This is a genomic window from Pseudoselenomonas ruminantium, assembly GCF_900104055.1.
Taxonomy (GTDB): Bacteria; Bacillota; Negativicutes; order Selenomonadales; family Selenomonadaceae; genus Selenomonas_A; species Selenomonas_A ruminantium_C.
In genome coordinates, this window is sequence record NZ_FNJQ01000005.1 from 14,690 (window position 1) to 130,032 (window position 115,343).

Annotated in this window: 103 protein-coding genes and 1 tRNA gene (1 of these 104 cut by a window edge); 15 read left to right on the top strand and 89 right to left on the bottom strand. The window is 49.3% G+C overall.

Going from position 1 to position 115,343, the window contains the following annotated elements; all coding sequences use genetic code 11:
• Nucleotides 1–366: 366 nt before the first annotated feature.
• The 7 genes from BLQ59_RS03425 to BLQ59_RS03455 form a co-directional block, all read right to left on the bottom strand.
• Nucleotides 367–591, bottom strand: coding sequence for a DUF6718 family protein (locus tag BLQ59_RS03425; protein WP_074571530.1), 225 nt, complete (start codon nucleotides 589–591; stop codon nucleotides 367–369).
• Nucleotides 569–1,147, bottom strand: a complete 579-nt coding sequence (locus BLQ59_RS03430) for a nucleotidyltransferase family protein (RefSeq protein ID WP_074571531.1) — start codon at nucleotides 1,145–1,147, stop codon at nucleotides 569–571. Before BLQ59_RS03430 ends, BLQ59_RS03425 begins: the two co-directional genes overlap by 23 nt.
• Before the next feature lie 336 nt (nucleotides 1,148–1,483).
• Complete coding sequence (locus BLQ59_RS03435; protein ID WP_074571532.1) at nucleotides 1,484–2,785, bottom strand: putative porin; 1,302 nt, start codon at nucleotides 2,783–2,785, stop codon at nucleotides 1,484–1,486.
• A gap of 277 nt (nucleotides 2,786–3,062) precedes the next feature.
• Nucleotides 3,063–3,593 carry a 2-oxoacid:acceptor oxidoreductase family protein gene (locus BLQ59_RS03440; RefSeq protein ID WP_074571533.1) on the bottom strand — a complete coding sequence of 177 codons (531 nt, stop codon included), beginning with the start codon at nucleotides 3,591–3,593 and terminating at the stop codon, nucleotides 3,063–3,065.
• Complete coding sequence (locus BLQ59_RS03445; RefSeq protein WP_074571534.1) at nucleotides 3,590–4,423, bottom strand: thiamine pyrophosphate-dependent enzyme; 834 nt, start codon at nucleotides 4,421–4,423, stop codon at nucleotides 3,590–3,592. The genes BLQ59_RS03440 and BLQ59_RS03445 overlap by 4 nt, the downstream gene beginning before the upstream one ends.
• Nucleotides 4,423–5,565: a 2-oxoacid:acceptor oxidoreductase subunit alpha gene (locus BLQ59_RS03450; RefSeq protein ID WP_074571535.1), complete on the bottom strand. Its 1,143-nt coding sequence runs from the start codon at nucleotides 5,563–5,565 to the stop codon at nucleotides 4,423–4,425. Before BLQ59_RS03450 ends, BLQ59_RS03445 begins: the two co-directional genes overlap by 1 nt.
• Complete coding sequence (locus BLQ59_RS03455) at nucleotides 5,562–5,774, bottom strand: 4Fe-4S dicluster domain-containing protein (protein ID WP_074571536.1); 213 nt, start codon at nucleotides 5,772–5,774, stop codon at nucleotides 5,562–5,564. Before BLQ59_RS03455 ends, BLQ59_RS03450 begins: the two co-directional genes overlap by 4 nt.
• Before the next feature lie 296 nt (nucleotides 5,775–6,070).
• Here BLQ59_RS03455 and BLQ59_RS03460 point away from each other — a divergent pair, with 296 nt between their 5' ends.
• Nucleotides 6,071–7,564, top strand: coding sequence for a class I adenylate-forming enzyme family protein (locus tag BLQ59_RS03460; protein ID WP_074571537.1), 1,494 nt, complete (start codon nucleotides 6,071–6,073; stop codon nucleotides 7,562–7,564).
• Nucleotides 7,565–7,617: 53 nt separating this feature from the next.
• Here BLQ59_RS03460 and BLQ59_RS03465 read toward each other — a convergent pair whose 3' ends face one another.
• Genes BLQ59_RS03465 through BLQ59_RS03495 form a run of 7 tightly spaced genes read right to left on the bottom strand, consistent with a single transcriptional unit; the run spans nucleotide 7,618 to nucleotide 18,091 of the window.
• Complete coding sequence (locus BLQ59_RS03465) at nucleotides 7,618–9,288, bottom strand: polysaccharide deacetylase family protein (RefSeq protein WP_081342428.1); 1,671 nt, start codon at nucleotides 9,286–9,288, stop codon at nucleotides 7,618–7,620.
• A gap of 32 nt (nucleotides 9,289–9,320) precedes the next feature.
• A complete protein-coding gene (locus BLQ59_RS03470) occupies nucleotides 9,321–10,358 on the bottom strand; it encodes a glycoside hydrolase family 18 protein (protein WP_074571538.1) in 1,038 nt (345 codons plus the stop codon).
• Between the two features lie 13 nt (nucleotides 10,359–10,371).
• On the bottom strand, nucleotides 10,372–12,279 hold the full coding sequence (locus tag BLQ59_RS03475; RefSeq protein WP_081342429.1) for a polysaccharide deacetylase family protein: 1,908 nt from the start codon (nucleotides 12,277–12,279) through the stop codon (nucleotides 10,372–10,374).
• Nucleotides 12,269–14,128 (bottom strand): glycosyltransferase, encoded by a 1,860-nt coding sequence (locus BLQ59_RS03480; protein WP_081342430.1) that lies wholly within the window; start codon nucleotides 14,126–14,128, stop codon nucleotides 12,269–12,271. Before BLQ59_RS03480 ends, BLQ59_RS03475 begins: the two co-directional genes overlap by 11 nt.
• Nucleotides 14,125–15,081, bottom strand: a complete 957-nt coding sequence (locus BLQ59_RS03485) for a polysaccharide deacetylase family protein (RefSeq protein WP_074571539.1) — start codon at nucleotides 15,079–15,081, stop codon at nucleotides 14,125–14,127. The genes BLQ59_RS03480 and BLQ59_RS03485 overlap by 4 nt, the downstream gene beginning before the upstream one ends.
• 21 nt (nucleotides 15,082–15,102) lie before the next feature.
• The gene (locus BLQ59_RS03490; RefSeq protein WP_074571540.1) at nucleotides 15,103–16,413 is read right to left on the bottom strand and encodes a nucleotide sugar dehydrogenase; all 1,311 of its coding nucleotides are present in this window, start codon (nucleotides 16,411–16,413) and stop codon (nucleotides 15,103–15,105) included.
• Between the two features lie 40 nt (nucleotides 16,414–16,453).
• On the bottom strand, nucleotides 16,454–18,091 hold the full coding sequence (locus tag BLQ59_RS03495; RefSeq protein ID WP_176756710.1) for a translation initiation factor IF-2: 1,638 nt from the start codon (nucleotides 18,089–18,091) through the stop codon (nucleotides 16,454–16,456).
• Between the two features lie 671 nt (nucleotides 18,092–18,762).
• Here BLQ59_RS03495 and panC point away from each other — a divergent pair.
• The 3 genes from panC to BLQ59_RS03510 all read left to right on the top strand — a co-directional run bounded on the left by panC (nucleotide 18,763) and on the right by BLQ59_RS03510 (nucleotide 21,156).
• Complete coding sequence (gene panC / locus BLQ59_RS03500; RefSeq protein WP_074571542.1) at nucleotides 18,763–19,611, top strand: pantoate--beta-alanine ligase; 849 nt, start codon at nucleotides 18,763–18,765, stop codon at nucleotides 19,609–19,611.
• A gap of 16 nt (nucleotides 19,612–19,627) precedes the next feature.
• Nucleotides 19,628–20,011 (top strand): aspartate 1-decarboxylase, encoded by a 384-nt coding sequence (panD, locus tag BLQ59_RS03505; RefSeq protein ID WP_074571543.1) that lies wholly within the window; start codon nucleotides 19,628–19,630, stop codon nucleotides 20,009–20,011.
• A 128-nt stretch (nucleotides 20,012–20,139) separates the two neighbouring features.
• Entirely contained in the window at nucleotides 20,140–21,156 is a 1,017-nt protein-coding gene (locus BLQ59_RS03510) for a LacI family DNA-binding transcriptional regulator (protein ID WP_074571544.1), read from the top strand.
• A gap of 34 nt (nucleotides 21,157–21,190) precedes the next feature.
• Here BLQ59_RS03510 and BLQ59_RS03515 read toward each other — a convergent pair whose 3' ends face one another.
• Genes BLQ59_RS03515 through BLQ59_RS03525 form a run of 3 tightly spaced genes read right to left on the bottom strand, consistent with a single transcriptional unit; the run spans nucleotide 21,191 to nucleotide 24,471 of the window.
• Nucleotides 21,191–22,015, bottom strand: coding sequence for a TPM domain-containing protein (locus BLQ59_RS03515; protein ID WP_074571545.1), 825 nt, complete (start codon nucleotides 22,013–22,015; stop codon nucleotides 21,191–21,193).
• 16 nt (nucleotides 22,016–22,031) lie between these two features.
• Nucleotides 22,032–23,141, bottom strand: coding sequence for a TFIIB-type zinc ribbon-containing protein (locus BLQ59_RS03520; protein ID WP_074571546.1), 1,110 nt, complete (start codon nucleotides 23,139–23,141; stop codon nucleotides 22,032–22,034).
• Between the two features lie 28 nt (nucleotides 23,142–23,169).
• Nucleotides 23,170–24,471 (bottom strand): SPFH domain-containing protein, encoded by a 1,302-nt coding sequence (locus BLQ59_RS03525; protein ID WP_074571547.1) that lies wholly within the window; start codon nucleotides 24,469–24,471, stop codon nucleotides 23,170–23,172.
• Between the two features lie 127 nt (nucleotides 24,472–24,598).
• Here BLQ59_RS03525 and BLQ59_RS03530 point away from each other — a divergent pair.
• Both BLQ59_RS03530 and BLQ59_RS03535 read left to right on the top strand, forming a co-directional pair.
• A tRNA-Gly gene (locus BLQ59_RS03530) sits at nucleotides 24,599–24,672 on the top strand.
• A gap of 57 nt (nucleotides 24,673–24,729) precedes the next feature.
• Entirely contained in the window at nucleotides 24,730–25,569 is an 840-nt protein-coding gene (locus BLQ59_RS03535) for an HAD family hydrolase (RefSeq protein WP_074571548.1), read from the top strand.
• Between the two features lie 55 nt (nucleotides 25,570–25,624).
• On the opposite strand, the gene BLQ59_RS03540 is transcribed toward BLQ59_RS03535, so the two are convergent.
• From BLQ59_RS03540 to BLQ59_RS03580, 9 genes are all read right to left on the bottom strand, one after another.
• Nucleotides 25,625–26,440 carry a G5 and 3D domain-containing protein gene (locus BLQ59_RS03540; RefSeq protein WP_074571549.1) on the bottom strand — a complete coding sequence of 272 codons (816 nt, stop codon included), beginning with the start codon at nucleotides 26,438–26,440 and terminating at the stop codon, nucleotides 25,625–25,627.
• Nucleotides 26,441–26,633: 193 nt separating this feature from the next.
• Complete coding sequence (locus tag BLQ59_RS03545) at nucleotides 26,634–27,413, bottom strand: TatD family hydrolase (protein ID WP_176756711.1); 780 nt, start codon at nucleotides 27,411–27,413, stop codon at nucleotides 26,634–26,636.
• Between the two features lies 1 nt (nucleotide 27,414).
• A complete protein-coding gene (metG, locus tag BLQ59_RS03550; RefSeq protein WP_074571550.1) occupies nucleotides 27,415–29,364 on the bottom strand; it encodes a methionine--tRNA ligase in 1,950 nt (649 codons plus the stop codon).
• 111 nt (nucleotides 29,365–29,475) lie between these two features.
• On the bottom strand, nucleotides 29,476–30,762 hold the full coding sequence (locus BLQ59_RS15935; RefSeq protein ID WP_074571551.1) for a hypothetical protein: 1,287 nt from the start codon (nucleotides 30,760–30,762) through the stop codon (nucleotides 29,476–29,478).
• A gap of 23 nt (nucleotides 30,763–30,785) precedes the next feature.
• Nucleotides 30,786–31,583, bottom strand: coding sequence for a polysaccharide deacetylase family protein (locus BLQ59_RS03560; protein WP_074571552.1), 798 nt, complete (start codon nucleotides 31,581–31,583; stop codon nucleotides 30,786–30,788).
• Between the two features lie 3 nt (nucleotides 31,584–31,586).
• Nucleotides 31,587–32,522: a DNA-binding protein WhiA gene (whiA, locus tag BLQ59_RS03565; RefSeq protein WP_074571553.1), complete on the bottom strand. Its 936-nt coding sequence runs from the start codon at nucleotides 32,520–32,522 to the stop codon at nucleotides 31,587–31,589.
• A gap of 31 nt (nucleotides 32,523–32,553) precedes the next feature.
• The gene (locus tag BLQ59_RS03570; RefSeq protein WP_074571554.1) at nucleotides 32,554–33,870 is read right to left on the bottom strand and encodes a gluconeogenesis factor YvcK family protein; all 1,317 of its coding nucleotides are present in this window, start codon (nucleotides 33,868–33,870) and stop codon (nucleotides 32,554–32,556) included.
• Nucleotides 33,871–33,872: 2 nt separating this feature from the next.
• Nucleotides 33,873–34,805, bottom strand: a complete 933-nt coding sequence (gene rapZ / locus BLQ59_RS03575; RefSeq protein ID WP_081342433.1) for an RNase adapter RapZ — start codon at nucleotides 34,803–34,805, stop codon at nucleotides 33,873–33,875.
• Between the two features lie 14 nt (nucleotides 34,806–34,819).
• The gene (locus tag BLQ59_RS03580; protein WP_074571555.1) at nucleotides 34,820–35,623 is read right to left on the bottom strand and encodes a Cof-type HAD-IIB family hydrolase; all 804 of its coding nucleotides are present in this window, start codon (nucleotides 35,621–35,623) and stop codon (nucleotides 34,820–34,822) included.
• 150 nt (nucleotides 35,624–35,773) lie between these two features.
• On the opposite strand from BLQ59_RS03580, the gene BLQ59_RS03585 reads away from it, so the two are divergent.
• Nucleotides 35,774–36,244 carry a hypothetical protein gene (locus BLQ59_RS03585; protein ID WP_176756712.1) on the top strand — a complete coding sequence of 157 codons (471 nt, stop codon included), beginning with the start codon at nucleotides 35,774–35,776 and terminating at the stop codon, nucleotides 36,242–36,244.
• A gap of 503 nt (nucleotides 36,245–36,747) precedes the next feature.
• Here the strand turns inward: BLQ59_RS03585 and BLQ59_RS03590 are convergent.
• The 3 genes from BLQ59_RS03590 to ilvB all read right to left on the bottom strand — a co-directional run bounded on the left by BLQ59_RS03590 (nucleotide 36,748) and on the right by ilvB (nucleotide 40,753).
• Nucleotides 36,748–38,427: a carbon starvation CstA family protein gene (locus tag BLQ59_RS03590; RefSeq protein ID WP_074571557.1), complete on the bottom strand. Its 1,680-nt coding sequence runs from the start codon at nucleotides 38,425–38,427 to the stop codon at nucleotides 36,748–36,750.
• Between the two features lie 134 nt (nucleotides 38,428–38,561).
• Entirely contained in the window at nucleotides 38,562–39,062 is a 501-nt protein-coding gene (gene ilvN, locus BLQ59_RS03595; protein WP_074571631.1) for an acetolactate synthase small subunit, read from the bottom strand.
• Nucleotides 39,062–40,753: a biosynthetic-type acetolactate synthase large subunit gene (ilvB, locus tag BLQ59_RS03600; RefSeq protein ID WP_442516114.1), complete on the bottom strand. Its 1,692-nt coding sequence runs from the start codon at nucleotides 40,751–40,753 to the stop codon at nucleotides 39,062–39,064. The genes ilvN and ilvB overlap by 1 nt, the downstream gene beginning before the upstream one ends.
• A 295-nt stretch (nucleotides 40,754–41,048) precedes the next feature.
• On the opposite strand from ilvB, the gene rpmF reads away from it, so the two are divergent.
• A complete protein-coding gene (gene rpmF / locus BLQ59_RS03605; RefSeq protein ID WP_014423332.1) occupies nucleotides 41,049–41,228 on the top strand; it encodes a 50S ribosomal protein L32 in 180 nt (59 codons plus the stop codon).
• A gap of 50 nt (nucleotides 41,229–41,278) precedes the next feature.
• On the opposite strand, the gene nagE is transcribed toward rpmF, so the two are convergent.
• From nagE to BLQ59_RS03800, 38 genes are all read right to left on the bottom strand, one after another.
• A complete protein-coding gene (gene nagE / locus BLQ59_RS03610) occupies nucleotides 41,279–42,655 on the bottom strand; it encodes an N-acetylglucosamine-specific PTS transporter subunit IIBC (protein ID WP_074571559.1) in 1,377 nt (458 codons plus the stop codon).
• Nucleotides 42,656–42,767: 112 nt separating this feature from the next.
• Complete coding sequence (locus BLQ59_RS03615; RefSeq protein ID WP_074571560.1) at nucleotides 42,768–44,033, bottom strand: putative porin; 1,266 nt, start codon at nucleotides 44,031–44,033, stop codon at nucleotides 42,768–42,770.
• A gap of 406 nt (nucleotides 44,034–44,439) precedes the next feature.
• A complete protein-coding gene (locus tag BLQ59_RS03620; protein ID WP_074571561.1) occupies nucleotides 44,440–45,705 on the bottom strand; it encodes a putative porin in 1,266 nt (421 codons plus the stop codon).
• A gap of 227 nt (nucleotides 45,706–45,932) precedes the next feature.
• Entirely contained in the window at nucleotides 45,933–47,231 is a 1,299-nt protein-coding gene (locus tag BLQ59_RS03625) for an S-layer homology domain-containing protein (RefSeq protein ID WP_074571562.1), read from the bottom strand.
• Nucleotides 47,232–47,681: 450 nt separating this feature from the next.
• Complete coding sequence (locus BLQ59_RS03630) at nucleotides 47,682–48,497, bottom strand: MetQ/NlpA family ABC transporter substrate-binding protein (protein WP_074571563.1); 816 nt, start codon at nucleotides 48,495–48,497, stop codon at nucleotides 47,682–47,684.
• A gap of 26 nt (nucleotides 48,498–48,523) precedes the next feature.
• Entirely contained in the window at nucleotides 48,524–49,177 is a 654-nt protein-coding gene (locus BLQ59_RS03635) for a methionine ABC transporter permease (RefSeq protein WP_074571564.1), read from the bottom strand.
• A complete protein-coding gene (locus BLQ59_RS03640) occupies nucleotides 49,146–50,207 on the bottom strand; it encodes a methionine ABC transporter ATP-binding protein (protein WP_074571565.1) in 1,062 nt (353 codons plus the stop codon). The genes BLQ59_RS03635 and BLQ59_RS03640 overlap by 32 nt, the downstream gene beginning before the upstream one ends.
• Before the next feature lie 112 nt (nucleotides 50,208–50,319).
• The gene (locus BLQ59_RS03645) at nucleotides 50,320–51,693 is read right to left on the bottom strand and encodes a sodium-dependent transporter (RefSeq protein ID WP_074571566.1); all 1,374 of its coding nucleotides are present in this window, start codon (nucleotides 51,691–51,693) and stop codon (nucleotides 50,320–50,322) included.
• A 140-nt stretch (nucleotides 51,694–51,833) separates the two neighbouring features.
• Nucleotides 51,834–53,105, bottom strand: coding sequence for a serine--tRNA ligase (serS, locus tag BLQ59_RS03650; RefSeq protein WP_074571567.1), 1,272 nt, complete (start codon nucleotides 53,103–53,105; stop codon nucleotides 51,834–51,836).
• An 85-nt stretch (nucleotides 53,106–53,190) separates the two neighbouring features.
• Nucleotides 53,191–54,183 (bottom strand): hypothetical protein, encoded by a 993-nt coding sequence (locus BLQ59_RS03655; RefSeq protein ID WP_074571568.1) that lies wholly within the window; start codon nucleotides 54,181–54,183, stop codon nucleotides 53,191–53,193.
• 15 nt (nucleotides 54,184–54,198) lie between these two features.
• A complete protein-coding gene (locus BLQ59_RS03660; RefSeq protein WP_074571569.1) occupies nucleotides 54,199–55,578 on the bottom strand; it encodes an MBOAT family O-acyltransferase in 1,380 nt (459 codons plus the stop codon).
• A 153-nt stretch (nucleotides 55,579–55,731) separates the two neighbouring features.
• Nucleotides 55,732–55,986, bottom strand: coding sequence for a nucleotidyltransferase family protein (locus BLQ59_RS03670; RefSeq protein WP_256324592.1), 255 nt, complete (start codon nucleotides 55,984–55,986; stop codon nucleotides 55,732–55,734).
• A gap of 381 nt (nucleotides 55,987–56,367) precedes the next feature.
• Nucleotides 56,368–56,961, bottom strand: a complete 594-nt coding sequence (locus BLQ59_RS03675) for a YrbL family protein (protein WP_074571571.1) — start codon at nucleotides 56,959–56,961, stop codon at nucleotides 56,368–56,370.
• Between the two features lie 4 nt (nucleotides 56,962–56,965).
• Complete coding sequence (locus BLQ59_RS03680; protein ID WP_074571572.1) at nucleotides 56,966–57,571, bottom strand: YrbL family protein; 606 nt, start codon at nucleotides 57,569–57,571, stop codon at nucleotides 56,966–56,968.
• A 187-nt stretch (nucleotides 57,572–57,758) separates the two neighbouring features.
• The gene (locus BLQ59_RS03685; protein WP_176756714.1) at nucleotides 57,759–58,484 is read right to left on the bottom strand and encodes an AAA family ATPase; all 726 of its coding nucleotides are present in this window, start codon (nucleotides 58,482–58,484) and stop codon (nucleotides 57,759–57,761) included.
• A gap of 248 nt (nucleotides 58,485–58,732) precedes the next feature.
• Nucleotides 58,733–58,954 carry a glycosyltransferase gene (locus tag BLQ59_RS03690; RefSeq protein ID WP_256324593.1) on the bottom strand — a complete coding sequence of 74 codons (222 nt, stop codon included), beginning with the start codon at nucleotides 58,952–58,954 and terminating at the stop codon, nucleotides 58,733–58,735.
• A gap of 52 nt (nucleotides 58,955–59,006) precedes the next feature.
• On the bottom strand, nucleotides 59,007–60,776 hold the full coding sequence (locus tag BLQ59_RS03695) for a phosphoethanolamine transferase (RefSeq protein ID WP_218122863.1): 1,770 nt from the start codon (nucleotides 60,774–60,776) through the stop codon (nucleotides 59,007–59,009).
• A gap of 54 nt (nucleotides 60,777–60,830) precedes the next feature.
• A complete protein-coding gene (locus tag BLQ59_RS03700; RefSeq protein WP_074571576.1) occupies nucleotides 60,831–61,871 on the bottom strand; it encodes a WaaS/CpsH family glycosyltransferase in 1,041 nt (346 codons plus the stop codon).
• Nucleotides 61,872–61,887: 16 nt separating this feature from the next.
• Nucleotides 61,888–63,525: a PIG-L family deacetylase gene (locus BLQ59_RS03705; RefSeq protein WP_074571577.1), complete on the bottom strand. Its 1,638-nt coding sequence runs from the start codon at nucleotides 63,523–63,525 to the stop codon at nucleotides 61,888–61,890.
• Complete coding sequence (locus BLQ59_RS03710; protein WP_074571578.1) at nucleotides 63,522–64,676, bottom strand: glycosyltransferase family 4 protein; 1,155 nt, start codon at nucleotides 64,674–64,676, stop codon at nucleotides 63,522–63,524. Before BLQ59_RS03710 ends, BLQ59_RS03705 begins: the two co-directional genes overlap by 4 nt.
• A gap of 49 nt (nucleotides 64,677–64,725) precedes the next feature.
• Complete coding sequence (locus BLQ59_RS03715; RefSeq protein ID WP_074571579.1) at nucleotides 64,726–65,775, bottom strand: glycosyltransferase family 9 protein; 1,050 nt, start codon at nucleotides 65,773–65,775, stop codon at nucleotides 64,726–64,728.
• Nucleotides 65,772–67,238 carry an ATP-binding protein gene (locus BLQ59_RS03720; protein WP_074571580.1) on the bottom strand — a complete coding sequence of 489 codons (1,467 nt, stop codon included), beginning with the start codon at nucleotides 67,236–67,238 and terminating at the stop codon, nucleotides 65,772–65,774. The genes BLQ59_RS03715 and BLQ59_RS03720 overlap by 4 nt, the downstream gene beginning before the upstream one ends.
• Nucleotides 67,239–67,242: 4 nt before the next feature.
• Complete coding sequence (locus tag BLQ59_RS03725) at nucleotides 67,243–68,151, bottom strand: DUF535 family protein (protein ID WP_074571581.1); 909 nt, start codon at nucleotides 68,149–68,151, stop codon at nucleotides 67,243–67,245.
• Nucleotides 68,151–68,927 carry a glycosyltransferase family 2 protein gene (locus BLQ59_RS03730; protein WP_074571582.1) on the bottom strand — a complete coding sequence of 259 codons (777 nt, stop codon included), beginning with the start codon at nucleotides 68,925–68,927 and terminating at the stop codon, nucleotides 68,151–68,153. Before BLQ59_RS03730 ends, BLQ59_RS03725 begins: the two co-directional genes overlap by 1 nt.
• A 4-nt stretch (nucleotides 68,928–68,931) precedes the next feature.
• Nucleotides 68,932–70,068: a glycosyltransferase gene (locus tag BLQ59_RS03735; protein WP_074571583.1), complete on the bottom strand. Its 1,137-nt coding sequence runs from the start codon at nucleotides 70,066–70,068 to the stop codon at nucleotides 68,932–68,934.
• Between the two features lie 111 nt (nucleotides 70,069–70,179).
• Complete coding sequence (locus tag BLQ59_RS03740; RefSeq protein ID WP_081342436.1) at nucleotides 70,180–71,718, bottom strand: L-lactate permease; 1,539 nt, start codon at nucleotides 71,716–71,718, stop codon at nucleotides 70,180–70,182.
• 67 nt (nucleotides 71,719–71,785) lie between these two features.
• Nucleotides 71,786–73,807, bottom strand: a complete 2,022-nt coding sequence (locus BLQ59_RS03745) for an LTA synthase family protein (RefSeq protein WP_074571584.1) — start codon at nucleotides 73,805–73,807, stop codon at nucleotides 71,786–71,788.
• A gap of 6 nt (nucleotides 73,808–73,813) precedes the next feature.
• Nucleotides 73,814–74,320 carry a D-glycero-alpha-D-manno-heptose-1,7-bisphosphate 7-phosphatase gene (locus BLQ59_RS03750; RefSeq protein ID WP_074571585.1) on the bottom strand — a complete coding sequence of 169 codons (507 nt, stop codon included), beginning with the start codon at nucleotides 74,318–74,320 and terminating at the stop codon, nucleotides 73,814–73,816.
• Nucleotides 74,304–75,290, bottom strand: a complete 987-nt coding sequence (rfaD, locus tag BLQ59_RS03755; RefSeq protein WP_074571586.1) for an ADP-glyceromanno-heptose 6-epimerase — start codon at nucleotides 75,288–75,290, stop codon at nucleotides 74,304–74,306. The genes BLQ59_RS03750 and rfaD overlap by 17 nt, the downstream gene beginning before the upstream one ends.
• A gap of 189 nt (nucleotides 75,291–75,479) precedes the next feature.
• Nucleotides 75,480–76,457 (bottom strand): D-glycero-beta-D-manno-heptose-7-phosphate kinase, encoded by a 978-nt coding sequence (gene rfaE1, locus BLQ59_RS03760; protein ID WP_074571587.1) that lies wholly within the window; start codon nucleotides 76,455–76,457, stop codon nucleotides 75,480–75,482.
• 3 nt (nucleotides 76,458–76,460) lie between these two features.
• A complete protein-coding gene (locus BLQ59_RS03765; protein ID WP_176756716.1) occupies nucleotides 76,461–77,639 on the bottom strand; it encodes a glycosyltransferase family 9 protein in 1,179 nt (392 codons plus the stop codon).
• 2 nt (nucleotides 77,640–77,641) lie between these two features.
• Complete coding sequence (locus BLQ59_RS03770; RefSeq protein WP_074571588.1) at nucleotides 77,642–79,582, bottom strand: LTA synthase family protein; 1,941 nt, start codon at nucleotides 79,580–79,582, stop codon at nucleotides 77,642–77,644.
• A 1-nt stretch (nucleotide 79,583) separates the two neighbouring features.
• Nucleotides 79,584–80,600, bottom strand: coding sequence for a glycosyltransferase family 9 protein (locus tag BLQ59_RS03775; RefSeq protein WP_074571589.1), 1,017 nt, complete (start codon nucleotides 80,598–80,600; stop codon nucleotides 79,584–79,586).
• Between the two features lie 4 nt (nucleotides 80,601–80,604).
• A complete protein-coding gene (gene rfaE2, locus BLQ59_RS03780; protein ID WP_074571590.1) occupies nucleotides 80,605–81,066 on the bottom strand; it encodes a D-glycero-beta-D-manno-heptose 1-phosphate adenylyltransferase in 462 nt (153 codons plus the stop codon).
• 10 nt (nucleotides 81,067–81,076) lie between these two features.
• Nucleotides 81,077–82,063, bottom strand: coding sequence for a bifunctional heptose 7-phosphate kinase/heptose 1-phosphate adenyltransferase (locus BLQ59_RS03785; RefSeq protein WP_074571591.1), 987 nt, complete (start codon nucleotides 82,061–82,063; stop codon nucleotides 81,077–81,079).
• A gap of 6 nt (nucleotides 82,064–82,069) precedes the next feature.
• A complete protein-coding gene (locus tag BLQ59_RS03790; protein WP_074571592.1) occupies nucleotides 82,070–83,599 on the bottom strand; it encodes an LPS-assembly protein LptD in 1,530 nt (509 codons plus the stop codon).
• Nucleotides 83,600–83,730: 131 nt separating this feature from the next.
• A complete protein-coding gene (locus BLQ59_RS03795; RefSeq protein WP_074571593.1) occupies nucleotides 83,731–85,122 on the bottom strand; it encodes an aspartate ammonia-lyase in 1,392 nt (463 codons plus the stop codon).
• A gap of 168 nt (nucleotides 85,123–85,290) precedes the next feature.
• On the bottom strand, nucleotides 85,291–86,715 hold the full coding sequence (locus tag BLQ59_RS03800) for a DASS family sodium-coupled anion symporter (protein ID WP_074571594.1): 1,425 nt from the start codon (nucleotides 86,713–86,715) through the stop codon (nucleotides 85,291–85,293).
• A gap of 170 nt (nucleotides 86,716–86,885) precedes the next feature.
• Here BLQ59_RS03800 and BLQ59_RS03805 point away from each other — a divergent pair, with 170 nt between their 5' ends.
• Together BLQ59_RS03805 and BLQ59_RS03810 are read left to right on the top strand one after the other, a co-directional pair.
• Nucleotides 86,886–88,283, top strand: a complete 1,398-nt coding sequence (locus tag BLQ59_RS03805; RefSeq protein WP_074571595.1) for an ATP-binding protein — start codon at nucleotides 86,886–86,888, stop codon at nucleotides 88,281–88,283.
• The gene (locus BLQ59_RS03810) at nucleotides 88,280–89,158 is read left to right on the top strand and encodes a response regulator (protein WP_074571596.1); all 879 of its coding nucleotides are present in this window, start codon (nucleotides 88,280–88,282) and stop codon (nucleotides 89,156–89,158) included. The genes BLQ59_RS03805 and BLQ59_RS03810 overlap by 4 nt, the downstream gene beginning before the upstream one ends.
• 134 nt (nucleotides 89,159–89,292) lie before the next feature.
• On the opposite strand, the gene BLQ59_RS03815 is transcribed toward BLQ59_RS03810, so the two are convergent.
• Nucleotides 89,293–89,856 carry a hypothetical protein gene (locus BLQ59_RS03815; protein WP_081342437.1) on the bottom strand — a complete coding sequence of 188 codons (564 nt, stop codon included), beginning with the start codon at nucleotides 89,854–89,856 and terminating at the stop codon, nucleotides 89,293–89,295.
• Between the two features lie 22 nt (nucleotides 89,857–89,878).
• Entirely contained in the window at nucleotides 89,879–90,502 is a 624-nt protein-coding gene (locus BLQ59_RS03820; protein ID WP_143005275.1) for a hypothetical protein, read from the bottom strand.
• 218 nt (nucleotides 90,503–90,720) lie between these two features.
• On the opposite strand from BLQ59_RS03820, the gene BLQ59_RS03825 reads away from it, so the two are divergent.
• Complete coding sequence (locus BLQ59_RS03825) at nucleotides 90,721–91,281, top strand: hypothetical protein (RefSeq protein ID WP_074571598.1); 561 nt, start codon at nucleotides 90,721–90,723, stop codon at nucleotides 91,279–91,281.
• A gap of 53 nt (nucleotides 91,282–91,334) precedes the next feature.
• On the opposite strand, the gene ptsP is transcribed toward BLQ59_RS03825, so the two are convergent.
• The 3 genes from ptsP to BLQ59_RS03840 form a co-directional block, all read right to left on the bottom strand.
• Nucleotides 91,335–93,047, bottom strand: a complete 1,713-nt coding sequence (gene ptsP / locus BLQ59_RS03830; protein ID WP_074571599.1) for a phosphoenolpyruvate--protein phosphotransferase — start codon at nucleotides 93,045–93,047, stop codon at nucleotides 91,335–91,337.
• Between the two features lie 103 nt (nucleotides 93,048–93,150).
• The gene (locus BLQ59_RS03835) at nucleotides 93,151–93,417 is read right to left on the bottom strand and encodes an HPr family phosphocarrier protein (protein WP_014425795.1); all 267 of its coding nucleotides are present in this window, start codon (nucleotides 93,415–93,417) and stop codon (nucleotides 93,151–93,153) included.
• Nucleotides 93,418–93,706: 289 nt separating this feature from the next.
• Nucleotides 93,707–95,386 (bottom strand): sigma 54-interacting transcriptional regulator, encoded by a 1,680-nt coding sequence (locus tag BLQ59_RS03840; protein ID WP_074571600.1) that lies wholly within the window; start codon nucleotides 95,384–95,386, stop codon nucleotides 93,707–93,709.
• A gap of 224 nt (nucleotides 95,387–95,610) precedes the next feature.
• On the opposite strand from BLQ59_RS03840, the gene tolA reads away from it, so the two are divergent.
• Nucleotides 95,611–96,867, top strand: coding sequence for a cell envelope integrity protein TolA (gene tolA, locus BLQ59_RS03845; RefSeq protein WP_074571601.1), 1,257 nt, complete (start codon nucleotides 95,611–95,613; stop codon nucleotides 96,865–96,867).
• Nucleotides 96,868–96,882: 15 nt separating this feature from the next.
• A complete protein-coding gene (locus BLQ59_RS03850) occupies nucleotides 96,883–97,788 on the top strand; it encodes a PRC-barrel domain-containing protein (protein WP_074571602.1) in 906 nt (301 codons plus the stop codon).
• 59 nt (nucleotides 97,789–97,847) lie between these two features.
• Here BLQ59_RS03850 and BLQ59_RS03855 read toward each other — a convergent pair whose 3' ends face one another.
• The 6 genes from BLQ59_RS03855 to BLQ59_RS03880 form a co-directional block, all read right to left on the bottom strand.
• Nucleotides 97,848–98,018 carry an Arc family DNA-binding protein gene (locus tag BLQ59_RS03855; protein ID WP_074571603.1) on the bottom strand — a complete coding sequence of 57 codons (171 nt, stop codon included), beginning with the start codon at nucleotides 98,016–98,018 and terminating at the stop codon, nucleotides 97,848–97,850.
• Complete coding sequence (locus BLQ59_RS03860; RefSeq protein WP_074571604.1) at nucleotides 98,006–98,596, bottom strand: helix-turn-helix domain-containing protein; 591 nt, start codon at nucleotides 98,594–98,596, stop codon at nucleotides 98,006–98,008. Before BLQ59_RS03860 ends, BLQ59_RS03855 begins: the two co-directional genes overlap by 13 nt.
• 236 nt (nucleotides 98,597–98,832) lie before the next feature.
• Nucleotides 98,833–99,975, bottom strand: coding sequence for a UDP-galactopyranose mutase (glf, locus tag BLQ59_RS03865; RefSeq protein WP_218122864.1), 1,143 nt, complete (start codon nucleotides 99,973–99,975; stop codon nucleotides 98,833–98,835).
• Between the two features lies 1 nt (nucleotide 99,976).
• Complete coding sequence (gene rfbC, locus BLQ59_RS03870) at nucleotides 99,977–100,552, bottom strand: dTDP-4-dehydrorhamnose 3,5-epimerase (RefSeq protein WP_074571606.1); 576 nt, start codon at nucleotides 100,550–100,552, stop codon at nucleotides 99,977–99,979.
• Nucleotides 100,536–101,456, bottom strand: a complete 921-nt coding sequence (locus BLQ59_RS03875; protein ID WP_074571607.1) for an NAD-dependent epimerase/dehydratase family protein — start codon at nucleotides 101,454–101,456, stop codon at nucleotides 100,536–100,538. Before BLQ59_RS03875 ends, rfbC begins: the two co-directional genes overlap by 17 nt.
• A 24-nt stretch (nucleotides 101,457–101,480) precedes the next feature.
• Entirely contained in the window at nucleotides 101,481–102,407 is a 927-nt protein-coding gene (locus tag BLQ59_RS03880; protein ID WP_074571608.1) for an NAD-dependent epimerase/dehydratase family protein, read from the bottom strand.
• Nucleotides 102,408–102,509: 102 nt separating this feature from the next.
• Here BLQ59_RS03880 and BLQ59_RS03885 point away from each other — a divergent pair, with 102 nt between their 5' ends.
• Complete coding sequence (locus BLQ59_RS03885; RefSeq protein ID WP_074571609.1) at nucleotides 102,510–102,860, top strand: type II toxin-antitoxin system RelE/ParE family toxin; 351 nt, start codon at nucleotides 102,510–102,512, stop codon at nucleotides 102,858–102,860.
• Nucleotides 102,853–103,140, top strand: a complete 288-nt coding sequence (locus BLQ59_RS03890) for a helix-turn-helix domain-containing protein (RefSeq protein WP_074571610.1) — start codon at nucleotides 102,853–102,855, stop codon at nucleotides 103,138–103,140. Before BLQ59_RS03885 ends, BLQ59_RS03890 begins: the two co-directional genes overlap by 8 nt.
• On the opposite strand, the gene rfbG is transcribed toward BLQ59_RS03890, so the two are convergent.
• The 11 genes from rfbG to glf (BLQ59_RS03945) all read right to left on the bottom strand — a co-directional run.
• Complete coding sequence (rfbG, locus tag BLQ59_RS03895) at nucleotides 103,137–104,198, bottom strand: CDP-glucose 4,6-dehydratase (RefSeq protein ID WP_074571611.1); 1,062 nt, start codon at nucleotides 104,196–104,198, stop codon at nucleotides 103,137–103,139. The genes BLQ59_RS03890 and rfbG overlap by 4 nt on opposite strands.
• The gene (gene rfbF, locus BLQ59_RS03900; RefSeq protein WP_074571612.1) at nucleotides 104,195–104,980 is read right to left on the bottom strand and encodes a glucose-1-phosphate cytidylyltransferase; all 786 of its coding nucleotides are present in this window, start codon (nucleotides 104,978–104,980) and stop codon (nucleotides 104,195–104,197) included. The genes rfbG and rfbF overlap by 4 nt, the downstream gene beginning before the upstream one ends.
• 59 nt (nucleotides 104,981–105,039) lie before the next feature.
• A complete protein-coding gene (locus BLQ59_RS03905) occupies nucleotides 105,040–106,140 on the bottom strand; it encodes a glycosyltransferase family 2 protein (RefSeq protein WP_074571613.1) in 1,101 nt (366 codons plus the stop codon).
• 37 nt (nucleotides 106,141–106,177) lie between these two features.
• Complete coding sequence (locus tag BLQ59_RS03910; RefSeq protein ID WP_074571614.1) at nucleotides 106,178–107,629, bottom strand: flippase; 1,452 nt, start codon at nucleotides 107,627–107,629, stop codon at nucleotides 106,178–106,180.
• A gap of 64 nt (nucleotides 107,630–107,693) precedes the next feature.
• The gene (locus tag BLQ59_RS03915) at nucleotides 107,694–108,788 is read right to left on the bottom strand and encodes a DegT/DnrJ/EryC1/StrS family aminotransferase (RefSeq protein ID WP_218122865.1); all 1,095 of its coding nucleotides are present in this window, start codon (nucleotides 108,786–108,788) and stop codon (nucleotides 107,694–107,696) included.
• 12 nt (nucleotides 108,789–108,800) lie between these two features.
• Entirely contained in the window at nucleotides 108,801–109,373 is a 573-nt protein-coding gene (locus BLQ59_RS03920) for an acyltransferase (protein WP_074571615.1), read from the bottom strand.
• 10 nt (nucleotides 109,374–109,383) lie between these two features.
• On the bottom strand, nucleotides 109,384–110,463 hold the full coding sequence (locus BLQ59_RS03925) for a Gfo/Idh/MocA family protein (RefSeq protein WP_074571616.1): 1,080 nt from the start codon (nucleotides 110,461–110,463) through the stop codon (nucleotides 109,384–109,386).
• A gap of 14 nt (nucleotides 110,464–110,477) precedes the next feature.
• Nucleotides 110,478–111,806, bottom strand: coding sequence for a nucleotide sugar dehydrogenase (locus BLQ59_RS03930; RefSeq protein ID WP_074571617.1), 1,329 nt, complete (start codon nucleotides 111,804–111,806; stop codon nucleotides 110,478–110,480).
• A gap of 56 nt (nucleotides 111,807–111,862) precedes the next feature.
• A complete protein-coding gene (locus tag BLQ59_RS03935) occupies nucleotides 111,863–112,993 on the bottom strand; it encodes a glycosyltransferase (RefSeq protein ID WP_074571618.1) in 1,131 nt (376 codons plus the stop codon).
• Between the two features lie 462 nt (nucleotides 112,994–113,455).
• The gene (locus BLQ59_RS03940) at nucleotides 113,456–114,247 is read right to left on the bottom strand and encodes a DUF4422 domain-containing protein (RefSeq protein ID WP_074571619.1); all 792 of its coding nucleotides are present in this window, start codon (nucleotides 114,245–114,247) and stop codon (nucleotides 113,456–113,458) included.
• A 65-nt stretch (nucleotides 114,248–114,312) separates the two neighbouring features.
• Nucleotides 114,313–115,343, bottom strand: the 3' portion of a protein-coding gene (gene glf / locus BLQ59_RS03945; RefSeq protein WP_074571620.1) for a UDP-galactopyranose mutase. Its footprint extends 64 nt past the window's final position; 1,031 of the gene's 1,095 nt are visible here — the last part of the coding sequence; the start codon falls outside the window, past its right edge — the gene reads right to left on this strand; it ends in the stop codon at nucleotides 114,313–114,315.

Below are 115,343 nucleotides of genomic sequence, written 5' to 3' on the forward strand. Positions count from 1 at the left end.
ACAACCAGAGCGGTCGTCAGAGCGGATACGAGAGTCTTCTTCATAAGAAACTCCTCCTTCAATAAAATAGTGTTTGTTACTCGTCTTGAAGGCGGATTATTCATTCCATGAGTGTCCATGTTTCCTCAGCAATTCCTAATCCTATCCCAAGACCGCACTAATTTTAACATATATAAATTTTATTTGCAAGTATCTGACAATTTCAATTTAAATAATTTTAGATTAAATACCTGCAAAATTTATTGTATACTATTATAACAATAACATTGATAATCAGATATTTTACAGGTAATTCACATATGTTAAGAAGATATAGATCTACACACAAAAAAGACAGGACTATGCCTGTCTCATATATAAATTTAATTACATAGCCAGAACCTTTTGCACAAATTCTGCCTCATTAGCGCATATCTCATAAGGAGCATACTCTTTATACGCATCAGGATTGCTCAAAGTTACAATCTGACTTCCTTTGCCCTTCCTGACTTCTTCAATATAATGTGTCAGAGTCCTAAGCCGGGGGCCATGCTGCATCTGAACTGCAATACTGCCATGCTCACCAAAATTATTTACCACTAAGTAACACATGTAGCTCCCTCCTAAAATCATCTTCTGACTGTATACGGCCAGATTCATATGTTTTCCGCAATTGTCCACCAATGTCAGGCACATAGCCTTTCTTGTATAGATAACTGTGCAGCCAATCATTCAGCCGCCGATCATAAGCCGTATTGAATTGAAATTCAATCGGATATACAAAATGATCCGGCTGATAATACAAGTGTAGGCCACGATATCCATCGTCCAGCCGCTTGCCCAAAATCATGTTGGATTCCCTGACTGGTTTCATGTTCGCAATATCATAAGCCTGCGAATAGTCGTCTACGATCATCCTGGCTCCAAACAAATCATTGTATGTTCTTTCAACGGCATAGTTAGGATAGTATCTGTCATACTTAATACGACAGGACTCTAAGGACTTAATTCGATAATCATAAGGAAAATCTGCTGTTTCAAGTGCTTCGTCATAAAAATCTCTAGCCAGACTTATGTCTGCCAGCAAGTCTTCCTTATCGAATTTATGCAACGAATTCTTTAGGCTCCTGCCCAAATGTGTTGTATAAAACAATACCGATATATCCATACTTTACCTCCCTGCCTGTATTATAACAAAGGAAAGGGGGGCCCGCAATATGCGAGAGCACCGCAAAAAGCCAGTGGAAACTCCAGTGTTCTCACCGGCTTAGCAAGGATATTTACTCATTATCATAGCCATGAAACAGAAATAACCGCCTAGCGACCAAACTTTGCGGTTATTTCTACTTCTAATTCAGTTATTAACCAACGAGCGCGGTTGCACGCCGTCTATCGGTGGTCTTTTTTATCTGTCTTTAGTCTACCACATTCCCCCGCCAAATGCAAGAAAAGACCTCCGCCGAAGCGGAGGTCTTTATTGGCATTAGCTTCACTAATCGTGAGATTAGAAGAAGAACTGAACGCGACCAAAGTAGGTCTGCGCTTTCAGGTTACTGTCAACCAGGCTCTTTTCGTTGCCATAACGGAAAGTCGTTACCACGTTCTTGAAGAGCGTGTAGTTAGCGCCGAGTTCCCAACCTTTGAAGTTCGTGTCGATAGCATCGTACGTGCTCTTAACGATTGCATTCGTGCCGAGATGACGGTATGCAGCCCATGCACCCCAAGTGCCCTTGTTTTCCTGTTCAGCACCCTTGTAGTCGAGTTCAATGCTGCCAGCCTTCTTGTAGATGTCGGAGCTTGCATCCTGAGCGTAGAAACCGTTCAGAGCAACGTTCTTGCTGAACTTGTAGCCAGCCTTCAGCATCCAAATGTTGGCCTCATCCGTCATTCTATAAACATCAGCGGCAACATGTTTCTTATAGAAGCCATCAGCATTCAGATGATGCCAGTAAGCACCAGCAGAAAGTTTGCCCTTGTTGGTTTCGAGGCCTGCGTACTGATAGTTTGCCGTAGCATCGCTATGGTGTACACCAGCAACAGAATCCCAAGCCGTAGCATAATGATAAGCAACATCATCCATGCTCAGGCGGCCAGCACCGAGGATGAGTTTTACATCCTTGCCGAAGGAAGCTTCAGCACCGGAGAAAGCGGTATCAGCAATGCTGTCATCGTTCATGGAAGCGAATTTACCCAGTTTAACCTGGAACTTGCCATAGTCACCCTGCGCCCATACACGTTCGAGGCTTACTTTTCCATTGTCGCCTTCGTCCGTCTTCAGGTTGGAGTTAGCATCGAGACGAGCATTTACATGCCAGTGATTGTTCACTTCAGCGGACGGTTCGAGACGGAACAGAACGTTGTTCTTGTCATGGTCAGCATCTTTAGCCGTGAATTTTGCACCATGGTTATTTACGCGAGCTTCCGTGAAGGTGTACTCAGCAACGCCATTCCATTTTACTTTGTCAGCATTGCGCTCGAGGTTAGCTACGCGAACACCGAGGTTGTTGAGTTCTTCTGCGAATTCAGCAGCCAGTTTGTCAACCAGAGCTTTGTCAACGCCGGAAGTGTTCTTAGCCATAGCTTTAGCAACCATCTGAGCCATTTCGTAACGGGTGATGTTACGGTTGCCCTTGAACGTGCTGTCGCCATAACCTTCGATAACGCCATCAGCAGCGAGCTGGCTTACAGCGTCATAAGCCCAATGATCAGCAGGAACATCGGTGAACGGATTTGCAGCAGCAAACGTCGTGCTAGCTGCACCGACAACCAGAGCGGTCGTCAGAGCGGATACGAGAGTCTTCTTCATGAGAAACTCCTCCTTCGAAAAATAGTGTTATTATTCGCCTCGAAGGATAGCCAGAACTTCCATGAGTGTCCATGTTTCCTCAGCAATTTCTAAACTATCTTTAAGACGGTGTTAATTTTATCATAGATAATAATGATTTGCAAGTATTTGATAAATTATAATAGAATTAGAATAAATCGTTATTTAAGAAATAAAATATATATTTTTTTTAATTATACGATAACTTTATTTGCACACGAAAAAACCGCCCTGCAAAGCAAAGCGGTTTCATCGTTCTTTATATATTCTCTGCCGCATCCCAGCCCAGCTGCAGGGCTTTCATATTGGCCTCTACTGTATGGGGCGGCACTCGTTTGGCGACGAACTCTTTGACCGTGTCGAACTGTACCAGATTGGTGATGCGCACGAGGGCTCCTAACGCCACGATATTGGCGAACAGGGCTTTGCCGAGTTCCTCCACTGCCAGTTTCGTGATTGGCAGGCGCACGACATGCGGGAAGTCCGGCGTTTCCGGCACCAGGCTGTCATCTAATATCAGCAGGCCATCTTTATGCAGGTCGCTGTAGTATTTATCCGCAGCCTTCTGCGTCATGGCCAGCACAAGATCCGGCACTTCCACATGCGGATGGTAGATTGTCTCGTCACTGATGATGACCTCAGCCTTCGACGCGCCGCCGCGCGCCTCAGGACCGTAGGACTGGCTCTGCGCCGCCTCTTTGCCTTCGGCAACAGCCGCTTCAGCCAAGAGGATTGCCGCTGTGATCACGCCCTGACCACCGGAGCCGGAGAGTCTTAACTGTTTTTTCATTTATGTGCACCTCCTGCCCGCTCGATAACCTGATCATAGGCCGTGTCATAGTCCATGGCCGCAGCTTCATATAACAAACCAATCGGGAATTTTTCCGGAGATACCGTATTAGAATCGAGTTTATCCCAAGCCGCCTTCATCACGGCATTGTCCCGCATCCACTTCATCATATCGGCCGGGCTGCCGAGTTTGTTCTTGCGCCCATAGGCCGTGGGGCACTGCACCAATGCTTCGACAAACGAGAAACCGTGGTTGTCGAAGGCCTTGGCAATCATGTCCGTCAGATGCTGCACATGGAAGGCCGTGGAACGGGCCACATAGGTTGCGCCGGCGGCTTCGGCCAGTGCACAGGCATCGAAGGGCCGGTCAACGGAGCCATAAGGCGCCGTCGTGGCCTTGCGGCCTGTCGGCGTCATCGGGGATGCCTGCCCACCGGTCATACCGTATATATTATTATTGAAGAGAACTACCGTCAGGTCCACATTGCGGCGGCAGCCGTGAATGAAGTGATTGCCGCCGATAGCCGTGCAGTCGCCGTCACCCGTGATGACCACGACATTGAGTTCCGGACGGGCCAGCTTGATGCCCGTTGCAAACGGAATCGCACGGCCATGCGCCGTATGCAGGGTGTCAAAATCCATATAGCCCGAAGCACGGGACGAGCAGCCGATACCGGACACGATCACCGTATTGTCCTGATTGAGTTCCGGCCTTTTCGCAATCGCCTGCACGATGGCCTTCATGGCAATGCCGTTGCCGCAGCCGGGACACCAGAGGTGCGGGAGGCGGTTCTGACGGAAATACTGTTCATATTCTCTTTCTACTGCCATCAGCCTTCAACCTCCTTTACCATCTCATCAATACTTGCCAAAATCTCCGCGGGTTCAAACGCCCGCATATTGTACTTGCCGCAAAGGCTTACCGGGCAAGCACCATTTGCCGCACGGCGCACTTCATGAACGAGCTGACCATAGTTGAGTTCGGCCACGACAATGCCCTTGACCTTCCTGGCCAGCTCGGCCACCACCTTGTCAGCAAACGGCCAGATGGTCAGCAGTCGCACGAGGCCGACCTTCCTGCCAGCCGCACGGGCTTCACGCACTGCCTCATAAGCTGTACGCGCCGTACCGCCAAAAGATACTACCGCATATTCCGCATCTTCCATAAAATAGCTTTCCGTATGGATGATTTCCTCACCCACGCGGGCAATCTTCTCATGCAGGCGGCGGATGGAATCCTCCGTAACCTTCGGGCTGCCGACCGGGAAGCCCGTCTCATCATGAATCAGGCCGGTCACATGGATATGATAGCCCTCGCCGAAATCGGCCACATTAGGCACGAGATCTTCTTCCGGCGCAAACGGCTGATAGCCTTCAGCGCGCGTCTTCGTCGGCTTGCGGCGCGGATAGATGTCGATTTTCTCGGGCAGTTCCACCTTTTCCCGCAGATGACCGACCATCTCGTCCATCAGCAGCATGACCGGCGTACGGAAGCGCTCAGCATAGTTGACGGCCATCACTGTGGCATCATAGGTCTCACGCACGCTCCATGGTGACAGCGCAATCACCGGATGGTCACCATGCGTGCCCCAGCGCACCTGCATCACATCGCCCTGCGAAGGAGCGGTCGGCTGGCCGGTAGACGGGCCGACACGCTGCACATCCACGAGCACGCAGGGAATCTCAGCGCAGGCCGCATAGCCGATGAGTTCCTGTTTCAGGGAAAATCCCGGTCCGGAGGTGGCATCCATGACCTTACAGCCTGCCAGCGAAGCACCGAGGATTGCCCCCATCGAGGCAATCTCATCTTCCATCTGAATGAACTTGCCGCCCGCCTTCGGCAGGAGCTTGGCCATCGTCTCAGCAATTTCCGTGGACGGCGTGATGGGATAGCCCGCGAAAAAATTCACGCCGGCCGCAATCGCAGCTTCTGCGCAGGCCTCATTGCCCTGCATTAATCTTGCTTCACTCATGCCACGCCCTCCTTTGCTGCAACTTTATCCACAAATATTGCATAATCCGGACAGCGCAGTTCACACTGCCCACAGCCAATACAATCATCCGGATGCGCAACGACAACCTTGCCCAGCTCATCGATCTCAAGCACCGACTTGGGACAAAAAGCCGCGCAAATGCCGCAGCCCTTACACCGCGCCAGCTTGACGCTAATCTCAGCCTTCATGAAACCCGCCTCCAATTACACAATTAAATATATCAGATTTTACATAGAATCTATGTATATTCGCTATATACTTTTACATCATAGCAGATAATTATGCAAAAATCTACTATTTTTGTAAATAAACGTAATGTATACATAAACACAATGCAGCAATTTCTGTTAATAATATTGTTCGCCACAAAAAGAAAATCTCCCCCATGCAGAAAAAATAATCTCTTTACTTTTTTTATGACCTGGTATAAAATTTATCTTGTATGAGCAATTAACCTTGAGTTAAAGAAGAAAGAGGTAAACTTATGTTTGTTCATGAACTTATTTTACAGGGAAAACCAGATGCCATGGCCATTGTGGACCACGGGCGCCGCTTCACTTATAAGGAATTTCAGAAAGCTGTCGACAATTGCCGCAACCGTCTATATGCTGCCGGTGTCCGCAAGGGCGACCGCGTCGGCTTCTTCTCGCGCAACAGTGCCGACTATCTCTTCGCCTATATGGGCGCAGTCTCCCTGGGGGCGATTGCCGTTCCCATCAACTTCCAGTTGAGCAACCGCGAGATTGCCTACATCATCAAGGATGCCGGTATCCGTGTGCTGCTGACCTATCAGCCACTTAATCTCGTGGATGCCCTCTCCTCCCTGCGCTGCGACCTGAAGGTCACGCAGTATGATGTCAAGAACTTCTCGAAAGAAGACAAGAAAATCGCCGCAGCTCCGGCTCTGGATGCGGATTTTGACGAGCATCAGCCCTGCATGATCCTCTACACCTCCGGCACCACGGGCACGCCGAAGGGCGCCGTGCTCTCCCATCGCAATCTCGTGGCCAACTGCCAGCAGATGGAAGCTAACGGCATGGGCTGCGAAGCCAAGCACCATGTACTCTGCGTTCTGCCCATGTATCATGTGTTCGGTTTCACCTGCTCCGTCCTCTATCCTTTCTACAAGGGTGCCGAAGTCGTAATCCTCGATTCCTTCACGCCGAAGGAAACCATCAGCGTCATCCGCGATGAAGCGGTCACCGACCTCTATATCGTGCCTTCCATCTGCAGCCTGCTCACGAAGCTGGCCAGCACGGAAGACATGAAATCCCTGCGCCTCGTGGTCAGCGGCGGCACCACCCTGCCCCTGCAGATCCAGCAGGACTTCATTAAAAAATTCGGCGTGGATATCTGCGAAGGCTACGGTCTCTCCGAAACCAGCCCGGTTGTCACGATGAACCCACCGGAAAAACCGATTGTCGGTTCCTGCGGCAAGATTGTGCCGGGTATCCAGTGGCGGCTCATCGATGCCGAAGGCAAGGACGTCCCGCAGGGCGAAGCCGGTGAGCTCGTCGTCAAAGGCGATAACGTCATGCTCGGCTACTGGAATCTGCCGGATGTGACGCAGGACGCCATGCGCGGCGGCTGGTTCCATACCGGCGACGTAGCCCGCGCCGATGAAGAAGGCTATATCTACATCGTCGACCGCATCAAGGACATGATCATCAGCATGGGTGAGAACATCTATCCCCGTGAAGTTGAAGAACTCGTCTACCAGTTCCCCGGCATCTTCGAAGCAGCCGTCATCGGCATCGAAGACAAACTGCGCGGTCAGGCCGGTGCCTGCTTCTACAGCACCCATGACGGCCAGGACATCAACGTGCGCGAACTCAAGAAGTTCCTGCAGGCCAACCTTGCCCTTTACAAGATTCCGCGTGAATTCCACCTGATGGAAAAACTCCCACGCACCTCTACGGGCAAGATTGCCAAACGTATGATCCTCGACGAATTCAACAAAAGCAAAAAGAAAAAATAAACTGTTATAGCAAAAGAAATCCCTTGCAGGCTGACGCCCGCAAGGGATTTCTTTTATTTGTGCTGCTCTTTGCTTTGATCATAGCCATCTTGCAGATAATCACCCAAAAGAGCCACCTTGAATTTGCCCGGATGCCCCTCCGGTAGATTGTCATTAGCCGTCAGCAGGATGTCCAGTGCCTCCGGCGTGCGTTTGGCCGTTGCGCTCATATGCATGATAAGGATAGCGCCCCGGCGGACATTGCCCTTTTCATCATGCACGATCTTGTTCATGATTCCCACCAGCGATTGCATGGATACAGCACCATAATCCTCGGTACTGCCAGAACCGTTGACGATATAGGTATAACCGGCATTGAAGATTGCCTTTGCTCCCATACGGCTCACAGCCAGCGTAGGCGGACGCAGGAGTCTGGTGAGGGCCGGACGTCCGCTGTCCAGACGCATATCCCCCACCACGGCGAGCAATTTGGGATAGGAAGATTCCACATCCGCCTTGTACTCCTCTTCACTTTCCACAGGAATCTGCTTCCCGCGCTTGTCCTGCACCGTCATGGCCACATGATTGTTGGTATGGCTGCCAATCTCATTGCCCTCACTGGCGATAGCCCGCAACAAGTTGGGATTGTTCAGCATATTGCGGGTGATGATGAAGAACGTACCATGAACATGATGCTTGCGCAGTACATAGAGTATCTTATTGATGGAATCATCATTGCCCCAGTCGTCAAAAGTCAGAAAGACCGTCTGCGGTGGTGCCGTCTTGACCAGCCCGGTCGTGTCAGCCCGGGCCATTTCCGTACGGGAAAAGCCCAGCATACGGTCAATGGCACCGACTTCCGGTGCACCGATATACCGGCGATAGAATTCCTGCATAAAATTCTTATCCGTAATCTGATTGGCTCCATATTCCGGCTGCATTTCGATGGGCAGATCATCCGGATTCACCGGATAAGTATAATGTTCAGCTTTATTCTTTGCCACATCAGCCAGCGACGAAGTATGATACGCCGAATCATTGTCAGGGCTATCGGCTGTATCCTGCGGAGCATAACCGATATTGTCCAGTTTCTGCTTCTTGATCTCCCGGAGCATATCGGCCGCCAGATTATCATGGGTATAAAAATCCGTGCGCAGATAGACGATTTCCCCGCGGTTCAGCGAGGTCGTCCATTTGCCAAAAATCTGCGGCATCACCTCGGCCGGACTTTGGGCGTCCTTGTGCTTGGACTGCACCACATTGAGCCCCTGACTGATCAGGGTACAGCCTGTTTTGGCCACGGCCTCCTGCATTGCTTCCTGATTGCCGCCGCCGGACATGATACGGACGAAATTACTGCTTACGCCAAAATCGGCCTGCAGGGCTTTCCGGATGCGCTGAATTTGCGCACAATAGTCCTGTACGCCGCCCTCCTTCGTGGGAACCAGGCCAATGGCCATATCCTGGCCGAAGCTGCGGATCAACTGCAGATTCGCCCGGTTCCGCTGCAATTCCCGCTCTGTGACGAAGAACGTCCCGCGCAGTTTTTCGGCCTGCATATAATTCAGGATATTCTGCAACGGTGCCTGCCGCGAAAGACCGCCAAAGGTCAGGATCACCGTTTTTTCCGTTGTAGCCAGAAAGCGGTGCGGCTGAGCTGGCTGCGCACTGGCAGGCGCCGTCAGGAAGCACAGGCCGGCCATGGCGATCACAGCACCTCGCTGAAAGAAGCTATATTTGTGCATGTTTTTGCATATCCTCCTTGAAAGCTTGAAATCTATTTTGTGCGAACATTTTTAATGTCCATGTTGCCGCCCAGCCGCCAAAGGCTGATGCTGCTGATGCCCTCATCTGCGGCCGCCTTGATCCAGGCATTGATGGTCTCACTGTCGGCATACCAGAGTTCATAGTGGTGCCCGTTTTCCTCATAGGTCCCATGCAGGGCGGCGCTGGCTTCATCCCGTTCGGGTGCCAGCGCATGTGCCTTAGCAAGACTGGCCGCCTCTGCTTCATCGACAAAACGCACCGGGCCTTTTTTCAGTCCCAGCAGGCCGTAATCTTCCCAAAGGCAGCCGCCCGTAGCCAGGGCCACGGCTTTCCGGCCGGGAAGGGCGGCCATCTTCTGAATGGTCTTATGGATGAATCCTGCATCGGCTTTAGGACCGGGGCCGCTATGCCCGCCATGGAGATTGTAGAGCATCACCACATACTCCGGCCCCTTGCAAAAGCCGGCATCCATAGGCATACCGGGCTCCAGCACGATGCGCAGGTCAAGATTTTCCTTGAGACAGGCTGCTGACAGCTTGTAGGTCAGGCCAAGATAAGCCTGCAGCAGATCCTTATCCTTGTAAAATGCTTCATAATCCAGCTCCACCCCGGTGCAATCAGCCTTCTGGGCGGCAGCCACCATTTCCCGGACCACAGCCTCTTTCTGTTCGTCACCGGCCAGCAGACGCTTTAGCAGCGCCGTGTCCTTGGCGTGCTTTTTACCTTTTGCATCCTGCCAGTCATTGGTGATGGAAAGATAGCGTTTGGCATTTCCCTCTTTGCGCGCGGACTGCACGATTTCTTTGATTTCTGCGGGCAGCACGAGCTTGTCTTCGCTGTTATACGACGCCGTAAAGGCGGATACGCCCGTCAGATGATGCTTGAGTTGTTTGTACTCAGCAACGCCGCGCCCGGCATCCCACTGAGCCGCCCAGGCAGACAGTTCCACCTGCGGATGCGCCCCGCTTTTAAGCGGCGCACTCTGGGCACAGCCCGCTGACAGGGCCAGACTCAGGGCCAGCGCCAGTATGTGAATATGCTTTCTCATAACGATGCCCTCCTCAGGCATTGCGCAGGAACCAGAACAGGACCTTATCCCAAAGTTCCCCGGTCTGGAAGAGCAATTTGTTCCAGCCGGAAAGCTCTGTAGTGAACAGGACTTTTTCCTTGTCCTTCCCCGTATTGGTCGTGATGGTGAACTTATCGAACACCGCATCATAGACATCATCGGCCAGATTGCGCTGACTCCAGGCCTCGCCTTGCCAGGATGCTCCTAAGAAGATACTGCCCTGACCGTTTTCGGTCACTTCAATGGGCTGCGGGACTTCCTTCCCATCCAGCCTGATTTTCAATCTGCCGCCCTTGAGGTCGATATCCAGCTGATGGTCGCCGCGGCGGTGGAAACTCTGTACATGGTCATAGGGCTCTGCCCCGTCTGCAATAGAGGCGGCCGGCATCTCTTCCCGCTTCTTGGCCCGGCCATAGTATTCCTCCGCCTGCTCCTTGGTCTTGGCATAGCGGGCAAAGGTCAGGTTTTCCTGCACTTCCGCTTCCTTCTTTTTCTCCTCCACAGAAGAGATGGTCTCCCCAAGTATTACAGGAATCTTTTCCTGATACAGATCCCGCCTTGCGCCGCCGTGCTTTTCAAACACCACTAGCTGATCGTTGATGAGTTCTACACACAGGCAGTTTTCCCGGTTGCTGTCGCTGCGCAGGAAAATCTGCTGAGCACCGAAGGCATTGCCCATTAGTTTCGTGGACAATTTCACATCCGGCAAGCTGCTGCTTTCCCGTACTTCGGCAACAGCCTCGCCTTCCGGCAAAGTGGTCAGCGTATAGGTTTCATTTTCGATTTCCGCTGCCCCTGCGAGCAGATTCCAGGCATCCTGCCGGGAAGCATCACCGGAAACGAAGTCAATCGGCGTGTTGATATCGTACTTTATGCGCATCAGCAGATGATTGATGGGCCAATAGGGCTGCGGCTCCATGCGGGTGAGGTCATAGATGCTGCTGTTCCGCTGATTGAAGCAGTAGCCCTCGCGGTTGAAGGCCATAGGGAAAAGCTCCCGTATCCATTTCTCATTCACGGCGCTGACCGCATTGTTGTTGGCGAATTTACCCGTGTTACCGTGCATATGCACATAGGTTCCGGGGACTTTCCCTAGCTCGCTGGTATAGACATCTTTCAGTTTCTCGTAATCATAACTAATGCGCCGCTTCATATGGCCATAGCTTTCCTTGGGCACTCCGTTCTTATCCCGGATATAATCCATAAGATAGTGGTTGTAATTGCGCTCCAGATAAGGTGTCAGCATGGCATAACGCAGGGGATCGATCTCCCCGATATAATTATGGTACCGGTCGAAGACATTGATGTATTCCAGACGGTAACCATTGGTTCCCAGTTCCCAGTAAGTCGAGTCTTCCAGTTCTTCCAGCTCGGAAGGCTTGAGGAACTTTAGATCCATTGATTCGACATTTTCGCCGTAGCTCATCATGCTGGCCTTGTAATTCAGCTTCTCCAGGATGGGCTGGGCAAAGATAGCCGTATCGCGGCGACCATCCTCAAACATCAGATAGAGGGCTTTTTGCGGTAACGGCCGGCCCTGCTGATAGTAATCCTTGATATCTTGCTGGGTGATGGTGACAAACCCCTGCTTCTTGAGCTCCTGCAGCTGCTTATACAGCTGCTTCTGCCCAATCAGCGTGGAGGTATCGCCGATATGGTCCACACCGAAATAAGACAATGCCACAAAGCCCGTATCGGTATCGCCGGCCGCCACCTCATCGTGGTTATAAGGTTTATAGGTATCCAGACTGTAGAACAGGTCATAGAGGATGAAAAGCAGCAGGGCCACCACGGCAATCTCCGCCATGACACGCAGACGCTTTCTGAGATTCTTGCGCTTAGAGAATCTGTCATCCCCAAGCGCCAGCACTCTTATGTCCCGAGTTTCCTTATGGTTCATGCCGTTTCTTTTCCTTCCTTTCTTTCTTCAGCCGTTCCTTTTCCATCTCTGCCAGGTCTGCCGGCGTCAGACGGGTTCCCCAGGTCGATTTCCAGAACGTGAACCAGGCCACGGGCATCTGCCAAAGCAGGACCGCCTCGTAATAGAGACAGAACCACATACCGAAAATCCAGGTGGTGCTGCGCCGCAGAAACAGCTGCGCCATGCTCATGAGCATCGCCATCAGGAACATCCCCACCATGAAGGTAATGGGAAATACCCGGTGCATGATGGGGACATAGATGAGGTTATAGAGCACGATGATCGGCGCCGCAATCGGCACGGCCAGCCCCATATAGAAGCTCAGGGACATGAACGGCTCCTTCTTCCAGATATAGCGGGCCGCAATCAGGGACTCCCGCAGCCACGAACGCTTCCAGCGCATCTGCTGCTTCAAAAACATCGTATAGGAATTAGGCACGATGGTCCGGCAGACCGCCGAATCCTGATAAGCCGTACGGTTATGGCGCAGGATGAAGTTCGTCATACTGCGGTCATCACCGAAGGTCGCCTTCTGCCCCAAAAACTTCTGATTCAGCCAGGCATCGGCATATTTCAGCACCAGATCCCGGCGGTAACAGGAAAGCGGCCCCGAAAGACAGGTCACCGCATCAAAATAACTCTCTGCGGCCTTCATGATGCGAAAGGCGATATAGTAACGCACGGACTGCATCCGGGTAAGCGCATTGGTGTAGGTATTGGCCACGTCCGTGCGCCCGGAAACACCGCCCATCTCCTTATCCTTGAATGGTTGGACAATATTCCGCACTGCATAGGGATCAAGGAAGCTGTCCGAATCGACAAAAACCAGCAGTTCATGTTTGGCCTCAGTGGCGCCCCAAGCCATGGCATCCCGCTTTCCCTTGTTGAATGGCTGAACCAGATAGCGGATTCGGTCTGCCATATGATAATTGCCATTCTCCGCATCTGCGCCCTTGATCTCTTCGATGGCCTCCCTGATGCGATCCACCGAGTGGTCATTGGAATGGTCATCCACCACAATGACCTCCAGCTTGTCTGCCGGATAATCCTGATTGATACAGCTCCGGATGGTGTTCTGAATCCAGTTTTCCTCGTTGAAACACGGAATGATCACCGTAACACCCGGCGTATAATCCGGATCGATCTTCACCGGCCGGTAAAAAACGGCAAAAAAATAACGCGAGAGCAGGAAGGTCGCCGCAATAATGCTGTAGAGATAAAGCCAGCGGTTAAAGCGGAAATAGACCACCGATTCTGCCCGCATCAGGATGATGACCAGCGTGATGATGCCCAGACAGAACGCTGACGCTGCCAGCATATAGTTCTGCCGTTTGTCCGCAGCATACTGTGCCAGGGTATCGGCAAACTCCACGCCGCATAAGGCCATGCCGTCCTCCCCGTTTGTCATGCGCACGCAATTGGCCTTGAGCGAACGGATTTTCATCTCATACCCTTCAGGCATGGAGCCGGGCGTAATCGTGAAACTGAGTTTGACACGGCCGGCCGCCTGCAGTTTCGCGCCTTGTTCCGCAGGCAGCTTCAGCAGCATACCTGTGGTGCTGATGTCCACGGCCTGCGCCGTCAGACTGCAGGACTTTCCCTGATGGCTGAATACTGCCTGCACCTCATAGTCCACGACATAACGGCGGCCTCTTTTATCCTCCTGCTGGAACTGTTCGTAGCTGCCGCCAGCCTCTGCCGCGCCCTCAAACCCTCGGCGGTCGTGATTGCTGCGCACACCGGAATCATCCGGCACATAGGAAAGCAGGCGGCGGTCCGGTTTCTCCACGCAGAGTACATCCCTGCGGGGCTTTATTTTCTGAATCATTTAGCTGAGCCTCCTTGGCTTTTCGGCTGCGGCATGGGAAAGCCGGCAGGAACATAATAGATCTTGCGGAACTGATTCACGAAAACGGCCTGCATGTCGCGCCGTTCCATAGCCGATAGCAGCAGATCCACTTCTGCCGCCAGGTCTGCCTGCGGCGGGACCGGAGCGCTGTTATCCTCCCGGATGGTCGGCTTCATATCCACCGCCGGCTTCTCCTCACGCGTGGCCATATCATTGGCCTTCACTTCCACAGGAAGGTCTACCGGTATGGCGATGATACTGCCATATGCAATCGTGCGGACATAAGCATCCGCCTCGGCCGCATTATGGATATGTCCGGGCTGGAACCGCACATTTTCCTTGACGGCATACTCCAAACCTGCCGCCCGCACTGACTTCAGCAGATCATCCGTATAGACCGTGCGCGGTGCGCGGAAGAGATTCGGCGCCAGCGGATCATGCATGGTAATGACCTTCTGGGCACGGCAGATTTCCCGCAGCTGTTCCTCCACGGGGCGTTTTTCCAGCCCAGCCAGGCCGACATACGTGTAGTTGCCCACTTCCTGTCCGGCCTGCCGGATCAATGTGATGACCTCCGGCACATCGGCCACATTCTCCCCTTCCAGGAAGAATACGGCGGCCGCCTTATGCTTTGCCAGTACATCCAGCAGCCTTGCCGCCAGCGGGCGGTCCGGCATGCCGTCAAAGACCAATGCAATGCGATGCGTGCCATCCTGCAACGTGGTGATCACCTCCACCGGTTTGATAGCCGGATCCTGACGTTTCTCTGCCGCCTCGCTGATCTCAGCCTGCGCCATGTAATTCTTGGTCAGGTCTGTGATGTCCGGGATAAATTCCGTTTTCTCGACGACATGATCTCGGATGAACACCAGCGCGCCGATCACCACGGCCAGACAGAGGGCCACCATAAATGCGAGTTTCTTGAAATTCACGGTGAAAATAAACCTCCCGTCTTACAGACACCAATACGTATAACCGGCTCTTTCCGCCGCCACCCGGCCATAGATGCTCTTCACATCAATGAGGATTGGCTGCTTTCCAGCGCGATAATATTTCTTCCAATCCTGCAGGGAACGCTGGCTGTAAGTATCATGCGCCACCAGCAGCACCAGGCAGTCTGCGTCACGGATATCGTTCTCATCCACAAGTTCGATACCATATTCGCGCTGGAAATCCTCTCGGTCAGCCCAAGGATCGGCCGCCGTTACCTGCAGGCCATATTCCTGCAGATTGTGATAAATATCCACAGAACGGGAGTTGCGCGTATCCGGACAATTCTCCTTGAAGGTCATACCCAGCAGATAAATCCTGGCTTTTGGTGCATCAATGCCAGCCCGCAGCAAGACCTTGACAATCTCATGGGCCACGAATTTGCTCATATCGTTATTGATGCGGCGGCCGGCAGAAATCATCTGCGAATGGCGGTCGAGATTCTCTGCCTCGTAGATAAAATAATACGGATCTACGCCGATGCAATGCCCGCCCACCAGGCCGGGACGGAAGCCCAGCGAATTCCATTTGGTATCCATGGCCTTGGCCACTTCCTCCGTATCGATATCCATTTCATGGAACACCATGGCCAGCTCGTTCATAAAGGCGATATTGATATCACGCTGGGTATTCTCCACCAGCTTAGCCGCTTCAGCCACGCGGATGGAGGACGCCTTGTAAACCTTGTCAATGATGGAACTGTAGACGTCGGCCACTTCCTCCAAAGATTCCGTATCTTCTGCCGAAACGATCTTGGTGATATTCTGCAGGCGATGCTGCTTATCCCCGGGATTGATGCGTTCGGGTGAATAGCCGATCTTGAAATCCTGACTGCCGGCAAGACCGGATTTCTCTTCCAGCAGCGGGCGGCAGATATCCTCCGTCACGCCGGGATACACCGTCGATTCATAGACTATCAGGCTGCCCGGCTTAAGATATCTGGCCACCGTTTCGGTAGCACCTTTCACCGGCGCCAGGTCCGGTGTTTTGTCCCCATTGATGGGCGTAGGCACCGCCACAATGATGAACGAAGCCTCCGACAGCCGTGCCGGATCTGAAGTGAACTCAATCGTACTGTCCTGCAGGGCTTCGTCGCCGATTTCCGCCGTAACATCATGTCCTTGCCGGTATTTCTCTATTTTCCGCTCGTTGCGGTCAAAACCGATGACCGAAAATTTCTCAGCAAATGCGGCGGCCAGCGGCAGACCTACATACCCCAGTCCTACGACGGCCATCTTTGCTTTCCCATCTTCGAGTTTTCTAAGCATATCCATGTTAATCAAAGCTTCCTTTTCCTGAAAATAGACTTGGAAATCATTCCCGATAGTTCTTGAAGTATTTCGTAACCGATCCCCAGATGGTGTTGCCGGTCCTGCCATTATCAAGGCTGCGCAGATGGTAAAGCTCCAGACCTAAGGACCAGTCATGGGGCAGGTTATAGCTGCAGCCCCAGCCCCAGCCGCGGAATCCATTGAATCCGCCACCCATGCCGTTCATGGTGTGATTGATATACGTTGCCCGCGGCTGATGATAATACTTCAGCCAGCTGCTATAGGCATAGGGCTGCCAACTGTTCTGCGGCGCATAAGCCAGCGTCAGCACATAACCTGTCCGGCCGCTTTTCCCCTGCTCCCTGCCGTGCAGGAGCATCGCACTGGCATCGAAGATACCGACGTTATGACGGTAATTGCCCATATAAATATCATCGCGCTGACCATTCTCATAAGCAAAATGGTAATAACCGGCGCCCACACCATAAGCTGCCGCCTTATAATCAACGGTCAGGTCATAAGTCCGCTTCATCCCATCATCGCCGGCCTTGCCAGCTTCCACGGAATAGCGCACCGGCTTGCCGGCAGTCAGGCGCACGCCCTTGAACTTGCTGTCATAGACATTGCCCTCAGCCATCAGGCTGCCAAAGGCGCCGATATCGGTCTGCACCAGCCCCATTTTGCCGCTCAGGTAGTAACGGTCAAAATTCACCTTGCCATCCTTGCTGAACTTCCTGCCCGACAAGGTTTTCTGCCATTCGATCATGCCCTTGGCATGCCAATTGGGGGCAAACTCATAATCCGGATAAAGGCGTACGCGTGCTCTGGTGCGTGTCTGCGTCCCGCTGGACCGGCCCGAATCCACTCTTAGCTCCGTATCCAGTTTGAAAGCCTGATCCGGAACCTCCCGGACCGGAAGATTCGAAGCCAGCTGCTGGCGGGCACTCATCTTATCCAGACTGCCATTTTTCTCCAGTTCCGACAAGAACTCCGCCCGGAGCCGGCCCGCATTTTTCAGCACAGATGCCGGCATAGCTGCGGCCTGAGGTTTTCCTCCATTATTTCCATTACTGCCATTCATCGCCTCCAACAGGCTCTGCTGCCGTTTTTGGGCATAGGCCAGCAGTTCTGCCCGCTGCACGCAGCGGGTTTTGGCTTCCGCATAATCCCGGGCGGCATATTCCAGTTCAGCCTGGGCCTTATCGTGCTTCGCCTTCAAAGGTTCCATGACTTCCAAGCGGTTCTGCCCCTGCATCGAGCGGCGGATATACATCTCTGCCGCTCTGGCTGCCTTCGCGCGGGCCCTTTGGCAGCGGGATGTCGCCACTGCCTCCTGCTCCCGGGAAAGTTTCAGTTCCACCTCATCCACCACCAGCAGCCGGGTGATCCGGGCATACTCATCACTCAGACGGCCTGTGCGGTTTTTCTCCACCTCATTGAGGGCTTTAGCCACCATGTCACTGAGTTCCTGCCTGGAATACGCATTCAGGGGGCGCAGCGGCAGTTCCATATAACCTTCGGCTGCCAGCTGCAGCATGGAATCATAAACCCAGGGCTGTACCTGCGCCGGTGCGGCCCAGCCGACGGCCATCGGCCCGCCAAGTCCTAAAAAAAACGCCCCCAGCAGGCTTCTTCTAACAGAAACTCTTAGGGGGCTACCATGATGTTTACCAGTCCTCATCGACAATTATGACAATCCTTTCATCTTTCTCGACTTCATCCAATCTTTTACAACACTTCCAAAAAAAATATAATGCTATTCTAATCACCCTCTAATGCAAAGTCAAGCCAGCTTTTGGGATTCATCGCATCTATTTCGCTATTTTAAACAGGGACGAAAGTCCTTCTAAGCATTTTGTTGCCTTTATGAACTAACACTGGCCAGCACGGCAGGCCACAAACGGGCATCATTGCAGGATTTACGAAAAAGCCAAAAATCATCTTTGCTGGATATTTCTCCTCTTCATCGCCCTGCCGCAGCCATCCCCGCCCCTTCACCATGACTATTTAAGGCAAAATTTTAGGGACCATAGACTTATCACCTGATTTTTCACGCCGTAAAAAAAATTTTAAAAAATCTCCGATTCCCGCCTCTTTACCCGCCCCCTCATACGTGCTAAAATAATTCATGGCAAAAGATGACATCATTACTGTGAGTCATACTTGTATGAACGAGAATAACTTTACGCGCAAAGCCTTACCCTGCCGGGATTCTGCGGAACCGGGACAGCATATAGGACGACTGCGTCTTTTCAGGTTATCTCACGCAATCAGTAACCATGCGTATCTTTTGGCTGTCTGCAAAAGATACGCTTTTCTTTTGCCTTAAATCTATTTTAAGGAGCAGATATCATGGAAATTTTAACCACTCTCCAAGCCATCAAAGACTATGCCGCACAGGCCAAGAAACAAGGCAAGAGCATCGGTCTCGTGCCCACTATGGGTGCCCTGCATGAAGGCCATCTGACACTTATGCGTGAGGCCCGCGCCAAATGCGATATCGTGATTGCCTCGGTCTTCGTCAACCCCACCCAGTTTGGCCCCAACGAGGACTACGATGCCTATCCGCGCCAGTTCGCCGCCGACTGCGAAAAACTCGAAAGCGTAAACGTGGACGCCGTATTCCATCCGGAACCTGCCGAAATGTACCCGGAAGGCTACTGCACCTATGTCAATGTCGAAGGCGATATCACCCACAAACTCTGCGGCGCCCAGCGCCCCGGCCATTTCCGCGGCGTGGCAACCGTCGTGACGAAACTCATCAACCTTGCCCGGGCTGACGAGGCTTTCTTCGGCCAGAAAGATGCCCAGCAGGTCACGGTCATCCGCCGTTTCGTGGAGGACCTCAATATCAACGTCCATATCAACATGGTGCCCATTGCGCGCGAAGAAAACGGCCTGGCCCGCAGTTCCCGCAACACCTACCTATCCCCGGCAGAAAAAGAAGCAGCCCTCGTGCTCTCCCGCAGCCTCAAAGCGGCCAAAGCGGCCTTTGCCAATGGCGAACGGGAAATCTCTGCGCTGGAACATATCGTCACCGAAGAACTGCACAAGGAACCCATGGCCAATATCGACTATGTCAAAGCCTATGCCTATCCGTCCCTCAAGCCATTGACTGAGGCTAGTGAAGACACCCTGCTGGCCATCGCCGTGAAGATCGGCAAGACGCGCCTGATCGACAATGTGATTCTCTCTGCCTGAAGGAAGGATAACGAATATGCTCTTGAATATGCTCAAAGGAAAAATCCACTGCGCTACCGTGACCGAAGCCAACCTCGCCTATATGGGCAGCATCACCATCGACGAGGAACTTATGGAAAAAGCAGGTATTCTCCCTAACGAACGCGTGCAGGTCGTGGACAACAATAACGGCGCCCGCTTGGAAACTTACACGATTCCCGGCCCCAGAGGCTCCGGCGTCATCTGTCTTAACGGTGCTGCCGCTCGTCTCGCCCAGCCCGGCGATATCGTTATCATCATGGCCTATGCCCTGTTCACCGAAGAAGAGGGCCGGGCACATAAACCGAAAGTCGTGATGGTTGATGAACAGAATAAAGTCAAAGAAGTCCGCACCGTAGAATATCACGGGCAGACCGAATGATTCCCGCCTTCCCCGTCAGGGGAAGGCTTATTTTTTTGCCCGAGCACGGCAGGAATTTGCCCTTCCTTTGCGAATATTATATAATCAAAACATATGATATGCGCAAAAAATAGTGAAGGAAGGTACCTATGGTTACGATAAAGCAAATCGCCGAGCTCTGCGGCGTGTCCCGGGGCACAGTCGACCGTGTCCTCAACAAACGCGGCAACGTCAAGCCGGAGAAGGAAAAACTCATCGTCGAAATGGCCAAAAAACTCAACTACCACCCCAACCCTGCCGGCAAGGCTCTGGCCGCCCGCAAGAAACACCCCGTCTTAGGTGTGCTGATTGCCTCTGAAGGCGTACACTTCTTTGACGACATGCTCACCACCATGCACCATGCCGCCGACCGTTTTGCTTCCTATGGCCTCGAGGTAATCTGGCGCAGCATGAAAGGCTTCGATGCCGCCGAACAATGCCGCATCATCGATGAGCTGAAGCCCCAGATCAGCGGCCTGATAATAAACCCAGTCAATGATCCGCAGGTCATCGATAAGATCAATGCCTGTGTGGACGATGGGCTCTTTGTGGTAACCATCAACAATGATGTGGAGTCCAGCCGCCGCCACTGTTATGTCGGCAGCGACTACCTGCAGGGCGGGCGAACCGCCGGTGCCCTGATGAAAATGATCTGCCCGCACAGCCTCAATGCCGGTGTTCTCCTTGGCTCCCGCAATATGCTGGGGCATCAGCAGCGCCTGCAGGGTTTCCAGGAAGTCATGGAAGGCTACGATTTCACCCTGCTCGGCGTAGAGGAAACCGCCGACGATGATATGCAGGCCTATGAGGCCGCCCGCAAGCTTATCGACGAACATCCGGAAATCAACGCCCTGTTCGTGGTATCCTCCGGCGGCTACGGCACGGCCCGCGCCATTCAGGCCGCCAATCGCCGGGATATCACCATCGTGGCCTTCGATACCATCCCCAGCACCATCGACATGATGCAGAAAGGCCTGATCAAAGCCGCCCTCTACCAGCATCCCCACCAGCAGGGACGCCGCGCCATGCAGGTGATGTTCGATTACCTCGTCAACGGCAGCAAGCCGGAACAGACGGCCTATATCATGCGTAATGAAATCCGCATCTTAGAAAATGTAGCAGACTAAAAAAATCGCCCATCAGGGCGATTTTTTTGTCCGTTTAAAATTTTCCGCCGCCGCCACCGTGGCTGCTGTCACTGCTGGACGAGGAGCTGTCATTATTCTTGGATTTGGTCTCGCGGACCACCGTGGTATAGAGGAAGTTATCATGACTCTGCGTCAGCGTGAAACTTCCCTGCTTCAGATAGGCCGAAGCCTCCACCGCCGGAGCCACATTGCTCATACAGGAAATCAGATATTCCCGGAAAGCCCAGCCGATAAACAAGGCCAGCAAAACCGCCACCACAGCGGCCAAAATACTGAACTCCTTGGATGGATCATAGGGCTCGCCTTCCTCCTCATAGTAAGTGAGGTACTTATCCACCCCGGCGGCAAAGTTGTTAAAGCTTTCCGCATAATTGCCATCCGACAGATCCTCCAGGAACATCCCCTTGAGGCCATCGATGCCCACACCGTCCACAATGCGCTGGCGCATCGTATTGTCCGTGGAGATGTACCAATCCCGGCTGCCCATAGCAATCAGGAATACGATGCTGCCGTTCCTGCCGTTAGCATAATACTTATCCAGCGTGTTATTGGCCAGCTTGCCGGCTGTCATGCCATTGGGCAGGTTCTGCAGCGTATAGATACCGATTTTTACCTGATGGCGTTCCTCGATTTCCTTGATCTTCGCCGTAAGTTTCTCCGCCTGTTCCTTGCTCAGCAACTTTGCCTGATCCACCACCGGTGCCCCCATATCCGTGGCCATCGCAGCGGTGGCTTTCTGCTGCTGGGCTGCACTGCTCACCGGCAGCTGCGCCATCCCAGCAATGAATACGGCCATACACATAAAGACCATGGCCAGGCGCATAAAAATCTTCTTCATTGTCATACCTCCTGGCTCAGCATAGACTCAATACATATTTCGCCACATAATACACGATCGGCAGGGTGATGGCAAAAGCCGCAGCGGCATAAAGCATGGACTTTGTCTGGTCATAAGGCAGGCTGCCAACCACCTTGCCCGTCTGACCGTTCATCATAAAGGTATAGGGCTTATCCTGATACCGCGTCGTGACGATCCAGACCGGCGCCATGGCATAAACAACATTGCCCGCCTGTTTCTTCACCGTAGCTTCCTCACAGGAGCATGTATCAAAGCCCTCAACCGTATCCGTCAGCACATCGATGGCGCTCTGCCGTACACGCTTATCAGCGCGGGGCGCAGACGTTTCCGCATCCACGTCGTACTTATCTGCCAGGAATCCCGTCATGTAGGCATTGGAAAACGGCACCATCTCACTGTAGTCAAAAGGCTCGATGCTTTCCATATAGTCATCGGCCATCTTCTCACTGCCATCCACAGGAATCTTCGCAAATCCCATGGAACCAGCGCGCAAGCAGCGGTAATGACTGGTCTCCGTCACTCGCTCATCGCTTGTCTCATAGACGCGCACCTTCTCTGCCTTGAACGTGGCATAAGCATCCACGTCGGAATCAAAGAGCCAGAATGGCACATACATGGCCTGAATGGCCTCGATGCGGTTCTGCGTCTTGAACAGGCTCGGCAGCAGCCATTTGCCGCCATAGAATTCTTTGAGTGCCGCCTTGGCCTCTTCCTTCGTCTTCTTGAACGGAATGATATAATCAGGCCGCAGCATGCCATCAAAGCGCTGGGGAATCATCACTGCATGACCGCAGTAGCAGCATTCAGTCGCCATGGTGTTGCCATCGGCTACGATTTCCGCCCCGCAGGACTCACAGACAAATGTCTTGAACGCCGCAGCTTCCTCCGCCGTCCACTCACCGCCGGCCACCGCCGTATCCCATTTCTCATCCTGCTTGTCGGCTGCCTCTGCCGCCATGGCTTCTTTTTTGGCAAACAGATCTTCCAAGGCTGCCGCATCCAGCTCTGTCCCACAATAGTCACAGGTTATCTTTTGCGTACCAGGCTTGAAATCCAATGGCGCACTGCAATTAGGGCATTTATAGGCCACAGAATTACTGGCCATATCCTCACCTCCGATTTAAAGTCGCGGATCACGGACGCGGCTTGCCGCATTCTGCACAGAACTTGCCGCTGTTCTTGGCGCCGCAGTCACATACCCAGTCACCGGCAGGTCTTGGCTTGCCGCACTCGGAACAGAACTTGCCCGTATTCTTGGCACCACATTCGCAGGTCCAGCCATCGTCAGGTTTCGCCGCACCGCATTCGGAGCAGAACTTGCCCGTATTGCCAGTCTTGCCGCAGGCACAGGTCCATCCCCCTGCGGCACCTGCCGCCGGAGCCGCAGGCCGTGCCTGTGCGGCCTGCGCTGCTCTTTGCGCCTGCCCCTGCGCCATCAAATCGCCCACATTGACGCCGCCAGCCTGACCGGCCATATTCATGCCCATAAAGCCCACAGCGGCACCGCCCTCATTCTTAGCGGCATCACGCAGGGCATCAGCCTGGGCTGCCCCATAGAAACCGGCCATCAACGATGGATCGCGTCCGAGGACCGCCGCTTCCTGCATCTTCTGCAGTTTTTCCAGCACGGCCTGGCTTTCATCGGTGAGGCTTACGCTGGCCACCGCCACCGAAACGACCTCAATGCCGCGCAGGTTGCCCCATTTCTGGCTGAGGTTCTCGTTGAGTGCATTGGCGATATCTGCCGAATGGGCTTCAAGCTCATCATATCCCACCCGCATGGCCGAAATCTTCGCCATGGCCGGCTTCAGCGCCATCATGAGTTCGGATTTCAGCTGACTGTCGATCTCCTCACGGCTGAAGGTATCACTGACATTGCTGGCGATATTCGTATAGAACAGGATTGGATTGGTGATCCGGTAACTGTACTCACCAAAGCAACGGATCTGAATCGTCTGTTCATAGTTCAGCGTGTCATCCCGCACCTTGAATGCAATCGGCGAAGGCGTGCCGAACTTGTTGCCATAGATTTCCTTGGTATTCACATAATAGACGCGCTGATCGCGCCCCGTATCACCACCAAAGGAGAAACGCCGCCCGATTTCCGCAAAGACCTTGGGAATCGTATTGGACAGATCGCCAGCAAAGAGCGACGGCTCCGTTGCGCGGTCATAGGTATATTCCCCCGGCTCAGCACAGATATCCACGACCTCACCATTTTCCACAATGATCAGGCACTGGCCATTATTGACTGCCACCCGCGACCCCTGGGAAATGATGTTGTCATCCCCCTTGTTCGATGAACCGGAGCCCGTCTTCTTGTGCCCCTTGGCCATCAAAACATCCGGCGGCAGGCTGTCACAGTAGATATACTCCTTCCACTGATCGCCTAATACGCCACCTACGGCACCAATGCCTGCTTGTAAAAGTCCCATAATCAAAACCTCCTTTAAATCGTAATTCCCTCTCTAACAATCTCTATAAACTATTTAATTTCGTGCCGCCCGCTCCAAATTCCCCCTTGCAATGAAAAAATAAAAATGCTATACTAAAAAAGTCGTTGCGGGCATAGTTCATCGGTAGAATGAAAGCTTCCCAAGCTTTAGAGGTGGGTTCGACTCCCATTGCCCGCTCCATATGATCTTACAGGAGTTGCGAAAGCAGCTCCTTTTTTGCTATAAGGAGGCGTATTTATGAGCAATAAGAAAATCATTTTTCTCGATGTAGATGGGACTTTGGTGGATTACGACAATGTCCTGCCAGAGTCGGCGGTGGAGGCTATCCGGCAGGCGCGGCAGAACGGGCATCGCGTCTATATCTCCACGGGGCGCAGCCGGGCGGAGGTTTATCAGCATATCTGGGATATCGGGCTCGATGGCATGATTGGCGGCAATGGCAGTTATGTGGAGGATAATGGCCAGGCCATCATGCATCAGGTCCTGAGCGCCGCCGACAGCCATCATATCGTGGACTGGCTGCATGAACGCGGGCTGGAGTTCTTCCTCGAGAGCAACAACGGTCTCTTTGCCAGTGAGAACTTCGAAACCGCCGGTGAACCCTTGATGCAGGAATACGCCTACCGCAAAGGACAGGAAAACGCCCGCCATCTCACAGTGCGGGACTGCTTCCCGGAAATGATTTTCGGCGGCGAGCTTTACCGCGACGATCTGAACAAGGTCAGCTTCATCCTCAAGAGCTATCAGGACTTCTTAGCTGCGAAGCAGGAATTTGCCCATCTGAAACTCGGCACCTGGGGCGGTGCGGGGGAAAAGGCCCTGTTTGGTGATATCGGCCCTGCCGGTGTCAGCAAGGACCATGCCATCGATGTACTGCTGAAGCATATCGGCGCGGATAAGGCCGATACAATTGCCTTCGGCGATGCCAAGATCGACATCCCCATGTTCGCCTACTGCGCCCGTAGCGTCTGCATGGGCAACGGCGGTGACGAAGCAAAGGCTGCGGCTGATCTCATCACGGATGCTGTAGCTGAAGACGGTATCTATCACGCCTTCCAGCGCCTGCAGCTGATATGATTTTTTCCATGAAAAAAGGCTATGAAAGCACTTGTTCGCTTTCATAGCCTTCTTTTTACGCCAGCACGTAGACTTCGATGCTTCTTCTGCCGAAGTTCATGCATTCGCCATAGGTTTCCATGCACAGGTCCACCTTCTGGCCGCGGATGGCGCCACCGGTATCGGCAGCGATTGCCACACCATAGCCAGGAATGTACACCCGGGAACCCAGCGGAATGACGCGGGGATCTACGGCTACCACACCACGCTGGGCAGGAATGCCCATGGCCGTCATGCCGGTGCCACTGCCATCAGTGGGCAGGTAAGCCGTTGCTTCCATGGTATAGGCGGCAGTATAGGCCATCATGCCCATCTCCGTCTGTACCCTCGGACGCATTTGTTCTTCACGCATACGCTGCAATGCCGCTTTCTTTTTGGCACTGTCAGTTAATACTATGTCCATGTTCGCCTGAATTCTCTTATTCAGTCCCTGGGATGCCTCCACATCCTCCAGGTTGTAGCCCAACTCGATCAGGGCGTCGCCTACGGTCTGCTTGCTGGTCATGACAGATTTCGTCTGACCGTCGTACGATACCGTTACCGGGACCGCGCGGTAAACGGTGATTTTCGTGTTCCTGCCATCCTTTTCCAGATGGTATTCGTCATTGGCTCTAAGTTTCACGCCATTTTTGCCCAAGATAAAGGCGGGGTTCGTATGATTGGTTGTGGTCGTAATTGTCTTGCCATCGGCCACGATGGTCACTTGATGCCAGTCTTCCGGCAACGTGGTCTTGGTAAAACCCGTTGTCATCATCATCATGGCTGTGAGCATCACACACAGCATGACTTTTTTTTCTTTATGGTTGAAGGATAATATCTTTTTTAAACTCATTGAAAGCCCCCTTGTTGATTTGGTGAAGAACTTTGCGTAGTATAGCATGGAATTTATCACCTTGTCAAATTCCATGCTACTATTCTCCCACATTTTGCTGAAAAACACATGAAAAATGGGAACAAAAAAGCGGTGGACGCCACTTTTCAGTGTTTGTCCACCACTTTTGCCTAAAAACGGCCATTTTCGGGGTTCAGATGCCGTATAATTCCTCAGCATTGATTGAGGTTTGTTTAGCCACCATTTCCATGGAAATCCCCCTTATTTCGGCTACTTTCTCCGCCACATAGGTGACGAAAGCCGGTTCATTCTGCTTGCCGCGCATGGGTACAGGTGCCAGATAAGGGGCATCTGTCTCCACCAAAATGCGCTCTAAGGGAAAATTTTTCACGATATCAGGAAGTTTGGCGGCGTTCTTATAGGTCAGCGGCCCATCCACGCCGATGAACCAGCCCAGCTTGTAGATTTCCTGGGCCATTTCGAAACTGCCCGAGAAGCAGTGCAGTACGCCCTTGAGGCCTTTGCCCTCTTTCTTGAGGATGGCCAGCGTATCGCCATGTGCCTCGCGGTCATGAACGCAGACGGGCAGGTGCAGCTGCCGGGCTAAGTCCAGCTGATGGATGAACATCCGGCGCTGCAGTTCCCGCTTAGCTTCATCCTTTTCCCAGTAGTAGTCCAGACCAATCTCGCCGATGGCTACGACTCGTTCTTCCTGCGTCCAGGCTGCCAGTTGATCATCAGCAGCTTGGGTAAGTTCATAGATTTCCTCGGGATGGATGCCCACACCGGCGTAGACGCCTTCATATTGCGCCGCCAGTTCCACGGCCTTGGCCGAGGATTCCATGGTATCGCCCATATTGATCAGCCGGGTTACTCCCGCCTCGCGGGCGCGGGCAATGAACTCCGCTTCCTTCCCGTCAAATTTGCCGTCATTGAGGTGCGTATGGGTATCGACCAGTTCCACCATGCTCATCTTAGCGCACCGTGGAGCCGACCGGCATATCCACAGACAGAACTTTCAGGTCGTCGCCCTGAGAAGCGGCCAGCACCATGCCATGAGAAACGATGCCGCGAATCTTGGCCGGCTTGAGGTTGATGACCATGACGACATTCTTGCCCACGAGGTCAGCCGGTTCATAATGCTTGGCAATGCCAGAAACGATCTCGCGCTGTTCATCGCCCAGATCGACCGTGAGCTTCAGCAGCTTTTCCGTCTTGGGTACGGGTTCTGCGGCGAGGACTTTTACGACGCGCAGATGGATCTTGGCAAAGTCATCAATGCTGACTTCGGCGTTATCATCCGCAGCTTTTTCTGCCTTCTTTTCCTGCTTGTTCTTCTTTTCCTTGGCCGGTTTCTCCTTTTGGGCCGGAGCTTCTTCCTTCTCCACTTCGATGCGCGGGAAGAGCTGTTCCGGCGTGCCTACCTTATGGCCGCCGGCGATGCCGCCCCAAGCCTTGATATCATCCAACTGCACATCGGCAAACTCGCCCGGCAAATTGAGCTGCTGCCAGATGCGTTCCGCCGTGATCGGCATAAACGGACTGATCAGCACGCTGATATGGCGCAGGGATTCGGCCAGGTTATACATGACATTGGCCAGTTCCTGTTTCTTCGTCTCGTCCTTAGCCAGTGCCCAGGGAGCCGTCTCGTCGATATATTTGTTGGCGCGACTGATGAAAGCCCAGACCTTCTTGATGGACAGGGAAAGTTCCATCTTCGCCATATTCTCGACAAAGTAGGATACCGTTTCAGCTGCATCAGCCTTGAGGCTCTTGTCGATTTCGCTTTCACCCTGCGGCGCAATCAGCACGCCATCCTGGAACTTGCCGACCATGTTGAGCGTACGGTGCAGCAGGTTGCCGAGGTCATTAGCCAGGTCGCTGTTGATGCGCTGAATCAAAGCATCGCGGCTGAAGTTGCCGTCCTGACCGAGGTTGATCTCGCGCAGCAGGAAGTAGCGGATGGCATCGGCACCGAACTCATCAATCAAGCCAATCGGATCGATGACATTGCCCTTGGACTTACTCATCTTGTCGCCGTCCACAATCAGCCAGCCATGGCCATAGACCTTCTCCGGCAGCGGCAGGTCAAGCGCCATCAGAATGCAGGGCCAGATGATGGTATGAAAACGCACGATTTCCTTGCCCACGAGGTGCAGGTTGGCCGGCCAGTATTTATTGAACTTCTCGGGATCATCGAGGAAGCCAATCGGCGTCAGGTAGTTGGTCAACGCATCGAACCAGACATAGATGACGTGCTTCTCATCCATCGGCACGGGAATGCCCCAGTCAAAGGACGTACGGGAAATGCACAGATCTTCCAAGCCCTGCTTGATGAAGTTGATCATCTCGTTGCGGCGGGAAACCGGCTGGATGAAGTCCGGATGTTCCTCGATATAGGAGAGGATACGGTCCTGATAGTTGCTCATCTTGAAGAAGTATGCTTCTTCGGAAACTTCCTGCACGGGACGGCCGCAGTCCGGGCAGCAGCCATTCTCATCGAGCTGGTGTTCCGTCCAATAGCTTTCGCAGGGCGTGCAGTAGAGACCTTTGTAGGAACCTTTATAGATATCGCCCTTGGCGTAGATGCGGCGGAAAATCTCCTGCACTACTTTTTCATGGCGCTTTTCCGTCGTGCGGATGAAGTCATCGTTGCTGATGTTGAGCTTCTGCCAAAGATTCTGGAAGCCAGCTACTATCTTATCCGTATATTCAATCGGCTTGATGCCGGCTTCTTCGGCCTTCTGCTGGATTTTCTGGCCGTGCTCGTCAGAGCCCGTCAGGAAAAACACATCCTCGCCGGCCAGACGATGAAAGCGGGCAATGGAATCCGCAATCGTCGTGCAGTAAGCATGACCGATATGCAGCTTGGCACTCGGGTAATAAATCGGCGTAGTAATGTAAAATGGTTTCTTTTCAGACATGGAAAATGATCCTCCTTATATTGCGCCCGCAAATGATTCGGGCGTATAAAATCTTCGTTACAGCCTTCCCCCTGGGGGGAAGATGGCAGCCGACAGGCTGACGGATGAGGCTTACTTTTGGGGCAGCATCACGATGGCTACAGGCAGATTGGATGCGCCCGGCGGGGAAAATTCAAACACCGTCTCGCCCCGGCCATTGCTCTGGCCCAGGGAGGCCAGTTCCGTCCCCTGCTCGATCTGCCAGTGTCCGGCTTCCCGGCGGATCTGAACTTCATCCGTTTCCGGTGCGGTCAGATTGCCGAAGTAGGTGCGGCCGCCCGGCGTCGGGAAGAGCGTGTACTCCTTCGTGCTGTGGAAACTGCGCATAGCGCCGGCGTACACACCGCCCAGCGGGCTCAGATAATATTTGACGCCGCCATTATCCACGGGCAGTTCCAGCCGATAGTTGATGCCGTAGTTGCCGTAGTTGGTGACCTGGCTGCCATCGGTAGCATCGATGCCCTTGCGGTATTTATCGGCCTTATCATCGGCCAGCATGAAATAAACTCCGCCGTCTTCCTGCGGATTATAGATCTTTTTGGCAGACATCACCCGGTCCATCCCCTTGAACGTCCCCCGCAGGCGCATTTCGTCCTTGGGCAGTACCGGCAGTTCTTCTGCTGCTGTCACGGGATCGCCATAGGCGTCCAGCATCAACACAGTCACCAGCACACTATGTTCGGCATGGAAGTCAAAGACGCCATAGGTCAGTTCGCCGGGCTGCAGGATGGTCATATTCATCGATTCCTGAATCAGACGGGCTGTTCCTTTGGGCAGGGAGAGCTTCTGATTCTTCTCAGCCCGGAAATATTCCAGCTGGGTGGCCTTGCCCACCTTCAGATAGTCACTGCTGGGTGCACCATTGCCGCTGCGGGTGATGGTGATCTCATTGGGGCCGTCGTACTCATTCTTGAGCACAACAGCCAATTTTCTGGGCACAGAACTGTTGTTCAGATGGTAGAAGAGCACCCGGGCGTCGCCCTGTACCGAATCCTGATAGAGAATACCGTTGGTATCTACATACTCGGGGCTGTCGGAAAAGAGCAATGTGCCGCCCTCATCCCGGCTTTCCATTTCCCAACGGGTAAGTTCGTTGGACAAGGGCTTCGCCGTCCGCCCGGCAGCAACCGCTTCCGGCTCCTGTTTCTGTTCTTTGTCAGCAGTATCCAGAATACTCCTGATGCGCTGCATAAGATTCGTCTGCTCCCCCTCCTTTGGGGCTGCCGGCACATGCTGTACTTTTTCCACATGCACAACGGTAGTAGCGCCGCTGTCAGCTGCATGACGCGCCATTGCCATCTGGGGAAAACACAAGGTGCCCGCCGCCAGAACCGCTAATATTTTTGATTTCAAATTCATCAAGTCAAAACATCCTTACTAATTCATTCTTTAAGCAAATGCTGTCTGATTCCGAGTTTTGTGAGCGCTTCGGCCTTGAAAAGCCGCAGCTTGAATTCCGTCATCCCCAGATGCGGACGGGGTATGTTGATGCGCTGCAGGAGATAGGGATTGGTCTGGAAGGTATTCAGGCCTCCATCACCGGTAACCGCCGTCAGATACTCGTTTTCCTTGAGCATGGCGGGCATCTCCTCATCATAGGCACCATTGGGGTAGGAGAATGTGAAGATGGTCTTGAGTCCATTCCACTCCATCAGCAATTTGGACAGCTTCATTTCCTCCGCCTGCTTCTCCCGATCCAGCGTGGTCAGGGGCTGATGGTTGGCCGTATGACTGCCGATCTCGATGCCCCGTTCCTGCATCTCCCGCAGCTGATTCCAACTGAGATAGCCCTTGCGGCCGATGCTGTTGGTGATCATATACACCGTGCCCTTCATGCCGCGCTCTTCGAGCAGGGGCAGCAGGGTTGTGTAATTGTCCTCATAACCATCATCGAAGGTCAGGATCACCGGTTTGGCGGGAAGTTCCTGCTTGCCCTTCTTGGCCCGCATATAATCCTGCATGGTGATGGTCGTATACCCCTCGGCCTGCAGATAGTCGAGCTGCTGGGAAAAATCCGCCACCGGCACAGCATAAGCCGCACCATCTTCACCAATCTCATCGCAGATATGATGATACTCAAGCACCAAAATGCCCTGAGGCGCTGGCGTCAGCGTCAGCCAGGAGATAAATACCAGCAGGGCAAAGGCGAGAATCCCCAGCCCATATCTAACATAACGCAATCTTTAATTCCACTCCTCCTGGGAAGCTAATTCTTTTAGTTTCCGCATTCTATGATTCATGCCCGACTTGCTGATGCCCAGCATTTCTGCAAGCTCCTGCAACGTAGCATCGGGATTTTCCAAACGGGCTTTGGCCGCCGCCCGCACCTTCGGGGGTAGTTTCTCCAGACGGCCATTTTTCTCCAGACCCCGGATGATATCCAGCTGCCGGCCGGCCGCGTCCACGGCCTTTTGAAGATTGGCCGTCTCGCAGTTGACCAGCCGGTTGACCTGCTCCCGGACTTCCTTGACGTTACGGGCCACCTCAAAGCTTTCTACCGCTTCATCGGCCTCCACCATGCCCAGAAAGTCAATGACTGAATCCCCTTCTTTGATATAGACCACATAGGCATCCTTGCGGTCGACAAAACCGGCCGGAAAGCCCATGCGGCGCAACAGATCATGTAAGAGGTTCCCGAGCTCATAACTGCCGGTGACCAGTTCCAGATGATAGGCCGACTCAGGACGATTCACGCTGCCGCCGCCCTGAAAGGCTCCTCTAAGATAGGCAATGCGGCAGCACTGCTTCTTGAGGATGCCGCGGTCATTTTCCATATTGAGGCTGTCCTCATGGAGGAAGCCAATCCGCTGGAATAATTCGTTGACCTTCTGCGACGGCACCACCCGCACCGTATAACTGTTGTTCTTGTTGAGCTGCCGGGAACGGCGCACGGTGATTTCCGTCCGCAGGTTCTCCCCCTCACTTTTCAGCAGCTGCAGCACCTTGCGGGCCACGGCCGCATTCTTCGAGGTGAAATTCAGCCCAAATGTATGCCCTGCGCCGATGGTCAGCGCAGCTCCCATGCGCAGGAGCGCCGCCAGTTCTGCCCCCCGGCAGCAGGGCTCTTCATAGTACAGGCGGGCCAGTTCATTTTTCACCTCGGTGGCAAAAGATGGCATCGCCAGCCTCCTTGTCCAACTAACTTACTGATTATCTGACTTCGAATTTCTTCAAGGCACTGGGCTGCAGATGATAGACCATATTCATCACAGCCTTGCTGAGCTTGTCGGGATCGTGACGGATGACTTCATTCTCATTGATGATGTCCGCCTTGACGAACCCCACGCCCAACGCATTGATGGCATCTTCATCCACTTCCACCGGATACGCGCCCTTGGATGCGTAATATTCCTGCATCTCCGGCGAAATAGCCGCATCATTGACCAGCATATAGTCGATGATGCCCTTGCCGCCATGGTCGATGATGGCCTTGGCATGCATGGATGCGGTATAGCCATCAGTTTCGCCGGGCTGGCTCATGACATTGCAGATGTAGATCTTGATGGCCTTGCTCTTGCGGATGGCCTCAGCTACGCCGTCCACCAACAGGTTGGGCATGATGCTCGTATAGAGACTGCCCGGGCCTAAGATGATGGCATCCGCATTCGTGAGTGCATCCAAAGCCGACTGCACCGGCTGTACCTTTTCGGGGAACAGCCGCACCCGCTTGATGCGCTTATGCACTTCAGGAATCTGCGATTCCCCTTCCACCACAGTACCATCTTCCATAATGGCATCGAGGCGCACATGGTCCTTGGAGGCCGGCAGTACCTGCCCCTTGACCGCGAGGACCTTCGAGGACTCCTGCAAGGCCTGTTCCATATCGCCCGTGACTTCATTCATGGCCGCGATAAAGAGATTGCCGAAGCTATGGCCGGCCAGCTCCGTTTCGCCCTTGAAGCGGTACTGGAAGAGTTTTTCCATCAACGGTTCGGTATCGGCCAGCGCGACCAGACAGTTGCGCAGGTCGCCCGGCGGGATGATGCCGAATTCCTCGCGCAAGCGCCCGGAAGAACCGCCATCATCGGCCACGGTCACGACTGCCGTGACATTGCTCGTAGCCGCCTTGATGCCGCGCAGCAGCACGGAAAGTCCATGGCCGCCGCCAACGACAGCCACATTCGGGCCCTTGCCCAAACGTCTTTTCTCATAGATGATATCCACCAGCCGTTCCGAATTGTCCGGCAGCAGCACCATGATGACCGAGCGGATGACATAGCGGGTAGCCGCCAGCATCAGCACAGCGCCTAAACCCACCACCAATATCCCAATAATCGTCGTGATGGAATAGTCATAAGTACCCTTCCAAAGATAAACGGCCTGAAAGATGGCTTCTTCGATGGCGTCCAGATATTTATAGTTAAAGATCAGGGCCAATCCCAGGCTCACCAGCATAACCCCTGCAGAGAACAGCAGCAGCCAGCGTTTGAATTTCATGCCGGGATAGAGCCATTTCAACAAATGCATCCTCAGCACTCCTCACGCACGTGTTCCCAGACATCGTTCTTCATCAGGTCCCGGTGTTCCAGCTTCACAGGCATGCCTTTATCCTTCAGGCGGTCGAAGATATGCTTGGCGATAAAGACGCTGCGATGCATGCCGCCGGTACAGCCCACGGCAATGACCAGCTGGCTCTTGCCTTCCTTGACATACTGGGGCACGAGGAAATCCATCATGCCATCCAGATGTTCGACAAACTCCTGCGTCACCGGCCACTTGGCAATGTACTCTGCCACCTCCGGCACCGCGCCACTCTTATGACGCATGGATTCGATGTAGAAGGGATTGGGCAGGAAGCGCACGTCAAAGACCATGTCCGCATCGAGCGGCATGCCGAATTTGAAGCCGAAGGACAGCACGTTGATGCTCATCTGTTCCCCGTCGCTGTTGCCAAAAATACGGTGGATCTTGTCCCGCAGTTCCACCTTCTTGAGTTCGGATGTATCAATGATATAGGTAGCTTTTGCTCTCGCCGGGGACAGGCGCTCCCGTTCCTTGGCAATGCCGTCGGAAATCCGCGAGGACGGCGCCATGGGATGGCGGCGGCGGGTTTCCTTGTACCGGCGGATGATGCAGGCATCGGAAGCATCCATGAAGAGCATTTCATAGGGCACATCATCCTTGTCCATATCGTCGAGCACATGGATGAAGGTGTCGAAGAACTCCCGGCTGCGGGTATCCACGACGAGCACGACCTTGCCCACATGGTCACCGGCATGCTTGCAGAGTTCCACGAATTTGGGGATGAACACAGGCGGCAGATTGTCCACCACGAAGTAGCCCAGATCCTCCATATAGCGGCAGGCCTGCGTCTTACCGCCGCCGCTCATACCGGTCACAATGACCAGACGGAATTTCTCCTCTTTGGGCTGTGAAAGTTCCATTTCCGTTTTCTCTTCCATTCCTGTCACCTGCCTTACTGATTGAGAATGTATTTGCTGACAGCCTGTGCCCAGCCGTCATCGTCACAATTACCCGTAACCGCATCGGTCACGGCCTTGATGTCATCCGTCGCATTGCCCATGGCCACACTGAAACCTGCGGCTTTGAGCATGGGCAGGTCATTATTGGCATCGCCGATAGCCATGATTTCGCTGATGTCGATATTCAGCAGCTCGGCTAATTTCGTGAGGCCTGCTGCCTTGGACACGCCCGGCGCGATAATTTCAATGAAGTCCGGGGCCGACTGCGTCATGGCAATGCTGTCGCCGAACTCAGCCTGTAATTCAGCCATCCAGGCCGGCGTCACGTCCGGTCCGGAGGTGATGATCAGCATCTTGTACATCTTGCTGACCTTCTCCTTCATGCCCTCATAGCCGACTTCCTTGCCAATCACCTTCTGGCTGATCTCATAGCGCTTGGAAAAGGCGCCGTAGTCGGAATAGTAGAGTTCATCGCCGCTATAGGACTGCAGATACCAGTTGCGTTCTGCGCAGAAATCTGCAATGCGGCAACAGATTTCTTCATCTAAATAATGCTCATAGTAAACCTTGCCGGACGTGGACTTGATCAGTGCCCCGTTATAGGTGATGATGGGCACATCCAGCCCCAATGCCTCAGCCACCGGTAAAGCCGCGCGGTACATGCGCCCCGTGGCAATGGTGACAATGGTACCGGCCTTAGCTGCAGCCTGAGCCGCCGCAATATTGCCCTCTGACACAGGCTTGCCGCCCCGCAGCAGAGTGCCATCCAGATCCGTTGCCAATAATTTTATCGTCATAAAAATGCCCCCTTGTGGTATTTTTATCTTCTATAGGTAAAATTCAACACCTTCTATTTTCTCACATCCCGCTGAAATTGCAAGGAAAAAGTCGAATATGTTATACTATCTATTGTAAATTCGTAACCAGTCAAAAAGGGGATTATTTTCATGATAAAAAAAATTTTCATAGGCATCGGCCTGCTGTTGATGATCACAGGTGTCTTTGGCCTGTCCTACACTTACCATATCGACCACCGCACGGCTGAAAGCCTGTCGGCCTACTGCCGCATCGACTTCCAGAGTTCCCATACCGTGGAAGGCAAGCTCGAAGGCGCCGTACTGACCATCTGGGACTGGCGCTATGACAGTGCCAAACTCAAGAACGAGGCCATCCTCTACACCGACGGCGACGCCTGGGAAATGAAGGCCGCCACCAAACAGACACCGCCGCCCCACGCCAGCCGCGACCACGCCTGGCAGAACGAGAACAAACTCTTCGTCGAACTCCCCCGCGCCAGCCTGCCAGCCATCCGCAAAGCAGAAACCGTCCGGTTCCGCTTTTACTACGATAACGGGCAGACAATCGATCTGCCCCTCAACGCCCCCGACCTTGAATATTGGAAGCGGCAGGTACAATAAAGACTTCTATTGCGAGTCCGGCGAGGACGGGCGGATTTCACCCCGACTGCGCTAGGACGGCAGGCTAAACCGCTTTTTTGCCTTGATTCAGCGGGAACGGCTTAAACTCACTTCGTTCAAACAAAAGCCTTTTCCCGCTGATTTTTATGTAGGCAAAAAAGCGGTTCTTTACGCCTGCCGCCCTACGCTTCGCTGGGGCAAAATCCGCCCGTCCCCGCCTCCGTGTTTAGCAGGCAGTTGCCTGTTCACCGCTGGCGCTACTTCCGTCCAACTAGCGCCAGCGGCGGTGCTTGCCTAAGCGGAGCGTCAGGCGAGCGAGCGTAAAGAAAAATCTCCTTTGCCCACCTTAATATCATGTCTAAAAGTCTACTGTTTGAGCGCAGCGAGTTTTGACTTTTAGATATGCCTAATTAAGGGCAAAGGAGATTTTTTAGCGAGCCGCCGAGCGCAGCGTGGCAAACACCGCCGCTGGCAGCGTACCACGAGCCCAAAAGCTATGGTAATTACTCAGCCTCTACAATAGCCTGTTCATTTCTTCCGAACAGTCCGCTGCCGCAGGTCTTCGCCACCAGCACCGCCAGTGTCATCAAAGCAATTGCCAGCACGAGCTGCAAACCATCCACCATCAGGGTGAAATCGCCGCTGCCAAGCTTGCCGACGATACCGATCACGCTCATGACGAGCGCACTCATCGTCACGAGGAACATGAACGTCATCGGCACATAGAGCATCCATCCTTTGCGCCCCGTCGACTTCAAGAACAGTGCCAGCGAGATCAGCACGAGTGCCGACAGCAGCTGATTGGCTGCACCGAACAGCGGCCAGATATTCATATAACCAGCCAGGCACAAAGCATAGGCCAGTACGAGCGTCACCGCCGTGGACACATATTTATCCATCAGGAATTTTGCAAAACCGGAAGCCTTGGCGCCTTCGCCCGGTGCCACCAGTTCCTGCAGAGACATGCGGCCGATGCGGGCCACGGAATCAATCGTCGTCATGGCCAAGGCCGATACGCACATCGTGATCACGCAGGCCGAAACCGCTGCCGGCAGGCCAAACATCTGGAAGAATCCACCGATGGCCCCAGCAAAGATCTGGAACGGCGTGCCGGAAGGAAGCGTGCCATTAGAGGCAGCCGCACAGGCTATAACAAGGGCAACCACACCCAGCAGGGATTCCACAAGCATTGCGCCGTAACCAACCGGCAGCATATCCTTCTCATTAGCGATAGCCTTGGAAGAAGTGCCCGAAGATACGAGGCTATGGAAACCGGACACCGCGCCGCAGGCAATCGTGATGAACAAGATAGGGAACAACGACTGGCCTTTGACCGTGAACCCTACAAAAGCCGGCATATTGATGACCGGATTGGCCACGAGGACACCGACCACGCCGCCGAACACCATGCCCAGCAACAGGAAGGAAGACAGATAATCACGCGGTTCCATCAACAGCCACATGGGCAGGACGGACGCAATGAAGCAATAACCAAAGGTCACATAGCGCCAGCTATGTGCATCCAGATACAGCGGGAACTGCATGCCCACAGCGAACATGGCCACCACCAGCACCACTGCCACGAGGAATTTCACCAGCCCGGATGGCTGTACCTTACTGATGAACCAGCCAAAGCCCATGGCCACGACAATATACAGCAGGGAAATCGTCGCTGCCTGCGCGCCCGGCACATTCAGTGCACCGTCCTTGGCAAAACCATTGAAGGTATTGGCCAGGATATCGGCAAAAGCCGCCAGCACCAGCAGCGTGAAGAGCCAGCAGAACAGCAGGAACAAACGGCGTCCCGTGCGCCCCACATAATGCTCAATCAGCATGCCCATGCTCTTGCCCTGATTCTTCACCGAAGCATAGAGCGCCGTGAAATCCTGCACCGCACCGAAGAAGATGCCGCCCACCAGCAGCCAGAGCATCGCCGGTGCCCAGCCGAACATCGCCGCGATGATGGGGCCGGTCACCGGCCCAGCCCCCGTAATCGAGGAAAACTGATGCGCAAACACCGTAAACCGGGAAGCCGGAGCGAAATCCCCTCCATCCTCCAGCGCCACAGCCGGCGTTTTCGCCTGCGGATCGATGCCCCAGGTCTTCACGAGCCAGCGCCCATACAAAAAATAGGCCGCCACGAATGCACACATGGCAAAGCCCACAAGTGTCAAACCATTCATCCTAAAACCCTCTTTCAAAATAATGCCGATAACAAATGTCCGTGAAAAATAATAAAAGTGTTATTATGACGGACTTTTGTTTGACCATCATAATAACACTTTGTAATGTATGTGTCAACTTGTAAACTTAAATTTTACATCTGCTTCACCGGAACAGGTCCGCGGGACAGGGCAATGGAACCAGTGCGGGCGATCTCGATGATTTCGTAATCGGACAGGACTTCGATAATGCCGTCAATCTTGCTCTGCTGCCCTGTGAGTTCGATGACCACATTTTCCTGGCTCACATCGACGATATTAGCCCGGAAGATATTGACGATATCGATGAGTTCCGCACGATTGCTCTTGTCGGCCCGCACCTTGATCATCACAAGCTCCCGTTCGATGGAGTCTACTTCCGACAAATTGACGATCTTGATCACATCGATGAGCTTGCCCAGCTGGGTTACCACCTGGTCGAGCTCATTTTTTGACTCTACGGACACCACGATATTGATACGCGTGACCTCAGGTTCCTCGGTGTAGCCGGCGGAAATGCTTTCGATATTGAAGGCCCGGCGGCTGATCAGACCGGAAACATGCGTGAGTACACCGGGTTTATTGTCAACTAATACAGCGAGTAAATATTTTTTCATCATTTCTTGCTACCTCCCAGCACCATCTGGTCCAGCCGCTTGCCGCCCGGCACCATGGGCAGGACGTCCTCTTCTTCCGGAATCAGCACATCAATAAGCGCCGGCCCTTTCTCAGCCATGATTTTAGGCAGCACGGTATCGAGCTCCTCCTTCTTCGTCAGGCGATAGCCCTTGAGCCCCATGGCCTCAGCCAGCTTGACGAAATCCGTCTTGCCCTTGAGCTCCGACTGGGAGTAATGATGGTTGTAGAACAGGCGCTGCCATTGCCCCACCATGCCCAGGATACAGTTATGGACGATCACGACCTTCACGTCGATATCGTTATCGGCAATCGTGGCAAATTCCTGACAGTTCATCATGATGCTGCCATCACCCGTGAAGAGCACTACCTTGCTGTCCGGGGCACCGACCTTGGCGCCCATGGCCGCCGGCAGGCCGTAGCCCATCGTGCCCTGACCGCCCGAGGTCAGAAAATGGCGAGGCTTGTAGACATCGAAAAACTGCGCCGCCCACATCTGATGCTGGCCGACGTCGGTCACGGCAATGGTATCCTTATCGGAGAGTTCACTGATCTTGCGGATCAAGGCTCCCGGCTTGATGGCGTCGCCGTTCTCCACGTAGCTGAACGGATGCTCCTTGTGCATCTGGATGACATCCTCTTTCCAGCCCTTGAACTTCTCGGCAAACTTCTCCTTCGTCGCAGAGAGCTTCTTGTTGAAGCGCGGCAATGTCCAGCGCAGGTCGCCCAGGACCTTTAGGTCCGCCGTGACATTCTTGTTGATTTCCGCCCGGTCAAGCTCGAAATGGATGATCTTCGCCTTGGGCGCAAAGCCGTCCACGCGTCCCGTCACGCGGTCACTGAAGCGCATGCCGATGCAGAGCAGCAGGTCGCATTTCTGGATGGCCATATTGGCCGCATAGGAGCCATGCATCCCCGCAAAACCTAAAAATCCGTCCGTATCAGCAGGTACAGAACCTAAGCCCAGCAGGGTTGACGTTACCGGCACGCCGAGTTTCTTGGCCAGCTTTTGCACCTCTGCCGCCGTATCGGAACTCACGATGCCGCCGCCCGCGAAGATTAAAGGGCGTTCTGCCTTCTGCACCGCTTCTACAGCTGCCGCGATTTCCTTTTCATTGCCATCATAGACGCCGCTATAACCGCGCAGATTGACCTTTTCCGGATATTCATAGTCAAGCTTTGCATCGAACACATCCTTGGCCACATCGATGACCACAGGGCCCTTGCGGCCTGTATTGGCGATAAAGAAGGCCTCCTTGAGTACCCGCGGCAGTTCTTTGACATCCTTGACCAGATAGTTATGCTTGGTGATAGGTGTCGTGATACCGAAGATATCGGCCTCCTGGAAGGAGTCCTTGCCGATATAGGGATTGGCCACCTGCCCTGTGATGCAGACGAGCGGCACGGAGTCAGTGCAGGCTGTAGCAATGCCCGTAATGAGGTTCGTGGCACCAGGGCCGGAGGTCGCGAACACCACGCCGACCTTGCCCGTAGCCCGCGCATAACCATCAGCCGCATGGATGGCCCCCTGCTCATGTCTTGTCAGAATATGCGGAAATTTCATCTTATAAACTGCGTCATAAAGCGTCAGCACCGCTCCCCCGGGGTAGCCGAACACCACGTCCACGCCTTCTTTTTTCAGGCTTTCCAATACTGCCTGAGCTCCATTCATCATCAAATCAAGCCCTCCCCTTCATCTATGCTTTGGGTAGTTTACACTTAACCGTAAGTCACAAGTAATATTATACACCATTTGTATACAATGTTACAATAAGTGAATACAAAACTAATTTCGATAAGAAAAGAAAAAAATCCTTGCAATTCTACCGCAAAAAGGATAAAATATTACAGTATGTCAATGTACATAAAACTTGTGAAATGAATCCATTCAGCATCAACCGAGGGGATTTCCCCTGCATGTCTGGATTTCACTACAGTAAGTCGGATTGTTCCGGAGGTGAATCAACATGGCAGTACCAAAGAGAAAAATGTCCAAGGCCCGCCGCGATCAGCGCCGTGCTAACTGGAAACTGGAAGCACCGGGCTTCGTAGCTTGCCCGCAGTGCCACGAACCGAAGATGCCTCATCACGTATGCCCTGAATGCGGCTACTATGACGGCAAGGAAGTTGTCGCTGCAGCTGAATAAGCTTATAAAAAAATGGCCTTCCCTTATGGGAAGGTCATTTTTTTATTGAATTAATGTGCCAGGATTTCATTAGCCACATGTTCAGCATTGGTGCCGATAACCACCTGCACCGCGTTGCCCGTGGCAAAAGCGCCCCGGACGCCATTGATCTTCTTGATGCGTTCCAGGTCCATCTTAGCCGTATCCTTCACCGTACAGCGCAGACGCGTTGCACAATTGGAGAGCTCTTCGATGTTCTCCTTGCCCCCCAGAGCGGCGAGCACCTGTTCCGACAGTTCACTCATGGTTGTCGGCTCACTCGTCGCGGGCATGTCTTCATCATAACGGCCGATGGTCGGGATATCAAACTGACGGATAGCCCAGCTGAAAATGCCGTAATAAAGCACGAACACACCTGCACCGATAACGAGGATCATCTCCGGCTTCGTCGCCAGCCCCCAGTCAATCACATAGTCGATAAAACCGGCCGAGAAACCGAACCCATCCAATACGCCGAGAGAATACGTCACCGCCAGGCAAAGACCGGTCAATACCGCATGTACGGCATAGAGCGCCGGCGCCAGGAACATGAACATGAATTCAATCGGTTCCGTGATCCCCGTCAGGAAGGCCGTGAATGCCACCGAAGCCAGCATGCCGCCAATCTTGGCGCGGTTCTCAGGCTTGGCCGCATGATACATAGCCAAAGCTACTGCCGGCATACCGAACATCATCATCGGAAAGAAGCCGGCCATGAACATACCCGCAGACGGATCACCGGCAAAGAAGCGGTTGAGGTCCCCCGTAGCCACCGCTCCCGTCACCGGGTTGGTGTACGCACCGAACACGAACCAGATGAAACTGTTGAGGATATGATGGAGCCCCACCGGAATGAGCAGACGATTCAGAACGCCATATACAAAGGTTCCCAGCGCACCCGCACCGATGATCCATTCACCCACAGCATGGATGAAGGACTGACACGGCCCCCAAATGATGCCAAAAATGGCTGCCAGCACGATGGACACGGCCGCCGTCACGATCAGCACGAAACGCCGGCCGCCGAAGAAACCCAGATATTCCGGTAATTTTACTTTATGATAGCGATTATAGAGCACACCAGCTTCAATACCGCTGACAATACCAGCGAGCACGCTCATATTGAGGGTTTCGTCAATGGTCTTGAGCGCCGAGGTCAGAATCAGATAGCCAATAGCACCGGCCAAACCTGCCGCGCCGTTATTATCCTTGGCCAGACCTACGCCAATACCAATGGAAAAGATGAGTGCCAGATTATCAAAGACCGCTCCACCGGCCTTGGTGATAAAGGGGATGTTCAGGACATCCGGGGCACCCAGGCGCAACAGAAGTGCTGCCGCAGGCAGGACTGCGATGGGCAGCATCAGCGCCTTGCCAATGCTTTGCAGCTGGGTAAACCAGTTTTTCATAGAATTCACTCCCTTTAAAATAAATAAGCGAGACAGTACCATACTGCCTCGCTTATTTTAGCATAATTAACTGAATCTTACAATCCAGGTATCCTGTCGGGGGATAAGGGGATTAGAAGAAGAACTGTACGCGGCCGAACAGTTTCTGAGCATCTTTACCATTGCTGATCTGTTCACCGTTGAAGTATTTCAGCGTTGCTACCGTATTCTTAGCCAGCGTGTAGTTCGTGCCAACTTCCCAGCCCTTGGTGCCGCTCATAGCACCATCATAGGACGGATCGAAAGCTACGTTCTGACCGAGGTGACGGTAAGCCGTGTACATACCCCAGGTGCCTCTGTTCTCCTTCTGTGCGCCTTTGTAAGTCAGCTCTACACTGCCAGCCTTCTTGTAGTTGTCAGCCTTGGCATTTTCTGCATAAGTGCCGCCGAGGCCTACATTCTTGTCAAACTGATAGTGAGCATTGACAGCCCAGATCTGTGCATTGTCAGTGGTCGTTGCACCATCGCGGTACTTAACCACATTTCTGAACGTATCACTGTTCAGATTATGATAAGCTGCGCCCAGGGAAAGTTTGTTCTTGTCATACTGAAGACCAATGCTCTGCATATTAGCAGCACTATCATCATCAGTAGCGTCCTTGATATATTTGTTGGCTCTGTTCAGATTCCAACGGCCAGCCTGCAAGGTCAGCTTCAGATCTTTACCCGTGGTGATGGATGCACCGGAAAGTTCATCATCGAAGAGCAGATCGCTGTTGAGCTGCATCGGGAGCTTACCGAGTTTGATGTTCGTCGTGCCATACTGGCCTTCAGCCCAAATGCGTTTCAGTTTAACCGTCGTATCCTGCTTGTCATCGCCGCTGTCTTTAGCCAGATCCGTGGAAGCATCCAAACGAGCATTTACATGCCAGTGGTCATTGACCTCTGCAGAGGGTTCGAGACGGAACAACAGTTCATCATCATTCTGACGTTTCTCACCTTTATTACGTTCGCTGGTATAGGTGTAACGAGCCTGGCCGTTCCATTTCACCTTGTCTGCATTGCGTTCGAGGTTGCTGACGCGTACGCCCAGCGTGTTGAGTTCTTCGGCAAATTCTGCAGCCAGTTTGTCAACAAGAGCCTTGTCTGCACCGCTGGTGTTCTTGGCCATAGCTTTTGCTACCATCTGTGCCATTTCATAACGAGTGATGTTCTTGTTGCCCTGGAAGGAACCGTCGCCGTAACCTTCGATGACACCATCAGCAGCCAGCTGCTGTACAGCATCATAAGCCCAATGATCAGCAGGAACATCGCTGAACGGGTTCGTTGCGGCAAAAGTAGTGGATGCGGCGCCAATAACCATTGCAGTGGTTACAGCCGTAATGATTGACTTTTTCATGATTATCTCCTCCGTTCTTGAGATAGAACTAATAATTAACCGTTCCCGGAGGCAAGTGTCCATGTTTCCTTGTCCCTTGGGATGATTTAATTATATTACTTGACTAGCTCAAATACAATTAAAGGACGGTTAAATTTCGATTAAACTTTGATTAGAAAATTTCCATCATCAACCATCCGAAGGAAAATTATAGATTCCAAAAGTGTTCCATAAACCACACCCGCGCAAGGAACTTTTGGGGCATCAGCTTAAACAAATTGGTAGAACAGGCATTACAAGCATACAAACCTTTAGCAACGGATTACCCCATAGCCAATACAAATAAATCCCCCAGAACCGCCATGAGTTCCGGGGGACTTTTCATTGACCAGCCATTGACCGGTCAATCTGACGTCACGATATGGAATTAGAAGAAGAACTGTACGCGACCGAAGAGAATCTTCTGCTTATAATTGTCAAGCTCGATATCTTTGGAATGACCATAGCGGAGCGTTCCTACAACATTCTTGAACGGCGTATAGTTTACACCGATTTCCCAACCTTTGTAGTACGGCTGGATGACATCATAAGTGCTCTTGACAAGAGCGCCCGGACCAAGATGACGGTAAGCTACCCATGCACCCCAGGTGCCCTTGTTTTCTTTCTGCGCACCCTTGTAGTTAACTTCGACGTTATAAGCATTCTTATAGTAATCTACTTTATTGTTATGGTTGTAGAATCCTTTAACACCGATATTCTTATCGAACTGATAGCCGAGCTTAGCACCAAAGATATTGAACGTTTTGGTATCATCATTAGTTAGCCAATACTCGAAATCTTCCGTGCTGATACGATGCCAATGAATGCCCGCATCAAGTTTGCCAGCCTTGCCTGCAACTGCCAAATACTGATAATTTGCCTTATCAACAAAGGTCTTATCTTCCTTATCAGACCAATAGCTATTTGCTATCGACGTAGTGCTCAAACGACCAGCGCCCAGAATACCTTTCACCTTATTGCCAACTGCAATTTCCGCACCAGAGAATTCGGTATCGGCAAAAGTATCATTGTTATAAGAAGCAAATTTACCAAGTTTTACCTGAAAATTCTTGTAATTGCCCTGTGCCCAGATGCGTTTCAACTTGACATTACCATCATCGCCCGTATCAGACTGCATATCGGTCTGTGCATCCAAACGAGCTTTTACCTTCCAATGACTATTTACTTCCGCAGTTGGTTCTAAGCGGAGCAGGGCTTTATCGCTGTTATCCTTTTTATGTTTGTAGCCATCCGCCTCGTTACGCACGCTGGTGTAGGTGTAACGAGCTTCGCCGTTCCATTTTACCATATCAGCATTGCGTTCAAGTTTGCTTACGCGTACGCCGAGGTTGTTGAGTTCTTCAGCGAATTCTGCTGCGAGTTTGTCAACCAGAGCTTTGTCAGCACCAGAGGTATTCTTGGCCATAGCCTTGGCTACCATCTGAGCCATTTCATAACGAGTGATGTTGCGGTTGCCCTTGAAGGTGGTGTCGCCATAACCTTCGATAACACCATCAGCGGCCAGCTGGCTTACGGCATCATATGCCCAATGGTCAGCCGGAACATCGGAGAACGGATTAGCAGCAGCAAACGTCGTGCTGGCTGCACCTACGACCAAAGCCGTAGTCAAAGCGGATACCAGAGTCTTTTTCATAATAAACTCCTCCTCAAAAAGATTAAAATAACCTTCTCGAGAGCCACTTGCTTGCGGAGTGTCCAAGTTTCCTCACGCCTGCTTATGCTCTCAATTAATTAGATTTTAACACAGCTTGTGAATTTTTTCAATATTTGTTTATATTTGAGCATAAAAAGATTTTAATAACAGCACATAAAAAAAAGACCTCAACTCCTAAGAGCGAGGTCTTCTTGCCTGACTTATAATTAGAAGAAGTAGCTTACACGAGCGTAGAGCGTTTCAGCTTTTCTGTTGTGGTTGTCGAACTTCTTGCCGTTGAAATATTCCACTGTGGTCAGCGTGTTCTTCAGCGGAACATAGCTTACACCGAAATCCCAGCCTTTGACATTCAGCGTACCAGCATTAACCGTCCCCGTATTGGCATGGGCCGTATCATAGGTCGGCATCAGGGAAACATTGGAGCCCAGATGACGGTATGCAGCGAAAGCTCCCCAAGTGCCCTTGTTGGCTTTGCTGGCGCCTTTGTAGTCCAGCTCTACACTGCCGGATTTACGATAGTTGTCAGCAGATGCGTTCTGCGCATAGGAACCCATGAGAGCAACGTTCTTGCTGAAGCTGTATTTACCGCCTACAGACCAGATATTAGCCTTGTCGCTGTCACCGTGATTCTTGTAGCGATCAGCCGTCTTGAACACATCACTGCTGAAATGACGGTAACCTACGCCACCAGCCAGCTTGCCTTTTTCATAATTGAGCTGAACACCCTGATAGCTGGCAGTATCCTGAACTGCACCAGCAACTACAGATGCATTAGCATCATCATTGATATTCCAACGACCAGCTTCCAGAACAACCTTCAGGTCCTTACCAGCCGTAGCCTGTACACCAGAGAAGAAGTCATCCATCACGAGGCCTTCATCATTCGTGGAGTAGAACGGCATTTTACCAGCCTTCACGTTGAAGTTGCCATAATTGCCCTCTGCATAAACGAAGGTCATTTTCATGTTGCCTTCATTGTCTTTGTCCATATTCATGGAACCAGTCAGACGACCTTTGACCTTCCAATGTTCATTGACTTCAGCCGTTGGGAAAATACGATACTGCAGCTGGTTGATATTTTCCTTTGTCTTCTTGTTAGCCGCGTCATGGCTGCGATAACTCCAGTAACGGTAGCGGGCTTCACCCGTCCACTTCACCATGTCAGCATGCTTTTCCAGGTTGCTTACGCGCACACCCAGGTTGTTGAGTTCTTCCGCGAACTCAGCAGCCAGCTTATCGACCATAGCCTTGTCAGCACCGCTGGTATTCTTGGCCATAGCCTTGGCTACCATCTGTGCCATTTCATAACGGGTGATGTTGCGGTTGCCCTTGAAGGTGCTGTCGCCATAACCTTCGATAACACCATCAGCAGCCAGCTGGCTTACAGCGTCATAAGCCCAGTGGTCAGCGGGAACATCAGAGAACGGATTGCTGGCAGCAAAAGTCGTGCTGGCAGCACCTACTACGAGAGCCGTAGTCAAAGCAGAAACGAGAGTCTTCTTCATCAAGAAACTCCTCCTCAATAAAAAGTATTCTTTGTCCTATGCTCATAGACATACTCTTAGAGTTTCCATGTTTCCTCTCAGAAATCTCTAATCACAGTAGACACAATGACCATTATAACAAAACGGTTTACATTAAGCAATATAAACTTTTTATAAACTTGTAAATCTACAAAATCAACCAAAAGAAAAGCCGCTCTCTTACGAGAGCGGCTTTCGATGTCCCTTATGCGGACCTTCCGTGCGCCACAGGGGACCAGCCCATGGCGCTGACACACACATGCGTAATGCTTTTAACCTTTGCCGCGAATTCCTACTTGCTGTTGCAGCAAGTATCGTGGCTAACCTCATTTGTCACTGGCTGATAAGGTAGTACAGCATCAGTCTTAACCTCAAGCAACGACCAGCTGCGAGGGAGAAGAGCCGTTCCTTTTGGAACGGCTTTTCGCCTATTTAGAACGCCGGTACAACGGCACCCTTATATTTATCCGTGATGAAGTCCTTGACTTCCTTGCTCTGCAGAGCTTTGATCAGCGCCTGGATTTCCGGGCGTTTTTCGTCGCCTTCACGCACGGCAATAATATTCACATACGGAGAAGTGCTGTCTTCCATAAAGAGGGCATCCTTCGTCGGTACGAGGTTGACCTGCATTGCATAGTTGGTGTTGATGACAGCTGCATCCACATCGTCCAGCGTACGCGGAACCTGCGCAGCTTCTACTTCCTGGAACTTGAAGTTATGCGGGTTGCCCGTCACATCCTGCACCGTAGCTTTTTCCTTCACGCCGTCTTTGAGTGTGATCAGGCCAGCCTTCTGCAGGAGAAGCAGGGCGCGGCCGCCATTGGTTGGATCGTTCGGAATAGCGATGGCAGCACCATCCTTGAGTTCCTTGAGGTCTTTGACCTTCTTGGAGTATACCCCCATGGGCTCGATATGCACACCGAAGGCGTTCTTGAGTTTGACTTCCTTATGTTCTTCCATGAAGTTCACAAGATACGGTTCATGCTGGAAGAAGTTGGCGTCCAGTTCCTTGTCGTTGAGGGCCAGGTTCGGCTGTACGTAATCGTTGAATTCGACGATTTCCAGCTTGATGCCCTCTTTTTCGAGTATCGGCTTCACCACTTCGAGGATTTCCGCATGCGGGACTGCCGTTGCGCCGACCTTCAAGGTCTTGGCGTCAGATTTTGCGCCCTGCTGCTCGCCGCCACAGCCGGCAAAGGCCATAGCCGCAATCAGCAGCGTGCCGATAAGTGCTAATACTTTTTTCATAGGGATACCTCCTTATAAATAAGAAATTATTTCTTGTCGAGGCGTTTAGCAAGCGTGTTGCCCACGAATTGCACTGCCTGAACGAGAACGATCAGAATGATAACCGTGGCAATCATCACTTCCGGACGGAAACGCTGATAACCATAACGGATGGCCAAATCGCCCAGACCGCCGCCGCCAATAGCACCGGCCATGGCAGACTCACCGACCAGACTGATGACCACCGTCGTCAGCTGGGCCACAATGCTGGGCATGGATTCCGGCAGCAGTACGCGGCTGATGATCTGCACCGGCGTTGCCCCCATGGAAAGCGCCGCCTCAATCAAGCCATAGGGAACTTCCTTGAGGCTGGTCTCCACCTGCCGCCCGATAAAGGGAACAGAGGCGATGACCAGCGGCACCATGGCCGCCGTTGTGCCGATAGCCGAGCCTACCAGCAGACGGGTGAATGGAATGATTGCTACCATCAGGATAATGAACGGAATCGAACGCACGGCGTTGACCACCGTGCCAATCACCTTATTGAGCATCGGGGATTCGAGAATCTGCCCCTTGTCCGTGGCATAGAGCAATACGCCCAAAGGAATGCCCAAAGCGGATGCGATGGCCATGGAAACGGCCACCATATAGACGGTTTCACCCAAAGCCTTAGTCAGCAGAGGAATCATGTCGTTTGACATAACCAATCACCTCCTCCTTAAGGTCACGGCTCCTGAAATAGTCAAGCGCCGCCTGCACCCGTGCAGTTTCGCCCTTGAGGCCGATGATCATGCGGCCAAAAGGCGTGTATTTGATATGGTCGAGATTGCCGAACAGCAAAGTCGTTTCCACATCCGGGAATTTGCGGATCATATCGGCAATCACCGGATCATCCGCAGACTCGCCGATAAAGGTCAGCCGCAGCAAAAGATAGGCATCCTCTGCCGGTTCCTGACTGATTTGGCCGCCACGAAAGGCCGCCGGCAAATCATTCGAGAGCAGTACGCTGATAAATTCCTTCGTAATGGGCTGCTGCGGATTGGTGAACACTTCGAGCACCGTGCCCTGCTCCGCGATAACGCCCTTGTCGATAACCGCTACCTTATCGCAGATATCCTTGATGACCTGCATCTCATGGGTTATAACCACCACAGTCAATTGCAGCTTCTTGTTGATATCACGGATCAACTCCAAAATCGCCTTGGTCGTCTGCGGATCAAGCGCGCTCGTCGCCTCATCGCAGAGCAGCACTTTCGGTTCACTGGCTAGTGCCCGGGCAATGCCCACACGCTGTTTCTGCCCGCCGGACAGCTGGGAAGGATACTGATCTGCCTTCGCCTCCAGCCCCACCAGTTTCAACAGCGGCGTGACCTTTTCCCGGATTTCACTGTCGGATTTACCCGCCAGCTTCAGAGGAAAGGCAATATTGTCATAGACCGTGGCCGAGGACAGCAAATTGAAATGCTGGAATATCATGCCGATGTCCTTGCGCGCCTCGCGCAGCTCACTGTCCGAAAGCGCCGTCATATCGCGCCCGTCAACCACTACGGAACCGCCCGTAGGCCGTTCCAGCATATTGATGCACCGCACCAACGTAGACTTGCCCGCGCCGGACAAGCCGATGATGCCAAAGATCTCGCCCTTGGCAATCTCTAAATCAATGCCCTTAAGTGCCGGTACCGGCCCCGCCGGACTGGCATAAGTTTTCTCGACTTTGGAAAACTTAATCATAGGCATTCACTCCAATCTAAAAATAACGTTCCACCTCATCCGTCAGCCCTACGGGCTGCCACCTTCCCCTCAAGGGGAAGGCTTGGCTTGAGGCGCATCAGCTTGTTATAATTTACTTGCTAAAGAACAAGGCATAGTACCCATTGACAAAGATAATGAGCACAATTAATGGCAGGATGTACGTTACATAGAACCGAATCCATTTCGGGAACGCCATACCTTTGCCGGTATCGGCTTCCTTGATGAAGTTATCCCAGCCCCAGCCATAGCGGCTCGTACAGAAAGCCATATAGACAAGGCTGCCCAGAGGCAGGATGTTATTAGACACCAGGAAATCCTCCAGATCCAGCACGCCCGAGCCTTCGCCCAGCGGCTGAATCCAGCTCCACTCATTGAAGCCCAGCACACACGGCAGGGAGAGAAGGATCACGATAGGAATCCCTGCGCAGATGATCTTCCGGCGGTCGATACGCAGCAAGTCAAAGAAGCAGACCACGAGATTCTCAAACACGGCAATGACCGTAGACATAGCCGCAAAGGTCATGAACAGGAAGAACAGCGTCCCCCAAAGACGGCCAAAGGGCATGGAGTTGAACACATTCGGCAAAGTCACGAACAAGAGATTCGGCCCGCTCGAAGGACTAACCCCATAACTGAAGCAGGCCGGGAAGATGATAAGACCTGCCATAATGGCCACAAAAGTATCCAAAATAATGATCCAGATTGCCTCGCCGGTCAGGCACTTGCTCTTACCGATATAGGAACCGAACACTGCCAGCGACCCCATACCGATGGACAGCGTGAAGAATGCCTGCCCCATCGCCGCAAAGATGACTTCCTTCAGGCCATGCTCCATCAGGCGGCCAAAATCCGGGTAAAGATAATACTTCAGTCCTTCACCAGCCCCCGGCAGCATTACCGAGTTGATGCCCAGGATGATCATGAGCCCCAACAGGCAGGTCATCATGAACTTTGTGATGCGCTCCACCCCGGCTTCCACACCCAGATAGCAGACGCCACCGCACAAGGCCACGATTGCCACCATATAACTGCCCATGGTCACAGGATCTTTCAACAAATTGACAAAGATTTCCGTAATGCCAACAGCACCTAAACCATCAAAAGCACCTGTTGCCGTTTTATACAGATAATAAAGCATCCAGCCTGCCACGGTAGTATAGAACATCATCAGGATCATATTACCGCCGATGGCCGTATACTTATGCCAATGCCATTTCGTCCCTTTCGGCTCCAATACATCAAAGGACATTGCCGCGCTGCGGATACTCGCACGCCCCACAGCAAACTCTGCCACCATGATGGGCAGACCTAAGATCGCCAAAAAGATCAGATAGATCAGCACAAAGGACGCACCGCCGTACTGACCGGTAATATACGGGAAACGCCACACATTACCTAAGCCGATGGCACATCCCGCCGACACGAGAATAAACCCTAAACGGGTAGAGAATCCACTTCTTTCCAAACCTAAATACACCTTCTCCATAAAAAAATTCGCCCAATGCGAGAATCGATAGATAATCACTAATCTATCTTACCGCAAAGAGCGAATTTTGTCCAGCAGTGAGCGACACTTTGTTACACACTACTTGTATAATTGTAATTTTATTTAATAACTTCTACGCCGCCCATGTAGGGAACGAGTGCCTTCGGCACGATTACAGAACCGTCTTCCTGCTGATAGTTCTCCAGGATAGCAGCTACCGTTCTGCCTACGGCCAGACCGGAACCATTCAGCGTATGCACGAATTCCGGCTTGGACTTCGCATCGCGGCGGAACTTGATATTCGCACGGCGTGCCTGATAGTCCAGACAGTTAGAGCAGGAAGAGATCTCACGGTATTTGCCCTGAGACGGGAACCAGACTTCGATATCATAAGTCTTGGCCGAGGTGAAGCTCATATCGCCCGTGCAGAGCTGCACCACATGATACGGCAGTTCCAGGATGCGCAGCACATCTTCAGCTGCATCCACCATGGACTCCAGCTCATCCCAGCTCGTTTCCGGCTTGACGAACTTGATGAGTTCCACCTTGTTGAACTGATGCTGGCGGATCAGACCTCGCGTATCGCGGCCGGCACTGCCAGCTTCAGCACGGAAGCATGCCGTATAAGCACTGTAGTATTCCGGCAGCTTGTCGCCATCAAGGATTTCATCACGATGATAGTTCGTCGTCGGCACCTCTGCCGTCGGCACCAGATAATAATCCTGACCTTCGAGCTTGAACATATCCTCGGCAAACTTCGGCAGCTGGCCCGTGCCCGTCATGCTGTCCTTGTTGGCAATATAAGGAGCCAGCATTTCCGTATAACCATGCTTATTGGCATGCAAATCCATCATGAAATTGATGCAGGCACGTTCCAGTCTTGCGCCCAGTCCTTTGTAGAACATGAAACGTGCGCCCGTAACCTTGGCCGCACGGTCAGCATCGAGGATATCCAGATCTGCACCGATATCCCAATGAGCCTTCGGCTCGAAGGAGAACTCCTTCGGCGTGCCCCATTTGCGCACTTCCGGATTTTCCGTATCATCCTTGCCGATGGGCACATCAGCCTTCGGCATATTCGGGATGTGCAGCAGGATGTCGCGCAGTTTTGCCTCAACATCCTTGAGGTCAGCATCCAGAGCGGAAATCTTCTCGCCCACAGCACGCATCTCGGCAATCTTGGCATCCGCGTTTTCCTTGTTCTTCTTCATCACGCTGATTTCCTTGGAAACCGCGTTGCGCTCAGCCTTCAGCGTCTCCGTCTGCTGCAGCAGATTCCGGCGTTCCTGCTCCAGCGCAGAGAAATCATCCAGATTCAGCGGATTGCAACGGTTCTTCAGCATCTCTTTCACTTCATCCAGATGCTCCCGGACAAATTTGATATCTAACACAATACTCACTCTCCATATCTGATAGCCCTTACGGTGGGCGAAAATTCACCTAGGACAACATTATACCGCAACTGCTTTGCAAAGTCTATCCTTCCTGCCTCAACTGTTCTTCCAACCTTTGCAAATGCTCCTGCACATTATCCTTTGTAACCAACACGCCGAAATTCTTTTGTCCATTATGGAATATCCGATCCACAATCATATCTCCGACAATTGGCCGATAATGACTTGTTTCATAATAATAGTAATTATTGGTCGTAATCTCATTCAACCCACTGAAATCATAGTAATTGGTCAACTGAGCCAACTGATATTTGAACTCGTTAAGCTCCGATATATCATTGCTGCGATAGGTAACCGCATTAACAGGATTAACGAAAACGAGCAACTCAATCCCATTATCATCACAGAGTTCCTTTAATTTTGTAAGACTTTCCATGGCTTCGGCTATCCGATTCCCTTTATATTCATACGGTTTCGAAAAGCGTTCATCCTGAAAATGTTTTTCTACATTGGCTTCGATATACTCATCCACTTCCGGATGCAGCGGTCTTCCTGATCCATATATATCATAAACACTGCCTCTGCTGGCATCTTTCTTTTTCAACCTTGGTTTTTTCAGTAAATATAACGCATAGGTCTTCCATAACGTGTCGCCCCGATAAGGAACTCTTAACAAATCATTTTCATGCTGTTTCGGATCTACTCGTATCGAAAAATCATCCAAACCAATCATAACCTGATTGATACTGACACCATGTTTGACCATATCCTGCAAATCAAGCAGCCACTCTTCTGGTAAACCTTCCGAATACGTCATATTATAATAACGCAGGCCATTATCAATTTTATTCAAATCGATATTACCAATACGCGATGAACCAAAGCAAAATGCATTATATTTTTCCGGATTAGAAAGTATATATCGCATCTTTACAAAATGCTGATTAGGTTCCACACGCTTGACACTAAAATCCGTATTAAAAACGCCAGAAGAATCAAAAATATAATTGCAAGCCATAGTTCCAAACATAGCCAGCAAAAATATCCCCAACAAACGGAAAACGTATTTTTTCATTCTGCTCATCCCTCTTTAAAATTGGAAATAAAGAAACTCGGAATAATTATTCAAATGCCACATAGCCCAAATCAGCATTGCTGCTGTGACTATCAGCCATTTATTATTCGCTGTGAATTTCTTCATCAACACCAAGGGATTCGGCACAAATGCCAATAATGCTACCATGCCAATCATTTCCAGTAAATGTCTGCTCTCCTTGCCATGAGCGCCTAGGAGACTTTGATAATCGGCCATGCTGCCTAATACCTGCATAGCCTCATGGACACTTCCCGCACGGAAAAACACCCAGCAAATTACCACACAAAGGAATGTCATCCCCCAATTCAACACTTTAGGCAGTGCGATGCCAGCTTTACGCCAAGCATGATTGATCATCAGCAAAGCACCATGCATTCCCCCCCAGATTACAAAAGTCCATCCAGCACCATGCCATAAACCGATTATCAGCATGGATACAAAGAGATTCCGCATCTTCCTAAACTCACCATGACGATTACCGCCCATCGGAATATAGAGGTAATTCTTCACCCACAAGCCTAACGTCATATGCCAACGCCGCCAAAAATCAATAATGCTTCGCGCCTGATAAGGGGAATTAAAGTTGACGGGCATATCCAGATTGAATAACAACGCTAATCCAATGGCCATTTCACTATACCCAGAAAAATCAAAGTACAATTGCAGCGTATACGACAAAGCGCCCAGCCATGCCTGCACACAAGTCAGCGAATCCGCATGGCTGAATGCCTCATTCGCATAAATAGCCAGTTTATCTGCTATAACCACCTTTTTAAACAAACCCATGGTAAAAATCGTCAAACCACGAGCAATATTGTCATAGTTGATACGGAACGTTTTATCCGCAATAAACTGCGGAATCATTTCCTTGTGATTGATGATTGGCCCGGCAATCAAATGCGGAAAAATCGTAACAAATTCCAGATACGTCAGGAAAGATTCGTTCCGTGCTTCTCCCCGATACGCATCCACTAGATACGCAGTCTGTGTAAAGGTAAAAAACGAAATACCAAGTGGCAGGACAATATGTGGCAAATCAAACATATCGGCCCCCGCCAAGGAATTTACCGTACCAAGGAAAAAGTCCGTGTATTTGAAATACCCCAGCAATAGGACATTCACAACAATACCCAAAATCAGCCATGCCCGATTGCCATTGCAGCGCTCTAACTGCCTCCCCACAAGGTAGTTGAAGCTGATCGAAGCGAAAAGCAACGGCACATAGCGAACATCCCAATATCCATAAAAGAAAAACGACGCCAGCACCAGCCAAAGCGTAGCCGCACGTTTCTGTCCACCATGCCCCAATGTAAAAAAGCCCGCAAAGGTAAGGGGCAAAAAGAGCAAAATAAACTCATACGAATTAAATAACACCTAAATTCTCCTTACATATTGTGTAATATAAGCGTCCCTCTAGTATTTTATGCAAATTCATTTAATTTATCGATAATATCGCTTATGATGAATTCATTTTCTAAATCTTGCTCTGAAGCCTTTTCGAGCACTCGAAGATTACTGCAAAAATTATCATACTTTTTCATATATAATCACCCCATCCCGTTCAATTTCCTTCTTCAACTCATCAGACACCTTAGCATCCATATTGACAATATCAAACGTCAAAAGTGTCCATACCTCTTCATCCACATCAAGTGAAAATTGCGAAAATCTGGTGCATCCATATACCGCTATATCCACATCACTTTTATCGTAATTATCGCCTCTAGCACGAGAACCAAATAAAATGATTTTCGATACATCATATTTATGTGCTAATTTCACTAAATCTGACTTGATTCGTTTAGGTAAGTCCACTATCTATCACTCGCAATCATCAAAACATTTGTAATTAATCACTAGCCAATGCCCAAGGAATACAAGATGCCTAAGCAAACACTGCCATTAATGTAGCTATGACAGCTATACCGTACTTACGTGCTGTGCTTAATACGGAGTTTATGGTTCTTCAGCATCTCTTTTACTTCATCCAGATGCTCCCGGACAAATTTGATATCTAACACAATACTCACTCTCCATATCTGATAGCCCATCGGGCGAAAATTCACCTAGAACAACACTATACCGCAACCAGCAGGAAAAAGCCACTCAAACATCAATAGCGTAGGCACAATCTCTATTTCATCCACATCCAGAGTTTTCCATTTAGCTCTTAACAAGGACTAAATCTCTCCCATATTTCTCCTGCAGGTCTCTTTGCAGGCGTTTCAAATATCTCCGTATATGCCCAACGGTCATATGGTCCCAATAATAAACCAACGGAATCTTTACTGGACTGCCTACATTATCAATGATGCGAATCCTTATTTCTCCAGCTTCATTGCGTTGCAACAAGAAATTAATCAAGCATGTATCATTGGTCAGGATGCGCTCATCCATTACCTGCTTCATGAATCCCTGCAAAAGAGCGCAGACTTCCTCTTTATCCGGCCAGCCTGCAGCCTCTTGTGCATCCAGATAATCGCCTAACGTCTCGCACGCTGTACCATCCGCATTGCGGATACGCTCGAATACATACCCCTGCCCCTTATCCGTTTCTACCGGGCCATAGAACTTGGTCAAAAGCTGCGAGTCTAAATTGCGGAACTTCCTGGATTTCCGATAGGATAGTTCCTGTCTCAATTCTGCATCTTTGGGGTCAAATGGTATCTTTATGACCAAATTCTCATTTTCGGGATGAATATAGGCAACCTTATGCAGGCCTCGTCCTAAATACAACGCATCCGATATCATCAACATAAAATTATCTCTCCCACAACGATTCTATACACGTCTCTGACAAAGCATCCGGAAAATCCCGTGCTATATCCGCCACCAATCGATTCCAATACTTCTTCGCTCTACGTTTCGCCAAGAACCCTACATAATATTCCAAAGGGATTTTAGCGGAAGTCCCGATATTATCTATGATACGCACCACAGATTTCTCCGGTGAAACACGCTGAACGAGGAAATTATCCGGGTCCACACCCGCGGGAGCAAATTTCTCGCGCATAAACTCTCGATGGAAATCCTGCATGACCTGTTCCAGCTTGGCTTTATCCGTCGGGTCTTCGAGTTCAGCCAGCAAGGTCCGACTGCATGCACCATCATAATCCATCACACGTTCAAAGACATAACCAATGCCCTTGTCCGTCTCAACGGTTCCATAATATTTCGTCAAAAGCGGCATATCATCCACATGCTTTCCCAAGGCCCGCCGATAACGGAACTCTCTGGACATATCCGGGTCATCATCCGTGAATAAAAGCTTGACACATTTGCTTTTATCCTGAGGATGTATATAAACTTCCTTATGATTTCCATCCCCCAAGAACAGTTCTTCTCTCATTTCAATTTTTGAATTCATTTTAAATCCTTATTGCTCCCTTCGTAAATAATTTTATCATTTTACTTTTAACTAAGCTTACGATTTATCCTTTGTTTATCCATCGCTATCAATCAACCGATATTTTCTGGCCATACTTCTATCTAAAACCACAATATCCAATCCCCAAATCTTACGTAACGGTAACAGTCTACGCTCTAACTCGGCCTTAAGCGCTGGAAGCCATGACGGATTCGCACTTAACCTCACCATCTTCTTTATAAAGCGAGTGATAAACAACACTATCCCCCACACCACGCTCAACCTCTAAATACTTACACAAAAAATAATCATGTGTTGCAATAAAAATCTGTACACCATTGCGCTGTAAACCTAATATAATTTTTGCAACCAAGGGAATCACTGCTGGATTTATATTAGCCTCTGGCTCATCCCCAAAAACGGCACTAACACTTTTTATAGCTCCATTCCGAACTAACAGCCATAAAATCGCTAGTTTTCTAATCCCTTCAGAAACCAGATTGAATTCTTCCTTCACATCATCTTTGTATAAAAAGAATGTATCTAATGATGCATCATATATCACGCTGCCACCAATAACACTTTCTATCGCTATAAGCATATTTTTCTTATTGTCCTGAGCATCATCTTTTGATACGTCTATCTTGGCCGCATTCAATATGTCTAAATATGTGTCATCAAACTGAACATTTCCCCGTTCTACTGCAGCGTTTAAATTATAATTATTGGACAACACTTCTTTTGCAGGAATAAAAATACCATAGACGTCTGACATCGCCTGTTCCCAAGATTCATTTCCGATTTCAACCGCATTCCACTTAGGGGTTTCCTTATTAAATTCAATTTCTAGCCCTGCATCTTTAGATGCAACTTTTATGTTGCATGCCATCCCATCATTATCTTTATTAACCAATCTACTAATTTGCATTTTTATCGGCAGCATTGTTCGAACAAGTTTATTAGCAAATGTAACACGTCCAGTAGCCGATGCAATTGCAGAATATATCAACTTTAATATATGTGTTTCCCCGTACCATTCTCACCGACAAAAACATTCACACCATAATTAATATTTAAATTGCATTCATTAAACACTGTATAATTTCTTAATTGTAACGAGGATAATTTCATTTTTATATCAGCCTTTCTTTTTACCTCCACTTATTTCATCTGTAAGCTAGCCAGCAAATCAATGATTCGATTATGTAAAGAATATCTTTCATTATTTTTTCGACCATATTTTGCAATTACCATATGTTCTTTCTCATCACGTAGAAAAAAATATGCCTTTTCCAATAAATCTTCTGCCGAATCGAACTCACAATAATCTTCTGCGGGGATAAACGAATTCCCATCCAGATTTTTCGTATCATAGAACATCAATGCACCACGGCCTTTATACCAATATCTTCATAATTCATAAATCCTTTTTATCTCACTCAAACTCTGTAATATACATCGTCCCATCAAAGGTTAATATCTGTTCTTTATCATAATTATATTGGGAAGAACTCAAATCCTCTTTCGCTTCATAATGCTTCGAATCTATCCCCAACAACCCCACAATAGTATTGTATACCATATCATTAGAATAAAAGCGGTTCTTATTCCGTTTTAAAATATCAGCTCGCTCTTTATATAATTCTCTATATCTGTCTGATAAATAGATAAACATCGGAATTCTCAAGGTATCTGCCGTACGAATAGATGGATGGTGACCATGTTGTAGGTTCTCACCATGGTCTGAGAAGTAGAACATACATTGCAAATCAAGATTATCTCTTGCATATTCAAAAACTTCTTTTAATAATTCATCGGTATAAAGAATCGTATTCGCATATGTTTCCTCTACAGTCCCACCATTCCATCTCCCCTCCCCCAAAGGATATCGAGCCTCATAATATGCATGACTTCCCATTAGATGAAGCACTATGAAATTATTATCCTGTGGACTAACATTTTTTAATAATTCCAGGAAATCTTTATCATATCCTATTTCTCCATTTTGCGATGGACCTCTATATTCGTCAGTTGTATTTGCTATCATGGTCGTTGCAACATTCTCTTGCCCCAAACGTCCTTTATGAGAAAACCAGTATGTCTTATATCCTGCTTTTTTTACTATATCTATTATTGATATCGACTCAGAAAAATCTATTTTATTATATTGACTGGATTCCGTTAGTGCCATTTTCAACACTTCCATCGTTAAATTGTAGGAAGCGTATCCATTATTAAAAATGGTAAAGTTTTCATCATTAAGTTTTTCTTCCAACCAAGGAGTATTGGCATATGGCAAGGAACTGTCATAAACGTGCATATAATCTCGGGACGCCGATTCACCAATTACCAGGATCACCGTCCCTGGAGCATTTGCTATCAATGCATTCTGTGTATCAACCTGCAACGCTGCATATCGTTTATCATGTTCTTGCGCATATAACCGCTCTGTCTCAAGCCGTTCTTTTACCCGTTTCCAAGCAATCAATATCCTGCCTTTTGTGTATTCCTTATAAAAAATTACAGCCATACCCCCCAAGATTACTAGCGTTATCAGGGGGTGCGGTAACACATAGCCTTGCCCCTTACCGTATATATTGCCAAAGTACCATATATATATATATGTGTGCATCATCAGAGCACAAAGAAAAAATACGATTCCTTTTATTCCGAATATGGCATAAGCATATTCTCTTGCCTCTTGCCAACGAGTCTGCTGAACCGAAATGATAGCTCCTTCTGACAGCACATCCCCATATAGACGATAATGCATAACGTAGATTACCGGCAAAATCTGCAAGAGAAAATTTACCAAAACAAGAATCGAAACATAAATTTCTCCAGGTAAATACCATCCCAACACAAACTGCAACAGCGAACAAAATGCCAACATATACAGCGGAATCATGATATCCCTGCGACTGTCTATAACAACGTACGGAACGTCATTATCCATATTATGTACATAGCGGTTTGCTTTATAATATAGAATTGGTATTATCAGATAGGATAGATATAACCATAAAGCCCAACCATTTGCCAGTGAAAACATACACTCTCCGGTTACTGCTTGTGCTGCTAACAATAAAAGCGTCGCCAAACCGAAACAGCGAATCGCATGGGCCCTATCCTTACGATCCAAATACTGCGAAGTATATTTCCATACAATATATGAGATAGTTAATATGACAATCGCAGAAATCATGCTATATATGTCCATTCTAATACCTTTCATCCATCAAGCCAATTATACAACAATCTATAGCTTATTACCTTGCATCATATATGCTACACTTGACGCAAAGCTTCTTGTGGGGACTACCGCATCACGCCCAGCAACTGCAATGTTATCCCTGACCTCATCATTTTCGAGGTAGTAACTGACCTTTTCGATAAGGCTGGCTTCATCCTGATAGCTTACGATATCACGGCCCACCTCGCACTGATCGTAATATTGCCGTTCATCGACTAACTGAAATGCTCCTGCCGCTAAGATGTCAAAAGCCCTGGGATTCAGCCCTTCTGCGCCTGAGGTATGGATATTCAAGCAAATCTTCGCCCTTCCATAATAATCAGCAATCTCTGCTGCATCCATCGTCTTGTTGACAACATAGGGGTAGATTGCAGGATATCTCAAACGGAAAATAAGCTTCTTAATCGGATTTTTATAGAAAGGGCCTGCAAAAAGCAGCTTCCAGTCTTTTTCTTTCCCCTTTATAGCCAACACGTTCAGTAATGCCAACCTGTCTTTGTAAGGTGTGCCAATGAAGAATACATCGATATCATGTCTTTGCGGGCCGACATGTTCATATTCATCACGATATCCTACAGGACAATAAGCTGCATTTACCCCCTGATTCTGAAGCCATATCTCATCATTTTTTTCATAGGTATATACCGCATCAAAGAATGTACAATATTGCATACAAAACTTATTGTTCAACAGAGGATCTACAATCCATGTAATCGTTCTTATCTTTTTCTGCAATGCAATTTCTTGCAGTCGATGCATATCATCCAACGTCAAAAATTCATCAGGCAGATTTAGTGTAAAGAATATATCCACTTGACCTGATTCTAAAAGACTAAAAACATCCTGACGCCATTTTTGCAGATATTTCTGTTCTCCACTTTTTCGACCTAGCTTGTATAGTTTTTTCTCCCAATAGGAACATCTATTCTCATAAGTATCCGCTGATATTAATATTACATCATACCCCTGTGCTTCCAAGGTTGTTTGAAGTCCCAATATTTGATTATTGCGTTCCGTGATACACAATAAAATCTTTTTGTTTTGCATGTCATCTTCCTATCGCCTATGCTTTAACCCATTTAATATATAATCTATTGGCAAAGTTCCTTATCGTATTTATCAGCCTATCTTTTATCCCCCATCGGTAAAGCACTGCTATATCATATACCGATGAATCATCAACCAGTACTGCTTTTAATGTTACCGGCCCATTATCATCCCAAATCAATCTCTCCTCTACAATTTGCGCATTTCCTGATAGCACTTCATAGCTGACAGCCTGTGACGTTCCATATTTATAACACGACAGTTGTATTTCCCTGTCATCCTTTTGACATCCATAATTATAGACAAAATTATCATCTAACGTTATTTTCACAAACGGCTTGATGATTGTTTTGCCAAACCTTGACGGGAATATTTCACAAGCAGATAATCCGCCATATTCTCCAACCATGCTATTTAATTGTATCGTTAAAGCCAAAACATCTTTTTTATTCACATCAACGACTAACGGAGCACCATCTATCGGAAGAGGTCCCACCGTAAGAATCTCTCCATCCGGGAACATTATACGGATCTCCTTAACAGAAACCGTATCACACATTGCCCCATATAAGCAGATCTGTTCTATTGTTTGCGGTTGTTCCCATTGATAATGCAGTTGTTTGGCTTTGTCTCCTTGTTCTGGCCGCCACAATTCATGCTGCCATCGCGGAATTTCTGCATTGATGTCCATTGGATGCAACCTTAAGAAAGCACGCATCGGCTGGACATTGCCAGAACTCGCAGTGATCTCCGCCTTGCAGGCCAAATCATCGGTGCGGCGTTCCCAAAAAATCTCATCACTATTGAGCAAACCATACGCATTCTTTTCATTATGCTGTGATGAATGCCTAAATATTGCCTGCGCCAAAGGATTTTCTTTAAACAGTCCTTTTCTTAAATTGCTATGCACAGGAAAGCGCACACGCTTATCCCATTGATATACAGATTTATCCACTAAATCATAATGATAAGACTCTACTTTCCCCGCCACAGGTCTTTTGGTCTCCTGCAGATTCATGGCCGAAAAATCTCGTATTGCCGTAAATCCCGTCGCATAGGCAAATCGCTTATACACAGTCGGATAATAAGCATTATCCTTACGGCTCAATATATTTTCCATAGCCTGTTCAAACGCTAAGGATAAAGCCCGATGATCCGCATGCAAATCGAAGTCTACACAAAAAATAATCTCTGCTTGGATATCCAATATATATTCCTGTAAATCACTCAGAAAATTAGCTTTCGTATACGCACTATGCTGACCATGTTTTATAAAATGATAATCCTCATGTCCCGTTATCCCATAAGTTTCCCTATGCCCAGCTGGTGAACACATCGTCGTTTGAGCATGGTAAACATGCTGAGGCTTGCCTGAACCATTATAAGTATCGCCATAACCTAGCAATGCATAATGATCCGCATCCACACCTAATAATTCCAGCGCGTCTTCCACTTCAGCAAAACGTTTTTCCGGTGGACAGTCAAAATCACCATTCGTACTATATAAAACGAATACTTCTGCCCCCATATGACCTAAGCTGTAAATCATATTCCCAGCTACATTGATTTCATCATCCGGATGTGGCGCTAATACCAGCACCCGTACACCATGGTAATCCTGCTGAAAAAAAGAATTCGCTACCTTGTCGCTCATGGCCGTAAATAATCCTTTCCCTCGATATCGGGGTTTGCAATAATCTCATACAATTTGTCAATAACATAGTCATAGTCACAAAGCCGTCTAACCAATGCCATCGCATTCGCACGAAGCTGTTGACGTTCTTCCGGATGGTCAAACAGATAAATGATTTTTTCTGCATAAGCCTGTGCATCTTTGACCGGAACACGATAACCAGTCTGACCATCAAAAGCCAAGTCATCGCAGCCACCTATATCTGAAGTCACAGGAACCAGACCACTTGCCATAGCCTCAATGAGCGAAGTAGGCAAAGCCTCATGCCAGGACGGGAAAATATAGATATCTGCCATTTGGTAATAAACTTGTGGGGCTTCCACTTCTCCAGTTACCACCACACTTCTATCTGTTTCTTCAGCCATTTGTTTCAATTGAGTAATCAATTCCGTTTGCCCGCCACCTACAACAAACAATTTGGCTTTAGGACGCTTGGCATGGACAATAGGCCATACTTGCAATAAGGTCGCAATCCCCTTATTCTCGACAATTCTAGCACAAAAAAGCAGTACATCCGTATCAGCGGCTAAATTGTTTTCCAGGCGCAATTCATTTCGCCTCTCCGGCAGCAACGGTGTATATTTCTTCATATCTACACCATGTGCCAATACCGTAACCTTCTCAGCAGGCACATGTGCCTGCGCAATATACCCATCACGGATTTCATGTGTTGTCGCCACATAATTATTGCAGGATGCCAGAATTTTATTACGCCAGCTATCCTCTGTCCGAAAAATTTCAGCTTTTGCAGTAAGGGCTAATGTAACGGGCTTCTTCATCAATTTTGCATACAGGATAACCCAAACTGCAAATTTAGGCGTTCCAATAATATAAAAGGCATCGAGATGACGGTGCGTAGTCAGCAAGCGAATAATGATTTCCAGCCAACGAAACGGCGCATGCAGACGCACCAAGTCAATTCCCTTGATTGTTTCACGCGCTTGGGTAAACCAATAACGTTTTTTGGCCATAATCGTAACCTTATGACCACGCTTTATAAGCTGCAAAGCATGATTTTCTCCATGAAACTCTGCCCCACTCTTAGTAGGGCGACCATCTTTAGAGAATTTCTTGCCTACAGCAAAATCCTTTATAAACAGGCCGATATTCATACCAAATTCTCCAAATTCATCACCAAATCATCAAAATATCTGCATAAAACTAATTCAACAAAGCCATACATTCCGTCTTAACCATCTCCGGTGTAATATGCCACAAACAGTTTGGCTTAGGATTGCTCGGACAAGCATCTGCTCTCACACTGCAAGGGCAGCAAGCCTCCCGGCTGGTAAGCACCCTGGCATTATCGTTGATGGGATGCCAGCGATCCGGGCTGGTACAGCCATACATAGTAACCATTTTCACGCCTGTGGTAGCAGCGATATGTGTGGCTCCAGTATCCACAGTGATCAACAGGTCAGCTTTCCGAATAATTGCGGCCAAATCCACCAAACTCGTTTCCCCGCAAAAATTCATGACCGGCTGATGCATGGCGGCTATTACCTCATCTGCGTATGCCCGATCATTCGGCGCACCTACGATAAAGAAGGCTGCATCATAGTGCTCAGCCAAAGCATCCACCACTTCAACAAAGTACTCTTTCGGCCATGTCTTTAGTTCAAACGTTCCCTTTACACACAGGGCAATGCGTTTTTCGGCCTGTGGTAACTGGGAAAACATGTTCTCAACTTTTTTCTCTGCCTCATCCGTAATACGGGCAAACACCGGTTCAGCATGATCTTTCAATCCCGTAAATTTGCGAATAATCGTCTGATAGGTTTCTGCCTGCAGCGTAGCATCCAGATTGTGCGAGATATGCATCACATGCGTGTACAACCAGGTCACCCGGCTAGGCTTATCATCAAAAACTTTATCCGGGCCAACGCGTGTCGGAATTCCTGCCAGCCAACAAAGAAGCGCTGGCCGCAGTTTGCGGTCAAAGGAAATGGATAAGTCAAAATGACGGGACTTGATATCCTTGACCATAGCCATCATCTTACCAAGAGAATTATCCTTTGCCTTGTACTGAAATACCATGACTTCATCAATCAGCGGGTTATTTTCCACAGCCTCCCGTACCACAGGCTTTACCAACATAGTAATTCGAGCCTGTGGATATGCTTTCTTCAGCAAGGCTATCGCGCTGGTCGTCAACACCACATCGCCAAGATTCACCAGTGCATTGACCAGGATATTCTTATACTGCTTCATTCTTTTACCAGCACACCTTCCATTTTCTCACCGACTGCCGTTACGTACTTTTGATACTTGCTTGTGGGTTTTTCAGGGAGAGTCATGCGCAAATGTCCAGACTCTAGTAACGGTTTCAAGTACCGACGATTAAAATTCTTCCGGTCTGTCATCTTCATATAATCCATGATTTCTTGTCGGCTTCTTGCCTGCCAGCAAAAAGCCAGCACTTTTTCCGCATCATCATCCACGGTATCTTGGGGGGTATCTTGGGGGGTATCTTGGGGGGTATCTTGGGGGGTACCCCAAAACTTGTTCCTTAGTTCCGCATTGAGCATAAATTCACTCTGCTTATAATTGGGTTCTGGCAGGCCAGCCTCCAGCATATCACGAAAAACTCGATCCACACCTTCTCCAAACTCTTTGACCAGATCATATTCATTCAACAATTCAACGATCTTAGGGTTGCGGCTAAAATGAAACTCCCTTATATTATCGATTCGAACCATCCCAGGCAAAACCCCTGGACTCTCAACACAAAAGTGATCATCAAACATTTTGATCTGAATATCCGTGCCCTTTATGCTGTAATCGCGATGTGCAATCGCATTTACAATCAATTCCGTCCAACAAAATTCCGGATACTCAGGTATTGTCTTAAACACAGCCCCCTCACGCAGACTTGTATACTCTCTGATCTGTGTCTTCATAAACGCTATTGCAGCCTGTGCCTGTTCCAAAATGCGACCAGAAAACTTCACATCTTTCACAACATTCATCCTGTCGCCGACCTCTGCTGTTTTTCCTTCATAACGAATAAAGCGGACACGTGCGCGAGGAAAAAAACGTTGCGGATTAACGCCGAACAACAGGATTGCTGCTCCCGATATTCTATCTTTCCCATCTGCTGTAGTTATGAAGTCATGATTATGTCGCAGGTAAAACTCTGCACTGCCCTTCGTATAGCCAATTTTTTCAATGTATTTTGCTACAAAATTCCAATCTATATCGGACAAATCTGCCCCGGCTACCGGTTGGTCTTCAAAATACCGTACTCCTTTAGCATACACCAACTGAAGCCGCTGTTCAAAATTCAATTTCTTGCTTCTATCCCCCACACGCAGAAAAACATCATCTGCCTGATTAGCAATCACCTGCGCAGACGGTAAAACATGCATCCTCAAAACATGATTCGCTTGCCCATCTTTATCCGTTACAACAAACGTTTTCGTTTCAACTGTCACAGAGGGAATACAATAATCAAAAGGAACACGTAAAAGTTCATTGAGATTCTTCTCATATGCATCAATCCCGCTTATCATCCCATCATCTTCTATACCAATAACCAGATAGCCACCATCAGCATTAGCCATAGCTACAACGGGGATTGCAAAATCACGAGCTGATATTCTGGCCGATTTTCTGTCAATTATCTGCTTTTCTGTAGAATATTGCAATTCTTTGATATCATCCGGATTAAACATAAACTTATCCTCGTAGTATCTTTTTCATATTTGTCCCAATCTGATCATCTACATCATCCTGAAACGCAAAGCGCTTTCGATATACTGCCCGTTTGCGGGTAGGAACTTCTTCCATAGTCTTGCGCGGTTCTATCAGAGGAACCTCGTAAAATCTTGCGTCCTCTGTCTTATGACCGCCAGCTTCTTCCCAAAACTCACCAAAATCCGTCTTCAATTTCCGATCACGCCGAGCATGGTTCATCGCATAGTACCCTTCGTTAGAAACGGCATAAATGTGTTTTACTTTGAGTGCCCTTGCTACCGCCATCGTCATATATAAAATAAGATTCTTTGTACGATATCGGTAAGACCGTTTCGTGATATCCTTGATGATATCTCTAGCATCCTCCATATTCGGGCCCTGCATAGCACCAATCCACATGGAAGCATCGCCATTTTTATCCTTGTCCAGCCAAAAAATGATTTGATACAGCGGGTTGCCATCCAGTAACATCATTACCGACAACAAACCTTCCTTACGTTGACCTGGTTCCATTGTCAGCTGTGCATACCAATTGATATCTTCTTCTTTTGATTTCCAGATTTTATAGCAAGAATCATATGCTGCTAAACGCTTGCCCCATTCAGATTGGAATCTGCTTTGCAATAGCTCAATATGATTACAAATCAAACTCACGCGTTCTTCCAGGCGGGAACCCGCATAAAAAAAAGCTCTGGTTGCCTGCTCAATCAAAAACGGGTTCTTTTCCAAGATGGAAAAACGCTGTTCATCATCTTTAAACCAATTATAAAGTTTTCCTATCGCTGAAAAATTCAACAACACCCGCGCCATAAAAACCACAAAGCGGTGCATTTCTCTCCAGTTGCTCAGGTCATAGATACGTTTACCGAGCTTATATATCTCTAAAAACATCATTCATCCCCTACATGATTATTAGTCTTATTCAAATAATACAGTTTCACATACTTGGCCATCGTATAGAAATAGTGAAAGCAGGCCAGCACAAAGCCTATCCGTCCATCCATAAAGCCCAGGCGCAAGAACAACATGCGAAAACTTGCCCAAAATGGATGTAAGACAAAATCCCAAATGTGTGCTTTCTTGCCCTGTTCCTGCATCTTTTCTGCCGCCAATGTCGTGTAGAAATTCAGCTTGTTGAAGTAATGGTTCCAATCCCGATAAGGATAATGGATGATATATTCCTCTGTGGGCAGCTTCACTTCTTCATAGTCATGGTGGAACTGCGGATGCACGAAGCCCGTCACATAAGTGCCTTTTGCCGGAACAAGACGCACCACATAATCCGGGAACCAGCCACCATGACGCAAGGGCTGCTCCCAGAAGTAATTCAAGCGGGCATTACAATAAGCATATCTTCTGTCATCTTTTTGGACTAATTCGATGATTTTTGCCGCCAGCTTTTTGGACACCCGTTCATCTGCATCCAAAAAATAAATCCAAGGATGCGTTGCCTGCTGGATGGCGAAGGTCTGCTGTGCCCCCCAGTTACCAGCCAGCGCATGCTGTACAACCTTTGCTCCCAGCGATGCACTGATTTCTGCCGTCTTGTCCGTACTGAAGTCATCGATCACGATAACCTCGGCCGCAAATTGCACACTCTTAATGCAATCGGCAATATTTTTTTCCTCATTTTTTGCTAGTATCAACACGGATACATCCGCTGTCATCTTGTCACCTTTCCTCATTCCATATCTGTTCCAAGCGCTGGGCAAAAGCCTCCGGAGAATATTCCCTGCCTGCTCTGGCCAACTCAGTCTGGTAGATATTCTTCCTGTCATCATAGGTATTGATGACATCCTCCAATACGTCATGAAGCGATTGCATATCACCGCTTTTGAAACACTGTCCTATATTATATGCCGCAAATACTTCCGGGTTCATATCGTCACTGGCAATGACCGGTTTCTGATAGCCGATAGCCGTAAAGAGCATGCCACCCCAATGATAAAGGTAGCGCGGCGCAGAATAAGGCATCAGAAGTACATCAATCCCGGCAATGGCCTGCTGCCATTCTTTGCCGATAAGCCCCTTGTGCAGGAAATCTATACCTTCCGTCCCCTTATACTTTTGGATAATGCGTTCAAAGTCCTCAGCATCCTCGGGATGCATGGTTGCGCCCTGCACGAAAAGTTTTACCGGACGGTTATAATGTCCCTGCAGATAAACCTTCAGGAAGTCCTCTAACCTTTTCTCCCGGCGGTACTGGCCGAAGAATCCTATCGTCAGCACATCATTGTGCGGAGGCTTTACCTCGATATCCCGTGGCGTAAAAGTGGGCGGATAAATCGTGCGGATATTGCTGCGTTTTTCCCCAAAGATATCCTCACTAAAAGTCAGCACAGTTGGGCGGATATTCTTGCAAGCTGCCAGCTTGTCTGCCTCCCGTAAAAATTTCGGGGCTTCTCCGGGATTGATGCCATGCAAGATAAAGATGATAGGCACAGGCGATTTTCGCAACCGGCTTTTGGCCAGCGCCCGCAGATAGCGGTAAGTGGACGTAGGGACAATCAGCGCATCCACTTCGCCTCGCAACGCCACCTCATAGAGCTGACGATACCAGCTCATGCGGTTCCATTCCCGTTTTACAGTGCGTGCCAGTTTCCTCAGACCGGTCACGCCACTATAAGAAACGACCTCTCCATGCAGTTCATGCACCGGCACATGATAGTCAAAACTGAATTGAAACCCCTCCGGCACATAGAAGCAGACCTCATGACCACGCTTCTGCATCTCTTCCACGATAATTCGGTCAAAATCCACCTCATGACCGCCGGGTGTCATGATATTCTCAAAAATTCCAATGCGCATTATGGAACTCCCTTTTCCGTCCAAAATTTATCTAACACTTAATTTTACCACATACCCATAAAAAAATCCGCACATTCTGTGCGGATTGATATATTTTATTTCCCTATGATCCTATAACAACCTACCACCAAAGTAAACCAACAGGCCTAGCAAGGTGATGAAAGGCAGATAAACTTTCATCCCCAGAGCCAGAAGCTGGCTTTCACTGCCTTTGCCAGCCATACCGATAGCCGCCACGCCGATGGCAATACTCTGCGGAGCAATGAGTTTCCCCGCGCAAGCCCCAGTGGCATTAGCAGCGGCAATCCAAATCTGCGTATTCAACGGCGCACCTATGGCAATCGCAGCATCCATCTGCAATTTCCCCAACAAAATACAGGTACTCGTCGCTGAACCGGTGATAAAACCGCCAACCGAGCCGATAAAAGCCGCAATCGCGGGATACAGCAAACCTGTAGCTGCTACGGTATTATCCGCAATTGTCGTGGTCATGCCACTATACCCCATAACTTTGGCCGTGGCAATAATGGAAATGATGGTGATAAAGGTCGGGCGCAAGCTTCGCATCGTCTTTCCCAACACCTGCAGCATATCCACCAGAGCTATTTTCTGAATAAAGCCACTGACAAAGGTAGCAAAGAAGATTACCATGCCAGGCGTAGCAATCCAATGGAAAGTATATGGACTGCCACCTTCGCCCTTATAAATCAATATAGATGTGCGAACCTGTGAAATGGAATCATAGATGGTCGGCACAAGCTTACTGGTCAGCAACAACAGGACAAAAATCAACAAAAAGGGAAGCCAGGCCAAAAAGGCCTGATTCTTTGTCACCGTTGGCATCTCTGCCCGCTGCAGTACATAGTATGAATCTTCCAATGGGAACAATCTGACTGTGCCGATAATGGCCCCCATAGTACAAAGGGCCCCCGCCACACCTGCCAGCTCCGGGCCCATGAAATAAGACACGAGCAGTTGGGCCAACACATAGCTGATACCTGCCGCCGCGCACACAGGGATCATTCCTCTTAGAGCCTTCAAGCCGCCGCCCGCGATGACAACCATCAGAAACGGACAAAGCAAACCTAAAATGCCGATCTGCAATGCCACATAAGTAGCCAACTGGGCAGCATCCGTCCCCATGATTCCCGACAAAGTCACGAGTGGGATGCCGATAGAACCATACGCTGAAGGGACGAAGTTAGCTACCAGGCAAACAGCCACAGCACTGACCGGATTAATGCCCATTCCGGCCAACATGCTGGCCGGAATCGCCACCGCAGTCCCAAATCCGGCCATCCCTTCCAAAAATCCACCAAAACCAAAGGCAATCAGGAGAATCAACACCCGATAATCACTGCTGACAGAATTCAACATGGCCTTGATTGTTTCCATGCCACCTGTATGCACCGATAAATGATAGGTATAAATCGTCGCTGTAATAATAAGCAAGATGGGCCAACAGGCCAGGGCTGTCCCCTCCAAAAAAGCACTGGCCATATAATCAGCCGGCATACCAAAATAGGACACACTGGCAAGCAGCGATAGCAACAATGCCACCGGGCAGGCTTTCCACGCCGCCATTTTCAGACCGGAAAGTGCCACGATCAGCCATAGAATTGGCAGCACAGCCAAAAACAGCAGAGTCACAATAATCCCCCCTTTTTCAGAATCTTCTTTTAAAGGGATTATTCGCCACAGGAATGTTTTTTCCTGTTTACACTTCAGGAAATCCTTTCATCAATTGTTCCGGATGTCTGACCAACCAGCCCGTAATCTCACAATAAGCCGCCCTCTCTTCAGCAAAGCTTCTATCCTCACGTTGTAATGGCAACATATCACTGCTAACCGCTAAGGATTGCGAACCAAGGCTATAATCCCCCACGCGCTCTTTTGTCAGCCAGCAGTAAGGGGTCACAACATGATCAATGGGTTCTGTCAAGGAAGGGAACAATGACTCATACTCATACCCCTGAGGAGCAATGAGTTCTACCAACGTAGGCAGGATATTCATATGTCCTCCAATAGTATTCCCAGCCAACCCCCCCGGCATCAATTCCGGATGATGGATGGCAAAGGTTGTCATAACACACTCACGCATTGACGGTTCCCGGCGGTTCACCAAATCGTATTGATAAGGGATCAGGCCTGCCGAATGATCACCGGTCAAAATAAACAAACTGTCCGGAAAGACCTTTTGCATATCACACACAAATTTCAACAACGCTTGATCCGCATACCAGGCTGCAGCCAGCTTCCGCATCACTTTTGCATCCCGCCGCAAAGCTTTGGGAATATCCGGCATAATCCTGTCAGCATCAAAACCATATTTGCAAAATGGCATACGCCAAGGACCGTGATTCGATGTGGTATACAGAAAATGCAGCGTTGGCCCCTCATCAGCTGCAGCGATGAGCTCTGCAGCCCTTGCTAAGAATATATGGTCATAAACGCCCAGCCATGTAGCAGGAGCTTTTTTCCCACAGATATCGGGACCAGCATGGCAGGCGTCAAAACCAGTTGCCGGTACAAAATGCTGCATGCTGCCATGATTCAGTCCACCGCCATACCAAAATTCCGTCCGATAACCAAGCTTCTTCATCTGCAACGGCAATGCAGTAGAAACGGTCTTATGCCAAAAAAGTTCCCGCTCATTAAGCTGTAGATTAGCATCATATACGCCTGACAACAAACTCACTAAGGACGGGCGCGAAGTCATCCCTGCCGACAGAAAGTTATTGATGGCGATCGTATGGGGATTTTCCCGAAACTTCTTGCTGGCATCCATCAGGTGCAGATTGGCATAAAGCGAATCCAAGCCAACCTGCGTATGGCTTTCCCCCAACAGGAAAAAAATATGACTTGGTTTGGATATTCTCGCCCCTTTAGCCTGCCGCCTGAAATATTGCAAGGGCGAATCTGAAACCGTAATGATCCTCCCTAATAATGGCTGCATCAAGTGCGCTGAAGTATCATCATCATGGGTGAGTGAGGCACTGACCTTTTTCTTGCAAGCTAGTTCAAACGCAACCAAATCATCCACCACAGCTTTGCCGAAAAATATATCGTTTTTCACCACATCAGGAACTTCATCAAATTCTGGTTTATGACGATGATTCAACGTTCCCCCATAGCGAAACCAGTAGAACACGATTCCCGCAGAAATGAAAACAAAAGCATTCAAGCCGTACTGTTGCCAGCGTTCTGCTAATGTCCAATATGGCAGAAGCGGCAAGCTAAGCAGCCAGGTAATAGCCTTATGACAAAGCCACAAATAAGGCAAATAGCCCAACAAAATCAAAGCGCCATGATTTTGATGAAAGAAAATATCCAAAAGATTCTTCTTGTCCGCCTTACCTCCGAGTTTGATGGTCACATTGTAGGTATCATGAAAATGATAGTAAAAAATCATCTTTCCCATAAAGGCTGTATAAATCACAGCCAGATATCCCAGCAAACCATAACAACGCACCTCATCTCCTAGGGCATAATACCCGGGGAAGAAAGCACCTAGCAGAGATACCAACACCAGCGAAAAGAGGAATACATAGGCATTGAAGTCCATCCCCCACCAAAAACCATAGCTGAAGCACATCAGCCATTTTTTCCAATGTCCACGGGGATTTTTATTCGGCGCATAAACCAGAATAAACGCCAGCCTGAACAGCGCACAAACAAGTGGCGCCACCAACATCAACTTGAAATCCTGTTGGATACCATAATAAAACTGCAAAAACATAGTTCCTCACAAGTATTCTTTTATCCGTGTCAATAAATTGCCGCCATCATAATAGATTCCCGTCAGTCCCGCCCGTCGGGCACATTCCATATCATTATCGCTGTCGCCTACCAAAAAAGACTTTACGCGATTGATATGAAAATGGCAGCAGGCTTCATCCACCATTCCTGTAGCAGGCTTTCGGCAGTTGCATGCTTTAGTATATTGCAGAATTTTTCCCTGCGGATGGTGCGGGCAGTAAAAGAGCGCATCTAAATGCGCTCCAATCTTTGCCAGTTCTGCATTCATCCAATCATAGACAGCCTGAATATCTTCTTCCGGGTAGAATCCTCTGGCCACACCACTCTGATTGGTAACGAGGATGGCCAGATACCCCTTGTCATTGACGTATTTGATTGCCTCTTTGGCACCTTCTATCCAGACGAAGTCTTCCAGACGGTGCAGGTAGGCGATGTCGACATTGAGTGTGCCATCCCGATCGAAGAATACGGCCTTTTTATTCGTTGTAGTCAAAGTAGCCACCCTTGTTCAGGAAATCCACATACTCTTTGACCGCTTCTTTCATTTCATGGAAGCCTTCGTTATAACCAGCGGACAGCAGGTTTGTCGGATCGGCTTCGGTGAAATTCTGGTATTTGCCCTTGAGTACTTCGGGGAATTCACGGTAAGCGATCTCGCCCTTGCCCAGGGCTTCGATCACAGCTTCAGCCACTTCGTTATAGGTGTGAGCATGGCCCGTGCCACAGTTATAGATGCCGCTGGGGCCTTTGTTTTCCCAGAACCAGAGATTGACATTCACGACATCCTTGACATAGACGAAGTCACGGCGCTGCTCGCCGTCTTTGACCGGCGTGCCATTGATCTCACCCCAACCCTGGAACAAGCGGGCCTTGCCCGTTTCATTGACCTGATTGTAGAGCTGGTAGAAGATGGATGCCATCTTGCCCTTGTGATGTTCCTGCGGACCATAGACGTTGAAGTACTTGAGGCCGACAATCTGACTATGTGCTTCGGGCATCACCTGACGCACATAACGGTCAAAGGCCAGCTTGGAGAATGCATAGGGATTCAGCGCATCCTCGCACTCATCCCCCTCACGGAAACCATTCTTACCGTTGCCATAGGTGGAAGCAGAAGATGCATAGAGGAACGGAATGCGATGCTGCAGGCAGAAGTGCAGCAGGGACTTGGAGTATTCATAGTTGACGCGCATCATGTAGTTCACATCATATTCCATCGTATCGGAGCAAGCGCCCTCATGGAATACGGCATCGATATCCGTGCCATCGAAATCATCGTTTTCGATGCTCTGCAGGAAATCGTCCTTATGCTGATAGTCAATGAACTTGAGCCCGCGCAGATTCTTGTAGTTCTGACCATCCTTGAGGTCATCCACCACCAGAATGTCCGTGCGTCCACGACGATTAAGTTCCTTCACAATATTGCTGCCGATAAAGCCGGCACCACCAGTTACGATAATCATTGAATAGTCCTCCCTTTACACCTCATCCGAGCGCTTCGCGCCCACCTTCCCCTCAAGGGGAAGGCTAATAATGGTATATCGTTGCCCGGCGCCCAAGGACGGGCGCCGGTGGACGTAAATCCCCGGAAGGGATTTCAGTCCACGTTTTCTTTGGGTACCTTTCTTTGCGCCAAAGAAAGGTACAGCTCACTACCTTAATACCTCTAACAATTCTTCCCGGCTCACAGCATATGTGCCGAGCTTCGCCACCACCACGCTGGCAGCGAGATTAGCCATATAGGCACTAACCTCCGGTTCCAGCCCTCCGGCCAGCCCCAAGGCAAACACGCCGATAACCGTATCGCCAGCACCGGACACATCGAATACTTCCTGGGCCTTGGTCGGAATATGCTTGGCACTGTCCTTCGTCACCAGCGACATGCCAAATTCCGAGCGCGTAGCCAGCACCTGTTTGATGCCGAATTTATCCATCACGAACCGAGCCGCCTGTTCAATGGCTTCGTCCTGATTCTTGATCTTTTGGGGCAGGACAGCATTGAGTTCCTTGAAGTTCGGGGTAATGTAATCTGCACCGCTATACTTTCCCCAGTCCGTGCCCTTGGGATCTACCAATACCGGTACCCCTTGCTCGTTGGCCGCCTGAATGATCATCTGACAGGTTTCTGCCGTGCAGGCCCCCTTGCCATAATCTGAGATGATTACCGCATCCACGCCTTCCTGCAGACGGGCTGCGACAAAGTTATGGAGCCGGTCGGCAAAAGCTCCGGTTACATCCTCGGCTTCTTCAAAGTCCAGCCGGATCATCTGCTGATGACCGCCAATAACTCTAAGTTTAGTAGTCGTAGGACGATCTGTGGTAATCAGCCCCTTATAGTCGATACCCCGAGCCGTGAATTTATCGGTCAGGCTCTGGCAGTGATAATCATCCCCCACAAAACCAGCAATGCCAATCTGACATTCCAATCTTGCCAGATTATGCGCCACATTGGCCGCACCGCCTAAGGTTTCCTGCTGGCTGGTCACACGGGTGACCGGCACCGGCGCTTCGGGGGAGATGCGCGTCACTTCGCCATAGTAATACTTATCCAACATCACATCGCCCACTACCAGCAAACGGCACTCCGCAGTCTTGTGGGCAATAAAGTCATACATTATCTGCTTATCCATCCGTTAGAATTCTCCTTTGGATATTTCAATAACCCGACACTGATAATCGCCTTTATGGGCGGGCAATTCATAAGCAGGCTTCGCCTTAAACTTCTCCAGCAAATCTTCCACATAGTGCATCGCTGCCGCCACGGGGATATTCTTCATGCAGGCCAGATTCTCTTCCCCCGCCCGCGGGCATTTATGGATGCCGCAGGGATGGCATTCTTCCGGTGATTTCAACAATACGGAGCGGCCATCATAGGGATAGAACCCTGGCACAGGCGAAGCCCCGAACATCGTGATCACGGGCAGATTCATGGCCACGCCGATATGCATGGGGCCGGAATCCGTCGTCAGGAACAGGCAGCATTTCTGCAGCAAGCCCGCCAACACCGCCAGGCTGACCTTCCCGGTAAAGATATGCAGGTCCTTGCTGTCCTTATGCTTCATCTGGCTGATACATCTTTCGACAATCGCCAGATCCATCGGCCCGCCGAAGAAAGCAATCTTATAGCCCTTTGCCAGCAGCCGGTCTGCACATTGGGCAAAATAACCATCCAGCCAGCGCTTCGTCTCCCAGCTGGCGCCGATATTGAAGGCAATCACCTTATCTTCCGCAGCAAAATGCTCCTGCCAAAGATTATCTGCCTTCTGCTGATTCTCCGCACTGAGCGCCATTTCGAGGCCGCCATCCTCTGGCTCGAACCCCAAGGTCTGCCGCAGGACATTCAAGTGCGCATGCACCTGATGTTCCCAGCCAGGTACATATTTATGCGGGGGAAATATCCCGCCCGGCCCCCAGCCTACATGATGAGCAATCGAAGGGTTCTGCAAGGTCTGATCAAACAGCAGCGAGAAAAGCGGCTTGCTGTAACCGACAATGTATTTTGCCCCGCTGAAAGCAGCCACCGCCGAAGCACGTTCATTGCGGTGCAGATTGATTACGAGATCGAATTTTTGCGCCCGCACTTTGCGGATGAATTTCCACAAATTGGCCAGGCCCTTATCTGCACCTTTCTTATCCATGAACAAGCAGGCATCCAAGTGGGGATTGCATTCCACCAGATCCCGCCAGCGGGTATCTGCCAGCAAGGTAAGCCTCGCCTGCGGATAAGCCTTGCGCAAAGCCCCCAGCACCGGAGTTGTCAACATCAGGTCGCCAATCTGCATCAGATTTATGACCAGTATATTTTGATACACAATTATTTCTCCTCATTTTGGTTCCCCAAGATCAGCCAATAACTCAGGGTGCGCAGCTTGCGCAAAAACGGCTCTAATCTGGATTGTTCCGCAGGAACATCTGCCGCTTCCACGCCCGGCAACAGCTCAGTCTTATCCGTGCCGACCTGCCCCATGATCTTATCGGTCAGATAGTATTCGCGGTTGAATGCCGCCGGATACTCACCGATAGCCGGCGCCACCGACTCATAGGCAAAGCCCGCCGGAGCAATCAGATCAACCAGCGTCGGCATGATACCGGTATGTCCGCCGATGGCATCCTTGGGCAGGATATCGTGCTTCACGCCTGCTCCATAGAGCACGAACGGCACGCTCTGGAACTCGAACATCGTCGGTTGCGCACCTGGATTCGAGCGCACGGCATGGTCACCGGTAATCACGAAGAGGCTGTCCGGATATTCTTTGCTGGTCTGGCGGATAAACTCCGTCACCACTTTATCCATATAGTAATAGTGTCCTACCTCGACAGCCAGATTATGGGGATCGCTCTCACTGGGAATCAGCTCCCGGATGGACTGCTCAGCCTTATCCACGTCAAATCCCTCTGCCGCCAGATCGATATTATAGGGCGGATGGTTCGATGTGGTCATGATGAGATGTACCGTCGGTTCTTCCTGTGCCAAATGCTCAGACAGTGCCTTGAACAGGTTGCGGTCATTCGTGCCCCAGGTATTGGTCTTCGGCGCATGGAAATCCGGATAGCCGTAGAACGCATCAAAGCCCTGCGCCAAGGCCAGACGGCTGATGCTGTCCCAGCCCGGCGTACCGCCATACCAGAAATCCACCTTGTATCCCAGCTTATGGAACGGAATCGATATGGCAGTAGGATACATTTCCTTGAAGCTGCGCGGCTGATAATTCACCCGTACATTCACTTCCGACAAACCGGTTATCATCCCCGTGATGGCAATGGATGTAAAATCCCCATTGGGCATGAAATTGCGCGTGTAATAGGCATTATCTTCTTTGATTAGGCTCTTGATGCCGTCTGCCGCCTGCAACGGGGCATATTTGTCCAGCATCGGCCACTGCGCCCAGGTTTCACCCAGGATAATGAAAATATGTTTAGGCTTCGCAATTTTCGCGCCCGGCGCCTGACGTGTCAACGCTGCCGCGACCTGCTCTGCTGTGAGCTGCTTCACCTCGTCCTTGTCCACACCATAGATATCACCAGCCTGCATGCGCTTTTCCTGCTGCACGGCGCGGTACATGGCCTGTACATCATCATATATGCACTCATTGAGGAAATCATCCCCTGTGACGGCTGCATTCTCCCAATTTATGCCAGTGGCATAGGATACACCGCCGCCGAAACGACACAGGAACATGAACAGGACCGTAAACAGGAATGCCCCCACGGCCGTTGCCCGGCTATGACGGAACTCTTTCTGCCATACAGGCAGGGCCAGTATCTTCTTCAATGCCCAGGCCAGGATTGCGGTCAAGCCTGCTGCTGCCAGCAGTCCCGGCAACAGATGATACTCACTGACCATCATGCCCAGGACTGCCAGCTTGTCATCATGCCATCCCTGGAATACCTGCAGCCCATAGGTCATGCGGAATTCCTCATAATAGGGAAACCGCGCCAGGAACAGCACGGTCAGGATGAAGCTGGCCAACGTGCCGATCCCCCAGCGCAGACCATTCCACTGCAAACGCGGCCGAACCAGCGCAGGCAGTGTTACCAGCAGGAAACTGAGCAGGGTGAAACCACCGGCACTTTTCAGCGACAGCCGCAAGCCGGTAAGATTCGCCTGCACGATATCCGCCATGACCGTGGTGTCCGCCATAGCGCCTGCATATTTTCCCATAAAGATCAGACGGTAAAGCGCCATCAGACACAGCAAGAACGCAAACAACCGCAAATCCAGCTGACAATTTTTCAAATAGGCTTTTAATCGCATCCTAGAGAATCTCCTCTATCTTTCGTTGCACCTGCTCCACCGTGATATTGGCCAGGCAATCAAACTTCTTAGGGCAGGCACGTTGCCAGCAATATTTGCAGGAGCGATCCACCTCGATGGCATGTTCCATCTGCCCATAGGGGCCATTGCGGTTGGCGTCAGTCGGCCCCATGACCATGACAGTTGGCGTGCCCAAGCCAGCAGACAGATGCACCGGACCGGTGTCCCCACCTACCGTACTACGCGCATTCTGCAGGATATAGGTGAGCTGCTTGAAATTCGTTTTCCCCACCAGATTCAGTGGCGGGATCTCACACTGGCTGCAGATCTCTGCCGCCCGCTGCTCATCCACCATACCGCCGCCCACCAGGACGGGAATCATTTTCTGTTCGTAAAGCCAATCCGCCAACCGAGCAAAATGCTCTGCCGGCCAGCGCTTGTTGGGCCAGTTCGCCCCCACAGCCAGCACCACATAAGGATTAGCCATATTGGCCCCTGCCTGGGCAAAAATCTGCTGGGCAAGGCTTGCTTCCCGCTCCGGCACATCCAAAGCAAAGCGCACCTCATGGACCGGGCATTCCAATGCTCTGGCCACATCCAGATAGCGCTCCACGATATGACCATGAGCATGCGGACCAATCACCGGCCGCGAGATCTTATCGCTGAGCTCCCGCATATTGCACATGCCCAGTTTCACCGGCGCCTGCCCCAGACGAGCAATGGCCGCCGACTTGAAGAGTCCCTGCAGATCCAGCACGGCATCATAGTGGCGCTGCTGGATCTTGCGCTTCAGCGGGCCATATTCGCGCAAAAAGCCCCCCAAGGACTTGAATTTCTTCTTCTCAAAGAGGATGACCTCGTCAATATAGGGGCTCATGCTGACCAGATCGAACGCTGGCGGTTCCACCACCCAGGTGATATGGCAGTCAGGCTCTTTCTCTTTCAAAGCATAAGCCACCGGCAGAGCGTGGATCACGTCGCCAATGGCGCTAAGTTTTACAATCAAAAAGTTTTTCATTTGCTCAACTCTTTATCTTCTTGATGATATTCGTCGTCGAACGGCCTTCGACCATATCGATGAAGGCCACCCTGCCACCGTAACTCTGTACGATCTTGGCTTCAGGCAGGGTATCCAGCGTATAGTCACCGCCCTTGACATAGACATCGGGCTTGACTTCGGCAATCACGGCCTCGGCGGTCTGCTCGCCGAAGAAGACCACATAATCCACGGCCTTGAGTGCGCCCACGACTTTTGCCCGGTCCTGTTCCCCGTTGATGGGACGTTCGGGACCTTTGAGACGGCGCACGGATTCATCGGTGTTGAGCCCGAGGATCAGCACATCGCCCTGCGCCTTGGCCGCTTCCAGATAGGTCACATGCCCGGCATGAAGGATATCGAAGCAGCCGTTGGTAAAGACAACTTTTTGGCCGCCCTTACGCAGGATTTCGGCGAATTTCTCAATATCTTTACGTTCTATGATCATATTTTCTCCTTTAACGCAAAGCCCGGCGCAGTTCCTCGGCAGAAACCGTTGCCGTTCCCAGCTTACGCACGGCAATGCCGCTGGCGATATTGCTGAGTTCTGCTGCCCGCACCGGCTCCACGCCGGCAGCCAGGGCCAGGATTACCGTGGACACGCAGGTATCACCGGCACCAGACACATCGAATACCTCACTCTTGTCGGAAACGGGGATATCATGGATGGCACCGTCTTTTTCCAGCAGGACCATGCCCTTCTCGCCCCGGGTTACCAATACACCATCGGCGGCCAGTTCCTCCAGGAGTTCCTGACCGGCAGTGAAGATACTCTCATCGTCCGGCAGCTCCCTGCCTACGGCGGCCGCCAGTTCCGCATCATTCTGCTTGACATAGCCGACATTCCGGAAACGATGGATGTCATAGCGGCTGTCCACCATGCTCGGGATATCATGTTCCCGGCAGTAGGAGATAATCTGCTGCTGCAGTTTTTCCGTAATGGTGCCGGAGCCATAGTCACTGAGCACCACGCCGTCAATCTGCGGCAGCAGGGCCTCGATATACTGGCTGATCTGGCTTTCATGGGCCTTCTGCATCGGCTTGTCGCTTTCCTTGTCAATGCGCACGATCTGCTGGCTTACGGTAGCTCTGCCACCGGCAATGACACGCGTCTTGGATATGGTGGGACGCTTCTCATCGCAGAACAGCCCATCGGTATGCGCGCCATTTTTTTCCAGGGCTTCCTTGAGCCCCTTCGCGGCACTGTCGAGACCTAAAAGCCCCACGGCAAAGACATTGCCGCCCAATGTCGCCACATTGTTGACCACATTGGCAGCACCGCCGGCCACCACTTTCTCACCGGCCTGCTTCAAGACCAGCACCGGTGCCTCCCGCGAAATGCGGGAAATGCGGCCATCCAGATAGATATCGGCCACCATATCACCAATCACAAGGATGTTCTTGCCTTGGATCTCTTCAATAATACTTTCGAGTTCTTGTTTCATACTTTATCACCACGGTGTAAACTGCCAACGAATATTCCATTTGTTTTCCCGCGATTTATAACGCAGGATAACCTGTGAGCAATGCAGGTCATGGTACCAATAATAGTCAATATTCTTCCATTTACTATGATCCAGATCATACTTCGTGCCCACGGCAATACGATTGATATCATCAATTCGATAGCTGAAACCGCCCTCCAGTTTCTTGGAATAATCATCGGTATCATAATCAAAGAGGGTGTTATTCCGATTCTTCTTGCTATAATGATAACCAGCATAAGCGGCCCAGCGCTCATTGAAATCCTTGGTCAGCACAGCATCCCCACTAATACCAGACACGCGGGAATCATTATAAGACTCCCGGGTAATACTGTAACCCGTTTTCAGATACAAGGTATAACGGTGGAACCGAATCGGATCGTATCCCAGCGATACGCCATATTCTCCATGATTACTATGCACGCCATTACCATACCAACGGCCATATTCCGTATTCAGGCCATAAGTGAAGTGCGTCTTGCCAATATGATCGCCATAATTCCAGAAGGCAGAAGGCTCCTTCTTGATCCACTCATTATCGCTGTCTTCAAAGTATCCATAGCGCACACCGGTTTTCATGCCAGCATTCTGCCAGGTCAGATCATAATTGGAACGCCATCCATCCTTGGTATTGATGAAAATATTGGTATTCGCATCCAGATTCTTGCGCAAGGGGAATGTCAAATCCCAGCGGATATACGCGCCATCATCATTATTGTAACCCACGCGCGGGAAAACGTGCTTCTTGGAAGCGCCAGCACCCACCCCGGTTTCATAATGCTTCTTGGTCAGGATTACCCGGCCCCGCAGATGGAACTTCACATTCTCCATCACGAGCTTCTGATTGGGATAATAGACGATCTTCTTTGCGCTCAGATGGTAGTCCGGCCTTTTGGCACCGCACTTGCTCTCTGTCCCATCATAGACTACGATCCTATCGGGATAGAACTCAAACCGCTTACCGGTTATATAGTGCGCACCAGCCTTGCCTTTGACATCTTCCAGCGAACCAGTTTTTGCACCATAGTTGTAATGTGCCTTGTAACCATCCAAAGTCACACGCACCTGTCCCGGTGTCATCTGCAGGATATGGGCCTTGTCCGGGATATTCACATCCTGGCTCTTGGTATTACCTGTGACCTCTTCGCCCTGGAAACGATGTGCGTCCATCTGCAGGATATCCACTTTGCCTTTGGCCACAAAGCTGCCGTCGCGTTCATCATAGGTGAGTTCCTCACCCTCAAAGGCCACAGGAGCCGCTTTTTTCGGATCCACAGGATGACGAAGATTCCGCTCCATCGCCTTGGCATCGTCCAGCAGTTTCTGCTGTTCTGCCGTCAACCGGTTTTCCCGTTCGGTACGGTGCTGCTCCTCGATGTAATCTAACGCATCAATGCCTGTATCGGAGTCTGCATGATATTCAGCACTGGCCATCCCGCTCATGAAGGGCAGCATAAGTGCTGCGGTCACCAGCCCCGCAAGCTTCTGTTTATTCATTAAAATTCTCCTATCGTTCAGGAATTCTGCCTCGAATCAATACCTTATATTTTAACACCTCTATCTATAAAATAAAAGTGCCCGCCACAGAGGGCAGGCACTTTTTATGGAAATGTTATTAGTCTGGCGGATTATTTGCCGGCAATACCCGGAGTGGTCATTTCTTTCGGCTGCAGAATCTTTTCCATCTGCTCCTTGGAAATCAGGCCCTTCTCGAGGATGACTTCGCGTACCGGACGGCCCGTGTTATAGGCTTCCTTGGCAATCATCGCGGAGTTTTCATAGCCGATATGCGGCAGCATGGCCGTGACGATGCCCACGCTCTTGTCGAGCCATTCCTGGCACTGTTCCTTGTTGGGCTGCAGGTCAAGCAGGAGCTTATCGACGAATGTATTCACGGCATTGGTCAGGTACTTCATGGAGTTGAACAGGTTGAAGCTGATGACCGGCTCCATGACGTTGAGTTCGAACTGTCCGTTCTCTACGCCAAGGGAAACCGCGATATCGTTCGCTACGACCTGATAGCAGGCCTGATCAAGAACCTCTGCAATAACGGGGTTAACTTTCCCTGGCATAATGGAGGAACCCGGCTGGCGCATCGGCAGCTTGAGTTCGTTGAGGCCGCAGCGCGGACCGGAAGCCATCAGACGGAAGTCATTGGCCATCTTGATCAGCACGAGCGCCGTGGTCTTCATCGCGCTGGACACATCGGAGAAACCATCCGTATTGTTGGTGGCATCGATGATGTTGTCAGCGGTCACATATTTCTCGCCGGTCACTTCCGACAGGGTTTCCGCAACTTTCTTGATATATTCCGGTTCAGCATTGAGGCCGGTGCCTACTGCCGTACCGCCCATGTTGACTACATGGATGGTATCGATGGCATGGTTGATGCGGTCAGCGCCGCGGCGTACTGCCGAAGCATAGGACTGCATTTCCTGCCCCAGCGTGATGGGTACAGCATCCTGCAGATGCGTGCGCCCCATCTTGAGGATATCCTTGAATTCCTCGCCCTTGTTGTCGAGCTCTTTAGCCAGTCTTTCGAGTGCAGCCGTCAGTTTCTTGCCTTTGTAAGACAGGCAGACCTTGATGCTCGTGGGGAAGGTATCGTTCGTGGATTGAGCCATATTGGCATGATTGTTCGGGCTGATGATATCATAGCTGCCTTTCGGCTTGCCAATGATTTCGAGTGCCCGGTTGCAGAGGACTTCGTTGACATTCATGTTCACAGAAGTACCAGCACCGCCCTGAATCGGATCGACCGGGAACTGATCCAGCATCTTGCCCGCGATGATTTCATCTGCAGCCTGGATCAACGGTTCGCCAACTTCTTTCGGCATGCGGCCAGTGGACATGTTCGCCATGATCGTGGCCTTCTTTACCTTGGCATAAGCCTGCACAAAATCCGTATCAATCCGCTGTCCCGTGATCTTGAAATTCTCCATCGCACGGGTGGTCTGAACACCATAATATACATCGTCCGGTACCTGCAGTTCGCCAAGGAAATCATGCTCTGTTCTCATTTTTATCCACGTTCCTTTCCATTTCAGAAACAACACACATCACATTTTTATAGCCAGAGATTGTCGTGTTGGTTATTGTTTATCGCCAATCCCTTAACTTGTTTCTCATTGTATCATGTATACAAAATACATGCAAGTACATTTTGAGGAATTTGTCCACGTTTTTTTTTACAGCATCCCAATCACTTTCATAATCGGCAGGCCTACGCCCATCCAAACGATGATATGCAGCACCGTGATGATGAAACCGATCTTCCACCATTCACCCTGCCCCATGAAGCCGGCACCGAAGAAAATCGGGGTAACGCCGCAGCCATAGTGCGTAAGGAAGGAGGCACTGTTGCAGAGTGCGCCGAACAGGATCAATACGCCGAGAACCGGAGCACCAGCAGCCACGAGAATCGTAGCAAAGGCCGCGAACAGGGCCATGATATGCGCCGAGTTGCTGGCCAGCAGATAATGTGCCAGCGTATAGATGATGCTGAGTACCACCAACATGGTCAGCCATTCCATGCCTGCAAACTGGGCAGCCATCACATCCGCGAACCATTTCATCAGACCGAACTTGGACAGGAAGGCAGCCATATTGACGAGGACGCCCATCCAGACGAGTACATCCCAGGCAGCATGCTGATGCGCCACATCCGACCAGTCGAGGATCTTCGTCAGCAACATAGCGGAAAGACCAAGCAATGCGACAAAAGCAGAGTCAATGCCATGATAGGAGCCCGTTGCCCACATGACCAAAGCAACCACGAAGATGATGCTCAGCATGATTTCCTTGCTGCTCATGGGGCCCATCTCGGCCAGTTCGCGTTTGGCCAGTTCCATGGTTTCCGGGGTATTCTTGAGTTCCGGATTGATGAGTTTGTAGAGGATATACGGCGTAGCCACGGTCAGGATCAGACCGGGAATGATGCAGGCCATGAACCACTCGCCCCAGCCGATGGACGTGCCGAAAATCTGCTGTGCCAGCGTATTACAGAGCACGTTGTTCGATGCGCCCGTCAGGAAGATGCAGGCAGAGGTGATAACCGCTGCATAGGCACTGAACATCAGGAATGCGCCCGTGCGCACATTGGTTTTCTTATCGGCATCGGAACCGACAGCTGCCGTGATACTGCGAACAATCGGGAAGATGATGCCGCCGCCGCGAGCCGTATTGGACGGCGTGAACGGGGCGATAACGAAGTCAGCAGCGCTCATGACATAAGCCACGCGCAAGGTGCTGCTGCCGAATTTCGACAGGAGCATATAGGAAATGCGTTTGCCCAGGCCGGTTTTGATAAAACCTTCGGCGAACATGAAGGCCGATACGATCAGCCAGATCGTCGTGTTGGAAAAACCTGCGAGCGCCTCTCCGGTCTTCATGATGCCGAGAATCGGCAGCAGCGTCAGCGCAATCAAGGCAATCGCACCAATCGGCATCGGCTGGAGAATGAAGCCGGCAATCGTCGCAATGAAGATGGCCAGCAGCCCCCAGGCCTGCGCCGTAACTCCGGCAGGTGCCGGAATGAACCAGATGATAGCACCAATGGCCACACACATGAGGCCACGAATCAGCGGACTCAATCCGCCTTTAGAATCAGACATCTCTAATCCCTCCAAAATAAATCCCTCACCAAGCCAATCTCATTCACAGATTGACTTATGATATAATTGATGATAATAATATAAAGGAATGACTACAGAAAACTACAAAATCCGATTGATTAAACAGATTTATTTTTTTATTTATTTTTTACATATCTCAGGAGCCTGCTATGAATACCGACAAACCAACCCGCCAGGACTGGCTGGTACTCCTCTTCATGATCATCCTCGTGCCGCTAGCCGGGGAACCGAAAATGCATCCCTTCAGCGGGGATTTTGCGAGTTTCCGCGTGAGCTTCGGTTCGCCGGTCTTCCTGCTGTTCCTGCTCTGGCTCAGCACCTTCCCCCGTCTGTTTACCGGCGCGGTGGCGGGAACGGCCGTCATGCTGTTCCGCACAGGGCTGGATATGTTCTATGGTGCGCCCCTGCCCGATGCGCTTATTGAACATATCCCGAACTTCTTCTACTATTTTGTCTACGCCCTGTTCTTCGCGCTGCCCCAGCTCTCCCGCAAATCCATCTATGAGCAGGCCTTGGGCATCGCCTTCTGGGCCATTATCGCCGAGGTTTTCGCCAGCGTCGGGGAGCTTGCCGCGATGAACGCCATCGCCTACCAGCAGTCGGAGACTTTCACCCTCGGCATGCTGGGCAGGCTCGTGCTCATCGCCATCCTGCGCTGCTTCTTCATCCTCTCCTTCTTCTTCCTGTTCCAGCTCTACAATACGGAAATGCGGCTGACCAGAAAGACAAAGGAAAAAGACCGGCTCACCATGCTGATTGCCGGTCTTTATGAAGAAGTCTTCGAGCTGAAATGTTCCCTGCAGAGCGCTGAAGCCGTCACCCATGACTGCTACAACGTCTACGAACGCCTGAAAAACACCGCCCACACCCCCGAGGACGAGGCCATTGCCCATGAGATCCTGCGCATTGCCGGCCAGTGCCATGATATCAAGAAAAATCACCAACGCATCTACGCCGGCCTGCAGGAACTCACACAGAACCGCCGCGTGGATGACTACCTGCCGCCGGACAAGATCGTCAAACTCATGGTGCATACCCAAAAAAAATATGCCCGTTCACTGGGCAAGGAAATCTTCTTCAGCACCAAAGTCCCCTCGGGCCTGCCGCCACTCCATTCCTTCATGCTCTTATCCATCCTCAACAACCTGGTTGCCAACGCCGTGGAAGCCATCGAAACAAGAGGCACCATCACCACCACCATCATCGGCGGCACCGGTGACGGCCGCCTGAAGATCACCATCGAGAACACCGGCAGTTTCATACCCGCCCGGCGGCTGGAGCGGGTATTCTCGCCGGGCTACACGACCAAATTCGACAGTACCGGCAAAGCCTCCAGCGGCGTGGGACTGACCTATGTAAAACACCAGACCGAAACGCTGGGCGGCAGTATTGAACTGACCTCTGATGGCGCGGACAAAGTCTGCTGCCACCTCGACCTCCCCTGCCAAAAACTGCATAAGCCCGCCACCTCATCCGTCACGCTGCGCGTACCACCTTCCCCTCCAGGGGAAGGCATGATAAAAAGCAAAGGAGAATCCCCTTCATGAATATTATGCTGATAGACGATGACGATGCCGTCCGCATGATGCTGCAGGACATCATCGAAGACTACAACCTCGGCGACGTAACCGCCTCCCTGCCCACTGCATTGGAACTTAGCACAGAAATGCTGCTGAGCCAGCATATCGACATCCTGATCATCGACATGCTGATGCCCGGCCTCGACGGCATCCAGGCCGTCAGCCGCATCAAAGAGACGTTCCCCGGTAAGATCATCATGCTCTCCCAGGTTGAAAGCAAAGACCTCGTCGGCAAGGCCTACGAAAAGGGCATTGATTACTACATCATGAAACCCCTGAACCGCAATGAAATCGTCAGCGTCCTCAAAAACGTCAGCGAACACCTGCGGCTCGAATCCTTTGCCCAAAACCTGCAGAACTCCCTGCTGAGCCTCAATCCGCAAAATCCCTCTGCGCCTGCTCAGCCCAAAGAAAATACCCGCACCCGCGCAGAAAACCAGCTCAAGGAGCTCGGCATCCGCAGCGCTCCCGGCGCACATGATTTGCTGAACATCATTACCTACATCGAAAAAAACGGCGGGGAACTCACCGCCCTCAAAGGCCTGTTCACCGCCGTAGCCGAAAATCATGGTGCCGAAGATCCCGCCAAAGAAGCCAAAGCCATGGAACAGCGCCTGCGCCGCACCATCTTCCAGGCCCATATCAACGTGGCCAGCATGGGCGTCCTCGACTATACCAACCCCAAGTTCGAAGACTATGCCCCACTGTATTTCGATTACAACGACATCCGCAGCACCATGCGCCTGCTGGAAAATGACGAGAAGCCCGGTCCATCCCAGGTGCATATCAACATGAAAAAATTCATCCATGCCCTCTACGATACCGCACAAAAAGCAAAATAATGCCCAAAACCGCATAGTTATCCACAATTTTATCCACATTATCCCCATACTTTGGGGATAATCTGTGCATTTCATGGGTATTTATCCACAATAAAAGACGCACTCAACAATGAATGCGTCTTTTTCTATTATATTCAGATCAAGCCCTTCATACGGTCTATGCCCTTTTCCATAGCCATCTGCAGGGCATCGCTGATGCTCTTTTTATAACTCCTGAACCCGATGGCAACTGCCTTATTGTTGTTCACACCAGTCGTCTGAAAAGTTACCATCTGATCCGTGGCTGCGTTATAGAAATGATATTTCAGCCGGACAGTCGTATTTACCTTGGACGAAAAAAACGATATATGACGGGTAGGTTTCAGATTAACCACTTCCATGGCCACCACATAATCCGCTCCCGTCTGCCGGGCAACCTTGGCCATTATCCGCTCGGAAGGCAGCATCATATCATCAGGATCGTAACCGGATTTGGTAAGCACTGTTTCCGTCTCTTCCCTGTCCACAATCAACAGATCTTCCTGATCAAAATAATGCATATACCAATCGTCAATGGTATCCTTGACATAATCCTTCGTTTCCTCTGTCGCATTGACATAGGGAACTACTGCTATCTTGCTTAACCCTGCCGCCGCAGCCACGCCATTACTGCTCAGCGCCAGGAACATTGCCAGTACAAAAATAAATCGCTTCAGCATTTCTCATTAACTCCTCGGGAAATTATCTGCTTCTCACAGAAACACCATAAGATCTATACGAATCCATCGCTTCTGCCAGCTGATTCAACGGCGTATCCAAATCCGTATCCTCTGTGACCTCTACCGTAAATCTCGTTCCCTGAGGAATGCTGGAATTCCTGCCCTTCATGAAAGCACCGCCCAACAGGCTGACAAAAAGCCCTACGGCAACAGCGCCGTTATCGCTTTCGCCCTTTTTCTTGATTTCCCGCTGCAAGGGAATTTCCACACCATTGAGCGTCCGCATAGACACCACATGGAATTCCAGTTTGCCACGGATGCCGAAACCTCCGGAGCGGCGTGCTTTGGTGATGACACTTTCAATACGCGTGCCGCGAGGAGCTACAAGGACATCATTTACATACAGATTCTCTGCCAAACGCAGTGGCAGCTGATCCCCCGTGCGAAAATCATGGGAGGACACATTGCGCGTAACCTCTGCTTCCAAAACTGTGCCACCTGGGATATAGGCATCGCCCTTCTTCACCGTATTAGCCCGCACTATCGGCGTCTTATGAATGTCAATTGCCTCCGCTGCATAAACCGTTCCCAAAAGCAGATTCTCCAACACAAAAACCGTTACCAACAGCATCGACAATATTCGCATTCGTACCAACCTCGCTATACTAACTAAAATAAATTCTCACCTATTTTAGTATACTACCTGTAAAATTTCATTTCAAGGAATTATTAGAAATTCATTAGAATTTTATTAAATGCATACCGTGAAGCTGTCCAACATTCATTTTAATTGACAACAAAACTGCAGACACCTATAATATTCTTCAAACATATTTACAACTTTACACACAAGGAGGCATCCTTATGAGCAAATTAACCCTGTCTCAAGCTAAAGAAATCCTCGCCAAGCATACTACCGAGGAACATCTGTTCCATCATGCGGCAGCTGTCAGCGCCGCCATGGGGGCTATGGCCGAAGCCTACGGCGAAGACAAGGAACACTGGGAAGCCATCGGCTGGCTGCACGATGTAGATTACGAAAAATTTCCCACTGAACACTGCCATCATGTACGGGAACTTTTGGCCGGCGAAGGCGTGGATGACGAGGATATCAGCGCCATCATCAGCCATGGCTACGGCATCACCACAAACGAGCATAAACCCGTCACCAATCTGGAAAAGAGCCTGTTCGCCGTAGACGAACTCACCGGCATCGTCCAGGCCTACGCCCTGATGCGTCCCGAAAAAATGGACGGCATGGCTGTAAAATCCCTCAAGAAAAAATACAAAGACAAGAAATTCGCCGCCAAATGCAACCGCGAAATCATCAACCGCGGCGTGGAAAATCTCGGCATGGAATTGGGTACAGTTATGGAACACTGCATCAAAGGCATGCAGGAACACAGCGAAGAAATCGGGTTATAAGAAAAAGACGCATTCACAAGCGGAATGCGTCTTCTTTTATGTTGCGTTATATCTTAGAGCACCTTGCTCAGGTATGCCTTGATTTCGTCGCCGTCTTCCATCTTCATCACGTCAGCGAGGATTTCCTTAGCCTTCGTGGAGCTGATGTTGCGGATCTTTTCCTTAACGCGCGGAATGGACGGAGCGCTCATGGAGAGTTCGCTGATGCCCATAGCCATCAGGATGACAGCAGCATTCGGATCGCTGGCCATCTCGCCGCACATGCCGGCCCAGATGCCGTTTTCACGGGCGCTGGTGATGGTGCGCTGGATCAGCTGCAGTACAGCCGGGTTGAAGTGGTTGTAGAGTTCAGCGATGTTAGCGTTGCCGCGGTCGCAAGCCAGCGTGTACTGAACGAGGTCGTTCGTACCGATGGAGAAGAAGTCCACGTACTTAGCCAGAACCGGCGTCATAACAGCAGCAGCCGGCGTCTCAACCATGATACCAACCTGAACATCTTCTGCATAAGCCTTGCCTTCATGCGTCAGTTCGAGCTTAGCTTCTTCGATGAATTCTTTAACCTTCTTGAACTCAGCCACGTTGATGACCATCGGCACCATGATGCCGACTTTGCCGTATACACCGGCGCGCAGGATAGCTTTCAACTGGGGCAGGAAGAGGTCACGGCGCTGCAGGCTGATGCGGACTGCACGGTAGCCCAGGAACGGGTTTTCTTCTTCCGGAATGTTGAGGTACGGCAGGGGTTTGTCACCGCCGATATCCATGGTACGGATAACGCAGAGGTTGCCCTGGCACTTTTCAACGGCTTCCTTATAAGCCTTGAACTGGTCTTCTTCGTTCGGGATGTCCTGACGGCCCATGAACACGAACTCGGAACGGAACAGGCCTACGCCTTTGGCGCCATACTTGAGAGCGTTGTCCACGTCCATATGCGTACCGATGTTAGCCATGAGGTCAACTTTCACGCCGTCCGTCGTAACTGCCGGCAGGTCCTTGAGCTGAGCATAGTGAGCAGCCAGTTCCTGCTGCTTCTTGATCTTTTCGTTGTAACCAGCCAGTTCTTCTTCGCTGGGGTTCACGATGATCTTGCCTTCTTCACCGTCCATGATGACATGGTCGCCGTCAGCGATCTTGTCGATGCGATCTTCCTTGTTCAGGCCAACGATGGTGGGGATAGCACGAGCCTTGGCGATGATAACTGCATGCGCCGTCGTGGAGCCGGAACCCAGGATAACACCGGCAATCTTGTCCGTCGGCATGCCAGCGATGACGGAAGGCTCGATTTCACGGCCGCAGAGGATAACTTTCTCGTCACCCAGTTCCGGTTCTTTTACGCCCAGGATGTACTTGGCTACGCGCTTACCTACGTCACGGAGGTCAACGGCGCGGGCTGCGAAGTATTCATCTTCCATGGACTCGAACATCTGAGCCTGTTCTTCAGCAGCCTTGAGCACAGCCTGCGGAGCATTGGCATTCTCATCCAGCTTTTCTTCGATCTTCTGGGCCATCATGGGGTCCTGCACCATCATGCGATGAGCTTCCATGATTGCAGCCTGCTCCACCATTTCCTGCTTCTGCAGGCGTTCGATATTTTCACGCAGAGTTTCAGCAACGGCGGTCAGGGCATCCTGAGCCTTCTTTGCTTCCACTTCCTTGGACTCCGGCTGGTAGTTCACCAGATAGCCGTCCAGGTTCTGACCTGCCAGCATGATTTTACCGATGGCTATACCGGAAATAACGCCTTTACCTCTGATTGCTTCTGCCATTTTATTTTTCCCCCTGAAATTGATACTATGACATACAAGAAACGCCTTCCTCCAAAGTTCCAATCCTTGGAAAGAAGGCGATTCCTAAAATTCCAATTAGTTCTTATTCTTCGCCGAACTTGGAATCAACGAGCTCTTTCAGAGCCTTAACTGCATCTGCTTCATCCGGGCCATCAGCAACGATCGTGATTTCCGTGCCCTGAACGAGGCCCATGCTCATGATCATGAGGATGGACTTAGCGTCAACCGTCTTGCCCTTGGCCTGAATCTGAACCTTGGACTTGAACTTCGTAGCCGTCTGTACGAAGATGGATGCCGGGCGGGCATGGATACCAGTTTTGTTTTCGATAGTTACTACTTCCTGAGTCATTTGAATACCTCTCCTCTTTACATAACATATCCTAAATCGCTAATGCGATATACGAACATGAAAAATATTTAACTGCCTTATATAAATGCAAATACCGTGCCAACTTTTGCAATCCGGGTAAATTTTACCCAAAAACTGTCATCTGACCTGTTTTTAGGGGAAAGGGGAAAATGAAAAATAATATTTAATCCCCGCACTCCGCACTGGAACAATTATTATTCTGGTAAATTTTACCAATTTTATTGGTTTTATTGGTAAAATTTACCAAATATGGTATTTTTTACCAAAATCAAGAAATGCCATATTTCCTCGCCTTGGCTGCAACGGTTTTATGTGTGATCCTGAGTTCCTTGGCAGCCGCATTGAAGCTGCCGCATTGCTTGAGCGCCTTGGCAATGATGCGCTTCTCATATTCCTCCCAGGGCAGCACCGCGCTTTCCTCATCCAGCCGCTGGACTTCGCGATCCGCAGCCTCACCCTTTATATAGGAAGGCAATGAGGCCACCGTGATCGTATCGCTGTCCATCAGCGTGATCACGCGCTCGATGACGTTTTCCAACTCCCGCACATTGCCCAGCCATTTGTAGCGCATCAGGATGTCCATGGCCTCCGGCGTGATGCTGCGCACGGTCTTGCCTGTGGTCACACTGATCTTCTCGATAAAATGCTCCACGAGCAACGGGATGTCATCGATGCGCTCCCGCAACGGCGGCAGGATAATCGGAATGACATTGAGCCGATAGTAGAGGTCATCGCGGAAGGTCCCGTCCTTGACCATATCCTCCAGATGCCGGTTGGTGGCCGCGATGATACGCACATCCACATGGACCGTCTCCTCGCCGCCCACGCGGTCAAATTCCTTCTGCTGCAGGACGCGCAGCAGCTTTACCTGCATCTTCTTGTCCATCTCGCCGATCTCATCGAGGAAAATCGTGCCATGATCAGCCAGCTCGAACTTCCCCAGTTTGCGCTTGACGGCGCCCGTGAAAGCCCCCTTCTCATGACCAAAGAGTTCCGATTCCAAAAGCGTGCCGGGAATCGCACCGCAGTTCACGCGGATAAACGGCCCCCGCCGCCGTTCACTGGCATAGTGGATACCCTCGGCGATGACCTCCTTGCCCGTGCCGCTCTCGCCGCGGATCAGCACTGTGGCGCCCGAGCCCGCCGCCTTGGACGCCAGCGCCAGCACGTCGATGACCTTGCCGCTCTTGCCGATATAATTGGCAAAGGCATTGGCCGTCTTCTTCGTGCGCAGCAGTTCCTGCTCCAGATATTCCGCCTTGGCCGACACCTGCGACAGGCGCGCCATGAGGTTCTGCAATTCCGTGATATCCTTGATGACCGAGACCACGCCCGCAATCTCGCCATTGACGAAAATCGGGTTGACATTGGCCACGACCGTCGTACCGTCCTTCTTGCGGCTGATGCTGCCAATCCGCGCCACACCGGTGCGCAGCACCGCGCAGCGATTGCCATCCGGTGCGGTCTTGAAGACGTTCTGCCCCATGACCATCTCCGGCGTCTTATGGACAATGCGCAGATAGGAGGGATTCACATAGGTGATCTCGCCGGTCCTGTCCACCACGCAAATGCCATCCTGCACGGCCTCCAAGATCATCTGCAGGCGTTCCTGCATCAGGGCATTCTCATGCAGGAGCTTGTCCATCTCATGGATCTTGCCCGGCTCCCGCATCTCGAAATCGCCCTCGAGGAAGCGCACCATCTCATAAACGGCCTGCCGCCCGGCATCGCCTTCTGCCGATACGAACAGCGAATCCCCCTTGCGGATCTTGAGTGCCACGAGCTTCATGAGACTGCGCATTTCGAGCCGTTCACTGCGGCGGCTGCGCAGGAAAAGCGGCGTAGCGTATTTTTCACTGAGTTCCTGAGCCCGCTGGACGATCATGGCCGCAATACGCGCATGTATACCGCTTTCATGATGGACCACGGCCTCCTGTTCATACATCATAAGGCCATCGTTCCTTTCTGTTTCCTTCATTATACATCAAACGACGAGGGAATAGTAGCAAATTTCTCTGCACAAAAGCCTCATAATATGGTATACTGTGGGGGAAGGTTTGTCATTTTTGCGCAAATGTGCAAAAATCGGCAGGAACTTTTCTATTATTGTCGAAAAGTTTATAAGATGGTGAGTATACTCTTAATGCTCACTTTCAGGAAGAGGTGGGAAACATGACATTCATCCTGATAACAGGTTCGATCATGACCATCAGCATCTTCCTCATCTATCGACTATGTCACTTTTTTGATATCGAGATGAAATGGACTTCCTTAGTGCTCTGCGCCGTGATGGCCCTGATCGTCAACGGCATGGCCATCACCATGAGTCCCTTCCTCGACAAAGGACACTATCTGCGTTTGGGGATATTAGTCGTGACAGCGGCAGCAGTGGTTACCTTTTTCAATGAACGAATGCTGCGCCGGGAGGAAGCCATCGCTGGCGGTTGTACCGTCCTGCACACGGAGGCATTGCCGCCAGAAGACCAGCCCGCGCCGCCACCAGCGGAAGACGTGCTGGAAGCCAGACGCAGGACAGAAGCCGCGGTAACTGGGGAAAAACCCGTGGCAACCGAACCGCCTGCGGAGGTCAAAGCAGAAAAACCAGCCGCACCCATTGCAGAAAAAACTGCTATCGCTGCCGAAGCCAATGCCCAGCAGGCAATCGCCGAGGCAGAAGCCGCCGCCAAGCTCATAGCCCAGAAGGCTGAAGCTGAGGCAAAAGCCAAAGCTAAGGCAGCCGCAGAGGCGAAAGCGCGCGCCAAAGCCGAAAAAGCAGCCCAGCAGGAAGCCAAGCGCAAAGCCAAAGAAGAAGCTGCCCGCAAGAAAGCGGAGGAAAAAGCGAAAGCCGCCGCCGAGGCAAAAGCCAAGGCAGAAGCCGCCGCAAAAGCCAAAGCCGAGGCAGAGGCGAAAGCTAAGGCCAAGGCAGAAGAAAAAGCTCGTAAGGAGGCCGAAGCTGCAGCCAAGAAAGCTGCGCAGGAGCGCGAATTGGCCGAAAAACGCCGCGCGCACGAGCAGGCGCTCAAAGCCGAGCTTTCTTCGATGGACACGCTGGATGCCCTTTTGGACTTCGCCTACGAAACCAAGGACGCCCAGCCGAAGGATGCCATCTTTGCTTATCACGAGGCCATCGACCGCTATAGCGACGACGATTACACGCCGTTCCTCGTCATTGAACTGGGAAATCTCTACAAGGAACAGGCCAATTACAGCGGCGCTATCGCCACCTACAAGAAGGCCCTCGATCTACCCATCATTGCCCAAAACGATGCCATGTGTCAGGAATTCACCAAGAACATCCACTACCTTGGCACCGTTCAGGATATACTTGCCAAACATGCTGCGCTATCTACTCCCTTCCCGCAAATACCGGGGAATATCATGCAGGAAATTGAAGATGAATTTCAGGCACACAGCGACAGCGCAAAATAATTGGAGGAATCATTCATGAAGAAAAGTGTAGAAATCCTTGGTCTGCCGATTATCAGCATCACGGAAGGCCGTGAGCTGGGCGTCAGCAAAACGCTCCTGATCGATGCCAAGAACGGCACGGTAGCAGCCATCACCATTGAAGATGCAGACTGGTACCGCGGTGTAAAGCTCATCCCGTATGAGTCCGTGATTGCTATCGGTGACGATGCTGTCACCATCACCAACAGCGAAAACATCCTGACACTGGACGCGGCTGGCGATTACGAAGCGTTGCTTGATGAAAACATCCGCATCATCGACACCAAGGCCATCACCAAGTCCGGTACAATCCAGGGCAAGGTTACCGAGCTCTACATCGGCGACGATGGCAAGATTGAAAAATGCGAAATCACTGCACCCGATGGCACGACTTCCGATGTGGCTACCGATCAGATTTCCATCTTCGGTAAGCAGGTAACGGTAATCGATCCCACCGGGGAAAAAAAAAATAATGTAATGTCCAAAGCTCCTGAAGCCCCAAAGGCACCGGCAGAGCCGGAAGCGCCGAAGGCTGAAGAAGCACCGGCTGAGGAGGCAAAGCCTGCTGAACCTGCCAAAGCAGAAGAAGCACCGAAGGCCGAAGCTCCCAAAGCAGAAGAAGTTAAACCAGAACCCAAGAAGGAAGCTCCGAAGGCTGCTCCCGCCCCCAAGGCTGAGCCCAAGAAAGAGGCTCCGAAAGCAGATGCCGCTAAACAGGCCGCTGCTGACAAAGCGTCTGAAGAACGCCATCGTCGATTTCTCCTGGGCAAAAAGGCCGCTCGCGACATTAAGATGGATAACGGCATCGTTATCGTAGAAGCCGGCCAGGACATCACCGAAGAAGTCCTGCAGAAAGCCAAACTGGCTAACAAATTCATCGAACTGTCCATGAACGTACAGTAAGAACAATAAAAAAGAGATCCGAGATGCACACAGCAAATCGAATCTCTTTTTTCATGCCTTCATTTATCATCATGCGCCATATTCCCCAGCGCATATTCACAGCACTGCTTCACCAGACTGTTGACAGAAACATTCTGTTCCTTCGCCACCCGTTCCAGCCGCTCCACCAGTTCCTGCGGAAACCGGAAAGTCTTATTGACCATATCCTGACTCTGCTTTACGACAAACATTCTTCAGTCTCCCCTCCCTGCCGGTATCGTTTTACCATCCGGTAAAACGTTGACCGGGACATTTTCAACTTGCGGCAGGCATCCATCACACTGATTTCTCGCGCCTGCCACGCTTCCAATATATGATTCCACCCCTGCGGATATGCAATAGCGGGCCGTCCGAACCGGCGGCCGGCTTTTCTTGCGGCCTGAATTCCTTCCTGCTGGCGCACGCTCCATATCGTCTGCCGTTCTTCCTGCCGTTGCTGATAAACCTGCAAAACATCCTTTAACATTTGATAAGCTACGGATGCTGATACCTCATCCAAATCCTGCAATGTGATGGGCAGCTCCAAAACCTGCAATCGAATCTGACGCTGTACCAGATAATCCACTTCGTCACGAACAACCCCATCGCTGTCCCCCAGTGCCGACAAATGCGCCACCATCAGCGTATCGCCTTCCCGCAGGAATCGCCTGAGCATCCGATACTGACCGCGCTCTTCCATATCCTCGACGATGATGTCTACATCAGCAAAGGAATGCAAAGCCTTGACATCCTCCTCATTTTCAGCATATCCATAAATCTTCGCTGCCATAAACATCACCGCCTCAAATTCACCTTCATCAATATGTATTCATCGGATAATTTCCTGACCACCAACATGATTATGTCGCCTATTCATATACCTATCATTCAAAATTCCTTTATGCATGTACAACAACTCAAATAATGCTCTCACTGACTGGCTACTTTTGTCCAGGCAGTTTTTTGAGCAACTCTTTTATGCCCTTGATATGCGTCCAGCTCCGTAGTTTAGCAAGAGCCTGCATATCAATAAAACTTAGCTGCCATCATTAGCGCACGTCCGAGGGCTTGATCCATGTTATAATATTGAAAGTCAGCCAACCTTCCACAAAAATAAAAACCAGCTATTTTATTCGCTCGTTCCTGATATTTTTTTGCTAGCTTAATGCTTTCTTCCGTCAATACAGGATAATATGGTTCCTGTTTCTTATCTTTTTGATAAGGCAACGAGTATTCCACTGCATAGCTTGTACCTGATACGTTCTGTACAGGCATTTTTTTGTATTCGGTGATTCTGGTATAGCCTTCGGCCTGTGGGTATGCTGTAACCGGATACGGCTGCAAGCTTTCCTTATCCTCATAATGCCATTCAAAACGCAAGGAACGATAAGGCAAGGCGCCTTCATCCATTCCAAATAATTCATCCAAAGCACCGGTATAGACAATCTTATATGGAGAAATTTCATCATCCAACAGGATATTTTTGCCATCTGCCGATACAGTCAGATGTTCCAACGCCTCTATTCCTAACTTTACCTCAATATTTTCATGCGACAACAAGTTATGAAAGAACTCGCAGTAGCTATTGGCAGGCATCACCTGATATTCATCATCGAAATAGCCTTCATCATAGGAAAATCTTAAGGGAACACGTTTCAGCACGCTCGGGTCAATCTTATCTGGCGATATTCCCCATTGCTTGGCTGTATACAAGCTGTAATCCTTAGAAAACAAAAATTCACCATAATTTCGCACAATCTCATTTTCACAGGACAGGACATCCACCACCGTAGCTGTAGTTTGATCACCAAATACGTTCCTGATTTGCTTTTTGAGTTCTTCTGCTTCCTTTTCACTGTAAAATGTTTCTATCGTGGAAAAGTTAAATGGCGTTGGCGTAAATTTCCCATCAATCTGCGCTCCACATTTTATCGCATATGGCTCCCACTTTTCATACTGAAGCATGAAATCATATAAGTTCTTATCATTTGTATGAAACGTATGAGGACCGTATTTATGCACATTTATGCCATGTTCATCCTTATAGTCATACATATTGCCGCCGATATGGGAGCGTCTTTCCCATATCGTAACCTTATGTCCGTGGTCTACTAATTTTCTAGCAATTACTGCACCAGTCAGACCGGAACCAATCACTAAATAGTCCATATCAAAAAGCTCCATACTTATCCACAAATTCCCTAAAGAACGGTAGCTGCTTATCCTTGTCTGCCAGAATCAGCTTATCTTCGCCACCAATTTTTTCCACTGGCCATTTTACTGCAATATCCGGATCATTCCATCTTATGCCACCATCATATTCGCCATAAAACTTTTCTGCACATTTGTAGGATACAATGGAATCTTCCAGCACAAGATACCCATGGGCGCAGCCGGCTGGAACCAGAAGCTCATTATGCTTATCGCCCAACAAGTCGAACCCAAGCCACTTTTTATAAGTCGGGCTATTCTTCCGCATATCGACCACTACATCATACACATGTCCAGTAACACAACGTACTAACTTAGGCTGTTGTTTTTCCCGCTGGAAATGCAATGCCCGTATAACTCCCTTATGGGAGGTTGTATAAAAAACTTCTGCCAACTCGTGATTCACACCATTCGCAGCAAATACCTCCTGCGAATAATCCTTTGTAAAGCAGCCACGCACATCCTCTGCATTAAACGGCGTTATTTCCAATAATCCCGGTATATCCGTTTCCTTGAATTCAAACTTTGTATTCATCCTGCATTATCTCCTTTATGCCATCCTCAAACTGATACTTAGGCCGAAAGCCCAGTTCCTCTTGTAGATGGCTGCTATCAAACCATATTTTCTGATATCTGACACCATCATCCGAACGCATGCCAATACCAATCTTGCCCCCCATCAGGCTCACAAGGCTTTGTAAGTATTCTTTTAACAGACGGCATTCACCATTACTAATAAAGTATTCCGCTCGGCTTAGTTTTTCTGCACTGCCCAATAGGTACAAGGCCTCTAAAACATCATTGATATAAGTGAAATTATAAGGTTGCTCACAAGGGCCATAAGTAGGCATATGGCCAAAACGCAGTTCCTTCATAGTATAGGAAATCAAATTTCCTGAACCATTCTGCCCACCATATATATTGCTTAGCCTTGCCCAGACATAATCCAATCCTTGCTTCCTGGCCACGATATCGAGAAGCTTATGCGCGTATGCCTTGGACAAGCCATACATCAGATTTTCTGCCGTATATCCATATTTGATTAAATCGTCTGCCACAAATTCTGTCACCGTCCCTGTAACCACAAAACGGTGGCAGCCAATTTCCTTGGCCACTATCGCTGCATCACAGATACAGCATGCATTTCTGCACTGTTTACGGTAATCAGCTCTGTCACTGCCAGCCGTTCCATCCCAAGCCAAGTGATAAAAGACGTCAGGGCGTAACCCTTTTTCAGACAACAGCTGTGGCAGCTTATCATAATGCTCCATACTGCAAGTCATATAGGTAAGAAGGGGCGATTGAAACAAATCCTGGAAAGATTCCCTCCTTACCACGCCCACAACAGCTATCTTCTTCCTGGTCAAAAATCGCAACAATGCTTGTCCTATAAACCCACTAGCTCCCGTAACGATAGCGCAAGTCAACTTTTTTTTCACCTAAGACCACTCCCTCATAAGCAATCAGCTCGTGAGGCCAGCCATCCAATCCCGTGTTTTTCTCGTACCTTCTGCAAAACTAATCTCTGCACGAAAACCGGTATCCTGCTCAGTCTCACGACCGTCAAAGCAGCTAAGAGGCAAATTGATGCCGGTGAATGGAACGTCACCAAAAATAAACTCCTTGTCCGGGGCTATCGACTGTTTCATCTCCAGCAGGAATTCTTTCAAGGGACGTGCCTGCGAACTGCCAATCAGATATTCACAAAAGGGCTTGCCCTTCTCACCGATCAAGCAAAATGCTCTTGCCACATCATCAATATACACAAAATCATAATTCTGCGTGCCGGCCGTGAAACGTGGTGACTCTCCCTGCAGGATCTTCCGGATTGTACTATTGACCAACCGAGGGCTTATTTCTCCAACACCATAAGCATTGGTAATCATAGGCCAGACAAATTCAATCCCGATATCAGCAGCTACGGATTTTGCCATAACATGGGCAATCAGCTTTCCGCCACCGTAAATATATCCCAGGCCAGGCTGGTTCTCCTTGGCAAAGGCCGCCGCCACCGTCTCATGTTCCATAATGCTACCAGCACCGACAAAACGCCTGCATCCCAGCGCTTTTGCTAAATGCAGCGCATCTACTGTCCACTGCGCATTATCCAGCTGCAAGGCAGTATCTGCTCTCGCCGCACCTGCCGCCCCTTTCCAGGCAAAGTGATAAAACACATCGTAACCAGTGTCTTCTGGGGGGGGGCAGATATTAGCAAAATTACATGCTTTTTCCAATGCATATGGATATACCGTTAATAAATCAGATTGCGGCAAATTACTGCACTTACCGTTATGGCAGAGTGCCAAAACACGGATACCTTTCTGGAGCAACTGGCGTACAACATGACTCCCAATAAAGCCATTTGCCCCTGTAACAATAGCACCGTTCATATCCCTAACCTTCTTTCACACTAACCAAAATTCATATATTAATCACTTTACCTGCTTGCCTTTATGTTGAATAAGACATATAATAATTACAAGGAGGTAACTATGTACACCATTGAGTTCTACACCACCGAAGATGGCAAGAAACCCGCTAAAGAATTTATTTTCACACTGAATGAGAAAATGCAGGCAAAGATGTTACGAAATCTTGACCTTCTAGAAGTCAACGGCCCTGCACTGCGGATGCCTTATTCTGAATCACTGGAAGATGGCATCTTCGAATTACGCGCCAAGGAATCATCCAACATCACACGGGTTTTCTACTTTTTCTACGTCGGCAAGAAAGCAATTCTCACCAACGGCTTTGTGAAGAAATCACAAAAGACACCCAAAAGAGAATTGGCTCTTGCCAAAAAATACAAGGCAGATTATGAAAGGAGACACCCCCATGAGTGAATACAGCGAATTCAAGCAGGAACTGCTGAAAAATCCCATTGTCCAAGCCGAATATGACGCGCTCGCCCCAGAATACGATATTATTCAGGCCATGATTGATGCCCGCAAGGAACAGAACATCACCCAAAAAGAGCTTTCTCTTCGCACAGGCATCACGCAGGCAGATATCAGCCGCATCGAAAACGGTAATCGCAATCCGTCATTGAACATGCTCAAAAAACTGGCCAAAGGCCTGGGCATGACACTTCGAGTTGAGTTCGTAACAGATACCGCACATTAAGCCTCCAAAAATTTATGGATCTGTCTTTCCATGACCACAGAAATATCTGCCCCCTGCTGCCATGCCTTCGCCCAAATTACCGTTTCTCTCAACGCATCTTCTATATGCCATCTCGGCTGCCAGCCAAGGTGGCTTTTTATTTGGGAACAATCCAGCTTGAGGAAGTTGGCCTCATGCGGCCCTTCCACGCTGATATTTTCCCACGCAAGCCCTTCGCCCCATTGGCGGCAGAAAATATCTGTCAATTTCCCAGTAGTCACACAATCGCATTCATCCGGGCCAACATTGTACCAATCTGCATATTTACCATCCTCATACTGAGCCTGCGCAATCAACAAATACGCATAAAGTGGTTCCAGCACATGCTGATAAGGACGTGTAGAATACGGATTGCGAACCTTTATGCGCTCTCCGGCATAAGCAGCCCGCACCGAATCAGGGATAATACGATTATCCGAAAAATCGCCACCGCCAATCACATTGCCTGCTCTAGCTGTGGAAATTGCACAGCGTTCACCGGCAAAGAAACTCTTCTTATAGCTATGAGTTACCAATTCCGAGCAACTCTTGCTGTTGGAATAGGGATCATAGCCATCCAATGGTTCATTTTCCCGGTAGCCCCAAGACCATTCCTTATTCTCATAAACCTTATCCGTGGTGACATTAAGGAAAGACCTGACACTCTCCGTCTGCCGCACGCATTCCAGTACATTGACCGTGCCCATCACATTGGTTTCATAGGTAAGTACCGGTTCCTTGTAACTTTCAATGACGAGAGGCTGCGCCGCCAGATGCAGGACGATCTCCGGCTGTGCTTCAACAAAGGCCCGCATCAGTTTCTCCCGGTCACGGATATCGCCAATGATGGATTTCATCCCTGCTTCAATGCCGGACTGACGTAAAACCTTGCCGCCTTCTTCCGCGGGAGACTCCAGCGCATATCCAGTTACTTCCGCACCAAATACTTCCAGCATCTTGCAAAGCCACATGCCCTTGAAACCTGTATGTCCAGTGACCAGTACCTTTTTCCCCTTATAAAACTCTGGTTTTAACTTCATTTGTCCCACACTTTCCAAGGTGCCTTCCCCGACTGCCAAAGTTTCTCCAACTTCTGCCGGTCACGCATCGTATCCATACACTGCCAGAACCCTTTATGCTTGAAGGCCATCATCTGTCCTTCCTCCGCAACCCGCTCCAACGGTTCCCGTTCAAAAGTGGTACTATCTCCCTCGATATAATCAAAAACCTTTGGTTCTACAACCATATATCCACCATTGATGTAGCCAACGTCCTGCTGACTCTTTTCACGGAAGGAGGCGATACGGTCACCATCCAGATCAAGAATGCCGAAACGCCCCTCCGGTTTAACCGCTGTCATGGTTACCAGCTTGCCATGCGCCTTATGAAATTCAACTAATTTTTGAATATCCACATCACAGACACCATCACCATAGGTCAGCAGGAATGCTTCATCACCAATATACTGCTGAATGCGTTTGATACGCCCACCGGTCATGGTATCATGTCCGGTATCGACCACCGTAACCTTCCAAGGTTCATAATCACTGGCATGAATCTCACGATGATCACGCTCATTCCCTACCCGAAAGTCAAAAGAAATATCACTTGCCTGCAGGAAATAATGGGCAAAATAGTTCTTTATATATTCCTGCTTATAACCAGCACAAATTATAAATTCGTCAAAACCATAGTGCAGATATTCTTTCATGATATGCCAAAGAATAGGTTTACCACCAATTTCTATCATTGGCTTTGGTTTAAACTGCGACTCTTCGCTAATTCTAGTTCCAAAACCACCAGCTAAAAGAACCACCTTCATAAAATTTTACCATCCCTTTTAATAAAAGTTACTATATACTTTTTCAAACGAATGATTCACTACGTAAGTTTTACTATATGATATAGCTTGCGTAGTGGATATAATACTATTCTTAAACATTTATTTTCATTAATAAAATGACAACTTTCTGCGCGTAAAATATTTAACGGAATTTTTCTCTTAGTTTTTTCCAAAAAAGCATTCAATTCATCTTTATCAAAATGTGATATAGTATCTATTTCACGCGATGCGTGGCTATAAAAATTTCTTATTGTTTCAATCCTGCTATATGATTCTCTTTCATTTCCGTAATGCTGGACGTAGCCGATATCCCTTATCATTAAAGGGTAGAATACAGTCTCGAATACAAAGAATTTTCTAATTAACTGTTTGCAAAATTCCATATTATACGGTTTTGGGATTTCATTATATGCAAAATCCATTTCACAACTGAATCTCCTATTATGATATTGGGGAGCATGAGGATCTCCTCTTCCAGATTCAAGAACTCCAGATTTTCCCTTCACCATATTACTTCGCGCATATTTCCAAGCGTATATGCTAGAAGTCACAAAACTTCCCTTTTGTGATAAATCCATTCTTATCATCTGATGTGCAATAAAGCTATAGTTGTCATCAAAATACTTTTTTATATATTTTTCCACTATACCAATATTCAATGCATTACGACGATAAAGCATTCCACTTGGATGAACCAACAATTTATCATGTGCATATACAGCCTCTTTAAATTGTCGATACTCTTTATCAGGTAATTGCTGTCTAACCTCTCCTATTTCATTTAGTGATGAAAAGAGAAAAAACACAGCATTAGGATGATTTTTTATACACTCTAATACATCTGGTATTTTATTGCTTATAATGACATCTCGCGTCCTAAAAAGATATATATAATCACCCTTACAATGTTTCATTCCAAACAGAATGTTTCCATCCTGTCCTTCATTTATTGAATTTCGATAATACTTAATCCTAGAGTCTTCAAAGGATGTAATTACACTTGCTATATCCTCTGTAGAACAATTATCACTAACAACAACTTCTATATCATTACCTTTATATTTAATAATCTCAGCTAAATTAGTTTTAAGTAATTCTGATTGATTATAAGTAGTAATTAATATACTAAGCGTACACATGAAAACACTCCCCAGTCCATATATAGATAGCATCACCTTATCTATGCATCTTTTCTATAATACTTTTTGAAATCAAAATCGCATATTCATTTTTTATAGCACTTAATATCCCCCAATATACAATTCCTGAAATTACAATTTTTAGTATCAACATTATCAAATCATTACACTGTATATTATTAATCAAAAGACAGGATATTATCATTCCTATAGTTCCACCAATGACTGTTATAACATTTCTACGTTTTATACTTGCATGTATAAACTTTTCCGCCTTATAATTACATACAATTAATACAATCAACTCTGCTATAACAGTAGTAAAAGCAGCTGCTTCAATACCATATTGGGGAATTAATAAGAAATTTAACGCTATATTAACACAAGAAGCAATACATGTAACAAACAACAGTATTTTTTCCTGCTTATAAGGTAACAAAACACCAAGCACACACAAATTACTATAAGCAACCAAAAGTACCGCAGGAGAAAGTATGCATAGAGCCATATATCCAGATGTAAATTCTTCTCCAGCTAATACTGACAAAATTTCTTTTCCTGCTAGTATTATCCCAACTGTAACAGGCAATGCGACAATTAGTTCCATATTTTTTATTCGCATATAAAGATCTTCCATCTTCTCTGTGTTATTGGCAGCCATAAAAGAAAATCTTGGCATCGCAACCACAATAAATGAATATACCATTCGTTTTGTCACATTATATAAATTTGACGCTGTAGCATATATACCTACATCTTTATCAGATGCAAACATTTTAAGTATTGTAATATCAGAGTTTACATATATAAATACCGCCACTTCATTTGCAAACAATATAAGGATTGGTTTTAAGTGCTTTTTTAAATTTAAGTGAACAGTTAATTTTAACTTCAAATATCTCCTTATATAATAAAAATTTAAAAATTCTCCTCCCGAACTTGCAAAAAGTTTAATTAATATATAAACTAATAGATCCTCTCTACTTTTCACAAATAATAATAATAAAACTATTGAAAGCACTTGGAATGATATATAACGAATTGTTAGATACAAAAAGTCCTCATATATTACATTTACCCAATTTGCACCTAACGTTGCCATTATAATAGCTAATGACTGGATAAAAATATATATATTATAATCTGCTAAAAAATCCCAACTAATCATCAATATTATCATCAATATATATGAAATCACCATTGATAATACATTGATTGAAAACACTTCTGAAGCAAAGCGACTCAAAGAATCTGCATCATTTCGACAAGAAGCTCCTTCTCTAACAGCATATGTTCCTATCCCTAACATTGCCAACATCGAAAAATAGCCAACAATAGATGCACTAAAATTAAGAATACCTATATTGGATGCCCCAAGAATATGTGCTGAATAAGAAAAAGTTATTACAGGAAATAGAATCTTACATAACTGAGTAACCGCGTTCAATAATGCATTTACTTTCAACGAACGCATCTTATTACTCGCCATAAACGCAACTCCACAATCCAGAAGTACACATGAATTTCATTTTTTTTATTATTACGGCCATGCTTCAAACCAATTCCTTAATCGCCGCCACGATATAGTCCATATCCTCATCCTTCAGCCAGGCACTCATAGGCAGGCTGATTACGTGTTCTGACACGTATTCGGCGTTGGGAATCTCGCCTACATGGCTCATGTTTTCAAAAATGGGCTGCTTGTTCAAGGGAATGGGGTAATGCACCGCCGTGGGAATGCCTTTTTCCTTGAGCTTGGCCTGCAGTTCATCCCGATTTTCCACCACGATAGTGTACTGAGCGTAGACGCAGGTGTTGCCGTCTTTGATTTGCGGCGTTTTTACGCCCGGAATATCCTTCAGCAGGCTGGTGTAGCGTTTGCCGATTGTTTCCCGGCGCTTGATTTCTTCGTCGAATTTGCTCATCTTCGCCAAAAGAACTGCGGCCTGCATGGTATCCAAGCGGCTGTTCAAGCCCATACGGATATGGTGGTAGCGTCTATCCTGGCCATGGCGGTGAATCTGATCCATGGCTTTGGCCAACTCTTCATCGTTGGTAAAGATTGCCCCGCCATCCCCATAACAGCCCAGCGGCTTGGTGGGGAAGAAGCTGGTGCAGCCAATGGTGCTGAGATTGCAGGAGCGCTTGCCCTTGTAGGTAGCACCGAAACTCTGCGCACCATCTTCGATTACGACAATGCCATGCTTTTCTGCAATGGCATTGATTTCATCAAAATCGGCGCACTGACCATAGAGGCTGACCGGGATAATGGCCTTGGTCTTGTCCGTGATGGCCTCTTCAATCTTTGCCGGGGCAATATTGTAGCTTACCGGATCAATATCCACAAATACCGGCGTTGCCCCAACCTGGGCAATAACTTCGCCGGTAGCGATATAGGTAAAAGCCGTAGTAATAACCTCATCCCCCGGCCCAATATTCAAGGCCATCAGGGCAATCTGCAAAGCATCCGTGCCGCTGGCACAGGTGATGCAGTATTTTGCGCCTGTATAATCTGCAAGCTTACTTTCCAGCTCTTTGACCTCCGGGCCGAGGATAAACTTCCCCGAAGCCAATACATCAGAAAGTCTCTTATCCAGTTCATCTTTAATGGAAGCCTGCTGGGCTGCCATGTCTACAAAGGGAATCATCTTTTGCACCTCTTATTGTTCATTCAATTTCACATGCACGCCGCAACGGTCGCAATGGAGTTCTTCGGCATTTTCGTCCACAATGGTATCGCCGCAAGCGCACATATAGCCTTTGATTCTGGCCGGATTGCCATAGACCATGGCATAATCCGGCACATCCTTGGTCACCGTCGAACCTGCCCCGACAAAGGCATTTTTGCCTAAGGTCGTACCGCAAACGATCGTGGCATTTGCGCCAATGCTTGCTCCGCGCTTTACAATTGTGTCTGCGTAATCCTTGGAGGTATTGCGGGGATATTCACAACGCGGCGTCCGCACATTGGTAAATACCATGCTTGGGCCACAGAATACATAATCTTCCAGCTGCACCCCCTCGTACACGCTGACATTGTTTTGAATCTTGACCTTATTGCCGATCTTTACATCATTGGCCACAAAGACATTCTGCCCCAGGTTGCAGCCCTCGCCGATTTCCGCCCCGCCCATTACATGGGAGAAATGCCAGATATGGGTTCCCTTGCCAATTTTTGCGCCATTATCGACTACCGCCGTTTCATGGGCGAAATATTCTTTTTCCTGTGCCATAACAATCTCCTTACTTATCGAATCTGCCAGTAAAGTCCGTAGAAGCCACATCCACCAGTGGCAGTTTTACCGGCTGACCAGTGGCGGCAGATTTATAAATAGCCAGAATCATCTCCACCGCATTGCGGCCAGCTTCCGCATCCACATAGGGAGCGCGGTCATTCTGGATGGCATCCATCATATCGGCAAACAGGCTGGTATGGCCGTTGCCGTAGACATTGCTGGTGGCTTCCTCCAAGCCCTTATTGGCCTGGTCAGCTTCCGTCTCATCGGCAAAATCCCAAACATCGATGTTATTGGTAGACTTGCCGCCCAATTTTACCGTGCCGGTTTCACCGAAAAGGTACAGGGTTTCTTCCAAGTTCTGCGGGTAGACATTCGTAGTACCCTCAATCGTGCCGATAGCCCCGTTTTTGAAGGTCACTACCGCCATGCCCAAGTCCTCACATTCCAGATAATCATGGAATTGCTGACGAGTCTGGGCGTAGATGGTATCCACTTCGCCGCCAAGCATCCAGCGGAACAGGTCAATGCCATGAATGCACTGATTCATCAGAGCACCACCATCCTGTGCCCAGGTGCCGCGCCATTTGGCCTGATCATAATAGCCATGATTGCGATTCCAACGCACATGGATGGAACCATGGGAAAGCTTGCCAAAGCGGCCGCCTTCCACAGCCTGCCGCATTTTCTGCACGGCCACATTGAAGCGGTTCTGATGGCAGGCCGCTACCTTGACATTCTTCTCCTTACTGCGACGGACGATTCCATCCGCATCGGCCATGCTCATGGCCATGGGCTTTTCGATGATCACATGGATGCCATTATCGATGCAGTACAGGGCAGTCTCCGCATGCTTGCCAGATTCCGTGGCAATGCTGACAAAGTCTGGCTTAACCGCCATAAGCATTTCCTTGTAATCCGTAAAGCGGGCAATGCTGCTATCTTTCTCCAGACCATGCTTGGCCAGCAGTGCCTCCATCTTTTCCGGCACGATATCACAGACTGCCACAATCTCTAACTGATTATTCACAGCTGCCTTGATATGATTTATAGCAATACGGCCACAGCCGATTAATGCATATTTCATGTTCTACTCCCCCATTACAACCGCCAGTAGCGCATTCCCGACGCATCCAATTCATCTCTGCGGTAAAGGCTCTTTACGTCAATCAGCACCTTTTCGCTGTCAGCCAGTTCCGGCTTGAAGAGCTTTTTGAGCTGCATCATGGACATGCTGCGGTATTCCTTATGCCCCACCGCGACAATCACACAGTCAGCCAGAGGAAGGTCCTCACTAGCGACCAAATCCACGTCATAGGCAGCCTTGGCTACTGCTGCATCTGCCCAAGGGTCAGCCACCACTGGTTCAATCTCAAATTCCTGTAAGCGGCTGATGATATCCGCTACCTTGCTGTTGCGGGTATCCGGACAGTTTTCCTTGAAGGTAATCCCCAGAATCAGCACCGTGGCTTTTTTCGGAGCCATGCCTGCTTCAATCATCTGCTTGATGGCTGCATCTGCCACAAAAGCGCCCATGCTGTCATTGACCTTGCGCCCGTTCAGGATAATCTGGCTGTGATAGCCCATTTTTTCTGCCGCATTGGTCAGATAATAAGGGTCCACACCGATGCAATGGCCGCCAACCAAACCAGGACGGAACCCCAAAGCATTCCACTTGGTATTCATGCCGTCAATGACTTCCGCTGTATCAATATGCATCCTGTCACACATCATGGCCACTTCATTGACGAAAGCTATATTTATGTCACGCTGACTATTTTCTACCACCTTGACTGCCTCCGCCGTCCTGATGGTGGATACGGGATGCGTTCCGGCCTTGATGACAATGTCGTAAACCTTTTTGATTTCCCGGGCCGTTTCCTCATCCATACCAGATACCACCTTGACCACAGAAGTCAACGTATGCACTCTGTCACCAGGGTTGATGCGCTCCGGCGAATAGCCAATCTTCCAGTCCACACCACATTTCAATCCGGAATACTGTTCAATCAAGGGCACACAGATATCTTCCGTAACACCGGGATAAACTGTTGACTCAAAGACCACAATAGTGCCGGGGGAGAGATTTTCCCCGACGGTGCGGGCAGCCCCTTCGATGGGCCGCAAATCCGGAGTGGTATCCGCGTTGACCGGCGTAGGCACAGCCACAATGATAAAACGCGCGTCCTGCAGGCGGGCTGCATCAGCAGTGAACTCCACAGTCGTCTGGGCAATGGCTTCCCCCACTTCATTCGTGGCATCTATACCATTTTGGTATTCTGCAATGCGCTTCTCATTGATATCAAAACCGATAACCTGCACATGTTTGGCAAACTCCACCGCAATGGGCATTCCAACATAACCTAATCCTACTAAAGCCAATTTTGCCTGGCCGGCAATAAGTTCTGCATAAATTATATTAAAATTCATTAAAAACTCACTACTCCTAAACTTACTAGAAAAATCTTATACATTTTATTCATCACCTAAGAATAGATATAATCCACCACGGGCTTTATAACCACAGAACTATCTACGTGATTTACTGCGTATGCATGTATTGCCTTAGTCATCTCTACTTTATCGACATATTGATTTGACAAGTCATTATACCAACTAATGATTTTCTCCACATCAATTGGAGATGCATCATTTGCAAAATCCACATGATAATCACATTTGTATTTTTCAAATACATCCGTTCTACATCCAGATACTATTGGTAAACCTTTCGCTAAGTATTCTCTCGATTTTAAGGAACTCGACCAATTAATACCCGATTTATAGAGCGAAAGCGCATCTACCCCTAAATCTGCTTGATTATATATATCATCAAGCTCTTTTCCATGTTTAGAGCCGTAAACTATAACATAATCAGATAAGCATAGCTTATCCACTATAGCTTCGTACTTATCAAGTTCTGGTCCATCTCCTACCATGTGAAAAATAACATTTTTCTTTGTTGATTTACAATAATAATTATATAATCCGTATAATAATCTCTCTAATCCATGCTGCTTTTGCATATAGCCGACAAAAACTAAATGTAGTGTATTTACATCATATCTTGAAGGCATAATCGGTTCAACATCTTTAGCATTGATGCCATTCATAATATTTATTGTTGGCACACCAAATATTTCCTTATCTAGTGAATAGGTTGTAAATCTATCAATAAGTTTCTTATAAAACTTTCGATATATTCTATCTTTAAACATCAAAGGCTTCATTATCCAAGAATCAAAGGTATCTTTCTCATATGGATAAGTGAATAATTCTATGATTATTTTACAATTCGGGAAATTTGAACGTAACATAGACAAAAACTCAATAAATTTTTTATCTGCTATTGTTCCTCTAATGTATATAAAATCCGGGGAATCCATATAACTAATGGCTTGAATATAGTCTCTAGGAAATGAAACATTTGGGACCCTCAACATTATTTTATCTATAATTCCTCTATGATAGTTTTTAGGTTCAGTAATGGTTATAAAATTCGTTTCAAAATAATTATTTAAAACATCTACTTGTCTTTGCATTTTTTTTACAACACCAAGAGAACCTTTTTCTAAATCTTTTTGGGAGCCACAAAAAATATAGTATCCTTTTTTCATGAATATCAATTACCTCCATCGCAACATATAGAAAGACATACAAATTAAATTATTTTCCTTGTATCTCTAGCAAATAAACACTCTCCATTTCTAGTATATGGTTTGATTTACAATCTAGTTTTCAGATTTGTATGGTGTCCTATATTTAGAAATAGATTTAAAGCATAAGGAATACAATTATAAAAAAAATATATTCGGATAATCTTATTAAACTTGATGTGGGAAGCCTAAAGAAACTTATATGTCAAAATCCACTACCAAAGGAATTAACTAGACACCGTTTGAAGAATGATAACCACGCGAATGGAAACCCTACTAGATTCAATATTGTTGTCTATCGTCAGTAATCGATGCAAAATTTGTTGTCGTCAAAGAGGATATAATCGATGTATTCGAATGTCCTCCGCCGCTCATCCGATTATACATATGAATGGAGAATCTGTATCAGATTTAAACGTTATATTAAACCTTTTTCAAAAATTTTCGCTTTATAAAATTACCGCCTTTTTTTATCCAATTTTGCGACTCCATAAAAGATACATTCTGTTCTACATATTCAATATTATTATGCTCCAACCAAACATCTAACAACAGTTCTGATATAAAACCAAAGATTCTTGCTTCGTACTTACTATAGTTACTAATATCAATACGAGATTCTAACTCAAATAAAATTGAGAATAACCAGTTACAATATGCATTATACACATCTTTACGCATAACAAACATATTAAACATATGCGCCCATGTACGATTCATAATTTTATCGTAATCGGATAAATATTCTGGATATCTATCTATTATAATTTTCCGTGTTTCAATTAGGCCTTCGCTATGATGCGCATGGATATAATGCGTATAATTACTTTCTATATAATACCTCCGCTTACGAGGAACAACAACCGCATGATTAGTAAGAATCCTCTTCCAATCCGAATAAGATAAAATCTGCTCTCTTTTTCCCTCTTGTGAATACTTTTCTTTACATGTAAATAATCTACGATAATGAACTAATCCAATATAATCTGCTTGCATATTTTTCCAAGCCCAATACATTCCTGTAAGTTCGCAGTAATTTGGATTTTTTTCTGCAATATTATCCCCTGTTCCATCCGTTAAACATGTTTCCGAAACCATACCTTCTTTTTCTAAACCACGTGCTTTTTCCCCAACATACATTGGATAATATACCTCATCTTTGGGAAGCCAGTAATCTTTATGCGTTACAATCATAATTTGAATATTAAAACTCATATAATACTTTTTGTCTCCTCACATAATCTTTTGTAACATATTGAACTAATCATCATAATCCCCAATTAATGTAATTCTCTACATGCACACTCTAGGGCACTTTTTATAACATCATCCATATCATAATATTTATATTCAGCTAGACGTCCACCGAAAATTACTTTTTCTTCCTTGGCGGCCAGTTCTGCATACTGCTGATACAATCTCTGATTTCGTTCATTATTCACCGGATAGTAAGCTTCCTCACCGGGATGCCAATCTGTCGGATATTCCTTCGTTACATATGTAATGGGCTGCATGCCGAATTCGAAATGCTTATGCTCAATCACGCGGGTATAGGGAACTTCCCGTTCTGTGTAATTCATAACCGCTACGCCCTGATGATTAACTTCTTCCAATCGTTCCGTCGCAAAACGCAGACCACGATATTCCAACTGCCCCAATTTATATGCAAAATACGCATCCACAGGGCCGGTATAAACCACTTTCTGGGCAATCCCTTCGAATTCCGCACGGGAATCGTTATAGTCTACACCGGTACGCACGTCAATCTCATCCAGCAGAGCACTAATCAGCTTGTTATACCCCCCCATGGGAATGCCCTGATAACGATCATTGAAATAATTATTGTCAAAGGTATAACGTACCGGCAAACGCTTGATAATGAACGCAGGTAGTTCCGTACAGTTGCAGCCCCACTGTTTCTCTGTATAACCCTTAATCAGTTTCGTATAGATATCTGTACCCACAAGCGATATCGCCTGTTCTTCCAAATTCTGAGGCTCACCCTTGATTGCCGTGCGCTGCTCCAAAATCTTGGCCGCAGCCTCAGCCGGAGTCACAATCCCCCAAAGCTTGGCAAAGGTATTCATATTAAACGGAAGGTTGTAGAGTTCCCCCTTATAATTGGCCACTGGCGAATTCACATAGTTGTTGAACTCCACAAACTGATTCACATATTCCCAAACATCTTTATAGGACGTATGGAAAATATGTGCACCATACTTGTGTACATTGATGCCATCCATTTCCTCGCAGTAAATATTGCCACCAACATGGTCACGACGCTCAATCACTAGCACAGATTTTCCCGCTT

Excerpts from the sequence above, each read along its gene's own strand:
- BLQ59_RS03640 (WP_074571565.1), bottom strand. The coding sequence starts at position 50,207 with ATGATTAAGTTTTCCAAAGTCGAGAAAACTTATGCCAGTCCGGCGGGG.
- rfbG (WP_074571611.1), bottom strand. The coding sequence starts at position 104,198 with ATGAAGTTAAAACCAGAGTTTTATAAGGGGAAAAAGGTACTGGTCACT.
- BLQ59_RS03915 (WP_218122865.1), bottom strand. The coding sequence starts at position 108,788 with ATGATTCCCTTTGTAGACATGGCAGCCCAGCAGGCTTCCATTAAAGAT.
- BLQ59_RS03775 (WP_074571589.1), bottom strand. The coding sequence starts at position 80,600 with ATGAAAAACTTTTTGATTGTAAAACTTAGCGCCATTGGCGACGTGATC.
- BLQ59_RS03920 (WP_074571615.1), bottom strand. The coding sequence starts at position 109,373 with ATGGCACAGGAAAAAGAATATTTCGCCCATGAAACGGCGGTAGTCGAT.
- BLQ59_RS03835 (WP_014425795.1), bottom strand. The coding sequence starts at position 93,417 with ATGACTCAGGAAGTAGTAACTATCGAAAACAAAACTGGTATCCATGCC.
- BLQ59_RS03770 (WP_074571588.1), bottom strand. The coding sequence starts at position 79,582 with ATGCGATTAAAAGCCTATTTGAAAAATTGTCAGCTGGATTTGCGGTTG.
- ilvB (WP_442516114.1), bottom strand. The coding sequence starts at position 40,753 with ATGAATGGAGCTCAGGCAGTATTGGAAAGCCTGAAAAAAGAAGGCGTG.
- BLQ59_RS03450 (WP_074571535.1), bottom strand. The coding sequence starts at position 5,565 with ATGAGTGAAGCAAGATTAATGCAGGGCAATGAGGCCTGCGCAGAAGCT.
- BLQ59_RS03700 (WP_074571576.1), bottom strand. The coding sequence starts at position 61,871 with ATGCAAAACAAAAAGATTTTATTGTGTATCACGGAACGCAATAATCAA.
- BLQ59_RS03850 (WP_074571602.1), top strand. The coding sequence starts at position 96,883 with ATGAAGAAAAGTGTAGAAATCCTTGGTCTGCCGATTATCAGCATCACG.
- BLQ59_RS03710 (WP_074571578.1), bottom strand. The coding sequence starts at position 64,676 with ATGAATATCGGCCTGTTTATAAAGGATTTTGCTGTAGGCAAGAAATTC.
- BLQ59_RS03930 (WP_074571617.1), bottom strand. The coding sequence starts at position 111,806 with ATGAATTTTAATATAATTTATGCAGAACTTATTGCCGGCCAGGCAAAA.
- BLQ59_RS03925 (WP_074571616.1), bottom strand. The coding sequence starts at position 110,463 with ATGAAATATGCATTAATCGGCTGTGGCCGTATTGCTATAAATCATATC.
- BLQ59_RS03475 (WP_081342429.1), bottom strand. The coding sequence starts at position 12,279 with ATGAACCATAAGGAAACTCGGGACATAAGAGTGCTGGCGCTTGGGGAT.
- BLQ59_RS03480 (WP_081342430.1), bottom strand. The coding sequence starts at position 14,128 with ATGATTCAGAAAATAAAGCCCCGCAGGGATGTACTCTGCGTGGAGAAA.
- BLQ59_RS03855 (WP_074571603.1), bottom strand. The coding sequence starts at position 98,018 with ATGTTTGTCGTAAAGCAGAGTCAGGATATGGTCAATAAGACTTTCCGG.
- BLQ59_RS03745 (WP_074571584.1), bottom strand. The coding sequence starts at position 73,807 with ATGTTTTTGCAGTTTTATTATGGTATCCAACAGGATTTCAAGTTGATG.
- BLQ59_RS03425 (WP_074571530.1), bottom strand. The coding sequence starts at position 591 with ATGTGTTACTTAGTGGTAAATAATTTTGGTGAGCATGGCAGTATTGCA.
- BLQ59_RS03805 (WP_074571595.1), top strand. The coding sequence starts at position 86,886 with ATGAATACCGACAAACCAACCCGCCAGGACTGGCTGGTACTCCTCTTC.
- BLQ59_RS03815 (WP_081342437.1), bottom strand. The coding sequence starts at position 89,856 with ATGCTGAAGCGATTTATTTTTGTACTGGCAATGTTCCTGGCGCTGAGC.
- BLQ59_RS03635 (WP_074571564.1), bottom strand. The coding sequence starts at position 49,177 with ATGTCAAACGACATGATTCCTCTGCTGACTAAGGCTTTGGGTGAAACC.
- BLQ59_RS03470 (WP_074571538.1), bottom strand. The coding sequence starts at position 10,358 with ATGAGAAAGCATATTCACATACTGGCGCTGGCCCTGAGTCTGGCCCTG.
- rfaE1 (WP_074571587.1), bottom strand. The coding sequence starts at position 76,457 with ATGGATAAGCAGATAATGTATGACTTTATTGCCCACAAGACTGCGGAG.
- BLQ59_RS03680 (WP_074571572.1), bottom strand. The coding sequence starts at position 57,571 with ATGAATTCAAAAATTGAAATGAGAGAAGAACTGTTCTTGGGGGATGGA.
- BLQ59_RS03790 (WP_074571592.1), bottom strand. The coding sequence starts at position 83,599 with ATGAATAAACAGAAGCTTGCGGGGCTGGTGACCGCAGCACTTATGCTG.
- BLQ59_RS03440 (WP_074571533.1), bottom strand. The coding sequence starts at position 3,593 with ATGAAAAAACAGTTAAGACTCTCCGGCTCCGGTGGTCAGGGCGTGATC.
- BLQ59_RS03720 (WP_074571580.1), bottom strand. The coding sequence starts at position 67,238 with ATGTTTAATCCGGATGATATCAAAGAATTGCAATATTCTACAGAAAAG.
- BLQ59_RS03860 (WP_074571604.1), bottom strand. The coding sequence starts at position 98,596 with ATGGCAGCGAAGATTTATGGATATGCTGAAAATGAGGAGGATGTCAAG.
- BLQ59_RS03885 (WP_074571609.1), top strand. The coding sequence starts at position 102,510 with ATGTACACCATTGAGTTCTACACCACCGAAGATGGCAAGAAACCCGCT.
- BLQ59_RS03675 (WP_074571571.1), bottom strand. The coding sequence starts at position 56,961 with ATGTTGATGATATCGGATGCGTTGTATTTAGGACGAGGCCTGCATAAG.
- BLQ59_RS03435 (WP_074571532.1), bottom strand. The coding sequence starts at position 2,785 with ATGAAGAAGACTCTCGTATCCGCTCTGACGACCGCTCTGGTTGTCGGT.
- BLQ59_RS03525 (WP_074571547.1), bottom strand. The coding sequence starts at position 24,471 with ATGGGACTTTTACAAGCAGGCATTGGTGCCGTAGGTGGCGTATTAGGC.
- BLQ59_RS03785 (WP_074571591.1), bottom strand. The coding sequence starts at position 82,063 with ATGAAACAAGAACTCGAAAGTATTATTGAAGAGATCCAAGGCAAGAAC.
- BLQ59_RS03590 (WP_074571557.1), bottom strand. The coding sequence starts at position 38,427 with ATGAATGGTTTGACACTTGTGGGCTTTGCCATGTGTGCATTCGTGGCG.
- BLQ59_RS03570 (WP_074571554.1), bottom strand. The coding sequence starts at position 33,870 with ATGCATTTGTTGAAATGGCTCTATCCCGGCATGAAATTCAAACGCTGG.
- BLQ59_RS03465 (WP_081342428.1), bottom strand. The coding sequence starts at position 9,288 with ATGCACAAATATAGCTTCTTTCAGCGAGGTGCTGTGATCGCCATGGCC.
- BLQ59_RS03510 (WP_074571544.1), top strand. The coding sequence starts at position 20,140 with ATGGTTACGATAAAGCAAATCGCCGAGCTCTGCGGCGTGTCCCGGGGC.
- BLQ59_RS03725 (WP_074571581.1), bottom strand. The coding sequence starts at position 68,151 with ATGTTTTTAGAGATATATAAGCTCGGTAAACGTATCTATGACCTGAGC.
- BLQ59_RS03495 (WP_176756710.1), bottom strand. The coding sequence starts at position 18,091 with ATGAGGACTGGTAAACATCATGGTAGCCCCCTAAGAGTTTCTGTTAGA.
- BLQ59_RS03800 (WP_074571594.1), bottom strand. The coding sequence starts at position 86,715 with ATGTCTGATTCTAAAGGCGGATTGAGTCCGCTGATTCGTGGCCTCATG.
- BLQ59_RS03625 (WP_074571562.1), bottom strand. The coding sequence starts at position 47,231 with ATGAAGAAGACTCTCGTTTCTGCTTTGACTACGGCTCTCGTAGTAGGT.
- BLQ59_RS03940 (WP_074571619.1), bottom strand. The coding sequence starts at position 114,247 with ATGAGTTTTAATATTCAAATTATGATTGTAACGCATAAAGATTACTGG.
- BLQ59_RS03820 (WP_143005275.1), bottom strand. The coding sequence starts at position 90,502 with ATGCGAATATTGTCGATGCTGTTGGTAACGGTTTTTGTGTTGGAGAAT.
- BLQ59_RS03825 (WP_074571598.1), top strand. The coding sequence starts at position 90,721 with ATGAGCAAATTAACCCTGTCTCAAGCTAAAGAAATCCTCGCCAAGCAT.
- BLQ59_RS03630 (WP_074571563.1), bottom strand. The coding sequence starts at position 48,497 with ATGAAAAAAGTATTAGCACTTATCGGCACGCTGCTGATTGCGGCTATG.
- rfaE2 (WP_074571590.1), bottom strand. The coding sequence starts at position 81,066 with ATGATCATAGAACGTAAAGATATTGAGAAATTCGCCGAAATCCTGCGT.
- BLQ59_RS03715 (WP_074571579.1), bottom strand. The coding sequence starts at position 65,775 with ATGAAGCAGTATAAGAATATCCTGGTCAATGCACTGGTGAATCTTGGC.
- whiA (WP_074571553.1), bottom strand. The coding sequence starts at position 32,522 with ATGCCATCTTTTGCCACCGAGGTGAAAAATGAACTGGCCCGCCTGTAC.
- BLQ59_RS03910 (WP_074571614.1), bottom strand. The coding sequence starts at position 107,629 with ATGGCGAGTAATAAGATGCGTTCGTTGAAAGTAAATGCATTATTGAAC.
- rfaD (WP_074571586.1), bottom strand. The coding sequence starts at position 75,290 with ATGATTATCGTAACTGGTGGTGCCGGCTTTATCGGCAGCAATATTGTG.
- BLQ59_RS03735 (WP_074571583.1), bottom strand. The coding sequence starts at position 70,068 with ATGCGCATTGGAATTTTTGAGAATATCATGACACCCGGCGGTCATGAG.
- BLQ59_RS03840 (WP_074571600.1), bottom strand. The coding sequence starts at position 95,386 with ATGATGTATGAACAGGAGGCCGTGGTCCATCATGAAAGCGGTATACAT.
- BLQ59_RS03585 (WP_176756712.1), top strand. The coding sequence starts at position 35,774 with ATGATAAAAAAAATTTTCATAGGCATCGGCCTGCTGTTGATGATCACA.
- BLQ59_RS03535 (WP_074571548.1), top strand. The coding sequence starts at position 24,730 with ATGAGCAATAAGAAAATCATTTTTCTCGATGTAGATGGGACTTTGGTG.
- BLQ59_RS03430 (WP_074571531.1), bottom strand. The coding sequence starts at position 1,147 with ATGGATATATCGGTATTGTTTTATACAACACATTTGGGCAGGAGCCTA.
- glf (WP_218122864.1), bottom strand. The coding sequence starts at position 99,975 with ATGGACTATTTAGTGATTGGTTCCGGTCTGACTGGTGCAGTAATTGCT.
- rfbF (WP_074571612.1), bottom strand. The coding sequence starts at position 104,980 with ATGAAGGTGGTTCTTTTAGCTGGTGGTTTTGGAACTAGAATTAGCGAA.
- BLQ59_RS03880 (WP_074571608.1), bottom strand. The coding sequence starts at position 102,407 with ATGAACGGTGCTATTGTTACAGGGGCAAATGGCTTTATTGGGAGTCAT.
- BLQ59_RS03545 (WP_176756711.1), bottom strand. The coding sequence starts at position 27,413 with ATGAGCATGGTGGAACTGGTCGATACCCATACGCACCTCAATGACGGC.
- BLQ59_RS03890 (WP_074571610.1), top strand. The coding sequence starts at position 102,853 with ATGAGTGAATACAGCGAATTCAAGCAGGAACTGCTGAAAAATCCCATT.
- BLQ59_RS03655 (WP_074571568.1), bottom strand. The coding sequence starts at position 54,183 with ATGAAAAAATACGTTTTCCGTTTGTTGGGGATATTTTTGCTGGCTATG.
- BLQ59_RS03490 (WP_074571540.1), bottom strand. The coding sequence starts at position 16,413 with ATGGATATGCTTAGAAAACTCGAAGATGGGAAAGCAAAGATGGCCGTC.
- BLQ59_RS03515 (WP_074571545.1), bottom strand. The coding sequence starts at position 22,015 with ATGAAGAAGATTTTTATGCGCCTGGCCATGGTCTTTATGTGTATGGCC.
- BLQ59_RS03445 (WP_074571534.1), bottom strand. The coding sequence starts at position 4,423 with ATGGCAGTAGAAAGAGAATATGAACAGTATTTCCGTCAGAACCGCCTC.
- BLQ59_RS03615 (WP_074571560.1), bottom strand. The coding sequence starts at position 44,033 with ATGAAAAAGTCAATCATTACGGCTGTAACCACTGCAATGGTTATTGGC.
- BLQ59_RS03795 (WP_074571593.1), bottom strand. The coding sequence starts at position 85,122 with ATGAGAACAGAGCATGATTTCCTTGGCGAACTGCAGGTACCGGACGAT.
- BLQ59_RS03520 (WP_074571546.1), bottom strand. The coding sequence starts at position 23,141 with ATGGCCAGTAATTCTGTGGCCTATAAATGCCCTAATTGCAGTGCGCCA.
- BLQ59_RS03620 (WP_074571561.1), bottom strand. The coding sequence starts at position 45,705 with ATGAAAAAGACTCTGGTATCCGCTTTGACTACGGCTTTGGTCGTAGGT.
- metG (WP_074571550.1), bottom strand. The coding sequence starts at position 29,364 with ATGTCTGAAAAGAAACCATTTTACATTACTACGCCGATTTATTACCCG.
- panC (WP_074571542.1), top strand. The coding sequence starts at position 18,763 with ATGGAAATTTTAACCACTCTCCAAGCCATCAAAGACTATGCCGCACAG.
- BLQ59_RS03730 (WP_074571582.1), bottom strand. The coding sequence starts at position 68,927 with ATGACAGCGGATGTATCCGTGTTGATACTAGCAAAAAATGAGGAAAAA.
- panD (WP_074571543.1), top strand. The coding sequence starts at position 19,628 with ATGCTCTTGAATATGCTCAAAGGAAAAATCCACTGCGCTACCGTGACC.
- BLQ59_RS03580 (WP_074571555.1), bottom strand. The coding sequence starts at position 35,623 with ATGACGATAAAATTATTGGCAACGGATCTGGATGGCACTCTGCTGCGG.
- BLQ59_RS03935 (WP_074571618.1), bottom strand. The coding sequence starts at position 112,993 with ATGAAAAAAGGATACTATATTTTTTGTGGCTCCCAAAAAGATTTAGAA.
- tolA (WP_074571601.1), top strand. The coding sequence starts at position 95,611 with ATGACATTCATCCTGATAACAGGTTCGATCATGACCATCAGCATCTTC.
- BLQ59_RS03695 (WP_218122863.1), bottom strand. The coding sequence starts at position 60,776 with ATGATTTCTGCGATTGTCATATTAACTATCTCATATATTGTATGGAAA.
- nagE (WP_074571559.1), bottom strand. The coding sequence starts at position 42,655 with ATGAAAAACTGGTTTACCCAGCTGCAAAGCATTGGCAAGGCGCTGATG.
- BLQ59_RS03540 (WP_074571549.1), bottom strand. The coding sequence starts at position 26,440 with ATGAGTTTAAAAAAGATATTATCCTTCAACCATAAAGAAAAAAAAGTC.
- ilvN (WP_074571631.1), bottom strand. The coding sequence starts at position 39,062 with ATGAAAAAATATTTACTCGCTGTATTAGTTGACAATAAACCCGGTGTA.
- BLQ59_RS03455 (WP_074571536.1), bottom strand. The coding sequence starts at position 5,774 with ATGAAGGCTGAGATTAGCGTCAAGCTGGCGCGGTGTAAGGGCTGCGGC.
- rpmF (WP_014423332.1), top strand. The coding sequence starts at position 41,049 with ATGGCAGTACCAAAGAGAAAAATGTCCAAGGCCCGCCGCGATCAGCGC.
- ptsP (WP_074571599.1), bottom strand. The coding sequence starts at position 93,047 with ATGGCAGAAGCAATCAGAGGTAAAGGCGTTATTTCCGGTATAGCCATC.
- BLQ59_RS03705 (WP_074571577.1), bottom strand. The coding sequence starts at position 63,525 with ATGAGCGACAAGGTAGCGAATTCTTTTTTTCAGCAGGATTACCATGGT.
- BLQ59_RS03810 (WP_074571596.1), top strand. The coding sequence starts at position 88,280 with ATGAATATTATGCTGATAGACGATGACGATGCCGTCCGCATGATGCTG.
- rfbC (WP_074571606.1), bottom strand. The coding sequence starts at position 100,552 with ATGAATACAAAGTTTGAATTCAAGGAAACGGATATACCGGGATTATTG.
- rapZ (WP_081342433.1), bottom strand. The coding sequence starts at position 34,805 with ATGGAAGAGAAAACGGAAATGGAACTTTCACAGCCCAAAGAGGAGAAA.
- BLQ59_RS03905 (WP_074571613.1), bottom strand. The coding sequence starts at position 106,140 with ATGTGTACGCTTAGTATATTAATTACTACTTATAATCAATCAGAATTA.
- BLQ59_RS03460 (WP_074571537.1), top strand. The coding sequence starts at position 6,071 with ATGTTTGTTCATGAACTTATTTTACAGGGAAAACCAGATGCCATGGCC.
- BLQ59_RS15935 (WP_074571551.1), bottom strand. The coding sequence starts at position 30,762 with ATGAATTTGAAATCAAAAATATTAGCGGTTCTGGCGGCGGGCACCTTG.